The following is a 113412-nucleotide window of genomic DNA, read 5'->3' as shown; positions in this document are numbered from 1 at the left end:
GCCGGCGCCGATGACCGTGTTGATCGATCGGTTGAGGGTGCCGCCGCGCGCCTTGTCCTTGTCGCCCGCGTCACGGGTTCCGTCCTGGTCCTGGCCGGCGCCCGATGCGGACACCGACACCGTCGACGACAGGTTCAACGCACCGGGCTGCGTGCTCGCCTGCGGCGGCAGGACGGTGGACTGCACCTGGGTCACGACGTCGCGGACGGTGGGAGGCAGCCCGGCCGGCGTGATGCTGGCCAGCGCGGTGGCCTGGTCGACGATCGCGTAGTTGCCGGCGTCGGCACCGCCGAAGGTATTGTGCAGGTTGACGGTCTTGCCGGTACCGACGGCCGCGTCGCCGAACGCGCCCGTGGACGACAGCGTGACGTCGTCCGTTCCCACTTTGCCGCCCAACAGCGCGCCGGCCGTGCTGACGGTGGCCGCGGTGCTGCCGTCGAATACCTTGTCGCCGGCGACGATCCCGCTGACGGACAGCCGCGCCGGCGTGATGTCGGCCGAGAGGCCCGTCGGCTGGACGAGGTTGTAGTTGCCGGCATCGGCCCCGGCCAGCCTGTAGCCGGAGACGTCGACGGCCTTGCCCGTGCCGGCGTTCTTGTCGGCGAAGGCCGCCGTGCCGCCCCCCAGGGACACGGCGTCGCCGGCGATGGCGGACACGGTCGCGGTGCCGTTCAACGTGGCAGCCTTCGTGCCGTCGTAGACCTTGTTCGCGGCCGTCACACCCGTGACGGTCGCGTTGGCTTTGCTGATCTCGGCCGTCAGCCCGCTCGGCTGGATGACGTTGTAGTTGGCGGCGTCCGCCCCACCAAGCGTGTAGCCGCTGACCGTCACCGCTTTGTTCGCAGCGGCGTTCTTGTCGGCGAAGGCAGCCGTGCCGCCGCTCGCCGATACGGCATCGCTGCCGATGGCGGACACGATCGCCGTGCCGTTCAACGTGGCGGCAGTGGTGCCGTCGTAGACTTTGTTCGCGGCCGTCACGCCCGAGACGGTCACGTTGGCTTTCGCGATGTCGGCCGTCAGGCCGGTCGGCTGGACGACGTTGTAGTTGCCGGCATCCGCCCCGCCGAGCGTGTAGCCGCTGACGGTGACGGCTTTGTTCGTCCCGGCGTTCTTGTCGAGGAACGCGGCGGTGCCGTTGCCGTTCACCGCGACGACGTCGCTGCCGATGGCGGACACGGTCGCCGCGCCGTTCAGCGTGGCGGCCGTGCTGCTGTCATACGTCTTGTTCGCGGCGGTGACGCCCGAGACGGCCAGGTTCGCCTTGGCGATACTGGCCGTCAGGCCGCTCGGCTGCACGACATTGTAGTTGCCCGCGTCCGCCCCGCCCAGCGCGTAGCCGCTGACGGTGACCGCCTTGTTGGCGCCGGCGTTCTTGTCGGCGAACGTGGCCGTGCCGGTGCCGCTCACCGACACGACGTCGCCGCCGAGCGCGGACACGGCCGCCGTGCCGTTCAGCGTGGCGGCCGCGGTGCCGTCATAGGTCTTGCTGGCGGCCGTCACGCCCGAGACGGTCACGTTGGCCTTGCCGATCGAGGCCGTCAGGCCGGCCGGCGCGACGAGGCGGTAGTTGCCGGCATCGAGACCGCTCAAGGTATAGCCCGAGACGGTGACGGCCTTGTTGGCGCCTGCGTTCTTGTCGACGAACGCGGCACTGCCGGTGCCGGACAGCGACACGGCGTCGCCGCCGATGGCCGACACGGTCGCGGTGCCCGACAGCGCGGCGGCCGTGGCGCCGTCATACGTCTTGCCGGCAACGGACAGGCCGGACAGCGCCAGGTCCGCCTTCGCGATCTCGGCGGTGAGGCCGGTCGGCTGCACGATGCTGTAGTTGCCTGCGTCCGCCCCGCCCAGCGTGTAGCCCGAGACCGCGACGGCCTTGTTCGTACCGGCATTCTTGTCCGCGAACGTGGCGGTGCCGGTGCCGTTCACGGACACCACGTCGGCGCCGAGCGCGGCCACGGTCGCCGTGCCGTTCAACGTGGCGGCCGTGGTGCCGTCGTAGGTTTTGTTTGCGGCCGTCACGCCCGTGACGGCCAGGTTGGCCTTGGCGATGCTGGCCGTCAGGCCGGTCGGCTGGATGACGTTGTAATTGCCCGCATCCGACCCACCCAGCGTATAGCCGCTGACCGTGACGGCCTTGCCAGTGCCGGCGTTCTTGTCGGCGAACGTCGCGGAGCCGGTGCCGTTCACCGACACGACGTCGCCGCCGAGCGCGGACACGGCCGCGGTGCCGTTCAAGGTGGCGGCCGTCGTGCCGTCGTAGGTTTTGTTCGCGGCCGTCACGCCCGAGATGGCGAGGTCCGCCTTCGCGATATCGGCCGTCAGGCTGGCCGGCGCGACGAGGCGGTAGTTGCCGGCATCGAGACCGCTCAAGGTGTAGCCGCTGACGGTGACGGCCTTGTTGGTGCCGGCGTTCTTGTCGACGAACGCGGCACTGCCGGTGCCGGACAGCGACACGGCGTCGCCACCGATGGCCGACACGGTCGCGGTGCCCGACAGCGTGGCGGCCGTGGTGCCGTCATACGTCTTGCCGGCGACGGACAGGCCGGACAGCGCGAGGTTCGCCTTGGCGATCTCGGCCGTCAAGCCGCTCGGCTGGATGACGTTGTAGTTGCCCGCGTCGGTTCCTGCCAAGCTGTAGCCGCTGACGGCGACGGCTTTGTTCGTACCGGCATTCTTGTCCGCGAACGTGGCGGTGCCGGTGCCGTTCACGGACACCACGTCGGCGCCGAGCGCGGCCACGGTCGCCGTGCCGTTCAACGTGGCGGCCGTGGTGCCGTCATAAGTCTTGTTCGCGGCCGTCACGCCCGTGATCGCCAGGTCCGCCTTGGTGATGCTGGCCGTCAGGCCGCCTGGCTGCACGACGTTGTAGTTGCCTGCATCCGACCCGCCCAGCGTATAGCCGCTGACCGTGACGGCCTTGCCAGTGCCAGCGTTCTTGTCCGCAAACGTCGCGGAGCCGGTGCCGCCCACCGACACGACGTCGCTGCCGATCGCGGACACGGTCGCGGTACCGTTCAAGGTGGCGGCCGTGGTGCCGTCGTAGGTCTTGTTCGCGGCCGTCACGCCCGTGATCGCCAGGTTCGCCTTGGCGATATTGGCCGTCAGGCCGGTCGGCTGGATGAGGTTGTAGTTGCCGGCATCGAACCCGAACACCGAGTAGCCGAAGACGGTAACGGCCTTGCCGGTGCCCGCGTTCTTGTCGACGAAGGTGCCGGTGCCGGGGGTCATCAACATCACGAAGTCGCCGCCGAAGGGCGATATCGTCGCCGTGCCGGACAACGTGGCCGCCGCGGTGCCGTCGTAGGTCTTGTTCGCGGCCGTCACGCCCGTGATCGCCAAATTGGCCTTGGTGACGTCGGCCGTCAGGCCACCCGGCTGGACGACGTTGTAGTTGCCCGCATCCGCCCCGCTCAGGCTGTAGCCGCTCACGGTGACGGCCTTGCCGGTACCGACGTTCTTGATGGCGAACGTGCCCGTGCCGGTGCCGCTCACGGACACCACGTCGCCGCCGATGGCGGCCACGGTCGCGGTGCCGGTCAAGGTGGCGGCCGTCGTGCCGTCGTAGGTCTTGTTCGCGGCCGAGATGCCCGACACGGCCAGGTTCGCCTTGTTGATGGCGGCCGTCAGGCCCGCCGGCTGGACGAGGTTGTAGTTGCCCGCATCAAGGCCGCCCAGGCTGTACCCGGCGACGGTGACGGCCTTGCCGGCGCCGGCGTTCTTGTCGGCGAACGTGGCGGTGGCGGTGCCGCCCAGCGACACCACGTCGCTGCCGAGGGCGGTCACGGCCGCCGTGCCGTTCAAGGTGGCGGCCGTGGTGCCGTCGTAGGTCTTGTTGGCGGCCGTGACGCCGGTGACGGTGAGGTTCGCCTTGCCGACGTTGGCCGTCAGGCCGGTCGGCTGGACGATCGTGTAGTTGCCGGCGTCAGCACCGGCGAGCGTGTAGCCGGAAACGGTGACGGCCTTGCCGGTGCCGACGTTCTTGTCGGCGAACGTGCCGGTGCCGGTGCCGCCCAGCGCCACCACGTCGCCGGAGATGGCGGACACGGCGGCCGTGCCGGTCAAGGTGGCGGCCGTGGTGCCGTCGTAGGTCTTGTTCGCGGCCGAGACGCCCGACACGGCCAGGTTCGCCTTGCTGATCGTCGCCGTCTTGGTGTCCAGGGCGTTGAGGTAATAACTGCCGGCGTTGGTGCCGCTCAAGGTGACGCCGCTGATGGTGACGGCCTTGTTCGTGCCGGCATTCTTGTCCGCGAACGTCGCGGTGGCGCCCGACACGTCGAAGGTGATGCCGGCCGGCAGGGAGTTCAGCGTCGACAGACCGCTGATGGTCGCCGTGGTGGTGCGGTCATAGGTCTTGCTCGCCACGTTCCCCAATACGTTGACGAGCATGTACGTGCTCAGGTTGGCGCCAATGATGATGGGGTCGCCGAAGCCGTCGTTCAGGGCCGCGTAATTCGTCGGCGAGGCATAGCTGGCCGGGTTGTAGTAGATCTTGAGCGTCCCGTACGGATTGCCGTAGACGTTGCTGTAACTGTCGAAGAGTACGGTGCCGACACCGGTGCCGGCATTATCTGCGCGCAACACGATGCTGCCGGTGCCGGAGCTCGCATCGATGCCTGCGCCGGCGTGCAGGTAGATGGTGCGATAGGCGCTGAGCGTCAGGGTCGTCCCGCTGGTCCAGCCCGGGCCGCCGATGAGGGCGCCGTCCGCCAGGATGATGTCGCCGTTGCCGGCGTGGCCCGAACTGCAGCTGAACGCACCCACGCACGACACGCCGGCCGCGCTGGTCTTGATCGTGACGTTGGAGGTTTGCAGCGCCGCCGTGACGTTGCCGCCGTCGATGTCGCCGTCGCCCGGGTTGAAACCGCCAATGGTCAGGTCCTGCGGATCGAGCAGCCAGTCGCCCGCGGCGCCGTGCGGGGCCAGCGTGTTGACCGACGCATCGCTGCCGACCTTCAAGGTTCCGCCCGACGTCTCGACATGGCCGCCGTCTCCGCCGGCCTGGCCGCCGCGCGCGCTGATGGCGCCGTGGAACTGCGTCGTCCCGTCCGACCACACCGCGACCTGGCCGCCCGTGCCGGACCGGATGGCGTCCGCGTCCACATGGGTGCCGGCGGCCACGGTCGTGTTCTGCGCGTTGCGCTCCGGTCCGCTCCCGAGGAAATTGCCGCCGACAAGCGCCAGGCCGCCGCCCGCGTCGCCCGACACGTCGATCCGGCTGCCGGCCGCGAGGCCGACGGTGTCGCCCAATACCTTGACGGTGCCGCCGTGCGCGCCGGCGTCCGTGCCGGATGCGTCAAGGGTGCCGCTGTTGGTCGTCGTGGTTTGCGCGCCGCCGCCCAGCACGATGGTGCCGCCGACGTCCCGGACGCTGTGCGCCTCGACGACACCCGTATTGTTGACGACACTGGCCAGCACGGCATCCCTGGCGCCCGCCGTCATGATCACGGTCCCGGCGTTCGCGCGAATCAGGCCGCCGTTTTCCGCCAGGTTGTCGAGCGTGCTGCGGTCGACCTGCATATTGACGAGGCTGTTGCCCGCGAAGGAGAGCGTGACGTCGCTGCCCGCGCCCAGCGCCACGGTCCCGGCCGGCGCCGTGATCGTGCCGCGGTTGCTGACCGTATTGCCGACGAACGCCACATAGCCGCCCGGCGCCGCCGTGATGCTGCCGCGGTTGACGATGGCGCCGGTGCCCGCGCCGCTGAACTGCCGCGCCGCGCCGTTCAGCGCGCCGTCGGCAACGTCCAATGTCGACGCGACCAGCCCGCCGACATTGACCTGCGCCCCTTCGCCGAACAGCACGCCGTTCGGATTGATCAGGTACACCTGGCCGTTGGCGTTCAGCTTGCCCAGGAACTGCGTGGGATTGGTGTCGAGGACGCGGTTCACCGCGATCGAGCCCGTCGAGGGCTGCACGAAATTGACGGATTCCGATGCATTCGTGTCGAAGCTCTGCCACGTCAGCGCCAGGTGCTGCGTGGACTGCGTCACCGTCGTGACATTGCCCGATTGCTGGACGCTGCCCGTGCCCGCCATGACCTGCCCGCCGACAGGCCCCGCCTGCGCGAGGTTGGCCACCGCGAGCGTCGCCGTGGCCAGCAACAGCTTGCGGCTGCTGCGCTTGCCGCGGCCGCGCGCGGTTTCCGAGACGACGACCCATGTTCGGTGAACATGGCTCCAGACGAGACGATAAATTCTGTTCAGCGAAGCGTGGCGGTGCATGGGATGTCCTTGGGCGAACGAGCGCGAGGTCGGATTAACGGGGTTGTGTCGGAGGGAATTTGGCCAGGTGGTCCGCCACCTTGCGGTCCAGATCGGGCTGCCATTGCGCGGGCATGACGGCCAATACCATGCCGTCGATGCGGGCGATGTCGGCCAGTTGCAGCGGGTTCGTCGTGACGGCCTTGGCGGCGCGGTTCCACATATAGACCTTGGCCAGGTCGTTCGGCGTCAGCGCGCCGGTGCGCGGATCGACGGGGGCATTGGCATACAGGACCGCGGTCGGCAAATAGGCCGGCGCATAGCCTTCGGCGGCCGCGTGCTCCAGCCAGAAGCGCGCCTGCACCACGTCGGCCGGCCCGCCGTCGCCTTCGCTGAGCATGACGCCCAGCCGGAACTGGGCCTCGTGGTCGTGGCGCTGGGCAGCCTGTTCGTACCAGTAGCGCGCCAGCTTCAGGTCTTGCGACACCTGCGTGCCCGCGCGGTAAAGATCGGCGAGGCGCAGCATGGCCGGCGGCGATTCGGCCTGCGCCGCCGCCGTGCACAGCGCCAGGCCTTCCTGCACGTTCTTGTCGACGATGCGTCCGGAAAGATAAAGGTCGCCGGCAGCGCACAGCGCGGCGTAGATGCCCGAAGCGCCCGCCTTCCGATACCACTGCACGGCGGCCTGGCCATCGACGGCGCGCCCGATGCCCTGGGCAAAGCAACCGCCGACAAATTGCTGGGCGGCGGGAACGTTCGCGGCGGCCGCCTTGTCGAACCAGGCGCAGGCGGCGACCGGGTTCGCCGGGCGCCCCCAGCCTTCACGCTCGAACAGGCCGAGCGTGAATTGCGCCAGCGGAGAATCGGCCGCATGGCGTTCGTATTCCCGGTACGCCTTGCCGTAGTCGCCGGCCGCGAGGGCTTGTTGGGCCAGCTTCAAAGGCTGGTCCGGCGCCTGTCGCGGCACCTGTGCGTCGGCCTGCCCCGCCAACAGCAAGGCAAGCGCCAATCCGGCTGCGCGCAAGATCATGTCCCGGAACGTGGCAGAGTCGCTGTCCGGTTCACTCGCTCGCCGGATACATGCCCTGGACGGCGATGTAGTACGGCATGACGAGATAGGGCTGCATGATCGGCACGTCGCCGCCGCTGCCCAGGGGGCCGGTCGTTCCGCTGATCGTCGCTTGCCCGCTCAGGGTGGTCGTGGGCGAACCGGCCAGGGTCACGGGTGCGGTGGTGTTCTGGTTGACCGTGAACGACAGCGTGCCGCCGATCGTGCCCGTATTCAGCGTCGCGTCCGGCGCACTGGACGTGTAGATATTGGCCGCGCCGCCGTTCGATTTGCCCAGGTAATTGCCGGAAGGCGTCGCGAGGCCGTTCGCGCTCTGGGCGACCTTGACGGTGAGGCCGCTGGCCGGTCCGTTGAGGACGAGTCCGCCGAGGTTCGCCGTCGCCGTCAGACCCGTCAGGGACGTCGTCGCGGTCACGCCGCCCAGCGTGACGGGCACGTTGGTCATCTGGACGCCGCTGGCCGGCAATTGCGCGACCGTGAGTTTGATCGTGGTGTTGCCGCCTGCGGTGGCGTTCGCCATGGCCGGGACGTTCGGCAGATTCACCGGGTTGTAGCCGACGATCACGCGGCCCCGCAGGTCGGGCAGGTTGAACGTGGATTGCCCGTTGCCGCCATACGTGGTGCCCAGCAGCGAATACAGGGCGGCGTTCTGGTTCACCTGCATGGTCTGCCCCATCGCCAGCACATACGTATTGCTGAACGACGGGAAGCGCGTGGGCGAGATCGCCATCACGCAGACGCTGGCGAGGTAGGGGTCGCTCGAGCATGCCTGGCTCACCGGGCTCCACGCGGACAGGCCCAGGCCTGCAAGCACCATGCACAACGACAGCTTCGTTTGGGGGCGACGTTTCATCAGTGAATTCCGGTAAGTGGTTACAAAAAAGGCGATCCGCACATCCGCACGAGGCGGCAAATCGACGGTCGCTTAATCGGCAAAAACAGAACCTTATTCATGATAAGGAGGAAGACACAATTGGTCGACGGAAACTAATACTTGTTCGGTAAAGTGTTGCTTTACGATTGAAGGGGGGTCTGAAAATCTTCAGTTTCCCACGTTTCGGGACATGACTGCGCGGATAAAACAAAGGCCCCGGGCTCCTGCAGGAGACCGGGGCCTTAATCGACGGCATCCACAGGATGCCGGCTGGATGGTCAAACGTTAAACAGGAAGTTCAGAACATCCCCATCCTTGACGATGTATTCCTTGCCTTCCGCGCGCATCTTGCCCGCTTCCTTGGCGCCCGCCTCGCCCTTGTACGCGATGAAGTCGTCGAAGGAAATGGTCTGCGCGCGGATGAAGCCGCGTTCGAAGTCCGTGTGGATGACGCCGGCCGCCTGCGGGGCGGTGGCGCCGATCGGGACGGTCCAGGCGCGCACTTCCTTCACGCCGGCCGTGAAATAGGTCTGCAGGCCCAGCAGCTTGAACGCGGCGCGGATCAGGCGGTCGAGGCCCGGCTCTTCCATGCCCAGGTCGGCCAGGAATTCCTTCTTGTCGGCGTCGTCCAGGTTGGCGATTTCCGATTCGATGGCGGCGGAGATCGCGACGATCGGCGCGTTCTGCTTGTTGGCGAATTCCGTCAGCTGGTCGAGCAGCGGGTTGTCCTTGAAGCCGCTTTCCGACACGTTGGCCACGAACATGGCCGGCTTCGACGTGATCAGGCACAGCGGCTTGATCAGTTCCATCTGGTCGGCGTCAAGGCCCAGCGTGCGCACGGGCTGGCCTTCGTTCAGGTGCGGCAGCAGCTTTTCGATGATCGCGACCAGCTTGATCGCATCCTTGTCGCCGGCGCGCGCCTTCTTCTGCTCGCGGTGCAGCACTTTCTCGGCGGTGCCCATGTCGGCCAGCGCCAGCTCGGTCTGGATGACTTCGATGTCGTCGATCGGGCTGACCTTGCCGGCCACGTGGACGACGTTGTCGTCTTCGAAACAGCGCACGACGTTGACGATGGCGTCCGTCTCGCGGATGTGCGACAGGAACTGGTTGCCCAGGCCCTCGCCTTTCGACGCGCCGGCCACGAGACCCGCGATGTCGACGAACTCGACGATGGCCTTGACGACGCGCTCCGGCTTGACGATGGCGGCCAGCTGGTCGATGCGCGGATCCGGCACCTCGACGACGCCGACGTTCGGCTCGATGGTGCAGAACGGGTAGTTTTCAGCCGGGATGCCGGCCTTGGTCAGGGCGTTGAACAGGGTGGACTTGCCGACGTTGGGCAGGCCGACGATGCCGCATTTGAGACTCATGGGAAGCTTTCAGGGTCGAATTACGAAACCTCGTATTGTACCTCCGCTTGCCTGCAAAGACCGCAAACTGGCCGGTATTCCGGGCTTTTCGTGCCGATCCGCCCCGTTCGCGTCGTTTAAAGCGGACGAATCGCCGCGCTGTCCGGCTTCGCGACGAACGCGGCGAACGCGTCGCGCAGGCGCTCGCCCTCGTCCATCGCCTGGCGCCAGGCGCGGATGCGGGCGTCATGGTCGAGGCCGTAGAACTTGAAGTCGCTGCGGTCGATCAGTTTCCCGCGTGGCATTTTCGCAAGGAATTCCCGGCTCGGCGCGACGATCAGCACGTTGTCGAGCCAGCCACGATTCGGTCCGCGCGCCGCGCGGCGCCAGGGCAGCGCCTTGTCCAGCCAGCCCGGCACGATGTGCTCGGAGAAATGGGGATACAGCACGATCTCGCCTGGCGCCTGCTCGGCCACGCGCGCATACGGCAGAGCAAGGTTGTAGTCGATGATGCCGCCGTCCCAGTAATGGCCGGACGGCGCGCCGGCGATGTCGCGCACGGGCTTCATCAGCATGGGCAATGTGCCGGACGCGAGCAGGCCCGCCGTGAGGTTGTCCGGCGTGAGCGCGGAGAAATGCGTGGCGAAGCCGTCGAAGCGATCGCGCAGCCAGGGCGCGTGCGCGCGGCGGTCGCCAAGCACGACGCGGTCCATCAGGTGCGCGAGCTTGTCGCGCGAAAACAGGTTGTGCAGCGCGGCCGCCGCGAAGCCGCGCATCTCCGCGTGACGGTGGCCCGGCGCCGCAAGGGCACGCTTGCCGCGCACGGTCAGCACGTGCAGGCGGTAGTGCGGGTGGTTGACGATGTCGTCCTCATGGCCGCGCACGAGCTCGTCCAGCAGGCCCTGCACGACGGCGTCGATCTGGTCCTGGCTCGGCGTCGTGCTCGTGTAGCGCTGGCCGCTGTACAGCTCGCCCAACCGGGCGAACGCTCGCACGGGATCGCGCTGGCACGCGGCCGCCATGCGCCACGCGCCGATCGACGCGCCGATCAGGATGCGCTCGCGCGGCGCGCGCGGGAACCAGTCGCCGAACAGCCACTGGTCGAGGGCACGGAACACGAGGCCCTTCGGCCCGCCCGCGGCGGCGGGCACGACGGCGACGTCGGCCGCCTGCACACCGTGCGTGCGGATGCGGGCCAGCGCCAGCGGCCCCGCGTGGAAAGTCAGTGCGCTCATCCCGGGATTATCGCAGGAAGAGCACGATTGCGTAGGCTCAAGGGACGGCGGGTGGCCCTCCGTAACATGGTCCGGTCGTCCTTCCGGTCCCACTCCCTGGAGCCCGCATGATCAGTAGATATTGCGCCCTGCTATTTTGGATGATGGTCGCGCTGTCGATGGCCGGCGCGCCCGCGTGCGCCGGCAACGGCACCGATCCGGCCGTCATCGTCGAACGCCATGTCCACCATTACCTCGTCGAGCCCGACGGCGCCTACCTGCTCACGGTCGACGACGACCGCACGCTCACCGGGCCGCGTGCCGCGCAGGATCACGGCCGGTTCCTGATCCGCTCCGGCACGACGCTGGACGAGGTCGTCTCGGTGGAAGCCCATGTCCAGAAGCCCGACGGGCGGCGGGTGCCCGTGCCGCCGGGTGGCATCCGCGATCGGGAGGTCGTGTTTCCCGCCGCGGCGGCGGGCGACCGGCTGGTCGTGCACTACGTCGTGCGCCGCCGCACGCCGCCATTGCCCGGCCAGTTCGACGCCGTCGTGGCCCTGCCGCCCTACGCGCACCGCAACACCACGGTGATCGTCGACATGCCGCCCACGATGCCCCTGCATGCGGACGCCGTCGGCTTCGTGCCCGTTCCGGGCGACAGTCCGCCGGGACGGCGGCGCTACCAGTGGCACTACGTGAACGGACCGGACGAGCTCCCGGAAGCCGACGCGGTCAGTGTCCTCGACTACGGCCGGCGCCTCGTCGTCTCGACGTTGCCCGACTATCCCGCTTGCGCGGCCGCCATGCACGCTGCGATCGCGGGCCGCGCGCACGCCGCCCCGGCCGACGCGGCCCTGGCGCAGGGGGTGACCACCGGCCTGCCGGACGCGCGCGCCCGCGTGCTGGCGCTGGCCGATTGGGTCCGGCACCACGTCCGCGACGGCGACGACAGCGACCGCGCGGCGCGGCTGCACTCGCTGCTGGCCGCAGCCGGCATCGCCAGCACGCCGGCCCTCGTCAACGGCGCCAACGCCTATCGGCTGCCGGGCGTACCGGCGCTGAGCGTGCTCGACCGCACGATCGTGTACGTGCCGGAGCTCGACCTGTTCCTCGACCCGGCAGCGGCCTCCGTCAGGACCGGCTATCTGCCGCCCGCGCTGCTGGGCAAGCCCGTGCTGTTGCTGAAGAGTGCCGCGTTCGCGATGACGCCCGTGCTGCAGCCGCAGCAGATCCGCACGGTGGCGGCGGTCGACGTCGGCCAGGGCACGTTCAGCGTGGCGCGGACCATCACGGGCGCACCGGCCGATGGCGACGACCACGCCCGCACGATGCTGACCGGTGCCGCCGACGACATCGGCGGCCTGCGGACGCGCGGAGCGCTGGCGACGACCTGGCACGCGTGGAGCGCCGTGGATGCCGCCGTCGCCCGCCTGCTGCGGGAACGCGAACGCCGCGTGGACTTCGTGTGCGCAGCCGTCGACGTGGAGGACGAGACCCGCGTGCGCCTGCCGCGAGGCGCGCACGTCGGGGCGCTGCCCGGGCCAGCCAGCGTGATCTCCGGCGGCATCTTTTATCGTGCGACCTATACGCGCGAGAACGATGCCCTGCTGGTCAGGCGCCGCCTGACGTTCCGCCACGGCCGTGCAACGTGCACGCCTCAGGACGCGCGCGCCATGCGGCCCGCGCTGGACCGCATCCGGCGCGACCTGGACCGCCGGGTGACCGTCGCGGGAAGCGCATCAGGAGGCCGCATCGCGGCCAAAGGCGTCTCGCCACCCGCCCGCTTGCAACCTGGCCACGGCCTCGTCCGTGAGCTCGAAACGCAGGTCGACGCGATCGCGGCCCGAGCGGTAGCCGCCGGGCCAGCGGGCGATCTCGACGAAGCCGCAGCGCCGGAAGAAGCCGGCCGTGTGCGGATGCGTATCGACCGTCACGTAGCGGGGCCGCAGCTTGCGGCTAGCCATGTGCAGCAGGCGGTAGGCCAGCAGCGCGCGGCCGATGCCGGTGCCGTGGCGGTCGGCCCGCACGAGGCCGAACACGAGGGTGCCGAGGTCGTAGAACGCGGACAATTCATAGCCGCCGAACGCGACGATCTCGCCGGCGTCGACGGCGACGAACAAGGGCCCGTCCGGGTCGTCCAGCGCGGAACGCAGCCATGATTCTTCCGACGCGGGGAAATGCGCCGGCACGTTCGAGCGGAAGGCCGCCAGCACGGCCTTGCGGTCGGCAGGGCGATAACGTCGGATCTGCAATGTCATGTCGGATGGGGTTGATGGGGTCGCACCGCTATCTTCGCTCAACGCGGCAACCGCTGCCGCGCACGGGTTGCGCCTTTCGCATCGACTGCACACGCGCTAAAATAAATCCGAAATACTTAGGTGATTCCGCACAACGCCTGTATATTTCATCGGGCACTACATCAAGTCGTCGTTATTGTTGGTTTCTTTCCCGTCTCGCCCGTCCGGGCATTCCTGTCTGATACCCCTCGGTTACATCTCTTGGTCGCATGTGCGCATCGAGCGCTTGCTCTCAACATCTACTGGAGGTATCTACATGGCTACTCAAACCGGCACCGTGAAATGGTTCAACGATTCCAAGGGCTTCGGCTTCATCGCGCCTGACGCAGGCGGCGACGATCTGTTCGCGCACTTCAAGGACATTCAATCGGAAGGCTTCAAGAGCCTGGCCGAGAATCAGCGCGTCTCGTTCGAACGCGCCGCCAGCCCGAAGGGCGAGAAGGCGAGCAACATCCGCGCGATCTGAGTATCGCGCGCAGGGCCGCACCACGCAGATAGCATGGGCGTCCCGCACTAGAAAGCCCGCTTCGGCGGGCTTTTTTGCGTCCGCTCGGCGCACGCGACAGTTCGCGCCTTGTCCACCACGGCAATGGCCGTTACATTAGGGCCATGCAACCCGATGAAACGATAACCGTCGAGGACGCCGTTCAGGTGCTGGCCATGGTCGGCGACCTGTCCATGGGCTTGCCGCCCGATCACTCGGTGCGCACGGCCCGCCTCGCCGCGCGCCTGGCCGAGGAAAACGGCGACGGTGCCGACGCATGCACGAGCACGCGGCTCGTCGCCCTGCTCCGCTGGTCGGGGAGCACGGCGACGGCGGCCGGGTTCGCGCACCTGCTGGGCGACGACGTGCTCGGCCGGCATGCGATGGTCACGCGTACGTTGTCCGGCCACAGCGGCCTCACGTTCGCCAACGTGCTGCCGCTCGCGCGAATGCAGTGCGAAGTGGCGGGCGACATCGCCGTGCTGCTCGGGTTGCCGGGGGACGTCGAGAACAGCCTGCGCCACCTGTTCGGCAACCATCATCGCGGCGACATGCAGGACCTGCTGTTCGCCCCGAACATCCCGCGCGCCGTGTTCCACGTACGCCTCGCCGGCGACCTGGAAGTGCTGGCGCCCGCGCACGGCACGGAGGGCGCGCTGCGCCTCATCGGCGAGCGGGCCGGCGTGAAATATCCGGCCACGCTCGTGCAGCGCTTGTCGCCGCATGCGCAGGATTGGCTGGCCATGCTCGATGAGCCGTCGTGCGCGGCCGACTACCCGGGGCACGACCGGCGCGTGCCGCTGTCGATCGTGGCCGACGTCATCGAGTTGAAGCTGCCTTGGCTCACCGGCTATTCGCGCCGCGTGGCCGCGCTGGCGCGGCGCAGCGCGTCGCTCGCGGGCATGCTGGCGCTGGAAGAAAGCCCGCTCGTGCGGGCCGCGCTGCTGCATGGCATTGGCAAGGTCGCCGTGCCGAACGTCGTGTGGGAGCGCCCGGGCAAGCTCGATGCGACCGATTGGGACCAGGTCCGCAAAGTGCCGTTCTGGACGGCGCGCGCGGGTGCGCAGATCCCCGCCATCCAGAGCGACGCGACGCTCGCGTCGTTCATCTACGAACGCCCCGACGGCAGCGGCTATTTCCGCAAGGCGCGGGGAGAAGCGATGGGCATGCAGGAGCGCCTGCTCGGCGCGGCGGCCGCGTTCGTGTCGCTGTGTTCGCCCCGTCCGTGGCGTCCCGCGCATGGCACGGCAGCCGCGTCCACGCTGATGACGGCGCAAGCGGCGGCCGGCCGCTTCGACCGGCACGCCGTCGAAGCCGTACTCACGGCGGCGCGGTCAATGACGCCATCGTCGCCCGTGCGCGACCGGCTGCTGTCCGACCGCGAACTCGAAGTGCTGCGCCACATCAGCCACGGCGAAACGAGCCGCGAGGCCGCGCGCGCCATGCGTATCAGCCCGGCCAGCGTGCGGATGCACGTCGACAATATCTTTCAAAAACTGGAGTCGGGGTCACGTCCGGCCGCCACCTTGAAGGCGCTGGCGCGCGGGCTCATCTGACACGTCCCGCGGCTCAGGACAACAGCGTGCTCACGGCCGCGCACAGCATCAGGGCCAACCATAGCCCGGCGGACAACAGCGCATCGCGCGGACGGGCAGTCAGCAGCAAATGATGGCTCAGTACGATGGTGCGATCTGCGCCGCAGACGAAGCCTGTAGCGGCCGCCAGTAGGGAGACGGCCAGTCCCCAGTGCGTGAAGTTGGCATAGAGGTCGAGTAGCCCGATGGCGTGGTCTCTCAGAAAAATAACGGCGCCGAGTGGCGCGAGCGCCGCGAGGACAGCCATCGCACAGCCGGCGAACAGCGCTGTGACAGCCCGGTTCGCGAGTGATACCGGTGTGCGAGCGGTGCCATGTGAACTGGTCGCCATGCCACAGCGCATCAGTCCGTGTGCAACTGCATCGTCGCCGCATTCATCTTGCCCTCGCACACCATCGGAATGATGCGCAAGCTCTTGTCGATGGCTTCCTCGATCAGGGTCTGCTCTTCGCGGCGCGGGCGGTGCAGCACGAAATCGGCGACGGCCTGCTGCAGGTTCAACGTGCGCGGGTGGCCGATGCCCAGGCGCAGGCGCCAGTAATCCTGCGTGCCGAGCGCGGCCGTGATGTCCTTCAGGCCGTTGTGGCCGCCCGAGGAGCCGCCGCGCTTGAGCTTGGCGGCGCCGGGCGGCAGGTCGAGTTCATCGTGCACGACGAGGATCTCTTCCGGGCCGATCTTGAAGAAGCGTGCCAGTCCACCCACCGACTGGCCGGAGCGGTTCATGAAGGTCAGCGGTTCGAGCAGCCAGACGTCCTTGCCCGAGATCGATGTCTTGGCGACCATGGCATTGAAGCGCGACTCGCGCTGCAAGTGGCAGCCGGGCAAAGAGTTCGCGAGGTTGTCGACGAGCCAGAAGCCGGCGTTGTGACGGGTTTGTTCGTATTCCGGGCCGGGGTTGCCGAGGCCGACGATCAGGCGGATGTGCATAAGCGGAAAAATCGTGCGTAAAGCTGAATTATCGCGTAAAACGCCGTGTTAATTCTCGCGTAAATCGCGTCCATAACCCGGCCGCGCTGCCGACTCGACGACAGCGCGGCCGTCCACGCCTTACTTGCTGGCTGCCACAGCGTCCAGGATCACCTTCGCGACGTCCTCCGGACGCGACTGCTGCGGCACGTGGCTCGTCGGCAGTTCCGTCGTCTTCGCGCCGGACGCTTTCACGGCGATGGGGCCTTGCGTGGCGGCCATCACGGCGGCGTGCGGCGCGGGCACGTCCTGGGCGAAGTCCTCTTTCAGCACGGCCGGCGACAGGCTGGCGAAGCCGAATTTTTCGACCGTCAGCTTGGTGATGCCGGGTGCGGGCGGCAAGTCCTTGCCGAGGTCGCTGGTGGCCTGGCCGACGTCCGGCGCGAAGGCGGCCACGTAGACGAGGCTGGCCACTTTATCGCCGGCGCCCGCTTCCGTGATCACGGTGCCGCCCCAGGAGTGGCCGACGAGCACGACCTTGCCGGGCTGGTTGTCGATCGCGCGCTTCGCGGCGGCCACGTCGTCCGCCAGCGACGTGAGGCTGTTCTGCACGGCAGTGACCTTGATGCCCTTGGCCTGCAGCAGCGGGATCACCTTGGCCCAGTCGGAGCCGTCCGCGAACGCGCCGTGGACGATGACGACGGACGGCTGCTCGGCAGCGGCGGCGGGCGGCGACCACGTCCCGGCGGCGACGCGCAGGAGCCTGCTGTCCGAGCGCGAAGTCGACGTGCTGCGCCGTATCAGCCTGGGCGAAAGCAACAAGGAGGCGGCGCGGATCCTGCAGATCAGTCCGTCGACGGTGCGCACGCACGTGGAAAGCATCTTCCGCGAGCTGGCATGCTCGACGCGGGCCGCGGCCACGCTGAAGGCGCTGAACCTGGGCCTGATCTAGGCAACAAAAAACCCGCCGGACTCGCGTCGCGACGGGTTTGATGTGTGCGCCGCCGGACGAACCAGCGGTCGGCGCAGCAATTACTCTGCAGCGGCTTCGGCCGTTGCGGCACCACGCGGGATCGACGAGGTGGCGACGGTCTGGTCCTGGCCGTGGGCGACCACGGTCACGCCTTCCGGCAGGGTCAGCTGCGACACGTGGACCGACTGGCCGGCTTCCAGGTTCGACAGGTCGACGGTGATGAATTCCGGCAGTTGGCCCGGCAGGCAGGACACTTCCAGTTCGTTCAGCACGTGCGACACGATGGCGCCGCTCAGCTTGACGGCCGGCGAGACGTCGGCGTTGACGAAGTGCAGGGCGACCTTGGTGTGGATCGCTTGCGTAGCGTCGACGCGCTGGAAGTCAGCGTGCAGGACCAGTTGCTTGTATGCGTGCATCTGGAAGTCACGCAGCAGGACTTTCTGCGTCTTACCGTCCAGTTCCAGATCCAGGATCGAGCCGTGGAAAGCTTCTTTCTTGAGCGCGTGGAACAACGCGTTGCCATCCAGGGCGATCAGTTCCGGGGCAGCGGCGCCACCGTAGATGATGCCCGGGGTCTGGCCGGCGTTGCGCAGGCGGCGGCTCGCTCCGGTCCCCTGCTGAGTACGTGCAAATGCGACTACTTTCATGGTGTTACTCCAAAGTGTGGGTCCGAATGCCGGCATGTGCCGACCCGGTTACCCGGATTGTGATGCCCCCGCGACCAGGGACATCGGTAAAAGAGCGCGCTCGCGCACGCTCAAGAAATTCTGTACAGCTTATGTGCCAACGGCGCGCCGGCATTTTGCCTTGCGCGCCGTGTTCACGGATATTCATGCGTTTTGGTGGGCTCGGGGAGCCCACCCTACATCATTGTTACGGCACCATCATTCGGCGGCCATTTGTTACGGCGCCATCGTTCGGCCGTAGGGTGGGCACCCCGTGCCCACCATGCATTCCGCGAAATTAATCGACGAACAGCGAGATGACCGAATCGCCCTTGACGATACGCTTGAACGTCTCGGCCAGCAGCGGTGCGCAGGTCAGCTGGCGGATCTTGCCGCACGCCTGGGCGGCCGGGCTCAGCGGGATCGTGTCGGTGACGACCAGTTCGTCCAGCGGCGAGTTCGCGATGCGCTCGATCGCCGGGCCGGACAGCACCGGGTGCGTGCAGTACGCGACGACTTTCTTCGCGCCGCGCTCTTTCAGCACTTCGGCGGCCTTCGTCAGCGTGCCTGCCGTATCGACCATGTCATCCATGATCACGCAGTTGCGGCCTTCGACTTCACCGATGATGTTCATGACTTCCGACACGTTCGCCTTCGGACGGCGCTTGTCGATGATCGCCAGGTCGCAGCCGAGGCGCTTGGCCAGCGCGCGGGCGCGCACGACGCCGCCCACGTCCGGCGACACGACGAGCAGGTCGTCGTAGTTGCGCTTCTGCAGGTCACCCAGCAGCAGCGGCGACGCATAGATGTTGTCGACCGGGATATCGAAGAAGCCCTGGATCTGGTCGGCGTGCAAGTCCATGATCAGGACGCGCTCGACGCCCGCTTCCTGCAGCATGTTGGCAACGACCTTGGCCGAGATCGCGACGCGCGCCGAACGCGGACGACGGTCCTGGCGGGCATAGCCGAAGTACGGAATCGCCGCGGTGATGCGGCCAGCCGAGGCGCGCTTGAGAGCGTCGACCATCAGCATGATTTCCATCAGGCTGTCATTGGTGGGAGCGCAGGTCGATTGCAGGACGAAGACGTCCTTGCCACGAACGTTCTCGTTGATTTCGACCATGACTTCGCCGTCGGAGAACTTCGAGACCACGGCTTTGCCGAGAGGAATGCCGAGGTTTTTTGCGACCCCTTCTGCTAGCGCCGGATTGGCATTGCCGGTAAAAACCATCAGGTTTTCGTAAGCCATGGGAGTCCCAGAGATGTAAGCGTTGAAAGAAGAACTTGAAAGCCGCTGATCGTCGAATGATGAGCGCTGAACCACAAAAAAAATGAGCCGCTCATTGGCGGCTCCATTTTTATCTGCCTGCTGGAGCACTCGTCATCGTCAGCTCAGGCAAAGAAACTTTGGCAGGGGAACAAGGATTCGAACCTTGGTATGCCGGAATCAAAATCCGGTGCCTTAACCAGCTTGGCGATTCCCCTACACTGAAACTACAGCTCGTCGCTGCATTCGATAATTATATCGCCGAATGCGTCGACAGGCAAAATTTTATTCTACAACTCATTGATTTGCAAGAGCGATTTCATCGGATGACTCTGCAGTGCATGCGCTTTCCACGCCCTCCACCGCCCCGGTACCTGTGCCAGTACCCGCTCGGCTTCCTGCTCTGTGGAGAACGCGCAAAACACGCACGATCCGGAACCAGTCATCCTGGCCGCTCCGTAACTTCCCAACCATTCGATCGCCTCGGCTACCGGCGGGAACAGGCGGGCTGCCACGTCCTGCAAATCATTTTTCCCGAACCCAATCAAATCATTCGATTCGACATGTCGTCTGGAAAAGTCCGATATTGTGATGGCTTTCGTGTTTCTTGTCAAATCGGGGGCCGTAAAAATTGCAACGGTCGGCACGGCCACGCCCGGTTCGATGACGACATACCAGCAATCCGGCCCCGGTACCGCCTGCAGCGCATCACCCACGCCTTCCGCAAAGGCCGTCTCGCCGAACAGGAAGAACGGGATGTCGGCCCCGAGCGGCAACCCCAGCGCGATCAATTCCGCATCCGTCAGCCCGGCCTGCCACAAGTGGTTGGCCGCCATCAGCGCCGTGGCCGCGTCGGACGAGCCCCCGCCGAGGCCGCCACCCATCGGCAAGCGCTTCTCCACGGCGACAGCTATCCCCGGCGGCAGTTGGCCGTGCCGGCGTGCGTACTCCGCCTGCAGCGCGCGTAGCGCACGTACGATCAGGTCCTGCTCTTCGGGCACACCGGGCACATCCGTCGTGCGCACGATGCGCTCGTCGTCGCGCAAGTCGAAGTGCAAGGTGTCGCTGCGGTCGATGAGTTGAAACACGGATTGCAGCAGGTGGTAGCCGTCCGGCCGCCGGCCGACGACGTGCAGGAACAGGTTCAGCTTGGCCGGCGCCGGACAGTCGTGCAGCGATGTCGCCGTCATGTCAGGCCACCGGATCGATGACGATGCGGATCGTCAGCGCATCGCCGACGGCCGTCGTGCTGCGCTCGGCATCGATGCGGCGCGGCATCGGGGCACCGCCCGGGCCGTTCTGCCACTCCACGAAGCGCAAGCGCCAGCCGTCGTTCGTGACGACGCTGTCGCGCGCGGGCGACGCCACGAAGCGCTTGCCGGCCGTATCGACGGCATAGCCTTGCAGCCAGTCGCGCAGGCCGCTCACGGGCAGGGTCCAGCCGAGGGATGCCGCCGTCAGCGCGTCGATGTCCTTTTCCACGCGAGGCTCACGGCCGGACTGTTTCAACGTGGCCGTGCCGGGCGTCACGGTGATCTCGGCGACGGTCTGGCCCAGCGGCGAGAACAGCGCGACGTCGATGCGGCCAGGACGCTGCGTCCACGTGAAATTGCCGCTGATCGGTTGTGGCTGGCCATCCTTCAGGTAATTCACGGCCAGGCGGCCGCTCAAGTCGATGGTGTCGCGGTAAGCGCTTACCTGGGCAGTCGGGTTGGCGAGCGGGACGTTGGCGGTCGTGGCGCAGCCGGCCAGGGCAGCGGCACATGCGGCTGCGAAAACGAAACGGGACAATGGGTGCATCGGCATCAATCAGCGAGTCAGTAAGCGAGCAAATAAGCGGGCAAATAAGCGGGCAAATAAGCGACGGACGCCGCAGCGTCCGTCGATTGCCATTATTTCACAGAGTCTCGTGAAGGCGCGCCAGTGTGCTCTTCAGCGCATCGTTCTTCGGATCCTTGACCTGGGCTTCGCGCCACAGCTTGCGGGCATCGTCCTTCTGGCCCTTTTTCCACAGCACCTCACCCAGGTGCACGGCGATCTCCGGATCGCTGCGCAAGGTGTAGGCCTTGCGCAGATGGGTTTCCGCATCGTCCAGCTTACCCATGCGATATTGCACCCAGCCCATGCTGTCGAGGATGAACGGGTCGCCCGGCGCCATCTTGAGGGCCTTGTCGATGAGTTGATACGCTTCCTTCAGGCGCACGTTGCGGTCCGCCAGCGAGTAGCCGAGCGCATTGTAGGCCTGCATATTCTCCGGCGACTTGGCGATGACCTTGCGCAGCGATTTTTCCATGACGGCCGTCTTGCCCAGCTTTTCGGCCATCAGCGCGTAGTCGTACAGGAAATCCATATTGTCCGGGAAGCGCTTGACGCCCTGCTCCATCAGCTTGAACGCTTCCTTGGGCTGGCCCGCGTCGCGCAGGATCTGGGCGTCGACGAGCACGGTCTGCGCCTGCTCCGTCTTGTCGCTCGTCTTCAGCGTGCCCAGCAGCTTGCGCGCGCCGGTTACGTCGCCCTGCTTCGCGGTCAACTGCGCGCGCCGCAATTGGGCGCCAAACTGGATCTTCGGGTCTTCGCTGTCGAGCCGGTCGAGCCAGTCGGCCGCGGCCTTGTAGTCGCCCCGCTCCTCCGCGAGCTGGGACAGGATCATGACGGCCTTCGACGGGTCGCGCTCGTCTTCCGGCGCCTTGTCCATCACGTCGACGAAGCGGGTGAAATATTTTTCCGCGGCCGGGCGGTCGTTCATCTGCATCGACAGGATGCCCAGCGCGTACAGGGTGCCCGGATTGTCGGGCAGGGCCTTGTCGAGCGTGAGGAATTCCTGGCGCGCGGCCTCGTACTGCTTTTCGTTGACGAGCAGGCGGGCATAGGCGGCGCGCACCTCGCGCGCGTCCGGGTGGGTGGCGAGGAAGTCCTTCAGGACGTTGATGGCCCCGCCTTCGCTTTCGCTGACCTGGGCCAGCGTGAGGGCGGCGATCTCGGAATCGGGCTTGATCTTCAGGGCGGCCTGGGCCTCGCGCTGCGCGGCGGCCTTGTCGTTGCGCGTCAGCGCGGCCTGCGCCAGCACGACGTGCGTTTCCATCAGGTCGCCGTAGGGCGCCACGAGGCGCTCGAGCATCGCGGTGGCCGCGTCCTTGTCCTTCGCGCGCAGCAGCAGCTGCTGCATCTGGAACATCATGAGGCCGCGCGCACCGGGGGTCGCTTCCGCCAAACGCTGTTTCAAGATGGTTTCGGCCTCGCCGAGGTTGTCGGACAGGATGATCAACCCCAGATAGTACTGGCTCGCCTCTTCGGAGTCCGGCGCGTACTGGCGCCACAGCTTGACCGCGGCGAGGGCATCGTCGGCCTGCTTGGCCGACAGCGCCATCTCGGCGGCGCGCTTGGCCAGGCGCGGGTCCTTCGTCTGCTGGGCCAGGCTCATCATCGTCAAGTACGGGCCTTGCCAGTCGCCGTTCTTGTACGCCATCTCGGCCTGCATCAGCTGCGTCATCATGGCCGGGCTCATGTTGACGTTCGGGAGCTTCTCGTCGGTGTCGTCACCTTTCTTCGTGGCGCTGTCGGGATGGTCGCGGGCTTCGGCGGCGGCGAGCGGCTGGTCGGACAGGTTCTGGGCCGGTTGCTGCTGCTTGGGCGCCACAGCGCAGGCCGACAGCAGTGCGGAGAGGGTTACAATGGCGAAAGCGTTTTTCAAGGCAAGTCCCACGTCGTCGAGATTGTCCGATTCTACGCCATGCACCCGCTGCGCGTGCGCCACCGCAACACGAATTTACATTCCTCTCACGTTGTTAATCCTACATGCCTGAATTACCAGAAGTCGAAGTCACCCGGCGGGGTGTCGCGCCGCACTTGGAAGACCGTGTCGTCGAAGACGTCGTGCTGCGTCGCGAGGGCCTGCGCTGGCCGTTTCCGCCGAATCTGCGCGAGCTGCTCGTCGGCCGCCGCATCCTCGGCACGGGCCGGCGCGGCAAATACCTGCTGCTGAACTTCGAGCACGGCACGCTGATCGTCCACCTGGGCATGTCGGGCCATTTGCGCGTGCTGCCGGAGGGCGTCGAGCTCAAGAAGCACGACCACTTCGACCTCGTCGTGCGCGGGCCGGAAGGCCGGCGCGTCCTGCGGCTGCACGATCCGCGCCGGTTCGGCGCCGTGCTCTGGCATCACCACGACGACGGCGAGCTGGAACAGCACGTGCTGCTGCGCGATCTCGGTGTCGAACCGCTCGAAGACAAATTTTCCGGCGCCCTGCTGCACAAGGCCACGCGTAACCGCAGCGCACCCATCAAACAGGTGCTGCTGGCGGGCGACATCGTCGTCGGCGTCGGCAATATCTACGCCTGCGAGAGCCTGTTCCGCGCCGGCATCAACCCGAAGACGGCGGCCGGCAAGATCAGCCGGGCCCGCTACGACAAGCTGGCCGACGCGATCCGCGACATCCTGGCCGCCGCCATCGTGCAGGGCGGCAGCACATTGCGTGACTTTATTGCCGTAAATGGTCAATCCGGCTATTTCCAGCAGACATATTTCGTCTATGATCGTGCGGGAGTGCCTTGCCGCAACTGTGGCACCCCGGTCCGCCAGATCAAGCAGGGCCAGCGGTCCACGTTCTATTGCGCGGTCTGCCAGCGGTAAGGCCAACGACGAGGCGCGAAACATGCAGGATCTACAACATTACGCGGATTGGCGCGCACAGGTCGCCCGGGCGCTGGAACAATATCGCGGCTGGGCGCAGAAGGCCGAGCTGCTGGACGGGGCCGCGGACCAGCGCGTCGCTCGCGCGCTCGCGCGGCTGCGCGACGACCGGCTCTCGGTGGCGTTCGTGGCGGAATTCTCGCGCGGGAAATCGGAGCTGATCAACGCGATCTTCTTCGCCGACTACGGCCAGCGCATCGTGCCGTCGAGCCCCGGCCGCACGACGATGTGCCCGACCGAGTTCGCGTGGGACGCAAGCCTCGCGCCCTGCATCCGCCTGCTGCCGATCGAGACGCGCGCCGAGCGCCTGGCCACGAGCGATTATCGCGACGCGCAGGACGCCTGGACCGTGCTGCCGCTGGACCTGTCGGCACCGGAGCGCATGCACGAGAGCTTCCTGCAGGTGAGCCTCACGCGCCGCGTCGCGCCCGAAGAAGCCCGGCGCTACGGCCTGTACGACCCGGACGACCCCGACCTCGCCGCCACGCTCGGTGCGGACGGCCTCGTCGAGATCCCACGCTGGCGCCACGCGTTGATCAACGTGCCGCATCCGCTGCTCAAGCAAGGCCTCGTGATCCTCGACACGCCGGGCCTGAACGCGATCGGCACGGAACCCGAACTGACGTTGAACCTGATCCCGAACGCGCACGCCGTGCTGTTCATCCTGGCCGCCGAGACGGGCGTCACGAAGAGCGACATCGACGTCTGGCGCACGCATATCAACGCCGGCCCGGGACGCATCGTGGTGCTGAACAAGATCGACGCCTTGTGGGACGAGCTGCGCAGGCCGCAGGACAACGACGCCGCCATCGCGCGCCAGCAGCACGACGCGGCCCGGCTGCTCGGCGTCGCCGATGCGCAGGTGTTCCCCGTCTCCGCGCAGAAGGCGCTCGTCGGCAAGATCACGGGCGACCTCGGGCTGTTCGAAAAGAGCCGCATGGGCGCGCTGGAATCGGCGCTGTTCCACCAGCTGATCCCGGCCCGCCAGGACATCCTGCGCCGCCAGCTGCAGGACGATCTTGCAACCTTGACGAACGAGCACGCCGCCCTGCTGGGCGCGCGCGGGCGCGACCTCGTCGAACAGCTGCAGGAACTGCAAAGCCTGCGCGGCAAGAACCAGGGCGTCATCGCGCACATGATGCGGCGCGTGGAGATCGAAAAGAAGGAATTCGACGCGAGCCTGTTCAAGCTGCAGGGCACGCGCGCCGTGTTCACCACGTTGTCGACGGAGCTGTACTCCGCCATCGGCATGGACGTCGTACAGGGCCACGTCGACACCGTGCGCACGGCGATGGAAGCCGCGCGCTTCTCGACCGGCATGCGCGCGCCCGTGCGGACCTTCTTCGAGCAGGCGCGCGCCACTCTCGATGCGGCGAGCGGCAAGATCGCCGAGATCGCGGCGATGATGGAGACGATGGTACGCCGCTTCTCCACCGAACATGGCCTCGCGCTCGCGCAGCCCGCGACGTTGTCGCTGGACCGCTACCGGCACGAGATCGATGCCATCGAAGCCATCTACCTGAAGCAGTTCGGCACGGCCACGTTGCTCATCACGAGCCGCAACGCGCTGCTGGAACGCTTCTTCGACTCGATCGCGTCGCGCGTGAAATTCGCGTTCCGCGAGGCGAACGGCGACGCCGAGGCCTGGCTGAAGGTGGTCATGGCGCCGCTGGAAGCGCAGATCCGCCAGCACCGCGACCAGCTGCGCCACCGGCAGGCGTCGATCCAGCGCATCCTCGACGCCACCGACACGCTGGAACAGAAAATCGCCGCCTTCGAAGCGGCCCAACACGACCTGGAGCAGGTCAAGGCGCGCCTCGCGGGGCTGTCCGGCGCGGTGGCCGCCGCGCTGCGCGCCGACCTGCCCGAACTGCAGGCCGCCTGACGGCCCGACCCTCTTCATGAAACGCAGCACCGACACCGAAGTCCTGTCCGACCCGAGTTTTGCGGGCGCCGTCATCGACTGGCAGCGCGCGCACGGCCGCCACGCCCTGCCCTGGCAGAACACGCGCGAGGCCTACCGCATCTGGCTCTCCGAGATCATGCTGCAGCAGACGCAGGTGACGGCGGTGCTGGGCTATTACGCGCGCTTCCTCACGCGCTTCCCCACCGTGCACGACCTCGCGGCCGCGCCGGCGGAAGATGTGATGGCGCACTGGAGCGGCCTCGGTTACTACACGCGGGCGCGCAACCTGCACGCGTGCGCCAAGCGCGTCGTCGCCGACTACGACGGCGTCTTCCCCAGCGACCCCGCGCTGCTGGCCGACCTGCCCGGCATCGGCCGCTCGACGGCTGCCGCCATCGCCGCGTTCTCGAGCGGCGCGCGCGCCGCGATCCTGGACGGGAACGTCAAGCGTGTGTTCGCCCGCGTGTTCGGCATCGACGAATACCCTGGCATCAAGCCAGTGGAAGACGCGCTGTGGCGCCGCGCCGATGCGCTGCTGCCGGAAGGCGACGGCATCGAAGCCTATACGCAGGGCCTGATGGACCTGGGCGCCACGCTGTGCACGCGCGGCAAGCCGGACTGCGGCCGCTGCCCGCTGCAGGACCGCTGCGTGGCGTTCGCCACCGACCGCACGTCCGTGCTGCCCGTGCCGAAGCCGAAGAAGGCCACGCCGGAGCGGCGCGCGCTGATGCTGGCCGTCGTCGACGCGGGCCAGGTGCTGCTGCAGCAACGGCCGGATTCCGGCATCTGGGGCGGCCTGCTGTCGCTGCCGGAATACGACGGGCACGTGGCGCTGGCTGACGCTGACGACGTGTCCGCGGCGACGCTGGCGGCGGCAGCCGGCGAGTTCGGCGACGTGGCCGAAGCGGAGCCGCTGCTGCCGCTCGTGCACGGGTTCACGCACTACCGCCTGCACATCCAGCCGTACCGCATCGGCCTGCGCACGCGCGGGACCACGCCGCCGGGCCACGTGTGGTGGGACTTGTCGGCCATCGCCGACGCGCCGCTGCCGGCGCCGATCAAGAAGCTGCTGGGGCAGCTCGCAGCGCCGTCCTTGTTTGCGTAGGGTGGGCTCCCCGAGCCCACGCGAACGTTTGGTGACGCAGACATCCGCGTGGGCACGGGGTGCCCACCCTACTGACAAGAATTGACACGGTGGTCTCCTACACTGGTTGCACTGTCAACCAACGAAAGAGATCACCATGCTGACCCCGACCTACACCATCCTCTACGTCGCCGACCCGCACGCGAGCGCGCGCCTGTACGGCAAGCTGCTGGACGCGCAGCACGTCGAGAGCTCGCCCACGTTCGTCCTGTTCCCGCTCGAAAACGGCCGCATGCTGGGCCTGTGGGCGAAATCGGATGCGGTGCCGGCCGCCGACTTCCACGGCAGCGGCAGCGAGCTCGCGTTCCGCGTCGCCGACGATGCGCAGGTCGATGCGCTGCACGGCCAATGGCGCGACGCCGGCCTGCGCATCGTGCAGGTGCCGACCAAGGTGGATTTCGGTTACACGTTCACGGCCGCCGATCCGGATGGGCACCGCCTGCGCGTGTTCGCTCGCGGCGAATGACGTGCAACCGTTTGGTGGGCACGGGGTGCCCACCCTACGTGTGGGGGCCGTAGGGTGGGCTCCCCGAGCCCACCATGTACACCCGTCATTATCGAGGATCGTAGCTAACGGTCAGAACGTATCAAGCGAATAGATGCGCCGGTGCTCCTTGATGGCATACCGGTCCGTCATCCCCGCGATGTAGTCGGCTATCTTGCGCGCCTGCTTCATCGTGTCACCCGACGCCGCCTGGTAGTCGGGCGGCAGCAGCACGGGATCGGTCATGAACGCATCGAACAGCTCGTGCACGATGCGGCTCGCTTTGACACGCATGCGGTTCACCTGATAGTGCCGGTACAGGTTCGCGTGCAGGAAGCGCTTCAGCGCCGTCGTCTCGGCCCGCATCGTGCCGGAAAAGCGGATCAGCGGCGGCGCCGCGCGCACGTCGTCGATGCCGCCCGGCGCAGCGTCGGCCAGCAGCTGGGCCGACGTCGCGGCCAGGTCGGCCGTCATCGCCGTGATCATCAGGCGGATCGTCTCGTACAGCTCGCGCCGGCCCGTCAAGCCCGGGTACCGCTGCACCACCTCGCGGTGCAGGCGCGCGAACAGGTCGACCTGTTCCATCTGCTTCATCGTGAGCAAGCCCGAACGCAGGCCGTCGTCGATGTCGTGGTTGTTGTACGCGATTTCGTCGGCGAGGTTCGTCAGCTGCGCTTCCAGGCTCGGTTGCTTCTTGTCGATGAAGCGCTGGCCGAGCTCTCCCAGCTGGCGCGCGTTCGTCGGCGAGCAGTGCTTCAGGATGCCTTCGCGCGTTTCGAACGTGAGGTTCAGGCCATCGAAGGCACCGTAGTGTTCTTCCAGATGGTCGACGACGCGCAGGCTTTGCAGGTTGTGCTCGAAGCCGCCGTAGTCCTTCATGCAGTCGTTCAGCACGTCCTGGCCGACGTGGCCGAACGGCGTGTGCCCGAGGTCGTGCGCGAGCGCCGTCGCTTCGACGAGGTCTTCGTTCAGGCGCAGGCTGCGCGCCAGCGTGCGCGCGATCTGGGCGACCTCGATCGAGTGCGTGAGGCGGGTGCGGAACAGGTCTCCTTCGTGGTTCAGGAAGACCTGGGTCTTGTATTCGAGCCGGCGGAACGCAGTCGAGTGGATGATGCGGTCGCGGTCGCGCTGGAACTCGCTGCGCGAGCCCGGCGCGTCTTCCGGATGGCGACGCCCACGGCTCTTCGACGAATGCGCCGCGTAAGGAGCCAGGTGGGCGTCGAAGTCGATCATGACGAAGGTGTTCCCACTGAGGCTTTCAAAGTCGCTTCCAGCTGCTCACGCGGCGCATTCGTGATGCTCGGGCTGCCCAGCGGTTTCAGGAGGATGAACTTGATTGCGCCGCCCTCGTTCTTCTTGTCGACTTCCATCAGCTCGATCCAGCGGGGGGTGCCGAGGTCCGGCGCGACGACGGGCAGCCCGGCGGCCTGCACGAGCGCGCACACGCGCGCGACGGCGGCAGCGTCGATGAGGCCGAGGCGGTGCGACAGGTCGGCCGCCATCACCATGCCGCAGCCGACCGCCTCGCCGTGCAGCCACGCGCCGTAGCCCATGCCCGCCTCGATGGCGTGGCCGAACGTGTGGCCGAAGTTCAGCACGGCGCGCAGGCCGCCTTCGCGCTCGTCGCGCGCGACAACGTCGGCCTTGATCTCGCACGAGCGCGCGATCGCGTGCGCGAGGGCGGCGTGGTCGCGAGCCACCAGTTTTACGATGTTCGCCTCGATCCAGTCGAAGAAGCCGGCGTCGAGGATCGCACCGTGCTTGATGACTTCCGCCAGGCCGGCCGCCAGTTCGCGCTGCGGCAAGGTGTCGAGCGTCGCGGTGTCGGCAATGACGGCGCGCGGCTGATAGAACGCACCGATCATGTTCTTGCCCAGCGGGTGGTTGATGCCCGTCTTGCCGCCCACCGAAGAATCCACTTGCGCGAGCAGGGTGGTCGGGATCTGCACGAACGGCACGCCGCGCATGTACGTGGCGGCCGCGAAGCCAGTCATGTCGCCGACGACGCCGCCGCCCAGCGCGACCAACGTGGTCTTGCGGTCGCACTTGTTCGCCAGCAGCGCGTCGAACACGAGGTTCAGGCTTTCCCAGTTCTTGTATTCCTCGCCGTCCGGCAGGACGATGGGCACGACCTCGCGCCCGGCCGCGCGCAGCGGCGCCGCGACTTTTTCCAGGTACAGCGGGGCGACGGTCGTGTTGGTGACGATGGCCACCTTGCCGCTGCCGCCGATGTGACGATTGAGTAAAGAAGCGTCGTCCAGCAGGCCGCGTCCGATCGCGATCGGATAGCTGCGGTCGCCCAGCTCGACGTTAAGGGAAATGCATGCCTGTTCGTTCATTGTCGCCTTTGCGTTGGACCGTCCGTGCGCGGACGCCTGCTCCGCCAACTGGTCCAGTATTGTCTGAACCATCGATTGTACGTTAGGTCGGCCCGTGTCGATGACGATGTCCGCGATCTCGCGGTACAGCGGTTCCCGTTGCGCCGTCAGGTCTTCCAGCTTCCTGCGCGGATCGGCCGTCTGCAGCAGCGGGCGGTTCTTGTCGTGCGCGGTGCGCTGCAGGATGCTCGAGACGCTCGCACGCAGGTAGATCACCGTGCCCCGCTCCGCCAGCAGCGCGCGGCTGGCCGGGTCGAGCACGGCGCCACCGCCCGTCGCCAGCACGATGCCACGGCTGGCCGTGAGTTCGCGGATCACGTCGGCCTCGCGGCGGCGGAAGCTGGCCTCGCCTTCGATCTCGAAGATCCACGGAATCGTGGCACCCGTGCGCGCCTCGATCTCGTGGTCGGAATCGATGAAGGTCATGTCCAGGCGCCGCGCCAGCAGGCGGCCGATGGTGGTCTTGCCGGCGCCCATCAGGCCGACGAGGAAGATGTTGTTGTTCTTACAGTCAGACACGTTACGCGTTCAAATAAAAACGGCCAGGGTACCCTGGCCGTTTTGTTGCAATCGGACATCCCTTAAGAAAACTTATGGGCAGGTGAACGACAGTTTAAACGGAATATTGGTCACCAAGCCAGCCGGCGTCGTGACGGTCACGTTGAACGAGGACTGGGCCGGCGTGCAGCTGGTCGGATTCGTGCTCGAAATGCTGAACGTGTGCGTGGAGCCTTGCGGGCCGCTGGCGCCGATACCGTTCGGGTAATCCACGCTGCCGCCGCCCGTGCCGGGGCCGTGCGGCGCGACGTTCGGCACCGTGGCCGGCACGACGGCCGCCGCGTTACCGTTGAGCATGCTGGTGATCTCGACGTGCGACGTGGCCGGCATCGGGTTCTTGTTCACGTCGTTCAACTGCAAGGTGAAGACCTTCGTCGCGCTGCCGCTGATCGAACCGAGGTCCGTCACCTGCGTGATGTCCAGCGGCGTCGTGCTGCCGTTCATGTACGCATAGACGACGCTGCTGCCGCTGAAGAAGATCGCGGTGCTCTGCGACAGCGTGTTCGAGCCGTCCGTCGTGCTGGCGCACACGGTGGCGAGGCCCGGGCGCGTGGCGTCCGGCGTCAGGGCATTGCACGGCGTGGCCGGCTGGCCCGGCGTGGCGACGCGCGGGTTCTGCGTGCGGAACGCCACCGAGCAGCCGCCGTTGACGGTGTTGCAGCCGCCTTTGTCGGACGAGCCGACGGCGCCCATATTGGTCTGGAAGACGACAGGCGTACCGTCCGCGACCGGGTTGCCGGACGCGTCGGCCAGCAGCACCTGCAACGTCGTGGCGGGCACGGTCGTCGAGCTGTCGAGGGTCCAGCCTTCGACGTTGTACAGCGCGGAGCTCAGCGAGATCGCCTTCGGCAGGCCCGTCGTCACGACGACGGAGTCGGACAACGTGGAGATGTCCGGACCGCCGTTGGTGCCGGTGCCCGGCAGCGTGGCCTGGACGCGGAACGACGTCGGCACGGTGCCCGAGTTGACGGTGGTGACCACGAGGCCGTTGGCGTCCGTCGTGTCGCTCGTCTTGTTGATGGTGACGGCCGTCGACGACGTCGTGAAGTTCACCGTCTTTCCGGCGAGCGCATTGCCGAAGATGTCGACGACCTTGAAGGTCAGGGTCGCAGTCTCGGTGCGGCCGTTGCCGCCCTGGCCCTGGATCACGATCGACTGGTTCGTGGGCGATGCGCCGACGAACTGCACGGACGCGGCGGCCGGCGGCGCGATCGTCAGCGTCGTCGACGCGGACGTGTTGACGCCCACGGCCGACACGGTGATCGTGTCGTTGCCTGCGCAGCCCTTGTCGCGGTAGACCGTCTGCGCGGTGCCGTTATTGGTCGACACGGTCGTCGCCAGCGTGGCCTTGCCGGCCGTGGCGCAGGCCGAGCTGAAGGTCAGGCTGACCGGCTGCAGCGTGTACTTGCTCGAACCGTTCATCACGTCGACGGACAGCACGGACGACCCGTAGGCCTGGATGCTGGTGGGCGCCGCGCTCAAGGTGCTGAACGACAGCGTCGTCGCACCGACCGAATAATTGCCCTTGCCGGCGACCGTGGTGCCGTCCGCGAGGCTCGTCGTGGCCGTGACGGTGCCGGCACCGGCGGCCGCCAGGCTGGCCGCGCGCATGGTGACGGTGGCGACGCCGTTGGCGTCCGTCAGCGCCGTGGCGGACGTCGGCGAGAACACGGCCAGCGTATTGTCCGTGGCGAAGGTCACGATGGCGTTCGGGACCGGCTTGCTGTTCTTGTCCAGCACGGTCGCGGTGACGGTCTCCGGTGCGGCGGCCGTGAGCGCGCCCGCGGCGCCGGACGTGAAGCGCACGCCGACGGTCGGCGTCGCCGTCGCGGTGGTGCCCGTTCCCGTGCCTGTGCCCGTACCCGTTCCCGTACCGGTGCTGCCGCCAACGGCGCCCGGATTGCCGCCGCCGCCGCCGCAGGCGGTCAGCACCAGCGCCATCAACAGGGCCGCCGCGCGCACGCCGTGGCCTCTTGCTGCTTGCTTCGTGAAGTTGTTCATGTGTTTGCGTTCGTTGATTGTGATGTCAGTGGCCGTTCTGCAGGCGCTCGGCCACGATCTTCGGCGTGATGAAGACGAGCAGCTCGGTCTTGCTGTTTTGGCGCGACTTCGTCTTGAACAAGTTGCCCACGACGGGGATATCGCCGATCACAGGCACCTTGTCCTCGTTGTTGCTTTCGCTCATCTGGTAGATGCCGCCCAGGACCACGGTGCCGCCGTTCTCGACCATCACCTTCGTCTTCACGTGCTGCGTGTTGATGGCGAAGCCCGACGCGGTCGACTCGCCCTTCGAATCCTTGGCCACGTCCACGTCCAGCACGACGTTGCCGTCCGGCGTGATCTGCGGCGTGACTTCCAGCTTCAGGTTCGCCTTCTTGAACGTGACGGACGTCGCGCCGCTGCTCGTGGCCTGCTGGTACGGCAGCTCGACGCCCTGCTCGATGACGGCCGGGACGTTGTCCTCGGTGACGACGCGCGGGCTGGAGATGATCTTGCCCTTGCCGTCCGCTTCCAGCGCCGAGAGTTCCAGGTTGAGGAAGCGGTTCGCGGCCGACGAGAACAGCGAGAACGCGATCGACGGCGCGTTCGTGCCGTTGATGCCGGATGCCGGCAGGTTCACGAGCGTGGTGTTGGTGTAGCCGTCGCCCTTGTCCGGGGTCTGGCCCGTGACCTGGCCCACGCCCGTCAGGTTGCCGCCGATGGCCACGCGCTGGTTGCCGCTGACCTGGTAGCCGGCGTCGCCGCCGCGGAAGCCGCGCAGGTCGGCGAAACCGAGCTTGGCGCCCAGGTTGCGCGAGAACCCGTCATTCGCTTCCACGAGGCGCGCCTCGACGAGCACCTGCTTGGTCGCGACGTCGGTCTTCTGGATCAGCTTGCGGATGTCTTCGATCTTCGATGCGATGTCGGTGACGAACAGCTGGTTCGTGCGCGGGTCGATGATGGCGCTGCCGCGCTTGGACAGCACGCGGTTCTTGCCGCCGCCGTCGCTGCTGGCGCCGCCGCCCGCATCGAGGCCGAACACGGTGCGGAAGGCTTCGGCCTTCTGGTAGTTCAGCTGGAAGATCTCGGAACGCAGCGGTTCCAGTTCGGAGATCTGGGCGCGTTGCTCGAGCTCGAGCTTTTCCTTGGTCAGCAGTTCTTCCTTCGGCGCGATCCACAGCACGTTGCCGTTCTTGCGCATGTCGAGGCCCTTGGCCTGCAGGATGACGTCGAGCGCCTGGTCCCACGGCACGTCCTTCAGGTGCAGCGTGAGGTTGCCCGTGACCGCGTCGCTCGTGATGATGTTCAGGCCGGACAGGTCGGCAATCGCCTGCAGCGCCTGGCGCACTTCGATGTTCTGGAAGTTGAACGAGACCTTTTCGCCGCGGTACGCGGTGCCCGCGCCGCCGCCGGCCGGACGGTTCGGATCTTCCTTGACGGGTTTCACGTCGATGACGAGCTGGGTGTCGCTCTGGTAGACGCTCTGCTCCCAGTTACCCTGGGTGTCGACGACCATGTGCGTGTTCGCGCCCTGCGGCGTCGTCGTGATGCGCGACACGGGCGTGCCGAAGTCGGTCACGTCCAGGCGGCGGCGCAAGGTCGGCGGCACGCCCGTCTTCAGGAAGTCGACCTCGATCTGGCGGCCGACCTGGCGCACGTCGACGGCAACCTGGCCGTTCGGCAGGTCGACGACGATGCGGCCTTCGCCGTTGCTGCCGCGGCGGAAGTCGAGGTCGCGCAGCGTCTGCGACGCGACAGGTGCGGCGGCCGCGGTGCGTGCCGGCTGGCCGGCAGAGTCGACGGCGCGGGCCGGTGCGCCCGAGCCTTCGACCGTGACGATGACGTCCTTGCCGTCGATCGCGGCGGCGTAGTTCAGCACGCGCTTCAGGTTCAGCACGAGGCGCGTGCGCTCGCCGGCCTGCACGACGTTCACGCCGCGCACGTCGCCCAGGTTGATGTCCTGGGTGTTCTTGCCGGTGGCGTTGGCGGTGGCGCCGAAGTCGAGGGCGATGCGGGCCGGGTTCGTGATCGAGAAGCCGATCGGCAGCTGCTTCGGCGCGTCCTTCATGGCCACCTTGATCACGACGTTGCCGCCCTGCTGGTTGGCGCTGATCGACTCGATCGCGTTGTCCTGGGCCCAGGCGCCGGCCGTGGCAAGCGCCAGCAGCACGCCGCATGCGGCGGAAAGGAATCGGGTCATTTGTGGTTCTCCTTGGTTTGCAGCTCCAGCTTGGACATGCGGCCGGTCCATTCACCGGCAGCGTCCTGCACCACTTCGCGCACGTCGACGACGTCGTCGCCCACGTGCGTGACGACGCCGAAGTTCTGGCCGATGCGCTGGCCAGCCTTGACCTGGTACAGCGAGCGGTCCACCTGCAGCAGGGCGTAGCGGGTGCCGCCCTTCTCCATCGTGCCGACCATCTGCATGGTGTCGAGCGGGAAGGTCTCCAGCAGCTCGCGCGGGCGCGCGAGGTCGGGCTGGTTCGGGTTGTTCGAGGTCGCCGCCGCACGGGCCAGTTCGCCCAGCAGCTTGGTCGGATTGAACGGGTCGACCGCTTCCCGCGCGCCATAGGCGTAGGGGAGAAAATCTTTCGGTTCGGGCAGCGGCTTCACGGACGGATGGGTGTCGCGCTTGACCTGTTCCATCCAGTCGCGCACCTCGCGCACGTCGCTGTCGCCGCAACCGGCCAGCAGGGTCGCGGCCAGCAGGCCGCCCATCACGATGCGGGCGCTCATGCCTTGGCCTCCTTGCCGTCCGGGGTCTTCTTCTTGGCCTTGCGCGCCTTGGACTGGGCATCCAGCTCGTCCTGGTCGAGGTAGCGGAAGGTCTTGGCGATGGCTTCCAGCGACAGCGCGCCGTCCTTGCCCGCGGTGAGCGCCAGGTTGTTCAAGGTGACGATGCGGGGCATCTTCGCCATGTCGGCCGCGAATTCGCCGATGTCGTGGTAGGTGCCCACCACCTTGATGTCGATCGGCAGCTCGGCATAGTAATCCTTGACGACGACCTGGCCCGGCTTGAACAGCTCGAACTGCAGGCCGCGGCCGACGCCCGCCTGGTTGATGTCGGACAGCAGCGCGGCCATCTCGGCCTTGCTCGGCAACTGCTTCTCCAGGCGCTCGACGTAGCGGTTCACCTGTTGCTGCTGGGCTTCCAGCGCATCCAGGTTGATGGCCTGCGCCATCTTGAGCTTGTAGTCGTCGCGCAGCTTGAGTTCCTGCGCGGCCAGCGCATCCTGTTCCTCGAACTGGCCGCTCCAGTAAAAGAAGTAGCCGAGGCCCACGACGACGGCCATCACGCCCGCGGCGCACAGCAGGCGCGGGGCCAGCGGCCACAGGCCCGGGTGGCGTCCCTGCAGGCCCTCGAACTGGGCCGCCAGGTCGGCGAAAGTCTGTTTCAGGTCGATGTTCTTCATGGCTTGCTCGCGCCCGCGGTTGCGCCCGCGGTTGCGCCTGTTTTTGCCGCGGTCGGCTTGCCGCCCTTGCTATCGTCGTCGCTCGCGCGGTTGCGCTTGATGGAGACGTTCAGCGTGAATTCGACGACCTTGCGTGGGGTCTTGCCTTGCGTGACCATGGCGGCACGCACCTCGGTCAGGTCCGGACGCTCGAGCCACGGCGAGTTGCCGGACAGGTTACGCAGGAATTCCGCGACGCGTTCCTGCGACTGCGCATAGCCGTTCAGCAGCACGCGCTGGCCGTCCTGCTTGAAGCCTTTCAGGTACACGCCCTCCGGCGTCTGGCGCACCAGTTCGTCGAGCAGGTAGACGGGCTGGTTGCGGTCGCCCTGCAAGTCCTCGACGGCCTGCTGGCGCGCCTTCAGCGCCTCGATCTCCGCCTTCAGGCTGGCGATCTTGCTGATCTTCTTGTCCAGTTCCGCGTTCGCGTTCTTGAGGACGAGGTTGCGTTCGTTGTGGACGGCGATGCGGCTCGCGTTGTAGCCGCCCACGAGCAGCACGAGCGCGGCGCCGGCGATGCCGCCCAGCGCGAGCAGCGCGGCGAACGCGGCCTGCTTCTGCTTGCGTTTCGCTTCCCGGTGCGGGAGCAGGTTAATGCGGATCATCAGCCGAACCTCCGCAGTGCCAGGCCGCAGGCGACGAGATAGCCGGGGGCGTCCTGGCGCAGCTGCTGCTCGCGCACGTTCGGTCCCAGCTGCATGCCCGCGAACGGCTCCACGACGATTGTGGCGATGCGCGTGCGGCCGGCGATGATGTCGGGCAGGCCGGGCAGCTGCGCGCTGCCGCCGGCGATCAGGATCTGGTCGATGCGCGTGTACGGCGTCGACGTGTAGAAGAACTGGATCGCGCGCGTGACTTCCAGCGCGGCGTTCTCCAGCCACGGGCCCAAGAGGTCGGCGCGGAAGTTGTCGGGCAGGTCGCCCGCCTTCTTGCGCGTTTCCGCTTCCTCGAACGAGAGGCCGTAGGCGCGCACGATGTCCTGCGTGAGCTGCACGCCGCCGAACGGCTGCTCGCGCTCGTACACCGTCTCGCCGTTCTGCAGCATCGACACGTGCGTCGCCTGCGCGCCGATCTGGAACAGCGCGACGATGCGGTCCTTCGGCGCGTTGTCCGCGTCGAGCAGGCGTTGCAGCGCGGCGCGGGCGGCGTACGATTCGATGTCCATCACGGTGGCCGTCAGGCCCGCGGCCTCGGCGATCGCGACGCGGTCCTCGACCTTTTCGCGGCGCGCGGCGGCCAGCATCACTTCCATGTCTTCCGGCGCGTTGGCGGCCGGTCCGATCACGTCGAAGTCGAGGCTGACCTCGTCCAGCGCAAACGGGATGTACTGGCTGGCCTCGGACTCGACCTGCACTTCGAGCTGGTCTTCCGGCAGGCCGGCCGGCAAGATGATCTTCTTGGTGATGACGGCGGCCGGCGGCATGCCGAGCGCCACGTGCTTGATGCGCGTGCCACTCTTCTGCACGACGCGGCGCACGGCGTCCGACACGGCCTCGATGTTCTCGATGTTGCCGTCGACGACGGCGCCGCGCGGCAGCGGTTCCACCGCATGGCGCTCCAGCCGCAAGTCACCCTTGCCGCCATCGGACAACTCGACCAGGCGCACGCCGGACGTACTGATGTCGAGTCCGATCAACGGCGGGCTCTTCTGTCCGAACAAGGAACCTAGACTGATCACGAGCGCACTCCCTCTCTGCTACTTCTGCGTTCCGGCGTTTCGGAACGGCTAACGCCCGCGTGGGGAACTATTGATAAATGTAGACATACGGCGTGCATATAACAGGCACCGCCTTGAATCGTAGCAATACTGATCTACGAGGACAAGAAATTTCTGCACGGGAACATATAGTGACGAAGCAGGAAAGCGACACTTCGTTACACCCTGATATCGATCAATATTGCAGGACTCTTCACACCTGTTGTTCGCTTGTCTAGGAGTGCTTCAGATACAAGCGTGACTTATAATGAACTGGATCAATAAAGCGAGCCACATCCGCATGAAAGCATCTCGAAACGGCGGCAACCCCGCGCCGCAGTCTTCTTCGCCCAAGCACACCCCGAAGCGCATCCTGCTGACCCTCTTCGCCACCCTGGGGGGACTGGCCGTGTGCGGGGTGCTGGTGGTCGTGTTCGCGCTGGCGATGGCCTACCCGAACCTGCCCGCGCTCGACACCCTCACCGATTACCGGCCGAAGATGCCGCTGCGGATCTTCACGGCCGACAACGTGCTGATCGGCGAATTCGGCGAGGAGCGCCGTACCCTCGTCCACTTCAAGGACATCCCGGACGTGATGAAGCGGGCCGTGCTCGCGATCGAGGACGACCGCTTCTACGAACATGGCGGCATCGACTACTGGGGCATCCTGCGCGCGGCGCTGCACAACGCGACGGGCGGCGCGCGCCAGGGCGCGTCCACGATCACGCAGCAGGTCGCGCGCAACTTCTTCCTGTCGTCGGAACAGACGCTGAAGCGCAAGGCGTACGAGGCGCTGCTCGCGTACAAGATCGAGAAGAACCTCACGAAGGACCAGATCCTCGAGGTCTACATGAACCAGATCTACCTGGGCCAGCGCGCGTTCGGCTTCTCGTCGGCCGCGCAGATCTATTTCGGCAAGGACTTGAAGGACATCTCGATCGCCGAGGCGGCGATGCTGGCCGGCCTGCCGAAGGCGCCGTCCGCGTACAACCCCGTCGTGAACCCGAAGCGCGCGCGCCAGCGCCAGCAGTACATCCTGCAGCGCATGCACGACCTGCACTACATTAACGACGCCCAGTACGAACAGGCGAAGAACGAGCAGCTCAAGATCAAGACGGACAGCACGGCGTTCGGCGTACACGCGGAATACGTGGCCGAGATGGCGCGCCAGCTCGTCTACGAACAGTTCAAGGAAGACACGTACACGCGCGGCCTGAACGTGTTCACGACGATCACGAAGGCCGACCAGGACGCCGCCTACCTCGCGCTGCGCCGCGGCGTGATGGACTACGAGCGCCGCCACCCGTACCGCGGTCCGGAAAAATACATCGAGATCCCGTCCACGAAGAGCGAGGCCGACGAGGCCATCGAGGCGGAGCTGGCCGAGCATCCCGATTCCGACGACATCGTGGCCGCCATCGTGCTGTCGGCGTCGCCCACGCAGGTGAAGGCCGTGCTGGCGTCCGGCGAGGAAATCACGCTCACGGGGCCGGGCATCGCGTTCGCGCGCGAGTGGCTGTCGCCGAAAGCGGCCGAAACGCGGCGCGTGCGCCGCGGCGCCGTCATCCGCGTCATGCAGGACGGGGGCTCATCGTCGTGGAGCATCACGCAGATGCCGGAAGTGGAATCCGCGTTCATCGCCGTGAGCCCGGACGATGGCGCGATCCGCGCGCTGGTGGGCGGCTTCGACTTCAACCGCAGCAAGTTCAACCACGTGACGCAGGCATGGCGCCAGCCCGGCTCCTCGTTCAAGCCGTTCATCTATTCCGCGTCGCTGGAACGCGGCTTCTCGCCCGCGACCCTCATCAACGACGCGCCGATCTCGTTCGACGCCGGCGCGACGGGCGGCCAGGCGTGGGAGCCGAAGAACTACGACGGTAAGTACGAAGGCCCGATGACGATGCGGCGCGGCCTGACCAAGTCGAAGAACATGATCTCGATCCGCATCCTGAACAAGATCGGCGCCCGCTACGGCCAGGAATACGCGACGCGCTTCGGCTTCGACGCGGACAAGAACCCGCCGTACCTCACGCTGGCCCTGGGCGCGGGCGCGACGACGCCGCTGCAGATGGCGGGCGCCTATTCCGTGTTCGCCAACGGCGGCTACCGGGTCAGCCCCTACCTGATCTCGAAGGTGACGGATGCGGATGGCAAGGTCTTGTCGGAAGCGCGTCCGGACCGCGCCGGCGTCGACTCCAACCGCGTCATCGACGAGCGCAACGCGTGGCTGATGGACAGCATGCTGAAGGACGTGGCCCGCTACGGCACGGCGGCGAAGGCGGGACAGGTGCTGAAGCGCCCGGACATCGCGGGCAAGACGGGGACGACGAACGATTCTATCGACGCCTGGTTCGCCGGCTACCAGCCGCACCTGGTGGGCATCGCGTGGATCGGCTACGACCAGCCGCGCAACCTGGGCAACAAGGAAACGGGCGGCGGCCTGGCGCTGCCGATCTGGATCGGGTTCATGCAGAAGGCGCTGAAGAACGAGCCGGTCGTGGACCGGCCGGCGCCGCCGGGTCTCGTGCAGTACGGCGACGAGTACTATTACGCCGAGAACCCGCCGGGCACCGGTGTGCAGTCGCTCGACGTGGGCGCGGCGCAACCGGCGGCCGAGCAGAAATCACGCGACGCGGTCCGCAACGAGTTGTTTTGATGGTCACGCGGTGATGGTGGGCGGAGGGCCGCCCACCCTACGACGTCATCGGCGCATGTTTGCATCAATCCGTAGGGTGGGCACCCCGTGCCCACCATGCCGTTCAACCGCCGGTCAACGCAACTTGACCGGCGCGCCACCCTGCTGCGTCGCGAAATCGGACAACGCCGTGAAGAACTCCGTGTTGTCGCGCGTATTGCGCCACTCGTCGCCCACGCGCTTGTAGTGGAAGCCGCCGGCGCGCGCCGCGATCCACATTTCCTGCAACGGCGCCTGGCTGTTGATGATGATCTTCGAGCCGTTGTCGACGAACTCGATCTCGAGCACGTTGCCGCTGCGCTTGCACTCGACGTCGACGATGTCCTGCTCGAACAGGCGGTCGAACTTGTGCTCGATGTCGCTCAGCGTGGACTCGGCCAGGGCCAAAAATTCGGATTCGGTCATGCTACACTCCAAGGTCTGCTAATCAAACCGTGATTCTAATCGTGAAGTCCCCATTTGCGCTCCTGACAAGCCTGGCGACCCTGGTGGTGCTGTCGGCCTGCGGCCAGACCGGTCCGCTCTACATGCCCAAGCCACCCGCTCCCCACGCCGTCGCGCACACCCCCGCGACGGCGGCGGCCGGCACGACGAACACGACGGACGCCACCACCCCGGTCACCCAGCTCAAGCCGCCGGCCCCCGCCGCCGGCGTGACGCCACCGATCGGTGGCGCCAACGATACGCCCGCCCCGAACCCGCCCTCGCCGGCCACCCAACAGTAAGCACATCATGTCGCACTTCACCTACCAAGACGGCGTCCTGCACGCCGAACGCGTCCCCCTGTCCAACATCGCCACGGAACACGGCAGCCCGACCTACGTCTATTCGAAAGCCCAGCTGCTGGAAAACTTCGCCGGCTACGCGCGCCCGTGCGCGGGCCGCGACGCGCTCGTCTGCTATGCGATGAAGGCGAACTCCAACCTGGCCATCCTCGACCTGCTCGCGCGCCAAGGCGCAGGCTTCGACATCGTGTCGGGCGGCGAGCTGCTGCGCGTGATCGCGGCCGGCGGCGACCCGGGCAAGGTGATCTTCTCGGGCGTGGGCAAGACCGCGGCCGAGATCGCGCTGGCGCTGGAAAAAGGCATCCTGTGCTTCAACGTCGAGTCGATTCCCGAGCTGCACCGCATCAACGAGGTCGCGGGCCGCATGGGCAAGCGCGCACCCGTCTCGCTGCGCGTGAACCCGAACGTCGATCCGAAGACGCACCCGTACATCGCCACCGGCCTGAAGGCCAGCAAGTTCGGCGTCGCGTTCTCGGACGCGCTGGACACGTACCGCACCGCCGCCAAGCTGCCGCACCTGGACGTCGTCGGCATCGACTGCCACATCGGCTCGCAGCTGCTGGACGACGCGCCGCTGCTGGAAGCGCTGGACAAGCTGATCGAGCTGATCGACACGCTGGACGGCGAGGGCATCCACATCCACCACCTGGACGTGGGCGGCGGCCTCGGCATCGACTACGGCACGGGCGAGGACTCGCCGGTGCCGATCGCCCACTACGTCGAGCGCGTGTTCGCGCGCGTGGACGCCTGGCGCGCCGAGAAGCACGGCGGCCGTCCCATCAAGGTGATCTTCGAACCGGGCCGCTCCATCGTGGGCAACACGGGCGTCCTGCTGATGTCGGTGGAATTCCTGAAGCCGGGCGAGGAAAAGAATTTCTGCGTCGTCGACGCTGCGATGAACGACATGGCGCGCCCCACGCTGTACCAGGCCTGGATGGACGTCAAGCCGGTCGTGCAGCGCGATGCCGCCGCCGTCACGTACGACCTCGTCGGCCCCATCTGCGAATCGGGTGACTGGCTCGCGCGCGACCGCGCGCTGGCCGTCGAGCCGGGCGACGTGCTCGCGATGATGGCGGCCGGTGCCTATGGCTTCACGATGGCCTCGAACTACAACACGCGCGGCCGCGCGGCCGAGGTGCTCATCGATGGCGACCAGGTGCACGTGATCCGCCGCCGCGAGAATCCGGCGGAGCTGTTCGCGCTGGAATCGATGGTGAGATAAGGAGAGTTTTCGGCACGTGCACGGATGCTAAGATCGCCGGTCTACCACCGGAGATCCGCATGCAACCGTCCGATGCCGCCCGTCTTTCCGCCGAACCGCCGCTGCTGACCCTGCCCCGGGTCGGCGGCTGGCGCATCCTGCTGGGCCTGCTGCAAGGCCTGCTGCTGTACCTCCTGTACCACGCCACGACGACCTCCAGCTGGCCGGCCACCCAGCCGCTGGTATTCGGGCCGCTGGTGCTGGTTGCATTCTTCGTGCCGCTGATCCTGATCTCCGGCCTCGGCCACCTGGACCGGCGCCGGCTCGTCCTGTGGGGATGCTGCGCGGCGCTGCTGCTGGCGGCGTTGGCCGGCTACGACGCCTGGCGCGTCGCCGACCTGCCGCTGCAGGCGTCCCAGGCGGCGCACCGATATGGCACGCGCGGCGTCGACCGTTCGCCGTTCCCGTCGTGGCGCCTGGGGTTCTTCGCCGCCGCCGGCTTTTTCATCGCGCACACGCTGGTGCTGGCCGCCGTGCGCGACGGCCGTCGCATCGCCGCCTACCCCACCTATTTCGACACCGCCTGGAAGCTCGGCGTGCAACTGGCCTTCAGCGGCCTGTTCACCGGGATCACCTGGCTGGTGCTGGCGCTCGGCGCCGAGCTGTTCGAGCTGGTCAAGCTGGACTTCCTCACCAGGTTGATGCGCGAATCCTGGTTCGCGATTCCCGTGACGGCCTTCGCCTTCGCCTGCGCGATGCACCTGACCGACGTGCGTCCCGCCATCGTGCGCGGCATCCGCGGCCTGCTGCTGGTGTTGCTGTCCTGGCTGTTGCCGGTCACCGTGCTGCTGATCGGCGGCTTCCTGGCCGCCCTGCCCTTCACGGGCCTGGCGCCGCTGTGGAACACGAAGCACGCGGCATCGGTGCTGCTGTGCGCTGCCGCCGCCTGCGTGGTGCTCGTCAACGCCGCGTGGCAGCAGGGCGAGGACGAGCGCGCCGTCGCGCGCGTCGTGCGCGTGGCCGCGCGCATCGCCGCCCTGCTGCTGGCGCCGCTCGTGCTGATCGCGATGTATGCCCTGTTCCTGCGGGTGCGCGACTACGGCTGGAGCGCCGACCGTATCGACGCCGCTGCCTGCATGCTGGTGGCGGCCTGCTACGCGGCCGGCTACTTCTGCGCCGGCCTGCGCCCCGGCTGGCTGACGTTGCTGGCCCGGGTGAACATCGGCGTCGCCTTCGTCCTGCTGGGGGTGCTGCTGGCGCTGTTCTCGCCGCTGCTCGACCCGGCCCGGATCTCGGTGGACAGCCAGGTCGCGCGGCTGGCGTCCGGCAAGGTCAAGCCCGATGCGTTCGATTTCGCCTTCCTGCGCTTCGACGGCGCACGCTTCGGGCGCGCGGCACTCGACCGGCTCGAGCGCATGCCGGTGCCCGATGCGGACGTCGTGCGGCGCATCGCCGCCGTGCGCCGGATGGAGAGCCGCTGGGACCGCAAGGAAGTCGCGCCGCGGCCGCTCGAACTGGCGGCCAACCTGCACGTGCATCCGGACGGCGCGCGCCTGCCGGACACCTTCCTGCGCACCGACTGGGCAGCCAGGGAACCGGCCTACCAGTATCCGGCTTGCCTGCGTGACGTCGGCCGGGTCTGCGATGTCTTCCTGCTGGACGTGACCGGTGACGGCAAGCCGGAAGTGCTGCTGTTCGAGCGGCCGGCGGCGTCCCAGAGCAGCCTCGTGCTGCAGGAAGACGCGCAAGGCGGCTGGTCGGCGCTGGCCACGGTGTCGCTGCCGGGCGTGGATTGCCCGGCAGCGGACGCGGCGTTGGCCGCCGGCAAGGTCGACGTGACCACGCCGGAGCTTGCGGACGTGCTGGTGGGTGGTGTACGAGGCCGACTGGAAAGGGTGACACCGCCGGTGAAGTGCCCGGCTGCGCCGCGCTAAGAACCAGTAGGGTGGGCACCCCTGTGCCCACGCGGACGTTTGCAGTTCGTTGGCGTCCGCGTGGGCACGGAGTGCCCACCCTACCAGTGAGCCTCTACCGGGACGAGCTCTAAGTAATGGCCGGCGTCACTCGCGCCCGCGCGACCGGTCATCCGGCCACATCTGCGCCGCGCACGCGGCCGCCTGTTCGTTCCACCGGCTGCCCAGGTCGAGACACCGTTCGAGCTGCCCATAGCGCGGCCGCCCCATGCCGAAAACGAGCACGAGGGCCAGTACCACGACGATCACCAGCGCGAGGGGCCATTTCATGTCAGGCAGTATGCATCAGGGTCTCCGGTCATGATCGCACGGAAGCAGCGGTAGTACGTTTATCGACGGCGGGGCGCGGACTGCTCGCGCTCCACCACACGCGCAGCAGCAGGAGCACGGCCACGATGCTACCCCAGACGATGGGCTGCTCGAAGTTGTGCTTGCCGGCCTTCATCCACCAGTAGTGCAGGATCGCCAGCGGCGCGATCAGGTAGATCAGCTTGTGCAACTGGGCCCAGTTGCGGCCCAGGCGCTTGATCATCGCGTTCGTGCTCGTCGCGGCCAGCGGTACGAGCAGCACGAAGCAGGCGAAGCCCACCGTGATGAACGGGCGCTTGAGCACGTCCTTCCACACGGCGGCCACGTCGAAATTATGGTCGAACCACAGGAACGTCAGGAAGTGCATGAACGCATAAAAGAACGTGAACAGGCCGATCATGCGGCGCAGCCGGACGACCCAGTTCCACCCGGTCAGGCGGCGCAGCGGCGTGACGGCCAGCGTCGCGCACAGCAGGTACAAGGCCCAGTCGCCGCTGCCGTGCGTGAGGAATTCGACGGGCTCGACGGGTACGTCGTTCGCCGTCAGCCACGCCATGCGCAGGAACGGCAGCAGCGCCAGCACGAAGATGCCGGCCTTGACGGCCTTGAGCTGCCTGGGAGTCGGATTGAACGCCATGGCCGGCCCGCTCAGAAATTTTTCTTGAGGTCCATGCCCGAGTACAGCGAGGCGACCTCGTTATAGCCGTTGAACATCAGCGTCTTGCGCTTGGGCGTGAACAGCCCGCCTTCGCCGATGCGCCGTTCCGTCGCCTGCGACCAGCGCGGGTGGTCGACGTTCGGGTTCACGTTCGAATAGAACCCGTATTCTTCCGGCGCGATGCCGTTCCACGCGGTGCGCGGCTGCTCGCGCACGAAGCGGATGCGGACGATGGATTTCGCCGACTTGAAGCCGTATTTCCACGGAACGATGATGCGCACGGGCGCGCCGTTCTGGTTCGGCAGCACCTGGCCGTACATGCCGACCGTCAGCAGCGCGAGCGGGTGCATGGCCTCGTCCATGCGCAAGCCTTCCACGTACGGCCATTCGAGCACGCGGCTTCGTACGCCCGGCATCTGGCTGCGATCGGCCAGGCTCGTGAATTCGACGTATTTCGCATTGCTCGTCGGCTCGACCTGCTTGATGAGACTGGACAGCGAATAGCCGACCCACGGAATCACCATCGACCAGCCCTCGACGCAGCGCAGGCGATAAATCCGCTCTTCCAGCGGCGCCAGTTTCACCAGGCGGTCGAGGTCCAGGGTCATCGGCTTCCTGACTTCGCCGTCGACCTGCACGGTCCACGGCCGCGTGCGCAACGTGCGCGCGTTCGCGGCGGGGTCGGACTTGTCCGTGCCGAATTCGTAGAAATTGTTGTAGTGGGTCGCGTCCTCGAACGACGTCTGTTTCTCGTTCGTTGCGAATGCCGGGTTGCGCGTGGCCGGCAGCTTCTGGACAGTACCTTGCGCGAGGGCTTCGCGGGTGGCCATCTCCCACAGCGACGAGCCGGCGACGGTCGATGCCGCCACTTTGGCGAGGAACGCACGCCGGCCTTCGTAGACCTCGCGCGGCGTGATTTCGGACGGGAACGGCAGATCGATGCCGTTCGGATTTTTTCTGATCAACATGGCGGCTCCGGCTGTAAACATTGTTTCTCGCGACATATCAACGTTACACCATCTGCCGCCACGTGGTCGTCCGGGCGGCGATTTGTTACCAATTGCCGCCCTTCGACATAATCGGACATATGTAGGGTGGGCACCCCGCGCCCACGCGCGACGTGTGCGGCTTGTTGGCGTTACGCGTGGGCACAGGGGTGCCCACCCTACGAAGTTGCTAGCCTGCTACAGCTTGCCGTACGAGTGCAGCCCGGACAGGAACATGTTCACGCCGAGGAAGGCGAACGTCGTCACGACGAGGCCGATGAGGGCCCACCAGGCGGCCGCGCGCCCGCGCAGGCCGGACATCAGCCGCATGTGCAGCCACGCCGCGTAGTTCAGCCAGACGATCAGCGCCCACGTTTCCTTCGGGTCCCACGACCAGTAGCCGCCCCAGGCCTCGGCCGCCCACAGCGCACCGAGGATCGTGGCGACGGTGAAGAACGCGAAGCCGACGGAGATCGCCTTGTACATGACGTCGTCCAGCACTTCCAGCGAAGGCAGGCGGTCCGCCAGGATGCCGTTCGACTTCAGCAGATAGGCCGCGCCGACCATCGCCGCCAGCGCGAACGTGCCGTAGCCGATGAAGTTGGCGGGCACGTGGATCTTCATCCACCAGCTCTGCAGCGCGGGCACGAGGGGCTGGATCTCGGCGGCGTCGCGCGCGACCGTGTACCACAGCAGGAAGCCGACGGCGGCCGCGATCACGAGCAGCACGAACGGGCCCAGCTGGCGCGTCTGGTAGCGCTGTTCGTAGTACAGGTAGAACATCGCCGTGATCATCGAGAACAGGATGAACACTTCGTACAGGTTCGACACGGGGATGTGGCCGACGTCCGTGCCGATCAGGTACGACTCGTACCAGCGCACCATCATGCCGGTGAAACCCAGCACGACGGCGGCCCAGCACAGCTTGGAACCGACGCTGCCGCCGAACGGCGAGCGCGTCAGCAGGCCGAGCCAGTAGAACACGGTCGAGAACACGAACATCGCGCTCATCCACAGGATCGCGGACTGGCTCGACAGCATGTATTTCAGGAAGAATTTCTGGTTCGCGGCGTCCAGCGAGCCGCCGTACAGCTGCACGGCCCACAGCGCCAGCAGCGCGACGAGCGGCATCAGCCAGCGCACGGGCTTGAACGTCCAGCCGACGAATGCGAACACGGGCGCGGCCAGCACGAGGATCGCCTGCTCGTAGATGTCCATGTAGGCGCCGAAGCGGTTCAGCGCATACAGCGCAGCCGCCAGCAAGCCCGCGCCGAACAGCCAGTCGACCGCCGTCAGGCGCTTGAAGAAGCCGGGGGGCCGGGTGTACGCCGCGCCCTGTGCTTGCGATGCGGATGAAATGTCCATGGATGTCTCCTTTTCCGACTTTTATAGCTTACGCCGATTGCGGCAATTTGATCTTCAGGTCGTCGAATTCGCGCTGGAAATCGAGCGTCTTGCGCTGGGTGCTCATCGCCATCAGCGCGTGCGTGCCGCCGTCCGGCGTGGGTTTCACCCACACCCAGACGCGGCGCTCGCGGATGTAGAACATCGAAAAAATGCCCAGCACCAGCAGCAGGCAGCCGACGTAAACCACTTTCTTGCCCGGCGAGCGCGTCACCTGCAGCACGGACGCCTTCACTTCCTTGAAGTCGTCCAGCGCGAGGAACACGGGGGCGCCGTAGAAAAAGCTGTCGGACAAGGCGTTCGTCGCCTGCTGCAGGAAGCGGCCGTGGGTCTCGGTGGGCGTCACGGGTGCCTCGCCCGCGCGCGCGCGGGCCGACTGCCACAGCTCCCACATGGCGCCGTTGAGCATCTTCATGAACACACCGGCCGCCTTTTCCTGCTCGGCCGCGGGGATACGCTCGAGGAATTTGGAGACGGCCAGATAGCCACCCTGGCTGCCGTCGCCTGCGAAGATCGCCAGCGTCTTGGCGGCCGAGTCCTGCAGCTGCTTCGCCAATGTGCCGTTCGCGTCGCCCGGCGGCAACGCGCGCGCGGCGTAGCGGCGGGCCGCTTCCTCGCGCAGGCTCGCGTCCGCGAGCGCGGCGCGCAGGCGCATCCATTCGCGCACGCCGTGGTCGTCGTCGGCCGGGATGCGCAGGAAGCTGAATTGATCGGACGGATTGTTGCGCACGCCGGCCAGGTACACCTGGCGGCCTTCCAGCGTGACGGGCTGCATGTAGTTCAGGAATTCACGCGCCTGTCCCGTCTTGTCGCGCAGCTTGTACTGCACGCTGGGTCCCACGTTCTTGAGATCCTTGTTGCCCACGTTCTTGGCGGCCGAACCGGAGTGCTGCGACAGGGTCTGCGCAAACTGTTCCTCGAAACTCTTGCCCTTCGTGACGGCCCGGGCATCGTTGTTCTGGCTCGTGTTCTCGACGTTGAACGGCCGGAAGCCCGACCACTCGACGGAATACGTGTCGGCGCCCTGCTTCAGCGCGGTCGCATTGCCGACCTCGCCCTCGATGGCGAACGGTTTGTCGCTCGTGCCCGCCATGGGCCAGCCCGTCAGCTTGAGCTTGCTGCCGCCATCCTCGAAGCTGGACTGGTAGACGGCCACGCCGCGGTAGATCAGCGGCTGGTTGACTTTCACCGTGGCGGGAAACACCTTGCCCGTCTCGTGGTCGCGGATGACGACGTCGCTGGCGAACAGCTTCGGCATGCCCGTCGAGTAGAAATCGATGGTGAATTTCTTCAGCTCGATGGTGAACGGCAGGTCCTGCACGAGCACGCCGTCGGCCTGCTGCAGCAGCGCCGTGTCGCTGGCCTGGCCTTCCGGAATCATCGTATTGCCGCGGAAGCTCGGGTTGCCGAGCCCAAGGCGGTGCTGCGGCGCGATGGCGGAAATCAGGCCCGTGCCGGCATACGGCGTCTTGCCCATGAACCATTCCTGGAAGCGGATCGGCAGGTTCGAATCGAGCAGGCCGCCCAGCAGGATCACGATGATGGCCGTGTGCGCGAAGATGTAGCCGAACTTGTTGGCGGCACCTTTCTTCGCGGCGACGAGCACGCCGCCCGGCTTGTCGACCATCTTCGTCCGGTAGCCGGCGTCGGCGAGGCGGTTGGCCGTCTGCTGCGCGAGGGGGACCATGTCGAGCGGCGCCGTCCATTCCGCGTGATGGTGGAAATTGCGCAGCGATTCCTCGCGCACGCTGTCGCGCCAGCTGCGCATGTCGCGCAGGAATTTCGGTGCGTTGCGGGCCACGCACAGGCCCGTCGAGACGATCAGCACGGCAAGGATCAACAGGAACCACCAGGCCGAATACACGGTGTACAGGCCGACCTTGCGGAACACCTCGAACCAGAACGGACCGAACTGGTTCACGTAGTCCGGCATCGCACGGTCCTGCTGCATGATGGTGCCGATGATCGCGGCGATGGCGATCATGACCAGCAAGGTGATCGCGAACCGCATCGAGGACAGCAATTCGACCGCTTCCGCCAGGCCGCGCCGGCGCGTCTTCAGTTCAATTCCGGTGGTGCTCATCGACTTTCACTCTAGATACAACGTTTCTCGAGGATACAACAAAAGGGCGCCCCGCTTGCGCGGTCGCCCTTCCCTGTTGTTCCTGCATATTTATTGTAGGCCGATTTTTCGGCTCGATTATGTTGGTCCGGCAATACCGGCCATGTGTTACTTCAGGCCGGCAATATAGTCCGCCACGGCTTTCATTTCTTCATCCGACAAGCGCTTGGCCAACGTCGCCATCTGCGGGCTGTTGGCGCGCGTGCCCGCCTTGAACGCCTGCAGCTGCGTGACCGTGTAATCCTGGTGCTGGCCCCCGATGCGCGGATATTGGGCCGGCATGCCGGCACCCGTGGCGCCGTGGCAGCTGGCGCAGGCGGCCACGCCGCGGTCGGCGATGCCGCCACGATAGATCTTGCGGCCCAGTTCCAGCGTGTCCTTGCTGCGCGCGGCGCCCTGCTTCGGCTGCTGCGTGGCCAGGTAAGCGGCGATGTTCTTCTTCTCGTCGTCGCTCAGCATCTTGGCGTACGTCGTCATCACGGGCTGGTTGCGGCCAGGGGTCGTGAAGTCGACGAGCTGCTTGTGGATGTACGTGTCGATCTGGCCGGCCAGCTTCGGATTGGTGTTGATGGTCGAATTGCCGCCGGCGCCATGGCACGACGCGCAGGCCGGCAGGCCGCGGGCGTTGTCGCCGGTGTCGTAGAGGGAGCCGCCCTTGGCCGGATCGACCTTCGCGGCGGCGGGTGCGTGGGCCGCATCCGCTGCGAGAGCGCTGCCCACGATGAGGAAACTGGCCAGCAAGGACTTCACGATCGCCGCGCACGCGGCCGGTTGAAACACACGATTCATTCAAGCACCCTGAAAAAGTCAAAGATAAACTTGCAGTTGCAGTGCAGCGGTCATGCTCGTGCCCCCCGCGCCGATCCTTCATCCTTCGGGCTCGCCGGCGGCAGGTAACTCCCTATTGTACAATAGCCTTAGTTTCCTGCCCTCACCTCCGTTGTCTTTTTCGCTCCATTTCCCTCATGTCCAAACTCTGGCAAGCCCGTTTCTTCACGACCGTCAACCAGCTGCGGGATCTTCCCAAGACGCAGGTGCCGGAAATCGCCTTCGCCGGCCGGTCCAATGCGGGTAAATCGACGGCGATTAATATCCTGACGAACCAGAAGGGCCTCGCCTTCGCGTCCAAGACGCCGGGCCGCACGCAGCACATCAACTTCTTTTCGATCGGCGGGGCGCACGTCGCCATGCACCGCAAGGACCCGACCAAGGTCGAGGAAATCCAGGCCCTGCTCGTCGACCTGCCGGGCTATGGCTATGCGGAAGTGTCGGGCGACGCCAAGCTGCACTGGCAAAGGCTGCTGGGCGATTACGTGCAGCGCCGCGAACAGCTGGCCGCCCTCGTCCTGATCATGGACTCGCGCCGCCCGTTCACCGACCTCGACGTCCAGATGCTGGAATGGTTCGCCCCGACGGGCAAGCCGATCCACTGCATCCTCACGAAGGCCGACAAGCTCAACCGCAACGAATCCGTCAACGCCCTGCGCCAGGCACAGCAGGTTCTGGACAGCTATGTCGACGAGGAGGGCAATGGCTTCCCGTTCACCGTCCAGCTGTTCTCCGCCCTGAAGCGCATCGGCATCGAGGAAGCCAACGACAAGATCATCGAACTGTTCGGCCTGGAGGACGATCCGGCCGATCCCGAACAATAAAAGTTACGCAAACTCGCCAGGAACCGCCATGCCGATCATCACGCCTTCGCAATACCCTGCCGTGCGCATGCGCCGCATGCGCCGCGACCCGTTCTCGCGCGCGCTGATGCGCGAAAACGTCGTCACGGCATCCGACCTGATCTACCCCGTGTTCATCCTCGACGGCCAGAGCCAGCGCCAGCAGGTGGCGTCGATGCCCGGTGTGGAGCGCCTGTCGGTCGACCTCTTGATGAAGGTGGCCGAGGAAGCCGTGGCGCTGGGCATCCCCGTGCTGGCGCTGTTCCCCGTCGTCGAGTCGTCGCTGAAGACCTATGACGGCATCGAGGCGACGAACCCGGACGGCCTCGTGCCGCGCGCCGTGCGCGAACTGAAGCGCAACTTCCCGCAACTGGGCATCATGACGGACGTCGCGCTGGACCCGTACACGACGCACGGCCAGGACGGCCTGCCGGACGAAAACGGCTACATCGTCAACGAAAAGACGATCGCGATGCTGACGCGCCAGGCGCTGGCGCAGGCCGAGGCCGGCGTCGACGTCGTCGCGCCGTCCGACATGATGGACGGCCGCATCGGCGCGATCCGCATGGCGCTGGAAGAGAAGGAATTCATCCACACCCGGATCATGGCCTATTCCGCCAAGTACGCGTCGGGCTATTACGGCCCGTTCCGCGAAGCCGTCGGCTCGGCCGCGAACCTGGGCAAGGCCGACAAGAACACGTACCAGATGGACCCCGCGAACAGCGACGAAGCGCTGCGCGAAGTGGCGCTGGACATCGCGGAAGGCGCGGACATGGTCATGGTCAAGCCGGGCATGCCGTACCTGGACGTGGTGCGCCGCGTGAAGGACGAGTTCAAGGTGCCCACGTTCGCCTACCAGGTCAGCGGCGAATACGCGATGCTGCAGGCGGCGTTCCAGAACGGCTGGCTCGATCCGGACAAGGTCATCATGGAGACGATGATGTCGTTCAAGCGCGCCGGTGCCGACGGCGTGCTCACCTATTTCGCCATGGACGTGGCACGGCGCCTGAAGGCCGCGGCGTAAAGCGTCCGCTTTTGGGGTGGGCACCCCGTGCCCACGCGGATGCCTGCGTCACGCAAACGTTCGCGTGGGCTCTGGGAGCCCACCCTACAAAAGCTTGAAGATTACGCATCGTTCATGCGTGACAATTCGAGAGCCTTCGGCAGCCCCGGATCGCTAAGATTCCGGGTATGACTACGCTTCCCCACGATTCCCGGACTTCCCCATACCGGTGGCTGATCCTCGCGGTCGCCACCGTCCTCCAGGCCGGCGCGGCGTTCGTCACGCAAGGCATCGCCGCCCTGGCCGGCTACCTGCAAAAGGATCTGCACCTGTCCGCCACGCAGGTCGGCTTCCTCGTCACCGCCTCGACCTTGGCGCCGATCTTCACGCTGCTGTTCGTCGGCGACCTGCTCGACCGGAAGTCGGAGCGCGCGATCATCGGCGCGGGCATGCTGATCATGGCGCTCGGGCTCGTGGGCGCCGGCGTCGCGCCCGGCTTCCTCGCCTTGTGCGCAGCGCTGTTCGTCATCGGCATGGGCTACAGCACCGTGCAACCGGGCGGAAGCCGGTCGGTGTCGCAGTGGTTCAAGGGCCACCAGCTGGGCATCGCGATGGGGGTGCGGCAGGCCGGCCTGCCGCTCGGCGGGGCGGCGGCCGCTGCCGTGTTGCCGTTCGTCGTCGGCCTGCAGGGCTGGCGCGCGGCCTTTCTTTCGAGTGTCGCCGTCGTGCTGGCGGCCGGCGCGCTGTTCTGGGCGATCTACCGCCCGCCCACCCTGCCCGACCGCCCGGCCAAGCGCCCCGTGCTGACCGTGTTCTTCCTCGTCCGCATGGTGCGCCAGCGCTGGATGCAGCGGGTCGTCTGGTCGGGCATGGCGCTCGTCGGCACGCAATACGGCATCGTCGTCTTCCTGATGCTGTTCCTGCGCGACCGCTTCGGCCTGCCCCTGCACGAGGGCAGCTGGTTGCTGCTGCTGATCCAGCTGTGCGGCGGCGTCGGCCGCATCGCGCTGTCGGTGTGGAGCGACCGCTGCGGCCGGACGGGGGACCGCTTCCTGCCTGTCTCCGTGAGCATGCTCGTCACGTGCATCGGCCTGGCCGCGCTGGTCGGACTACCCGTCGACGCGTCACGCGCGTGGCTCGTCGGGCTCGTGGCCGTGCTCGGGTTCTTTGCGATGGGCTGGTACGGGCCGTGGGTCACCTATATCGCGGATTCGGCGCCGGCCGACAGCGTGGGCCTCGCGCTGGGCGCCGCGATGACCGTCAACCAGATCGCCATCGTCCTGACGCCGCCGGCGCTGGGCATGATCCACGATGCGGCGCGCAGTTACGATGCCGTGTGGGGCACGTTGGTCGGGTGGATCGTGGCGACGTTGCTGCTCCTGCGCGTGCTAGGGCGAATGCACCAGACGCAGGCGGCCTCGGTATAAGCAGTGGCCACGTGCGCGTGGGCTCGGGGAGCCCACCCTACAATGCCTGCACGTGCTGGGCGTAGGTCGCGCCGGCTTAACGCGGCGGTTTGTATTCCGGGAACATTTCCTTGTACAGGAAGCTCATCAGTTCCTGCGTATCCTGCGGCCGGGCCGACAAGGTGACGACGCGGTTCAGGCGGTGCGATTCCCACTCGAAGTCGCCCGTCTTTTCCTTGCGGATCAGCTCGATCATCTTCTTGACGATCGCCGTCTCGATGTCCGGCTCGCTGCCGCGCTCCACCGTCACCGCGGTCAGCCAGCGGCGCTTGAAGTTCGGGTTCCAGCCACGGAATTTGAGGTCGGCCCTGCTGAACGTCTTGTTGGTGACGCTGAACACGCCGCCGGTCTCGTTCGGATCCTGCCCGCCGCGGCCGTTGATGGCGGCGATGTTCGCGAGCGCATTGCGCGTGCCGCGCGCGGCCTCGCTTTCCTCGGCCGGCTCCGTCTGCGCCGGTGCGCCGCGCTTCTTGCGCTGGGCCTCGATATAGGCCTGCATGTCGACTTCCTGCGGCGGCGCCTGCGTCTCTTCCTTCGGCTTCGGCTGCGGTTTTTCCTCGACCGGCTTCACGTCCGGCACGGTGATCGTGTTCGGCAGGCGCGGCATCGTGATGCGCGGCGGCGTGAACTTCGGTGCCTCCGCCTTCGCCGTCTTCTTGGGCGCCTGCTCGGCCGGCTTGGCCGCGGGCTTGTTCGGCTTCAGCGGCGGCAGCCAGACGACGGCCGCGCCCGACTTCGGCGGCGCGTGCCGCTCCATCTTCGGCTGGAACAGCCAGACGGCGACGAGCAGCAGGTGCAGCGCGATCGTGACGGCGATACCTGTCCGGTTCGGTCCCTGCTGTCCGTACGTGACCACCTTCCGTCCAGGCATGGGCTGGCCGCAATGTGCACAGACATCGCTGTCTTCCAGCGGGATGTGGGAATGGTCACGCAAGATAATGAACACCCCTGGTCAGGGGGCAGTAAAAAGATATTGACGAGGCGCAGTCTAACCGGTTTGGATTCCCTGCGCACGCGGTGTTAAGCATCTGTAATGAGCTTACAAGCGGGGTAGCTTAATGGTTGTTACAGTGTGTATCAACCTTGCGCCAAGGAATCGGCCGATGTGCAATGGATTCCGCCTCCATTTCACACCGCCGATGCGCCGTCATGCGACTTTCGTCAGCACGACCTTCGGCTCCCGCTCCAGGTCGGCGACCTGCGTGTCCGTCATCGGCCCGCTGCCGCTGTACTTGTCGAGGTACAGGTAGATCACGGGCGTGATGTACAGCGTGATCACTTGCGAAAAGATCAGCCCCCCGCACACGGCCAGGCCCAGCGGCTGGCGCAGCTCGGCGCCCGCGCCCAGGCCGAGGGCGATCGGCAGCGCGCCCATCAGCGCGGCCAGCGTGGTCATCAAGATCGGGCGGAAGCGCAGGATGCACGCCTCGCGGATCGCCCGCTCCGGCGTCATGCCGCCGTTGCGCTGCGCGTCGAGGGCGAAGTCGATCATCATGATCGCGTTCTTTTTCACGATACCGATCAGCATCAGGATACCGATGATGGCGATCATCGTCAGGTCCAGGTTGAACAGCCGCAAGGTGAGCAGCGCGCCGACGGCGGCCGACGGCAGGCCGGCCAGGATCGTGATCGGGTGGATGAAACTCTCGTACAGCACGCCCAGCAGCACGTAGATGACGCCGACCGCGGCGACGATCAGGATCAGCTGGCTCGACTGCGAATCCTGGAACACGGCCGCGTCGCCCCCGTACTTCGTGATGATCGACGCCGGCAGCTTCATGTCGCGGCCCATCTGCTCGATGGCCGCGGTGGCCGCGCCGAGCGGCGCGTCGGGCGCGAGGTTGAACGACAGCGTGATCGCCTGCAGCTGGCCCTGGTGGTTGACGGCGATGGGGCCCACCGTGCGCTTGACGGTGGCCACGCTGGACAGCTGCACGAGCTGGCCCGTCTTGCTGCGCACCGACAGGCGCGACAGCGCGTCCTCGAACTGGCGGTCTTCGTTCGCCGTCTCCAGGATCACGTAGTAGCTGGCCGCGCTCGAATAAATCGTCGACACCTGGCGCTCGCCGAACGCGGCGTACAGCGCCGTGCGGATGTCGCCCAGCTGCACGCCCAGCAGGTTGGCCTTGTCGCGGTCGATGTCGAGCTTGGCCTGCAGGCCCTTGTCCTGCGTATCGCTCGTCACGTCGCGGAACATCGGGTTGTTGCGCATGCGCTCCATGTAGTCGTTGGCCCACTGGCCGATGTCCGCGCCGGACACGCTCTGCAACGTGTACTGGTAGCGGCTCTTGCTCTGGCGGCCACCGAGCTGCAGGTTCTGCACGGGCGCCATGTAGACGTTGACGCCGGCGATCTTGTGCGTGGCCTTGCGCAGGCGGTCGACGACCTGCGGCATCTTGTCGCGTTCGCTGCGCGGCTTGAGCACGATGAACATGCGGCCGTTGTTGCCGCCGCCGGAGAACGACGTGACGTCCTGCACGGCCGGATCGTTCTGGATCACCTGCGCCACCTTCGTCTGCAGCGTGACCATCGCGGACGACGAGATGTCCTCGGCCGCCTCCGTCGTCACGCGCAGCTGGCCGATGTCTTCCTCGGGGAAGAAGCCTTTCGGGATCGTGGTGTACAGCACGACCGTGAGCGCGAACGTGCCGAACGCGATGAGCAGCACGACGAAGCGGTGGCGCAATGCCACGTCCAGCGTGGTTTCGTAGGCGTTGCGCACGGCCGTGAACGCGGCCTCGAAATGGCGGCCGATGAAGCTCTTCTCTTCCGCGTGGCCGTGACTGTGCGCCGGCAGCAGGCGCGACGCCAGCATCGGGACAAGGGTCAGCGACACGGCGGCCGACACGAGGATCGCGAGGCCGACGATGACGGCGAATTCGTGGAACAGCAGGCCGATCACGCCGGGCATGAAGAAGATCGGGATGAACACGGCGACGAGGGACACGGAAATCGAGACGATGGTAAAGCCCATCTCGCGCGCGCCGTCGAGGGCGGCGCGCAGCGGCGTCTTGCCCATCTCGATGTGGCGCACGATGTTTTCCAGCACGACGATGGCATCGTCGACGACGAGGCCGACGGCGAGCGTGATCCCCAGCAGCGACACGTTGTCGAGGCTGTAGCCGAGCCAGTACAGCAGCGCCAGCGCGCCCAGCAGCGAGATCGGCATCGTGACGGCGGGAATGAACGTGGCCGATGCGCGATGCAGGAACAGGAAGATCACGAGCACGACGAGGCCCACCGTCAGCGCCAGCGTGAAGTTGACGTCGTGGATCGCCTCGCGGATGGACTTCGAGCGGTCGTTGACGAGGTTGATCTTGATGGAGCTCGGCAGCTGCGACTGGAAGCGCGGCAGCAGGCGGCGCACGCCGTCCACCACCTCGACCGTGTTCGCGTTCGGCTGGCGCTGCACGAGCAGCACGATGGCGCGCTCGCCGTTGTAGGCACCGAAGGCGCGCGTCGACTGGTAGCTGTCCTCGACGGTGGCCACGTCGCGCAGGCGCACCGGCAAGTTGTCGCGCGTGGCGACGATCAGGTTCTCGAAGTCGGCCGCTTTCATCATCTGCGCGGGGCCCTGGATCGTCAGCGTCTGCTGCGGGCCGTCGAGGATGCCCAGCGCGGAGTTCGAGTTGGCCGAGCGCAGCGCCGTCGCCAGCTCGTCCATCGTGATGTTGCGGGCGTTCATGAGGTCCGTCTTCGCGCGCACGCGCACGGCGAAGCGCTTGCCGCCGTTGACGGACACTTGCGCCACGCCCGGCAACGTGGAAATCGCGGGCGACACGAGGTTTTCCGCGTAGTCGTTCAGTTCCGACAAGTTCATCGACGGCGACGTCATCGTCATGAACAGCACGGGCGCGTCGGCCGGGTTGACCTTGCGGTACGACGGCAAGGTCGTCATTTCCTGCGGCAGCTGGCGTTGCGCCGCGAGCAGCGCGGCCTGCACGTCGACGGCGGCCGCGTTGACGTCGATCGACGGGTCGAATTCCAGGGTGAGCGACGTGCTGCCCTGCGTGCTCGTCGACGTGATCAGGTTGATGCCGGCGATGGTCGAGAACTGCTTCTCCAGCGGCAGCGCGACGGACGACGCCATCGTCTCCGGGCTCGCGCCGTCGAGGTTGGCGTTGACGTTGATGACGGGCGTGTTATAGCTGGGCAGCGCCGCCACGGGGATGTGCGAATACGCGAGGATGCCGACGAGGATCAGGCTGATCGACAGCAGCACGACCATTACGGGCCGGCGGATGCACAGTTCGGACAGGTTCATCGCTCAGCCCTTGTCGGCGACGTGGACGGCCTTGCCGTTGTCACTGCCCTTGTTCAGTTCCGACGCGAGGCGCACCTTGGCGCCGGGACGCACGTTCTGCTTGCCGTCCGTGATCACCTGCTCGGTGCCGGCGAGGCCGCTGACGGCCGCATCCAGCCCGGCGCCGTACACGCGCTGCACGGGCACGAGGCGGGCCGACCGGTCGTTCTCGAGCACGTACACGAACGTGCCCTGCGCATTCGTGATGATGGCGTTCTGCGGGATCACGACGGCATCCTTCAAGGTCTGCACGACGACCTTCGTGTTCACGTACTGGCCGGGCCACAACGTGGTCTCGCGGTTGTCGAACTCGGCCTTCACCTTGATCGTGCCGGCTTGCGGGTCGACCGTGTTATCGACGAAGCTGAGCTGGCCCTTCACCGGCGCCAGGTCGGCACCGGGCAGCGCCTCGACGTCGACCTTGCCCCGCTTCTGCGCCGCGAGCAGCGCCGGCAGGCTAGCTTCCGGCAACGTGAACGCGACGGTGATCGGGTCGAGCTGCGTGATCGTCGTCAGCGACGTCGCCGGCTGCACGAGACTGCCCGGATAGACACCGATGCCGCCCACGCGGCCGGACATTGGCGCGCGGATCGCCGTGTAGCTCGTCGCGACGCTGTTCGCGCGCGCGGCCGCGATGTCGGACTGCAAGGTGGCGCGGGCCTGGTCGACCTGGGCGCGCAACGTGTCGACGGCGCTCTGGGCGATGAAGTGTTGCGCGAACAAATCCTGGCTGCGCTTGAGCTGGCGCTCGAGGTCGGCGAGCGACGCGCGGTCGCGCTCGACCTGGGCCTGGGCCTTGTCGAGGTTGGCGCGGTCCGCGCGGTCGTCCAGCGAGAACATCAGCTCGCCCTGTTTGACGAACTGGCCTTCCTTGATGTGGACTTGCCGGATGGTGGCCGTCGTCTGCGGGTGCAGGTCGACGGTGCGGATCGGCGTCACGGTGCCGTTGGCCTGCTGGACGACGGCCACGTCCTGGCGTTGCGGCGTCACGACGTTGACGACGGCGGGCGGTTGCGCGCCCTTGTCCTTGGCGCCGGCCCCGCCCGCAGGCGACTCGCCCCCATGATTCAGGATCCACGTACCGGCGCCGACGGCCACGACGATGCCGGCGATGATCCCGATCGTTTTGCTTTTCATTCCACTCCCTGTGCCGCCGACAGGCGATCTTTCTTTATCGGTAGGGTGGGCACCCTGTGCCCACGCGAGACGTTTGTGGTGTGTCGACGTTACGCGTGGGCACAGGGGTGCCCACCCTACGTTTTATGAATTTGAGCATGACCCGGCTTATGTAGCACCAGTCTCCGGGGCGATTGTCCCATACGGGTGTAACAGCAATGTTTCTGTCCGCGGGATTTTGGCGGCTTGTGCGTTACTTGCCGGGATAGTATTCCGGCAGCATCAACGTCGCTTCGAGCCCGCCTTCCGGATGATTGACGAGGCCGATGCTGCCGCCGTGCTGCTCGGCGATGTTGCGGGCGATCGTCAGTCCCAGGCCCGTCCCGCCCGATTCACGCGAGCGCGACGTTTCGACGCGGTAGAACGGGTCGAACACGTGCACGAGTTCGGCGCCGGGAATGCCCGGGCCGGCATCGCGGATGCGGATGCGCGCGGCGCCGTTGATGCGGTCGACGCTGACCTTCGCCGCGTGGCCGTACTTGACGGCGTTGTCGATCAGGTTGACGAGGCAGCGGCGCAGATCGCTCGGCCGGCCCAGCAGCGCCATCCCGGCGTGGCCGGACAAGGTCACGCGCTGGCAGCTCTCGGCCGCGTCCGCGACGACGGAATCGAGCAACGAGTCGAGGTCGAGCATCTGCATGGCCTCGTTCGTGTCCATGCTGCGCGCCAGGTCGAGGCCTTCGCGCACCATCGCCTGCATCGCAGACAGGTCACCGATCAGGCGCTCCTTCAATTCCTGCTCGCCGACTTTTTCCAGGCGCAGGCGCATGCGCGTGAGCGGCGTCTGCAAGTCGTGCGTGATGGCGGCCAGCATCTGCGTGCGCTGGAAGATGTACTGGCGGATGCGCGCCTGCATCGCATTGAACGCGGCGCTGGCCTGGCGGATCTCGTCGGCCCCCGTCAGGTCGAGCGCCGGGTGGTTGATGTCGTTGCCGAGGTCCTTCGCGGCCTGCGCCAGCTGCTTCAGCGGCCGGGTCGTCATGCGCGCCACGAGGTAGGCGAGGAAGGCGACGCTGACGAGGAACAGCGAGATCGTCCATGTGTAGTCGGTGCGCTGCGCCGACGTGGCGGAACGCGGCGGCAGCACGGACAGCACGAGCTCGTCGCCGTCGCGCAGGCGCACGCTGATGCTCTCGCACGTGCCGCGCCACTTCATGCGCAGCAGGCCGAACACGACGGGCTGCTCGCGCGCCGTCGCGCACGCGGCCGGGCGCGCGGCCAGCGAGCGCATGACGTAGCCCTTGCCCATGCGCGCGGCCAGCGCCTTGGTGAATTCGGAGTTGGCGGGCGCCATCCCTGCAGGGACGGTATCGACGTCGACGAGCTGCATGCCGGGCCGGTTCGCCACGTCCAGGTAGGCCTTGCGCGCCGATTCCGGCACGATCTCGGTGGCCATGATCAGCTGTTCCGCGCGGTCGAGGTTGTGCAGGTCGCGGAACTCGTCGATGACGTGCGCGCGCTCGGTATCGGCCAGCAGCTGCGTCAGCGCGGCCGTGATCAGGATGCCGAGCAGCAGGGTGGCGAACACGCGGCCCGTCATCGAGCCGAGGAAAGCTCTCACGCGCTCGGCTCCGCCGTGACCTGGCCGGCCAGCACATAGCCGCCGTTACGGACGGTCTTGATGATCTGCGGCATGCGCGCATCCTCGCCGAGCTTCTGGCGCAGGCGGCTGATCTGGATGTCGATCGAGCGGTCGAACGGATCGGCGTCGCGGCCCTGCGTGAGGTTCAGCAGCTGGTCGCGGTTCAGCACGCGGTTCGGGTGTTCCAGGAACACGCGCAGCAGGCGGAACTCGGCGCCCGACAACATGATGATCACGCCCTGCGGATTGACGAGGTGGCGTGCCGTGAGGTCGAGCGTCCAGCCGGAGAAGTTCATCTGCTGCACGTTCTCGGCCTGCGACGTCGGCGGCATCGCATGGCTGCGGCGCAGCACGCTGCGGATCCGCGCCAGCAGTTCGCGCGGTTCGAACGGTTTCGGCAGGTAGTCGTCCGCGCCCATTTCCAGGCCGAGGATGCGGTCCAGCGGCTCGCTGCGGGCCGTCAGCATGATGACTGGCATGGTCGAATGCGCGCGCAGCTTGCGGCACAACGTGAGGCCGTCGTCGCCCGGCAGGTTCAGGTCGAGCACGATCAGGTCCGGACGCGATTCGTCCAGGATTTTCCACATGGCGGTGCCGTCGGCCGCGGCCAGCGCGCGGTAGCCGTTCGCTTCCAGGTAATCGGCCAGCAGCGAGCGGATATCGCGGTCGTCGTCGACGATCAGGATGGTAGATGGATTGTCCATATCGCCATTATCGCGACTTGACGCGGCCCTGAACAGCGACTTTGTATCGGCGTGTATATGGATCTTCCACGGAAACAAATTGATACAAAGAACGAGACAGCGGAAACGCAGCGCTTACAACTCCGGCCCATGATGAACGGCATGCGAAGACGACGCGATCGACGCCGATCGGAGCAAGATGACAACGTGTGGCCGTTCGCCACGTTCAACCCCGACCAGGATACGAGATGAAAACCTACCGCAAACACCTCCTCGCCGCACTGTCCGCACTGGCCCTCGGCGCCACGGCGCCGGGCGCCCATGCCCAGGCGACGGACCAGAACGCACCGCCACCCCGTCACGGCATGCAACACGAGAAGCTGACGCCGGAACAGCGCGCGCAATTCCGCGCACAGCGCATCGCCAAGCTTCATGACGCGCTGAAGATCACGCCGGCCCAGGAAAGCACCTGGACCGCCTTCGTCAACGCGATGCAGCCGCCGGCGCACGCGCAGCACGACCGCGCCGCCTGGGCCCGCCTGACGGCGCCGGAACGCATGGCGAAGATGATCGAGATGCAGAAGCAGCGCACGGCCGCCCTCGAGCAGCGCCAGGGCGCGCTCAACACGTTCTATTCGACCTTGAGCGCGGAGCAGAAGAAGACGTTCGACGAGAAGGCATCGCACTTCGGCCACGGGCGCGGGATGCATCACGGCGGCTGGCGGCACCTCGGCTGAAACGTGGGCCCCCTGTGCCCACGCGGACGCCGGCGTTTTGCAAACGTTCGCGTGGGCTCGGGAAGCCCACCCTACGAGCTACAGACGGACGCCGCGGCGTCCGTTTTTTGTCATTGCAGCCGGCCCAGCGAGCCGAGGAACTTGTTCGCGTCCTGGTAGCCGATCACGCGGCTGTCCGGGATTTCCTTGCCCTGCTTGTCGAACAGGATGATGCCCGGTGGTCCGAACAAGCCGAAGCGCTTGAGCATCGCCCGGTCGTCCGCATCGTTCGCGGTCACGTCGACCTGCAGCAGCACCGTGCTCGCCAGCCGTGCCTTCACGGCCGGATCGACGAACGTCAGCTTTTCCATTTCCTTGCACGACACGCACCAGTCCGCGTAAAAATCGAGCATCGCCGTGCGGCCGCCCGTCGCCGCGAGCGCCGCGTCGAGCTGGGCCACCGTCTTGATGCGCGTGAATGCGAGGGGGTGTGCCGCCGCGCCACCTGTGAAACGGGCCAGCGGCGCGAGCGGATCGCGCGCCCCGCTGGCCGCGCCCACCAGCTGGATGGCGCCCAGCACAAGGGCCGCCGCACCGATGGCGAGGCCGGCGTAGGGTGGGCGCCCCGCGCCCACGCGGCTGCGCGTCGCGAACCCGCGCAGCAAGTAGGCACCATAGCCCGACAGCAGCAGCGCCCACAGCAGCATCTGCACGAGGCCCGGCAGCACGGGCGCGGCCATCCACAGGGCCATCGCGAGCATCAGCACGCCGAAGAAGCGTTTGACGGCCTCCATCCACATGCCGGCGCGCGGCAGCAATGAACCGGCGGACACGCCCACGAGCAGCAGCGGAATGCTCATGCCGATCGCCATCGCGAACAGCGCGGTGCCGCCGATGACGACGTCGCGCGTCTGGCTGATGTACACGAGCGCGCCGGCGAGCGGGGCCGCCACGCACGGGCCCACGATCAGCGCGGAGATCGCGCCCATCACGAATACGCCGGCCAGCTTGCCGGACGCCTGGCGCCCGGATGCGCTGGCAAGGCGCGTCTGCAACGCGGCCGGGACTTGCAGCTGAAACACGCCGAACATCGACAGCGACATCGTCGCGATCAGCAGCGCGAACGCGGACAGCACCCACGGATTCTGCAGCGCGGCCGCGAGCCCTTCGCCGACGAGGCCGGCGGCCACGCCCAGCGCCGTGTAGACGATCGCCATCCCCAACGAATACGCGAGCGACAGCACGAAGCCGCGCGTGCGGTGCACGTGCTTGCCTTCGCCCACGATGATCGACGACAGGATCGGCACCATCGGCAGCACGCACGGCGTGAACGCGAGGCCCAGGCCCAGCAGGATGAACGCGGGGATGATCGCCAGCAGGCGGCCGCCCTGCAGCAGGGCGGCGATGCCGGAGAGCTCGGACCGCTGGGCCGGCGCTGATGCGGCCGGCGCTCCGGCGGCCGGCGCTCCGGCGGACGTGGCGGATGCCGCTGCGGCGGCCGGCACGGGCGCAGGCTGCGCGGCCGGCGTATCGACTTGCGGCGCCGGCTGGGCGGCCTGGTCCGGGAAAGCGAAACCACCGCCCTGCCCCGGCGCGATGCTCATCTGCGGTTCGGTGGCGCCGCCCGCGCCTGCGCCGGCGCCCGGCGCGAGCCGGATCGACGCATCCTGCGGCGGATAGCACAAGCCCTTGTCGGCGCAGCCCTGGCCGGTGGCATTCAGCGTGAACGGACCGCTCGCGTCGACCGGGATGCGGATCTCGACGCCGTTGTGATACGTCTCGACGTTTTTCTGGAACGTGTCGTCGTACTTGACCTTCCCGACCGGCAGGACGGGCTCGCCCAGCTTGGCGCCGTCGGCGCGGAAGTGGAAGCGCTCGCGGTACATGTAGTAGCCGTCGGCGATCGCGTAGTTGACGACGACCGTGTGCGCGTCCGCCATGTGCGCGGAAAACTTGAACGCCTGCTCCGGGGGCAGGAAGTCTTCGTCGGCACGGGCCGCGGGGGCAATGGCGAGGCAGGCGAGCAGCAGCGCGGCCAGCAGGCGCACGACCGCCAGGAGGGAGAATCGGGACATGGATCGAAAGGTTGGTTCAACGCATCACCATGGTACACCGGGTCCGAGCCCACTGCACGGCATGGCCGCGACACCGTTGGGCTGCGCAGACGAAAAAAAACCAGGCGCGTGGCCTGGTTTTCATGAACACAGAGTAGCGATTACTCTGCGGTCGGTGCTTCGTCAGCCGACGAGACTTCCGGACGGTCGACCAGTTCGACGAACGCCATCGGTGCGTTGTCGCCAACGCGGAAGCCCATCTTCAGGATGCGGATGTAGCCGCCCGGACGCGCGTTGTAGCGCGGGCCGATTTCGGCGAACAGCTTCTGCACGATTTCGCGGTCGCGCAGGCGGGCAAATGCCAGGCGCTTGTTGGCCAGCGTGTCGCTCTTGCCCATCGTGATGAGCGGCTCGACGACTTTGCGCAGTTCCTTGGCTTTCGGCAGGGTGGTCTTGATCGCTTCGTGACGCAGCAGGGAAACGGTCATGTTGCGCAGCATGGCGAGACGGTGGGACGAAGTGCGGTTCAGCTTGCGAAGGCCGTGACGGTGACGCATGGTATTTCCTTTCGATGTTTTAAATCCAGTTCTTCGATCGTTCACGCACACGCGTGACCGCGGACCGGTTCAAGGTTGAAAACTGCCCGAGCAACATTGCCCGGGCAGGTGATGCAATTATTACTTCTCGAGGCCAGCCGGCGGCCAGTTCTCGAGTTTCATGCCGAGCGTGAGGCCACGGGAAGCCAGGACTTCCTTGATCTCGTTGAGCGACTTGCGGCCCAGGTTCGGCGTCTTCAGCAGCTCGTTTTCCGAACGCTGGATCAGGTCGCCGATGTAGTAGATGTTCTCGGCCTTCAGGCAGTTTGCCGAACGGACGGTCAGCTCCAGGTCGTCGACCGGACGCAGCAGGATCGGATCGACCAGCGGCGCGCGCGACGGGGCTTCCGCGGCGGCTTCCGTGCCTTCCAGCGCGGCGAACACGTTCAGCTGGTCGACGAGGACGCGGGCCGACTGGCGGATCGCTTCTTCCGGCGTGATGACGCCGTTGGTCTCGATGTTGATGATCAGCTTGTCCAGGTCGGTACGCTGTTCGACACGGGCCGATTCCACGGCGTACGACACGCGGCGGACCGGCGAGAACGATGCGTCCAGGATGATGCGGCCGATGGTCTTGTTCGTGTCTTCCGACAGGCGGCGCACGTTACCCGGCACATAGCCGCGGCCTTTTTCGACCTTGATCTGCATGTCCAGCTTGCCGCCGGCCGTCAGGTGGGCGATCACGTGTTCCGGGTTGATCAGTTCCACGTCATGCGGCAGATCGATGTCGGATGCCAGGACCGGGCCTTCGCCTTCCTTCTTCAGGGTCAGCGTCACGGAGTCGCGGTTGTGCACCTTGAACACGACGCCCTTCAGGTTCAGCAGCAGGTCGACGACGTCTTCCTGCACACCGTCCAGCGACGAGTACTCGTGCACGACACCGGCGATCGTCACTTCGGTCGGCGCGTAGCCGATCATCGACGACAGCAGCACGCGGCGCAGCGCGTTGCCCAGCGTGTGGCCATAACCACGTTCGAACGGCTCCATCACGACTTTCGCGTGGCCGGCGCCGAGGGTTTCGACGTCGATGATACGTGGCTTCAACAAACTATTTTGCATGAAATGTCCTTTTCAATACCCTCGGCTCGTTACACCGATAAGGCTGATGGCATCAGTAGTGGAAACGCCTGCTTCCGGGAGCAGGCGGTAAAGCGAATTCGGTAATGCGGATAAAAGCGCCCGAGGGCGCTTTTATCGTTTTATCGATTAACGCGAGTACAGTTCGACGATCAGTGCTTCGTTGACGTCGGCAGCGATCTCGTTACGCTCCGGGTAAGCGCGGAAGGTTGCTTCCATTTTCTTGGCGTCGACCGACACCCAGCTCGGGAAACCAACCTGCTCGGCCAGCGACAGCGCTTCGACGATACGGGTCTGCTTCTTGGCTTTTTCGCGGACGGCGACGACGTCGCCGGTCTTGACCTGGTACGAAGCGATGTTCACGACGTTGCCGTTCACGGTCAGGGCCTTGTGGCTGACCAGCTGACGCGCTTCGGCGCGGGTCGAGCCGAAGCCCATGCGGTAGACGACGTTGTCCAGGCGCGATTCCAGCAGCTTCAGCAGGGTCTCGCCGGTGTTGCCCTTGCGGCGCGACGCTTCGGCGAAGTAGCGGCGGAACTGACGCTCCAGCACGCCGTAGATACGCTTGACCTTCTGCTTTTCACGCAGCTGGTTGCCGTAGTCCGACGTACGCTGGCCCGACTTGACGCCGTGCTGGCCAGGTTTGACGTCCAGTTTGCACTTGGAGTCGAGCGAACGACGTGCGCTCTTCAGGAACAGGTCGGTGCCTTCACGGCGCGACAGTTTTGCTTTAGGTCCGATATAACGTGCCACGTTAAACTTCCTTTATTTTGATGATCACGCCCCGGATGCGGAGTCGAAAAACGCTCGCAACAGGCGCTAGTCCGGTTCTTCGATGAGACCGGACGTGGCTTACAAAAACCTCATGGCCGGACGGCCCGAGGCGACAATAGCCGGGCAGTATAACCCATTTCGGGGTTAACTGCACCGGCGATTCTTGACACACCACGGCGTGGCGTATCGGCACTGCGACAGGCGGCGAACCGCCCGGTGCAGATTAGATACGACGACGCTTCGGCGGACGGCAGCCGTTGTGCGGCACCGGCGTCACGTCCTGGATCTCGGTGATCTTGATACCCAGGTTGTTCAGCGCGCGCACAGCCGACTCGCGGCCCGGGCCCGGGCCCTTGATGCGCACTTCCAGGTTCTTCACGCCGTATTCCTGAGCAACCTTGCCAGCTGCTTCGGCTGCGACCTGCGCCGCGAACGGGGTCGATTTACGCGAACCCTTGAAGCCTGCGCCGCCGGACGTCGCCCACGACAGGGCATTGCCCTGGCGATCGGTGATCGTGATGATGGTGTTGTTGAACGATGCGTGGACGTGTGCAATGCCTTCCGCGACGTTCTTCTTGACTTTCTTGCGGATGCGGGCTGCAGCCGCCGAGCTTTGTTGCTTAGCCATGGTCAGTTCCTAGATTATTTCTTGAGCGATTGAGCTGCTTTGCGCGGGCCCTTGCGGGTACGTGCATTCGTACGGGTGCGCTGGCCGCGGACCGGCAGGCCCTTGCGGTGACGCATACCGCGGTAGCAACCCAGGTCCATCAGACGCTTGATGCTCATGGACAGCTCACGGCGCAGGTCGCCCTCGACGACGAACTTGCCGACTGCATCACGCAGCTTTTCCAGTTCGTTGTCGTCCAGGTCCTTGACCTTCTTGTTCGTCGCAACGCCGGTCGATTCGCAGATCTGCTTCGAGCGGGTACGGCCGATGCCATAGATTGCCGTCAGGCCGATGACGGTGTGCTGATGATTGGGGACGTTGACCCCTGCAATACGTGCCATTCGTTATTCCTCGAAATTAACCTTGACGCTGCTTGTGACGCGGCTCGACGCAGATCACACGGACCACGCCCTTGCGCTTGATGATCTTGCAGTTGCGGCAGATCCGCTTGACTGAAGCGTTAACTTTCATTTTGCACTCTCTTCCAGATTCGATAACTTGATTAGTTTTTACTTGGTGCGGAACACGATGCGGGCCCGGGACAAGTCGTAAGGGGTCAGTTCCACCGTTACCTTGTCACCCGGAAGAATGCGGATGTAATTCATTCGCATTTTACCCGAGATATGTCCAAGCACCACGTGCCCGTTTTCCAGCTTCACGCGAAAGGTCGCGTTCGGGAGATTCTCCAGAATCTCCCCCTGCATTTGGATGACGTCGTCTTTTGCCATTCGGTCTCTTCACTCCTGGGGACGCCAGCCGCTTAACGCGACGGGATACCGCCCTTGAAATTAGCCTTGCGCAGCAGCGATTCATATTGCTGCGACATGACGTAGTTCTGCACCTGCGCCATGAAATCCATCGTGACGACCACGATGATCAGGAGCGAGGTTCCGCCGAAGTAGAAAGGTACTTTCCACTGGCTCTGGAAGAACTCCGGCACCAGGCAAACCAGCGTGATATAGACCGCACCGGCCAGGGTCAGGCGCATCAGGATCTTGTCGATGTAGCGTGCAGTCTGCTCGCCCGGACGGATGCCCGGAACAAACGCGCCGCTCTTCTTCAAGTTGTCCGCCGTTTCCTTGCTGTTGAATACCAGCGCCGTATAGAAGAAGCAGAAGAACACGATCGCCACCGCATACAGCAACGCATGGATCGGTTCGCCCGGGCTCAGCGAGGCAGCGAAGTCTTTCAGGAACCCGATGAACGGATTCGAGACGTCCTTGCCGCGCGAGTACCAGTCGATGATCGTGGCCGGGAACATGATGATCGAAGAAGCGAAGATCGGCGGGATCACACCAGCCATGTTCAGCTTCAACGGCAGGTGGCTCGTCTGGCCACCATAAATCTTGTTACCGACCTGGCGTTTCGCGTAATTCACCAGGATCTTGCGCTGACCGCGTTCGACGAACACGACAGCGTAAGTCACCAGGGCTACCAGAATCACGATGATGATCGCGGAGAAGCTGCCGATCGAACCGTTCGACACGAGGGTGAACAGACTACCCAGTGCGTTCGGCAGACCCGCTGCGATACCGGCAAAAATGATGATCGAGATACCGTTGCCAAGACCACGCTCGGTGATCTGCTCGCCCAGCCACATGAGGAACATGGTGCCGGTCAGCAGGGTCACGACGGTCACGAGGCGGAAGCCCATGCCCGGGTCGAGCACGAGGCCAGGCTGCGCCTCGAGCGCGACGGCGATGCCGAACGCCTGGAACAGAGCCAGCACGACCGTGAAGTAACGGGTGTACTGGGTGATCTTGCGGCGGCCGGACTCGCCCTCTTTCTTCAGTGCCTCCATCTGCGGCGAGACGATCGACACCAGCTGCATGATGATCGAAGCCGAAATGTAAGGCGTGATGCCAAGAGCGAACACGGCAAAGCGGGACAAGGCGCCGCCCGAGAACATGTTGAACATGCCCAGGATGCCACCCTCGTTCTGCTTGAACAGCTGGGCCATGGCGATCGGGTCAATCCCGGGGACCGGGATGTGAGCACCGATACGGTACACGACCAACGCGCCAAGCAAGAACCACAACCGGCCCCAGGGGAAGCCGGAAGCAGCACTTTTACCAAGTTGTGAATTAGTCGCCAATTTTTGCTCCGATCAGGCAGCGGTCGCGTTTAGGCGACCGAACCGCCAGCTGCTTCGATCGCTGCTTTCGCGCCAGCGGTTGCCTTGATGCCTTTCAGGTTCACCGCTTTGGTGATTTCGCCCGACAGGATCACGCGCACGTCGCGAGCGACGACCGGCAGCACGCCGGCTTGCTTGAGCACCAGGACGTCGACATCGGCGACGGCCAGGTTGTTCAGGTCCGACAGACGCACTTCAGCCTTGAACGTAGCGTTCAGCGACTTGAAGCCACGCTTCGGCAGACGGCGCTGCAGAGGCATCTGACCGCCTTCGAAGCCGACTTTGTGGAAGCCGCCCGAACGCGATTTCTGACCCTTGTGGCCGCGGCCGGCGGTCTTGCCCAGGCCCGAGCCGATACCGCGACCGACGCGGCGCTTGGCGTGTTTCGCGCCTTCAGCGGGTTGGATGGTATTGAGTTGCATTATTTTCTCCGTTGACCAAGCCGGGGCTTAGTCGACAATTTTCACGAGGTAGTTGACCTTGTTGATCATGCCGCGGATCGCCGGGGTGTCCTGCAGCTCGGAAACCGAGTTGACACGACGCAGACCCAGACCGCGCACGGTGGCGCGGTGATCCTGGCGGGTACCGATCAGGCCTTTGACCAGCTTGACTTTGATGGTGTTTGCCATAGTTGTTCCCCTTAACCCAGGATCTCTTCCACCGACTTGCCGCGCTTGGCAGCGATGTCGGCCGGAGTGCTCATTTTTGCCAGACCGTCGAGGGTCGCGCGAACCAGGTTGTACGGGTTCGACGAACCGGTCGACTTGGCGACGACGTCGGTCACGCCCATGACTTCGAAGATTGCGCGCATTGCGCCGCCTGCGATCACGCCGGTACCCGGCTTGGCCGGCGACATCATCACGTACGACGCGCCGTGGCGGCCGGTGACGCTGTGCTGCAGCGTGCCGTTCTTGAGGGGCACCTTGATCAGGTTGCGGCGGGCTTCTTCCATCGCTTTCTGCACGCCGACCGGAACTTCCTTCGACTTGCCTTTGCCCATGCCGATGCGGCCATCGCCGTCACCGACAACGGTCAGCGCTGCAAAACCCATGATACGACCACCCTTCACCACTTTCGTGACGCGGTTGATCGCGATCATTTTCTCGCGCATGCCATCATCCGGCTTGTCGCTTGCCATTTTCGCTTGCATTTTTGCCATGACGATTCTTCCTTAGAACTTCAGACCAGCTTCGCGCGCGGCTTCTGCCAGCGCCTTCACACGGCCGTGGTAACGGAAACCCGAACGGTCGAATGCGACTTCGGTGATCCCTGCTTTCAGTGCTTTTTCTGCGACGCGCTTGCCAACCAGGGCAGCGGCGGCGACGTTGCCGCCCACACCGGTCTTGCCAGCCAGTTCGGCGCGCACTTCTGCTTCCAGCGTCGAAGCCGAAACCAGGACCTTCGCATCCGGGCTGATCAGGTTCGCATAGATGTGCAGGTTGGTGCGATGCACCGACAGGCGGTTCACGCCCAGCTGCGCGATCTTGATGCGGGTTTGGCGTCCGCGACGCAGACGCGATTCTTTCTTGTCCATCGTCAGCTCCGATTATTTCTTCTTGGTTTCTTTAAGCTTCACCACTTCGTCCGCATAACGGACACCCTTGCCTTTGTACGGCTCAGGCGAGCGGTAAGCGCGCACTTCTGCGGCAACCTGGCCGACCTTTTGACGATCGATACCCTTGATCAGGATCTCGGTCGGGGTCGGGGTTGCTGCGGTGACGCCTTCCGGCATCGCGTGCAGCACAGGGTGCGAGAAGCCCAGCGACAGGTTCAGGGCGTTGCCTTGGACGGCAGCCTTGTAACCCACGCCGACCAGGGTCAGGCGCTTTTCGAAACCTTTGGTGACACCGGTCACCATGTTGTTCACCAGAGCACGCAGGGTGCCCGACATGGCGTTCGATTCGCGGGAATCGTCGATCACGTCGAACGACAGCGTGCCGTTGTTGTTTTCCACTTTGACCAGACCGTTCAGCGGCTGGGTCAGGGTGCCCAGCGGGCCCTTGACGGTGATCGACGACGCGTTGATCGCGACATCGGTACCGGCCGGGACGGCGATTGGCATCTTAGCTACTCGAGACATCGTCTACTCCTTAAGCCACGTAGCAAATCACTTCGCCACCGACACCGGTAGCGCGTGCTTTGCGGTCGGTCATCACACCCTTCGGGGTCGAGACGATCGCCACGCCCAGGCCGTTCATGACCTGAGGGATCTCGTCTTTGCCCTTGTAGATGCGCAGGCCAGGACGGGAGACGCGCTCGATGCGCTCGATAACCGGGCGGCCGACGTAGTACTTCAAACCGATTTTCAGTTCAGCCTTGCCACCTTCGGTGGACACGGCGTAATCTTCGATGTAACCCTCGTCCTTCAGGACGTTGGCAATCGCAACTTTCAGCTTCGACGACGGCATTTCGACGGTGGTCTTCTGCACGCCTTGCGCGTTGCGAATACGGGTCAGCATATCGGCGATAGGATCGCTCATACTCATTGCTTATTCTCCTATTACCAGCTAGCTTTGGTCATACCCGGGATTTCGCCTTTCATGGCGAATTCGCGGAGTTTGGTACGGGCCAGACCGAATTTACGGAAAGTGCCACGCGGACGGCCGGTGATGGCGCAGCGGTTACGCTGACGCGACGGGGCCGAGTTACGCGGCAGGGCCTGCAGCTTCAGGCGTGCTTCGTAACGCTCTTCTTCGGTCTTCGACTGGTCGTCGATGATTGCTTTCAGAGCGGCACGCTTTGCGGCGAATTTCTCCACCAGGTCTGCACGCTTCTGTTCGCGGTTAATCAGTGCAAGTTTTGCCATGTTCTTAGTTCCGGAACGGGAATTTGAATGCGGCGAGCAGCGCTTTGGCTTCTTCGTCGGTCTTAGCGGTCGTGGTGATCGAGATGTTCATGCCACGCAGCGCATCGATCTTGTCGTAATCGATTTCCGGGAAGATGATCTGCTCTTTGACGCCGATGTTGTAGTTGCCGCGACCGTCGAACGATTTGCCGCTGACGCCACGGAAGTCACGCACGCGCGGCAGGGCCACGGTGATGAAACGATCCAGGAATTCGTACATGCGGGCGCCACGCAGGGTCACCATCGTGCCGATCGGGTAGCCTTCGCGGATCTTGAAACCTGCGATTGCCTTGCGAGCCTTGGTCACGACCGGCTTCTGGCCAGCGATCTTTGTCAGGTCGCCGGTTGCGTGCTCGATGATCTTCTTGTCCGCGACGGCTTCCGACAGACCCATGTTCAGGGTGATCTTGGTCAGGCGCGGCACTTCCATCACCGACTTGTAACCGAATTTTTCGGTCAGTTCGGCAACGACTTTGTCTTTGTACAGTTGTTGGAGACGGGCCATTTCTAATTACCCTTTCACTACTTCGCCGTTCGACTTGAAGACGCGGACTTTTTTACCATCCACATCTTTGAAGCCAACGCGATCAGCCTTGCCGGTCGCTGCGTTGAACAGCGCGACGTTCGACACGTGAATCGGCATGGTCTTGTCGACGATACCACCAGTTACGCCGGTCATCGGGTTCGGCTTGACGGCCTTCTTGGCCACGTTCACGCCTTCGACGATGACGTGCTCAGCATCTACTCGCTGCTGAACGACACCGCGCTTGCCCTTGTCTTTACCGGCCAGAACGATGACTTCGTCGTTTTTACGAATCTTATCCATTGCGACTCCCTTACAGAACTTCAGGTGCCAGGGACACGATCTTCATGAACTTTTCGGTGCGCAGTTCGCGCGTCACCGGTCCAAAGATGCGGGTACCGATCGGCTCCAGCTTGTTGTTCAGCAGGACGGCGGCGTTGCCGTCGAACTTCACCAGGGAGCCGTCCTGGCGGCGCACACCTTTAGCGGTACGCACGACCACGGCGTTGTAGATTTCACCTTTCTTGACGCGGCCGCGCGGAGCAGCCTGCTTCACGGTGACTTTGATCACGTCGCCAATGCTGGCGTAACGGCGTTTGGAGCCGCCCAATACCTTGATGCACAGAACTTCTTTTGCACCGGTATTGTCGGCCACTTCGAGCCGGCTTTCGGTTTGAATCATGATATTTTCTTTCCCAACTTAAGCCGAAGAAACCCCACGGAAAACCGTAGGCCTGCGGTCAGTCTTGGTCCCGCCGTCCACGCTCATTGCGAGCGCATACGTTTGGGTGATTGGACTTTCCAATGCTTCGTTGCAGGCCGCAGTTACCGAAGGACAAACTGCGGCAACACATGAACGAAGCCCGCTAGTATTCCACATACCAGCGGGCCACGCAAGACTAATTTTTTTGGAGCGTTGTAAAACCTACTACGCGTCGCATTGTCGGCCTGCGATGCTCACCGTACATCCGTACGGCTGCGCTTCTCGACCAACACTGCTTCCGCTCGCTACGGTTTTACAAGGCTCCGTTTTTAGGATCAGAGAACCTGAGCGACCTGCACAACTTTGGTCAGGGTCCAAGCCTTCGTCTTCGAGATCGGGCGACCTTCCATGATCTCGACCGTGTCGCCGGTCTTGGCCTGGTTGGTCTCGTCGTGCGCGTGATACTTGTTCGAGCGCACGATGATCTTGCCGTACAGCGGGTGCTTGACGTGACGCTCAACCAGCACGGTCACCGTCTTGTCCATTTTGTCGGACACGACCTTGCCGACCAGCGTACGCTTCAGCGCCGTTTTAGTGGTGTCGTTCATTTGGCATCCTTCTGGGTCATCACAGTCTTGACACGCGCGATATCGCGGCGCACCTTCTTGAGCTGGGCAGTGTTCGTCAGTTGCTGCGTAGCGATTTGCATGCGCAGGCCGAACTGTGCCTTCAGCAGCTCATTCAGCTCTTGTTGCAGAGCTGCCTGGTCCTTGCCGCGGAGTTCCGTTGCTTTCATTCTTAACTCCTGTTATTGACCGACTTGACGCACGACGAACGTCGTAGCCAGCGGCAGTTTGGCGGCAGCCAGGCGGAAGGCTTCGCGCGCCAGTTCTTCAGCGACGCCGTCCATTTCGTACAGGACCTTGCCCGGCTGGATCTCGGCCACGTAGTACTCCGGATTACCTTTACCGTTACCCATACGGACTTCAGCCGGCTTGTTCGAGATCGGCTTGTCCGGGAAGATACGGATCCAGATACGGCCGCCACGCTTGATGTGACGGGTCATGGCACGACGTGCAGCTTCGATCTGGCGTGCGGTGATACGGCCGCGGGCAACCGCCTTCAGGCCGAACTCACCGAACGAGACCGCGGTGCCGCGGGTGTGCGAAATGCCGGTGTTGCGGCCTTTCTGCTCTTTACGATACTTTCTGCGGGATGGCTGCAGCATGCTTATTCTCCTGCTTTCTCAGCGGCCGGCTTGGCAGCACGGCGGCCTGCGGGTGCGGTACCTGGCTTGGCGCCCGGGCGGCCACGGCCAGCCGGTTTGCCGTCGTCACGACGCGGACCGCGCGGCTTTTTCTCGTCGGCCGGCACGTCGATCACCGGTGCTTCGCCGGTCGGCGAACGGTCGCCTTTGTAAACCCAGACTTTCACGCCGATGATGCCGTACGTGGTCGAGGCTTCGCTGGTGCCGTAGTCGATGTCGGCGCGCAGGGTGTGCAGGGGCACACGGCCTTCGCGGTACCATTCGGTACGTGCGATCTCGATGCCGTTCAGGCGGCCCGACGACATGATCTTGATGCCGACAGCGCCCAGGCGCATCGCGTTCTGCATCGCGCGCTTCATGGCGCGACGGAACATGATACGTTTTTCGAGCTGCTGGGCGATCGAGTCGGCGATCAGCTGCGAGTCGATTTCCGGCTTGCGGATCTCTTCGATATTGACGTGCACGGGCACGCCCATGATCTTCGTCAGCGACGACTTCAGGACTTCGATGTCTTCGCCCTTCTTGCCGATGACGACGCCCGGACGCGACGAGTAGATCGTGAAGCGCGCGTTCTTGGCCGGGCGCTCGATGACGATGCGACCGACGGAGGCGTTCTTCAGTTTCTTCTTCAGGAAAGCGCGAGCTTCCAGGTCTTCCTTCAGCATGTCGGCAAAGTTGCCGTTGCCAGCGTACCAGCGCGATGCCCAGTTACGGGTGACCGCCAGGCGGAAGCCGGTTGGGTGGATTTTCTGACCCATCGTGTGACTCCTTAGTTACCGACAGTCACGAAGATGTGACAGGATTGTTTCGAAATGCGATCACCGCGGCCTTTGGCACGTGCCGTAAAGCGCTTCAGGATCGGGCCCTTTTCGACATAGATCTGAACGACCTTCAGTTCGTCGATGTCGGCACCATCGTTGTGCTCGGCGTTCGCGATTGCGGACTCCAGCACTTTCTTGATGATGGTCGCGCCTTTCTTCGGGCTGAACTGCAGGATGTTCAGCGCGGCGTCGACTTTCTTGCCGCGGATCAGATCGGCGACGAGGCGGCCTTTCTGTTCCGACAGGCGGACGCCCTTGAGGATAGCTTTAGTTTCCATTATTTCTTCGCCTTCTTGTCAGCGGCGTGGCCCTTGAACGTGCGGGTCAGGGCGAATTCGCCCAGCTTGTGACCCACCATGTTCTCGGACACGTACACCGGCACGTGCACTTTACCGTTGTGGACGGCGATCGTCAGACCGATGAAGTCCGGGGTGATCGTCGAGCGGCGCGACCAGGTTTTGACTGGCTTCTTGTCTTTGTTCGCTTGCGCGGCTTCGACTTTTTTCACCAGGTGGGCGTCAATGAACGGCCCTTTTTTCAATGAACGAGTCATGTCTTATCCTTATTTCTTGCCGCGGCGCGAGACGATCATCGACGACGTGCGCTTGTTCGAACGCGTCTTCTTGCCCTTCGTCTGCTGGCCCCATGGCGACACCGGGTGACGACCGGCAGCCGTACGACCTTCACCACCACCGTGCGGGTGGTCGATCGGGTTCATGACGACACCGCGAACGGTCGGACGGACACCGCGCCAGCGCATTGCACCGGCTTTACCGATCTTGCGCAGGTTGTGCTCGCCGTTGCCGACTTCGCCAACCGTTGCGCGGCACTCGATGTGCACGCGGCGCACTTCACCCGAGCGCAGGCGAACCTGAGCGTAGGTGCCTTCGCGAGCCATCAGCACGACGCCGGCGCCTGCGGTACGGGCCATCTGAGCACCCTTACCCGGCAGCATTTCGACGCAGTGCATCGTGGTACCGACCGGGATGTTACGGATCGGCAAGCAGTTACCCGACTTGATCGGCGCTTCCGAGCCGTTCATGACGGTGTCGCCCACGGACATGCCCTTGGTGGCGATGATGTACGCGCGGTGACCGTCGGCGTAGCACACCAGAGCGATGTGCGCCGTGCGGTTCGGGTCGTACTCGATGCGCTCGACCTTGGCCGGAATACCGTCCTTGTTGCGCTTGAAGTCGACCACGCGGTAGTGGTGCTTGTGACCACCGCCGATGTGGCGGGTCGTGATGTGACCGTTGTTGTTACGGCCAGCGGTCTTCGATTTCTTCTCAACCAGGGCTGCGAACGGACGACCCTTGTACAGGTCGGCGTTCACAACCTTCACCATGCCGCGGCGGCCTGGGGAGGTTGGCTTCATCTTAACGAGTGCCATTATTTAGCCTCCTCGACAAAATTGATTTCCTGGCCCGGCTTCAGGGCCACGAAAGCGCGCTTGGTGTGGTTGCGACGACCGGTGAAACGGCCCGAACGCTTCTGCTTGCCTTCGCGGTTCACGGTCTGCACCGATTCCACTTCGACTTTGAACAGCAGCTCGACGGCGGCTTTGATTTCCGGCTTGGTCGCGTCCGGCAGGACCTTGAACACGATCTGTTCGTTCTTTTCCGCGACGAAGGTCGCCTTTTCGGAAATGACCGGAGCCAGCAGCACCTTCATCAGGCGCTCTTCGCTGAATTTGATTGCGGCGCTCATGCGTACATCTCCTCGATCTTGGCCAGAGCAGCTTTGGTGACCAGGACTTTCTTGTAGAACACCAGCGACATCGGGTCGGCATGCTTCGGCTCGACAACCAGCACGTTCGGCAGGTTGCGCGATGCCAGCAGCAGGTTTTCATCGATGGTGTCGGTGATCACCAGGACCGAGTCCAGACCCATGCCCTGCAGCTTTTGCGACAGCAGCTTGGTCTTCGGTGCTTCGACGGTCAGGTTCTCGATGACGTTCAGGCGGTCTTCGCGGGCCAGCTGCGAGAAGATCGAGCAGATACCTGCGCGATGCATCTTCTTGTTGACCTTGTGCGAGAAGTTCTCGTCCGGCGAGTTCGGGAAGATACGACCACCACCGCGCCACAGCGGCGACGACGACATACCGGCACGAGCGCGGCCCGTACCTTTTTGACGCCACGGCTTCTTGGTCGTGTGGGAGACTTCTTCACGATCCTTCTGCTTGCGGTTGCCCGAGCGCGCGTTGGCGGCGTAGGCGACCACGATCTGGTGGATCAGGGCTTCGTTGTAATCACGGCCGAACACGGTGTCGGCGGCGTTGACTGCGGCGCCAGCTTGACCTTGCTCATTCAGGAGCTTGAGTTCCATCGCTTATGCTCCTTTCTTGGCTTTGACCTTGACTGCCGGCTTGACGATCACTTGACCGTTCTTGGCGCCAGGAACGGCACCCTTAACCAGCAGCAGTTGACGCTCGGCGTCGATACGGGCGATTTCCAGGTTCTGGGTGGTGACAGTGACGTCGCCCATGTGACCGGTCATGCGCTTACCAGGGAACACGCGACCCGGATCCTGTGCCATACCGATGGAACCCGGCACGTTGTGCGAACGCGAGTTACCGTGGGTCTGACGGCCCGAAGCGAAGTTGTGGCGCTTGATGGTACCGGCGTAGCCCTTACCGATCGAGGTGCCTTGCACGTCGATTTTCTGGCCCACTTCGAACATCGAGACATTGATTGCGTCGCCAGCTTTGAAACCAGCGGCTTGAGCGGCTTCGACGCGGAATTCCTTCAGCATCGTGCCAGCTTCGACGCCAGCTTTGGCGAAGTGACCGGCAGCGGCCTTGTTCACGCGGGAAGCGCGACGTTGACCGAAGACGACCTGAACCGATGCATAACCATCAGTTTCAGGAGTTTTGATTTGCGCAACACGGTTGTTCGACACGTCCAGCACGGTAACGGGGATCGAATCGCCGTCGTCCGTGAAGATGCGCATCATGCCAACCTTGCGACCGAGAAGGCCCAGGCTCATTTTTTCTCCATTCCCACCTACGATTGGGCGGGGCTAGTTGACTTTCGGAAGTTGTGAAACTTCCTCTTAAACGCGTGGACCGAAAAAAGATAGGCCCACACCGAAGCCGGCTAGTATAGCGCGCGCTACGGATGGACGCAACAAGAGAATGCGAAGGCTGACGCGATCTGTTGCGTTTTACGCTAGAGTCGTGGAGATCAGAGAATCCGTTCGAGCTGAACGGCACAGAAAAGACACCTTGGCATCTTTTCTCTACAGGCTCGGGGCCTGCGATATGGAGGAATTCTGGTGGGCGGTGCAGGATTCGAACCTGCGACCCCTTGGATGTCGACCAAGTATTCTAACCAGCTGAACTAACCGCCCGGGGAGCCGCATTATACGAGCATGTTTTAGCAAAGCGCAATACCCGTCCGAAAAAACTTGTGCGCTGCACCGCGCCCTTACAATGAGGCCCGGCAAGACAACGAAAGGATGATCGGATGAATCTGGTGTTCTTCAACAACACGACCTTGGCCTGGCTGACGGCCCTCGGCATCGCGGCCGGGGTCGCGCTGGCGCTGTACATCGCCAAGCGGGCGGGCGTGCACCACATGCGCAAGCTGGCCGAGCGCACCGCGACCCGCCTCGACGACATCGCCGTCGAAGCCCTCGACGGCACGCGCCTGCTGGCCATCGTCATCATGGGGCTGTTCGTCGGCAGCAAGTTCCTCGCCCTGCCGCCGGAAGTGGACGTGTTCGCCACGCGCGTGGCGATCGTCACGGGCCTGATCCAGGCCGCGCTGTGGGGGCATCGCGCGCTGCGCGCGTGGCTGACGGATTATTACCAGAACCGCGCCGGCGATCCCGCCCGCGCCACGTCGGCGGCCGCGGTCGGCTTCATCGCGCAGACGATCCTGTGGACCGTGCTGCTGCTGATGGTGCTCGACAACCTCGGCGTCAACATCACGACCCTCGTCGCGTCGCTGGGCATCGGCGGTATCGCGGTCGCACTGGCCGTGCAGAACATCCTGGGCGATTTGTTCGCGTCGCTGTCGATCGTGCTCGACAAGCCGTTCGTCATCGGCGACTTCATCATCGTCGACAAATACCTGGGCACCGTGGAATACGTGGGCCTCAAGACGACCCGGCTGCGCAGCCTGGGCGGCGAACAGCTCGTGTTCTCGAACGCCGACCTGCTCAAGAGCCGCCTGCAGAACATGACGCGCATGAACCGACGCCGCGCCGCGTTCACCGTGACCGTCACCTACGACACGCCGACCGCGACGCTGCGGCAGATCCCGGCCATGCTGACGGAGATCGTCAAGGCGCAGGATCCCGTGACGTTCGACCGCGCGCACTTCGCCGGCATGGCCGCGTCGTCGTTGAACTTCGACGTCGTGTACTGGGTGGAGACGGCCGATTTCAACCGCTACATGGACATCCAGCAGGAGATCTATCTGCAGATCATGGACCGGTTCGCAGCCGATGGGATCGAGTTCGCGTTTCCAACGCAGACCCTGCATCTGCACGATGCGCGAGAACTCGCCAGGTAGGGTGGGCACCCCTGTGCCCATGCGTAACGTTCGCATGACGCCGGCGTTCGCGTGGGCACGGGGTGCCCACCCTACGGCTACGACGTGCCGATGCCCGCGTTCACAAATGCGCCGACGGCGGCGCCGTCGACGCCCGCACGACCAGCGTGCTGGCCAGCGCCGTACTGCGCAGCGGCACATGCGCGCCGCGGATGCGGTCGATCAGCAGATCGATGGCGAGCCGGGCCATGTCGCGCTTGGGCGGCGCCACCGTCGTCAGGGGCGGCAGCGCGTACGGGGCGCCCGCGATGTCGTCATAGCCGACAACGGACAACTGCGCGGGCACGCGTACGCCCGCCGCACCGGCCGCGCACAAACCGCCCAGCGCCATCAGGTCGCTCGTGACGAACACGGCAGTCGGCCGCCGCGGCCACGCCAGCAGGCGCGTAAAGGCCGCGTGGCCGCCGGCGCTCGTGAATTCCTCCTGCACGACGTGATCGGGCGGCAGCGCCAGGCCGGCCTCCGCCATCGCACGCAGAAAGCCGCCGACCCGCTCGCGCGTGCGCGGGAGGTCGGCGGGCCCGGACACGCAGGCGATGTCGCGGTGCCCCAGTTCGATCAGGTGACGCGTGGCCTCGTAGCCGCCCTCCTCCTGCCCGGCCAGCACGAGGTCGGCTTCGAGCCCCGGCAAGCCGCGCTCGAGCTGGACGATGGGCACGGCTTCGTGGCGCAGCAGCTGATCCTGCTCGTCGTCGGCACCGCTGGCGACGAGCAGGAGGCCGTCGATGCGCTTTTCCATCAACAGGCGCAAGTAGGCTGCCTGCTTCTGCGCGCCGCCGTGCGCGTTGCACAGGATGATGTTGTAGCCGAGCTCGAACGCCGCATCCTCGATCCAGCTGATCAGTTCGGCAAAATAGGGATTGGAGGAGTTCGGCACCAGGACGCCGATGGTATGGGTCTTGTCGTTCTTGAGGCTGCGGGCGACGGCACTGGGGATGTAGTGCATCTCGTCGATGATGCCCAGCACACGCTGGCGTACGTCGTCGCTGACGACGCGCGTCTTGTTGATCACGTGCGACACCGTGGAGATCGACACCCCGGCGCGTTCCGCTACCTGCTTCATGGTCGCCATCGCGTTTCCTCCTGAGGCGCGATTATCACCGATGTGTTTCAGTGACTACAACAACCCGTTGGCCCCACAGGCAGGGACCTACCCTTGGAAGATCAGGCCGGTATCGTGCTTATCAAGGCTCGCGCGCCTCGGATCTACCTGCACGTACTGCCCATCTGATATTTTCACGCAAAACCGTTGTGAAAAATTGTATACAACGGACGTCAAAATACCGTAGTTCTCCTCTACTAAACTCCCGCGCAACCGGCGCCTGTATGCACGAAAACTGTATACAAATCCGTTGACACCGCTTTCACACGACGGCATCATGAATTCATGAAAAGCCGCCGCAGAGCGGCCCCAAGCTGAGTGGAGACGTCAGCGCGTTCCGGCCGCATCCCGGCCTTGCCGCCCTTCGGTTGCATCCGTACCCCGGATTGCCTGCCGTGGTCGACTGTTCTCCACTGCCCGGTTCACCTCGAAGTACTCAGGATCACATTCGACGGAGACACATATGAACAACCTGCTGTACAAGGTCGACGACAGGCCGCCCCTCATCACCACGACGCTGCTCGCCGCCCAGCACATGCTGGCCGCGCTGGGCGGCATCATCGCGGTGCCGCTCGTCGTGGGCGCCATCCTCAAGCTCCCGGCGGACCAGATCGTCGCGCTCGTCAATGCGGCGCTGCTGGGCTCGGGCATCGTCACGGTCATCCAGTGCAAGGGCGTCGGGCCGATCGGCATCCGCCTGCCCTGCGTGATGGGCACCAGCTTCGCCTTCGTCGGCGCCGCGATCAGCATCGGCTTCGAGCATGGCGTACCCGGTATCCTCGGGTCGTCGCTGGCGGGCTCCGTCGTCATGATCGTCGGCAGCTTCTTCATGCCGCAGATCCGCAAGCTGTTCCCGCACCAGGTGACGGCCGTCGTCGTCACGATGATCGGCCTGTCGCTCGTTCCCGTCGCCGTCGACTGGGCGGCCGGCGGCAAGGGCGCGGCCGACTACGGAGCGCCCACGAACCTCGGTATCGCGCTGTTCGTGCTGGCCATCGTCGTGGCGCTCGTCCAGTTCGGCAAGGGCATCATCTCCGCGTCGGCCATCGTGATCGGCATCGCGATCGGCTACGCCATCTGCCTCGGCCTGGGCCTCGTCGACTTCTCGAGCGTCCACCGGGCCGCCGTGTTCGCGCTGCCGCAGCCGCTGCACTTCGGCATGAGCTTCCCGCCCAGCGGCATCCTCGCGATGGGCCTCGCCTATGTCGTGACGATGGTCGAGACGACGGGCACCTTCATGGCGCTGGGTGCCGCGACGGAAACGAAGATGCGCGGCACCTTGCTCAAGCGCGGCGTACTGTGCGACGGCGTCGGTTCCGCGTTCGCCTCCACGCTCGGCGCGCCGCCGATGTCGACGTTCGCGCAGAACGTCGGTGTCATCTCGCTGACCGGTGTCGCCAGCCGCCACGTCGTCGCGCTGACGGGCTTGATGCTGGTGCTGGCCGGCCTGTTCCCGGTGCTGGGCGCCGTCGTCGTCACGATTCCGCAGCCCGTCCTCGGTGGCGCGGGCCTGATGATGTTCGCGATGATCCTCACGGCCGGTGTGCAGATGCTGGGCAAGGTCGAGCACGACAAGCGCACGGGCCTCATCATCGCCGTGTCGATCGGCTGCGGCCTCGCCGTCAGCGTGCGGCCGGAACTGCTGGCGAAGCTGCCTGCATTCGTCAACGAGATCTTCGGCTCCGGCATCAGCACGGGCGCCATCATGGCCGTGCTGCTGAACCTCGTGCTGCCGAACCGTCCCGTGGAAATCCACGACGACGAGGAAGACGTCCCGCAACCGCTGCTGGTGAAAGACCTGGAGGCGGTGTGACGGGAATTTGAGCTGCCTTCGGGCAGCAACTTCCGACATTGTTTCCGCAGTGCCCGCGCATTGTTTCCGCAGTGTTGAAAACCAAAAAGTGGAAAACCTATGAGCAAAACTCTCCTGATCAAGAACGCGCGCGTCCTCGTGACGATGGACAATGCGCGCCGCGAATTCGCCGGCGGCGCCGTCTTCGTGCGCGACAACGTGATCGAGCAGGTCGGCCCGACGGACGACCTGCCGCAAGCCGCCGACGAGGTGATCGACGCCTCGGGCCACGTCGTCATCCCCGGCCTCGTCAACACGCATCACCACATGTACCAGAGCCTCACGCGCGTCATCCCCGCCGCGCAGGACGGCGAACTATTCAACTGGCTGACGAATTTGTATCCCGTGTGGGCGAACCTGACGGGCGAGATGATCCACGTGTCCACGTTGACTGCGATGGCGGAACTGATCCTGTCCGGCTGCACGACGAGCAGCGACCACCTGTACATCTACCCGAACGATTGCCGCCTGGACGACAGCATCGAGGCCGCGCATACGATCGGCATGCGCTTCCACGCGGCGCGCGGCGCGATGAGCGTGGGCCGCTCGCAGGGCGGCCTGCCGCCGGACAGCGTCGTCGAGGCCGAAGCCGCGATCCTGAAGGATGCGCAGCGCCTCATCGAGACCTATCACGATGCGTCTCGCCACGCGATGCAGAGAATCGTCGTCGCCCCGTGCTCGCCGTTCTCCGTGTCGCGCGACCTGATGAAGGAGGCGGCGCTGCTGGCGCGCAGCCACGGCGTGTCGCTGCACACGCACCTCGCGGAGAACGCCAGCGACATCGCGTACAGCCGCGAGAAGTTCAACATGACGCCGGCCGAATACGCGGAAGACTGCGGGTGGGTCGGCCACGACGTGTGGCACGCGCACTGCGTGCAGCTGGACGACGCTGGCATCCACCTGTTCGCGCGCACGGGCACGGGTGTCGCGCACTGCCCGTGCTCGAACATGCGGCTCGCGTCCGGCATCGCGCCCGTGCGCAAGATGGTCGATGCGGGCGTGCCCGTGGGCCTGGGCGTGGACGGCAGCGCGTCGAACGACGGCGCGCACATGTTGGGCGAGGTGCGCCAGGCGATGCTGCTGCAGCGCGTGGGCTTCGGCCCGGATGCGATGACGGCGCGCCAGGCACTGGAACTGGCCACCCTCGGCGGCGCGAAGGTGTTGAATCGCGACGACATCGGCAGCATCGCGCCGGGCATGTCGGCCGACATTGTGATGTTCAAGCTGGATGGCGTCGGGTTCGCCGGGGCGCTGCACGATCCGGTGGCGGCGCTGGTGTTCTGCACGCCGGCCAACGTGAATCACAGCGTCATCAACGGCAAGGTCGTCGTGAAGGATGGCGTGTTGCGGACGGTCGACCTGCCCGTCGTGCTGGAGCGGCATCACAGGCTGGCGGAGGCACTGGCGCTGAAGGCCGCATAACGAGCCACTGCGAGCCACGCCAAAAGCAAACGGCCCATCTACCGCGAAGTGGATGGGCCGTTTTGCATGCGCCGGCGGCAGGGCCGCCAGGACGCTTGAAACGATTACTGCAGCTTGATTTCGACGTCGACGCCAGCCGGCAGGTCCAGCTTCATCAGCGCGTCGACGGTCTTGTCGGTCGGGTCCACGATGTCCATCAGACGCTGGTGCGTACGGATTTCGAACTGGTCGCGCGAGGTCTTGTTGACGTGCGGGGAACGCAGCACGTCGAAGCGCTGGATGCGGGTCGGCAGCGGAACCGGGCCCTTGACGACTGCGCCGGTGCGCTTGGCGGTGTCGACGATTTCCAGGGCGGACTGGTCGATCAGCTTGTAGTCGAACGCTTTCAGGCGGATACGGATTTTCTGATTCGGAGCGGACATGCTATTTCCTTAAAAAAGAACGAACCGGCACGGGGCCGGCAATCAAAAGTCAGGTACTGCGTGTACAAGGTGAGACTAACTGCGAGGGGACGGCAGTATAACACCCTTTCACCCTCAGCTGCACAGACAGAAGGGACAGAACTTTCGCTCCGTCCCTTCTGTCTGATTGTTGCTACTGGTAGGGTGGGCTCCCCGAGCCCACGCGAACGCTTCCGATATGTTGGCGTTACGCGTGGGCACGGGGTGCCCACCCTACGATATCGCTATTAGGCCAGGATCTTGGCAACCACGCCGGCGCCGACGGTACGGCCGCCTTCGCGGATTGCGAAGCGCAGACCTTCTTCCATCGCGATCGGAGCGATCAGCTTGACGGTGATCGACACGTTGTCGCCCGGCATGACCATCTCTTTATCGGCCGGCAGAACGATCGAACCGGTCACGTCCGTCGTACGGAAGTAGAACTGCGGACGGTAGTTGTTGAAGAACGGGGTGTGACGACCGCCTTCGTCCTTCGACAGGACGTACACTTCGCCCGTGAAGTCGGTGTGCGGCTTGATCGAACCCGGCTTGGCCAGAACCTGACCACGCTGGACGTCTTCACGCTTGGTGCCGCGCAGCAGCAGGCCGACGTTGTCGCCAGCCTGACCTTGATCCAGCAGCTTGCGGAACATTTCCACGCCGGTGCAGGTCGTCTTGACGGTGTCGGTGATGCCGACGATTTCGATCTCTTCGCCGACCTTGATGATGCCGCGCTCGACACGACCGGTCACCACGGTACCGCGGCCCGAGATCGAGAACACGTCTTCCACCGGCATCAGGAAGGCGCCGTCAACGGCACGTTCCGGCGTCGGGATGTAGGTGTCCAGTGCTTCGGCCAGACGGATGATGCAGTCTTCGCCCATTTCGCCGGCTGCACCTTCCAGTGCCATACGAGCCGAACCCTTGATGATCGGCAGGTCGTCGCCCGGGAACTCGTACTTCGACAGGAGCTCGCGCACTTCCATTTCGACCAGTTCCAGCAGTTCTGCGTCGTCGACCAGGTCGCACTTGTTCAGGAACACGATGATGTACGGAACACCCACCTGGCGAGCCAGCAGGATGTGTTCGCGCGTCTGCGGCATCGGGCCGTCAGCGGCCGAGCACACCAGGATCGCGCCGTCCATCTGGGCAGCACCGGTGATCATGTTCTTGATGTAGTCGGCGTGGCCCGGGCAGTCGACGTGTGCGTAGTGGCGGTTGGCCGTCTCGTACTCGACGTGTGCGGTGTTGATCGTGATGCCGCGCGCTTTTTCTTCCGGAGCCGCGTCGATCTGGTCGTAGGCCTTGGCTTCGCCGCCAAACTTCTTCGACAGAACGGTTGCGATTGCAGCCGTCAGGGTGGTTTTGCCGTGGTCAACGTGACCGATGGTGCCGACGTTCACGTGCGGCTTGGTCCGTTCGAATTTACCTTTTGCCATTTTGATCTTCCTTTAAAAGAACAATATCTAGTTTTTGTTCAGGCCGGACGGGATACCACCCGGCCTGTTGTTAATTACTTGGCTTTAGCCGTCACGATGGCGTCCATCACATGCTTCGGTGCTTCAGCATAGTGCTTGAATTCCATCGTGTAGGTCGCACGACCCTGGGTTGCCGAACGCAGCACGGTCGAGTAACCGAACATTTCCGACAGCGGGACTTCGGCCTTGATGATCTTGCCGCCGCCGCCCGGGATCTCGTCCATGCCCTGCACCATACCGCGGCGGGACGACAGGTCGCCCATCACGGTACCGGCGTAGTCTTCCGGCGTTTCCACTTCCACGGCCATCATCGGCTCGAGGATGACCGGATTGGCTTTACGGCAGCCTTCCTTGAATGCCATCGAACCGGCCATGCGGAACGCGTTTTCGTTCGAGTCCACGTCGTGGTACGAACCGAAGGTCAGCGTGACTTTCACGTCGACCACCGGGTAGCCGGCCATCACGCCGCTCGACAGCGTCTCGCGCACACCTTTTTCGACCGCCGGGATGAATTCACGCGGAATCACACCACCCTTGATCGCGTCGATGAACTCGAAGCCTTTGCCCGGTTCCTGCGGTTCGACCGTCAGCACGGCGTGGCCGTACTGGCCGCGGCCGCCCGACTGCTTGACGAACTTGCCTTCGACGTCGCTGACCGACTTGCGGATCGTTTCGCGGTATGCCACCTGCGGCTTGCCGACGGTCGCTTCCACGCCGAATTCACGCTTCATGCGGTCGACGATGATCTCCAGGTGCAGCTCGCCCATACCACCGATGATGGTCTGGCCCGATTCTTCGTCGGTGCGCACGCGGAACGACGGGTCTTCCTGAGCCAGACGGTTCAGTGCCAGGCCCATCTTTTCCTGGTCGGCCTTGGTCTTCGGCTCGACGGCCTGCTGGATCACCGGCTCCGGGAACACCATCTTTTCCAGGATGATCGGGGCAGCCGGGTCGCACAGCGTTTCACCGGTGGTCGCTTCTTTCAGGCCCACGGCAGCGGCGATGTCGCCTGCACGGACTTCCTTGATCTCTTCGCGCTGGTTCGCGTGCATCTGCAGAATACGGCCGACGCGTTCCTTCTTGCTCTTGATCGGGTTGAACACGGTGTCGCCCGACTTGATGACGCCCGAGTACACGCGGAAGAAGATCAGCTGGCCGACGAACGGGTCGGTCATGATCTTGAATGCCAGCGCGGCAAATTTCTCGTCGTCCGATGCGGTACGGGTGACCGGCTGGTCGTCCTCGTCGGTACCGCTGACCGGCGGAATGTCGACCGGCGACGGCAGGTACTCGATGACCGCGTCCAGCATGGCCTGCACGCCCTTGTTCTTGAAGGCGGTGCCGCACATCATCGGAACGATTTCCGAAGCGATGGTGCGCTGGCGCAGTGCCTGCTTGATCTCGGCTTCGGTCAGCTCGCCCTCTTCGAGGTACTTGTTCATCAGGTCTTCCGACGCTTCAGCAGCGGTCTCGACCAGTTTCTCGCGCCATTCGTTGGCTTGATCGACCAGTTCGGCCGGGATCTCGCGGTAGTCGAACTTCATGCCCTGCGACGCGTCGTCCCAGTAGATCGCCTGCATCTTGACCAGGTCGACCACGCCTTTGAAGTTGTCTTCGGCGCCGATCGGGATCTGCAGCGGGATCGGGTTGGCCTTCAGGCGGGCGCGCATCTGCTCGTACACCTTGAAGAAGTTCGCACCGGTACGGTCCATCTTGTTGACGAACGCCAGACGCGGGACTTTGTACTTGTTAGCCTGACGCCACACGGTTTCCGACTGCGGCTGCACGCCACCGACTGCACAGTAGACCATGCAGGCGCCGTCCAGGACGCGCATCGAACGCTCCACCTCGATGGTGAAGTCGACGTGGCCCGGGGTATCGATGATGTTGAAGCGGTGCGGCTCGAAGTTGTTGGCCATACCCTTCCAGAAGCAGGTCGTCGCTGCCGAGGTAATGGTGATGCCGCGCTCTTGCTCCTGCTCCATCCAGTCCATGGTTGCTGCACCGTCGTGCACTTCACCGATCTTGTGGTTCACACCGGTGTAGAACAGGATGCGCTCGGTGGTCGTCGTCTTACCGGCGTCGATGTGAGCGGAGATACCGATGTTACGGTAGCGCTCAATAGGGGTAGTGCGTGCCATAAATTTTCCTAACTTTTGAATGGACAAAACCGAGCAGCATTCTGGTGATCAAAATGAGCTCGGCCTGAACAACGGATACTGCATGGCCGCACCACCCGGGGCGTTCTGCCCCGAAGAGATTGGCCATTTGCTTAGAAGCGGAAGTGCGAGAACGCCTTGTTCGCTTCAGCCATACGGTGCACCTCGTCACGACGCTTCATCGCGCCGCCGCGGCCTTCTGCTGCTTCCATCAGCTCGCCACCCAGGCGCTGCTGCATGGATTTCTCGCTACGCTTGTTTGCGGCTTCGCGCAACCAACGCATAGACAGGGCCATACGGCGGACCGGACGCACTTCAACCGGCACCTGGTAGTTGGCGCCACCGACGCGGCGGGATTTCACCTCGACCATCGGCTTGCAGTTGTTGATCGCGGTTGCGAACACTTCCAGCGGGTCCTTGCCCGATTTCGACTGGATGTAGTCGAAGGCACCGTAGATGATGTTTTCTGCGACCGACTTCTTGCCGGACAACATCAGGACGTTGACGAATTTGGCGAGATCGATGTTGCCGAATTTCGGATCCGGCAGAATTTCGCGCTTAGGTACTTCACGACGACGTGGCATTTCAATTCCTTCCTGTCTTCAGTTGAGTGCTTGCGCACTCGCGAAAGGCCATCAAAGCCCTTCACTTACTCGGCCTTCCGGCCGCCTCAACTAACTCAATATTAATTTACCCAGATTGCAAGAAGATTACTTCTTGGCAGCCTTGGCACGCTTGGCACCGTATTTCGAACGGGCCTGCTTACGGTCTTTCACGCCCTGGGTATCCAGTGCACCGCGGACCATGTGGTAACGCACACCCGGCAAGTCCTTCACACGGCCGCCGCGGATCAGCACGACCGAGTGTTCCTGCAGGTTGTGGCCTTCACCGCCGATGTACGAAATGACTTCGAAACCGTTGGTCAGGCGAACTTTGGCGACTTTACGCAGTGCCGAGTTCGGCTTCTTCGGGGTCGTCGTGTAGACACGGGTGCAAACACCGCGCTTTTGCGGGCAGTTTTCCAGTGCCGGCGACTTGCTCTTCACAACCGCGGCTTCACGCGGCTTGCGAATCAGTTGATTGATGGTTGGCATCGTTCAAAAATCCAACAAAATGACTACTAGTTGATGACCCGGGGCTCTTGCTTCCCGGGGGCTGAAACCTTGTCCCGACAGGGTCCGTACAGGCGACGACAGCCACTCACCAGCGGGAGCGGCTGTTATGCGTAAACCATGTGCAGAATAATTCGAGAACTCGCGAGTATAAACCTGAAGCAGGGCCGGGTCAACAAACTTGCTGACCATGCACCTCGACAGCGGCGGGAGATTGCGTAAACACGCAGTAGATGTCGTGATAACGACACAGCAGTGTACGCCGGATTTCATCCGTTGTGCAGGAGAGAACGGTTAGCGCGGAACTAAGCTAACGCTGCGCGCTCTTAGGGCAATAGGAAAAAGTTCATTCCGCTCAGCACTGTCAAACCTTTGATCTCCCGACCAGTATGACCGCCAGGGATATTCAATGTTCGTAGCACACCGCATCCGGCTGACCCGAATCATGCAGCTGGGGCGGGCCTTCGAGAATTTCTTTGCCGGGCGATCCCGTTATCCAAGGTTTCGCAGGAAAGGACGGGACGACCGCTTTACCCTGACAAATGATCAGTTCCGGGTCGAGGGGCGGCGCATCCGCATTCCGAAGCCGGGATGGGTCCGCATGCGTGAGGTGTTGCGCTTCGCGGGCAAGGTCGTGTCGGCTTCGATCGCATGCATTGCCGACCACTGGTATGCCAGCATCACGGTCGATACCACCGATTCGCCAGTGCCGCCAGCCGATAATCAAGGCGCGGTCGGGGTGGATCTGGGCATTACGGTGCTGGCCACTCTGTCGACCGGCGAAACGATTCAGGGCCCGATGGCATTGCGCACGCTACTGCCCCGGTTGCGGCGACTGTCGCGTGCCTTGTACCGTAAAGTCAAAGGATCGCACAACCGCGCCGAGGCGAAGCTGAAACCGGCGAAGCTGCACGCGCGCATCGCCAACATCCGTCGCGACAGCCTGCACCAGCTCAGCAGCAGTATCACGCGCCGCTTTCACACGATCGGTATTGAGAACCTCAACGGCAAGGGCATGCTGGGTAATCGGCACCTGGCTCGGGCCATCTCCGACATGGGATTTTACGAATTTCGCCGCCAACTCGAGTACAAGTCGACCTGGCGAGGCGGACAAGTCGTACTGGTCGACCGATGGTTCCCGAGTAGCAAGCTGTGCTCAGGCTGCGGACACCGGCTGGAATCGCTCGGCCTCGGCGCGCGGAACTGGACCTGTCCAGGCTGCGGGGCGTTAAACGACCGCGACGTTAACGCAGCGATCAATCTAAGAAACATGGCGGCTAGTTCGACCGCTTCAGCCCGTGGAGGGGAAGGCTCTGGCCCTGCGCGCGCAGGGCGAAACCGGCCCCAGGGAAGCGGGAATCCGACGGCAAAGTTAACTATGGCTAACTTTGCGTAAGTTTGGAAGAACGGTAGCGTTACCAGTGGCAAAAATCGGATAATAGCCGACTTCGCCTACGCACTGCCGCACAACGCTCGTTCCGATGTCATATTTGCTACGCCCGCGCAACCTGTACGTCGCGCTCACTTATCTGCTGTTGTCCTGCGTGCCGTACGTGGCGCCCCTGTTCGGCCTGCCGCTCGCGCGTCCCGCCCAGATCGCCGGCCTGGAGCTGCTCGCCTGGCTGGGCGTGTGGGCCGTGTTCAAGCGCCCTGCCTATTTCCACTGGCTGCTGCTGCCCGCCTTCCTGGCGCTGCCCGTCGAGCTGTACCTGTACGCTTTCTACGGCCAGGGCATCTCGACGCACCACCTCGGCATCATCGCGGAGACGAGCCCGGCCGAAGCGATGGAATTCCTCGGCAACAAGGTCTGGCTGCTGGTTGGCGTGTTCATCGGCATGGTCGTGTGGTTCGTCACGAGCTGGATCGCGGCCTGGCGCACGCGCGACCTCGACTGGGCGGACGTCTCGCGTCCCGTCGTGCTCGTCGTGCTGGCACTCGTGGCCGCCGTGTTCGGCTACGGCCTGAAGTACGGCGTCGCCCCGCCGCCGCTGGCGAGCCATGGCGCGCCGGCATCGGCCGGTGTCCGGCTCGTGAAGGCGTCCGCGTCGGACAGCCTTGATGCCGCCAGCGAAGAGACGGCGCCGCCCCGCCCGTCCAGCGTACCCCGTCCCGCGTCGCTGCCGCCGCTGGCGCACTGGATGAAGCTGCCGTTCGACCTCGACACGTTCGCTCACTCGTGGCCATTCGGCCTGGCCGCGCGCGGCGTCGATTTCTACAAGGAGCGGGTCTACCTGGCCGACCTCAACCGCCACAGCGCCAGCTTCCGCTTCCACGCGCACCTGGCCGAGCCGAACAATGACCCGCAGATCGTCGTGATGGTGATCGGCGAATCGTCGCGCTACGACCGCTGGAGCCTCAACGGCTACGACCGCGACACGAATCCGCTGTTGTCGCAGGAGCCGAACGTCGTCCCGCTGCGCGACGTGATCACGTCCGTGTCGGCCACGCGCCTGTCGGTGCCCGTCATCATCTCGCGCAAGCCGGCCACGCAAAGCCTCAAGGACGGGTTCTCGGAAAAATCGTTCCTGACCGCGTTCAAGGAGGCGGGCTATAAAACGTTCTGGCTGTCGAACCAGATCTCGTTCGGCAAGTTCGACACACCCGTATCCGTGTTCGCGAAGGAAGCGGACGTCGTCGACTTCCTGAACCTGGGCGGCTTCACGGACAATTCGAATTACGACGAAATCCTGTTCGGCCCGCTGAAGCATGCCGTCGCCGACCCGGCGCCGAAGAAGCTGATCGTGCTGCACACGCTGGGCAGCCACTGGAACTACAGCCACCGCTATCCGAAGCAGTTCGACAAATGGCTGCCGTCGCTGTACGGCATCGACAAGCCCGTCTACACGGACATCAAGATCAAGGACAAGCTGAACAACAGCTACGACAGCTCGATCCTGTACACGGACTGGTTCCTCGATCACGTGGTCAAGGCGCTGAAGGAGGCAGATGCGCCGGCCGCGATGCTGTACGTGGCCGACCACGGCCAGACGCTGTACGACAACAGCTGCCGCCTCGCCTTCCACGGCCACAACACGCAATACGAATTCCACGTCCCCGCGTTCGCGTGGTACTCGGACACGTACGCGGCGCGCTTCCCGGACAAGGTCGCGCAACTGCGCCGCCACCGCAAGGCGAAGCTGGCGACGGAAAACATGTTTCACACCATCCTCGACCTGGGCGACGTGCGCTACCCGGACGAGCACCTGGACTGGAGCTTCGTGAACGCCGCGTTCAAGCAGCACAAGCGCTACGTCGACAGCTACGGCTGGACGGACTACGACAACGCCACCATCAAGGGCGATTGCCACGAAGTGATCGCCAAGGGCAAGCCGCTGCCGCGCGATTGATGCGCCATCTCACACGGGTCAGAGCCCGTCCTTCGATCCCGGTCTCGCAATCCGCGGATAGCGGTGCGCCGGCCGCGCCGCCAGCAGATGCAGGAGCACCCGGGCAAGCCAGGCAAGGCGGCGGCGGTTGGTGCTGGCAAAGGTGGGCATCGTTTCTCCGCGGCGTGTTCGTGTCGTGTCCCATGCAAGGTCGGTGCCCGCCCGCCCACCACCTACCCACCCGCGGCCAGCGTGCACCGCCTGCGCGATAAACGCACCAGCTTGGCGCGCGCGCGCACCGCCGGGGCGCCTCGCGAATGTGCGCCCGCTGCCTGCCCATCGAGAAACCCGTACGAAACCGACTGGCATCCTTCTTGCAGATCGAACCTGCAACGAGAGGTGGGCCGGTGTTGGCATCGCGCACATCTCTAAAAGGTGGCTAGGGTTCCGACCGCGTCCTGCGGTGCTGGTCCGAGAGCTGCCGGTTCCCCGCCGCGCCGCGGCAAGGAGCTACACGGAGGGATAAAAGCCCGGGAGGACGATTGCGCCGCAATCGCTTGCCTCTCGTTTTTATCCACTTCGGGAGCTCCATCATGCGTTTCTTCCAGCACCATCGCATTCTTCGCAGTTCCATCGCAACGGCCATCGCCCTGTGCGCGGCGCTGTCGGCCGTGCGGCCCGCGCACGCGGAAGTCAAGGTCGGCCTGTCCGACTGGCCGGGCTGGGTAGCCTGGTACGTCGCGGACCAGAAGGGCTTCTTCAAGCGCCACAACGCCAACGTCAAGCTGGTCTGGTTCGGCAATTACACGGATTCCGTCGCCGCGCTGTCGGCAGGCCAGCTGGATGCCAATGCACAGACCTGGTCGGACACCATGACCCCGCTGGCGAAGAAGGTCGACGTCAAGGCCGTGCTGGTCAACGACAACTCGGCCGGCAACGACGCGTTGATGGTTGGTCCCAAGATCAAGTCGTTCGCCGACCTGAAGGGCCGCACGGTGGCGCTGGAGCAGTTCAGCATCTCGCACTTCGTGCTGGCCACCGCGCTCGCGAAGAACGGCATGAGCGTCAACGACGTCAAGGTCGTCAACCTATCCGCCGGCGACGCCGCCGCCGCGTTCATGGCCGGCCGCGTGGACGCCGCCGTCGTGTGGAACCCGTGGGTCAACAAGATCCAGACGAGCGGCAAGGGCCACGCACTGTTCACATCGCGCGACATGCCGGGCCTCGTGCCCGACCTGCTCGTCGCCCACGGCAAGGCGTTGCGCGACAAGACCAAGCGCCGGGACCTCGTCGGCATGATCCAGGCGTGGTTCGATACCCAGGCCTTCATCCACGACCACCCGGACGAAGCGGTACAGATCATGGCCAAGGTCGTCGGCATCAAGCCGGCCGAGTACAAGGTCTTCCTGCCGGGGACCCGCTTCTTCGACCGCGCCGACAACGAGGCCGCGCTCGATGCCGGCAAGCCGCAATCGCTCGTCGCGGCGGGCCCCGTCATCCACCAGTTCCTGGCCACGAACAAGCTGATCGCCGGTCCCGTCGACTACGCCGCCGGCATCGACGCTTCGCTGCTTTCCGACGCGCTGAAGAGATAAGCCCATGCGCGACGACATGTCTCCTATTGACCGCGCGGCCGGCCCGGCGGTGACGCGCAACCGCCGCTCGCCATGGGACGTGCGCGGCGAACTGCGCCGCCGCAGCGCGCTCGCGCTGGCCGTCGCCGGCTTCGTGCTGCCGCTGGCCGCGTGGATACTCGTCTCGCTCGAGGGCTGGGCCGATCCCGTGTTCCTGCCGCCGCCGTGGCAGGTGCTGGCCCAGCTGGGCGACTGGTACCGTGACGGTGACCTGCTGGGCGACATCGTCGTGAGCATCGGCCGCGTATTGGGCGGCTTCTGCGTGGCGACGCTCGTGGCGGTGCCGCTGGGCGTGCTGGTCGGGACCTATGCACCGGTGCGCGCGTTCCTCGAACCGCTCACCGAATTCACCCGCTACCTGCCCGCCGTCGCGTTCATCCCGCTGATCATGCTGTGGGTCGGTATCGACGAAAGCGCGAAGGTCGCGGTGATCTGGGTCGGCGTGTTCTTCCAGATGCTGTTGCTCGTCGCCGCCGACGTGGCGCGCGTGCCGGACGCCCCGATCGACGCGGCGCGCACGATGGGCGCGACCAACGACGAGATCATCAAGTACGTGCTGATCCCGGCCGCGCGTCCCGCCATCCTGACGACCCTCCGCGGCGCGATGTGCCTGGCCTGGACCTACCTGGTCGTGGCCGAACTGGTGGCCGCGAACTCCGGCCTGGGCTACGCGATCCTCAAGGCGCAGCGCTTCCTGCAGACCGACAAGATCTTCGCCGGCATCCTGCTGATCGGCCTTGTGGGCCTGTTCACGGACCAGGCCTTCCGCTGGCTGCACAAACGCTGCTTCCCCTGGCATCACCTGAGAGGCTGACCATGACACCCAAGATTGCCGTACGCGGCCTGACGAAACACTATGGCAGCGGCGCGCGGCGTACGCTCGCGCTGCAGCACGTCGACCTCGACATCGCCGCCGGCGAATTCGTGACCCTGGTCGGCGCGTCCGGCTGCGGCAAGTCCACCTTGCTGCGCACGATCTGCGGCCTGGAGGAATACGTCGCAGGCCGCATCGTCTGCAACGGCAGCGACGTCGACGGCCCCGGCCCCGACCGCGCGATGGTCTTCCAGAGCTACAGCCTGTACCCGTGGCTGACGGTGACCGGCAACATCCGCTTCTGCCGCCGCCTCGCGCACCACGCTGCCGCCACGTCGAGCGAGGTCGAAATCGCCAGCGGCCGCGCCGACGCCCTCATCGGCCTGATGGGACTCTCGCACGTGGCGCACGCGTATCCGGCCGAGCTGTCGGGCGGCATGCAACAGCGCGTGGCGATCGCGCGGGCGCTGATGGCGCGCCCGGACGTCCTGCTGATGGACGAACCGTTCGGTGCGCTGGACGCGCAGACGCGCGAAGTGATGCACGACCTGATCCGCCACGTGCACCACCTCGAGAGAACCACCATCGTGTTCGTCACGCACGACGTGGAGGAAGCGATCTACCTGGGCGAGCGCGTCGTCGTCATGGCGCCGCGCCCGGGGCGCATCGATTCGATCGTCGACGTGCCGTTCGGCGAAAAGCGCCACCAGGACCTCAAATCGTCGCCCGAATTCTCGCACCTGAAGCGGCAGATCCTGAACCGCATCCGCGAGACCTCCGGCGTGAAGACAGACCTGGAACAGCTCGACAAACTCACCCGCACCGCACAAGACTGACGGAGACCCTATGCAGCTCACCGAACAAACCACGGAACTCGCACCCGACCTGGACCCGGCACGCGTGCTGTGGACCGAACGCTTCCCCGGCGGCGCGCACTGGTCGTACCGCGTACGGCGCGGCACCACGCTGCGCTTCATCGCGGTGGAAGCCGGCGCCAACGCATCCGTGCTGCTGTACCGCGCCGACGAGCGCATGGAGCGCCTCAACCTGCCCGACACGCTGAAGGCCCAGCACACGGCGCACCTGACGGCAGGCCACGTGCTGTACTCGGACATGGGCCGCATCCTGGCATCCATCCCGCGCGACACCGTCGGCTGGCACGACCCGCTGTGCGGCGTGTCGGATGCGGACAGCATCGCGCGCCGCTACGGCGTCAAGCGCTACCAGGAACATCGCAACGCCATGCACCGCAACGGCAAGGATAGCCTGCTCGTCGAGATGGGCAAATGGGGCCTGGGCCTGCGCGACCTCATACCCAACGTGAACCTGTTTTCGAAAGTGGCCGTCGACACGGACGGGCGCTTCCGCTTCGCCGAGAACCATGCGCAACCCGGCGACTTCGTCGAACTGCGCTTCGAGATGGACACGCTGGTGCTCGTGTCGACCGCACCGCACCCGCTCGACCCGCGCCCGGACTACGCGCCCGGCAAGGTCGCCATCGTGGCATGGGATTCCGGCCCGGCCGGCGCGGACGACCCATGCCGCCTGTCGTGCCCCGAGAACGGGCGCGGCTACACCAATACCGAAATGATTTACCGCTGAGGAGACCGTCATGCAAACCCTGCGCGAGAGCACGCTCGATCCCGCCGCCGCCCTGGCGATCCACGACCTGCCGGCCGGCGAACCCTGGCTGCACGAGGTCAAACGCGGCCAGACGCTGCGCATCGTCGACCTGGAAGGCAACCAGGCCGTGGACACCATCTTCTACAACGCGGCCGACACGGCCGAAAGCTACAGCGTCACCGACACCCTGCAGCGCCAGGGCGGCATCTACCTGTCGACCGGCTCGGTGCTGTATTCGAACCGCGGCCGCCCGATGTTGTCCATCGTGGCCGACACCTGCGGCCGCCACGACACGCTGGGCGGCGCCTGCGCGGCCGAGAGCAACACGGTGCGCTATGCGCTGCAGAAGAAATTCATGCACAGCTGCCGCGACAACTACCTGCTCGCGCTGGCCCGTGCGGACAACGGCATGGGCAAGCGCGACCTGGTCCCGAACGTGAACTTCTTCATGAACGTGCCGGTGACGGAAGCAGGCGGCCTGTCGTTCGAGGACGGCCTGTCCGCGCCTGGCAAATACGTCGAGCTGCGCGCCGAGATGGACCTGCTGGTGCTGGTCTCGAACTGCCCGCAGCTGAACAACCCGTGCAATGCCTACAACCCTACCCCGGTCCGCTTCGTGACCTGGGACGCCGCCTGAAGGACCGCCATGTTCGACAAGATCCTGATCGCCAACCGCGGCGAAATCGCCTGCCGCGTGATCCGTACCGCGCGCCGCCTCGGCATCAAGACCGTGGCCGTGTATTCCGAAGCCGACGTCGAGTCGCTGCACGTGCGCCTGGCCGACGAAGCCGTGTGCGTGGGCCCGGCGGCGGCGGCCGAGAGCTATCTGTCGGCCGAGCGCGTGCTGGACGCGGCACGCCGGACCGGCACCCAGGCGATCCACCCGGGCTACGGCTTCATGAGCGAGAACGCCGGCTTCGCCGAAGCGTGCGCCGCGGCCGGCATCGCCTTCATCGGCCCGACGCCGAAACAGATGCGCGACTTCGGCCTGAAACACACGGCGCGTGAACTGGCGCAGCAGGCCGACGTGCCGCTGCTGCCGGGCACCGGCCTGCTGGACGGCGTCGAGGAAGCGCTCACCGAAGCACGCCGCATCGGCTATCCCGTGATGTTGAAAAGTACGGCGGGCGGCGGCGGCATCGGCATGCGCCTGTGCCGCGACGACGACGAGCTGGCCGGCGCTTACGCGTCCGTGCGCCACCTGTCCGAGAACAACTTCAAGAACAGCGGCATCTATCTTGAAAAATTCGTCCAGCGCGCGCGCCACGTCGAAGTGCAGATCTTCGGCGACGGCCGCGGCAACGTCGTGTCACTGGGCGAGCGCGATTGCTCCGTCCAGCGCCGTAACCAGAAGGTGATCGAAGAGACGCCAGCACCGGGCTTGTCGGAAGCGACGCGCCACGCGCTGGCCGCCACCGCAGTGCGCCTGGGTGCGGCCATCGACTACCTGTCGGCCGGCACCGTCGAATACGTGCTGGACGCCGACACGGGCGCGTTCTACTTCCTCGAAGTGAACACGCGGCTGCAGGTCGAGCACGGCGTGACGGAAGAAGTGTTCGGCGTCGACCTCGTCGAATGGATGATCCGCGCCGCCGCCGGCGAACTGACGCTGCCGGCGCAGGCGTCGCTGGTACCGCATGGCCACGCGATGCAGCTGCGCGTGTATGCGGAAGACCCGGCACGCAATTTCCAGCCCTGCTCCGGCGTACTGACGGCCGTGGAATTCGAGCCTGGCCTGCGCGTCGACACGTGGGTCGAGCGCGGCGTCACCGTGAGCCCCTTCTACGACCCGCTGCTGGCCAAACTGATCGTCAAGACGGACAGCCGCGCCGCATCGGTGGAACGGCTGTCGCGCGCGCTGGAGACGTCGCGCATCGACGGCATCGAAACGAATCTCGCCTACCTCGCGCGCATCCTGCGCTACGACGATTTCGTCGCCGGCCGCCAGATCACGCAGATGCTGGCCGCGATGGACTTCACGCCACTGACCGTGGAGGTGCTGGACGGCGGCATCCAGACGACGGTGCAGGACTACCCGGGCCGCCTGGGCCTGTGGGCCGTCGGCATCCCGCCGTCCGGCCCGATGGACGCGTACGCGCACCGTGTGGCGAACCACCTGCTCGGCAACGACGCCGCCGCGCCCACGCTGGAAATGACGCTGCAGGGCGCCACCCTGCGCTTCAACTGCGCGTGCACGATCGCGCTGGCCGGCGCCGACCTCGGGGCCAGCGTGGCCGGCGCGGACGGGAAGCGCGAACTCGCCAACTGGAGCGTGCACGCCATGGCCGCCGGAGAAACGCTGCGCTTCGCCGGCGTGCGCGGCGCCGGCGTGCGCGCGTATCTCGCGTTCGCCGGCGGCGTCGACGTGCCGGCGTATCTCGGCAGCCGCGCGACGTTCACCCTGGGCCAGTTCGGCGGCCACGGCGGCCGCGCCGTGCGCGCCGGCGACATGCTCAAGCTGAAACCGGCGCCGGCGCCGGCGCGGCCGCGCGAACTCGCTACCGCCGCCATTCCCGCGTATGCGCATCACTGGGACATCGCGGTGCACTACGGCCCGCACGGCGCGCCGGACTTCTTCACCGAAGATGACATCGCCGTGTTCTTCGGCACGGACTGGCAGGTGCACTTCAATTCCAGCCGCACCGGCGTGCGCCTCGTCGGACCCAAGCCGCGCTGGGCGCGCACGGACGGCGGCGAAGCGGGCCTGCATCCGTCGAACATCCACGACAACGCGTATGCCATCGGCTCGATCGACTTCACCGGCGACATGCCCGTGATCCTCGGCCCGGACGGCCCGAGCCTCGGCGGCTTCGTGTGCCCCGCCGTGATCGTGTCGAGCGATTTGTGGAAGATGGGTCAGCTGAAGCCGGGCGACACCGTGCGCTTCCACCGCGTGTCCGTCGACCAGGCGGCAAGCTTGCGCGCGGCGCTGGAAGCCGTGTTCGAACGACCGGATGCGGCCCCCGTGTGGTCGCCGCCGGCATCGACGGAGGGCCTGGCACAGCCGGCCATCGCGGGCGAAGCGGCACTGCCGGACGGCACCCGCGTCGTGTTCCGCCGCGCCGGCGACGATTATCTGCTGGTGGAATTCGGCGAGCTGGCCCTGGACATCAACCTGCGCTTCCGCGTACACGCGCTGATGTGCGCGCTGGAGGATGCGAAGCTGGACGGCGTCATCGACCTCACTCCCGGCATCCGCTCGCTGCAAGTGCACTTCGACCACCGCCGGCTCCCGGCCGCCCGGCTGCTGGCTGCGATCGGCGCGCTGCTCGCGGCACAGGGTCCGGTCGAGGACATGGTGGTCCCGTCGCGCATCGTGCACCTGCCGCTCGCGTGGAACGATACGCAGACCCGCCTCGCGATCCAGAAGTACGAGACGACCGTGCGCCCGAACGCGCCCTGGTGCCCCAGCAACATCGAATTCATCCGCCGCATCAACGGCCTGGATTCCATCAACGAGGTGTACGACGTGGTGTTCAAGGCCAGCTACATGGTGCTGGGCCTGGGCGACGTCTACCTGGGCGCGCCCGTCGCGACGCCGGTCGACCCGCGCCACCGCCTCGTCACGACGAAGTACAACCCGGCGCGCACGTGGACGCCGGAAAACGCGGTCGGCATCGGCGGTGCCTACCTGTGCGTGTACGGCATGGAAGGCCCGGGCGGCTACCAGTTCGTCGGCCGCACGGTGCAGATGTGGAACCGCTACCGCCAGACGGCCAGCTTCCGCGACGGCAAACCGTGGCTGCTGCGCTTCTTCGACCAGATCCGCTTTCATGAGGTGACGGAAGAACAGTTGCTCGACCACCGGCGCGACTTCCCGCTCGGCCGCTTCGACGTGCGCATCGAAGAGACGACGTTCTCGCTGGCCGACTACAACGCCTTCCTGGCACGCGAAGCGGACACCATCACCGCGTTCAAGACACGCCAGCAGGCCGCGTTCGAAGCCGAGCGCGAACGCTGGCGCACGAGCGGCCAGGCCGAGTGGGCGAGCGAGGAAGCCAGCCTTGATGCCGGCGAACCGGCCGACCTGCCCGCCGGCAGCCAGTATCTGTCGGCCGTGGTGCCGGGCAGCGTCTGGCAGATCGTCGTGCCGCCCGGCGTCCCCGTGCGCGAAGGCGACACGCTGGCCATCTTCGAATCGATGAAGATGGAAATTCCCGTCGTGGCCAGCGCCGACGGCGTGCTGGACGAATGGCTCGTCTCGGAAGGCAAGCCCGTCGCGGCCGGCCAGCGCATCGCCATCTTCACTGCAGCCCCCTGAACCAGACCATCATCCAAAACAAGGAGCCCCACATGCACGACAAGAAGATCATCCTCGCCATCGCCACGCTGCTGCTGACCGGTGCCGCCCGCGCCGACGACGCACCCGCGCCCGCATTCACGGGCCACATCGACCTGGTCAACAAGTACGTCCTGCGCGGCGTCACCTCGACCTACGGACCGGGCCTGCCGGGCCTGGGCAACGCCGGCGCCGATGCGCCCGAATCGGACAAGCCCGCGCTGCAGTGGGGCGTGGACTGGACCCACCCGTCCGGCGTCTACCTGGGCTACTGGGCCTCGCAGATCAATTACTCGTACAAGCGCCTGGCCGAATCGTATTCGAACCGCGCCGTCGCAAGCTTCCAGGACAATAAGTCGATCGAGAACGACTTCTACGGCGGCTACAACGGCAAGGCGGGAAATCTCGGCTACACCGTTGGCCTGACCGGCTACTACTACGTCAACGGCGGCGACTCCGACGCGTTCGAGACCAAGCTGGGCGCCAGCTACGGCGTATTCAGCGTGACGGCGCAGACGCTGCTCAAGGACGTCGTCTGGGGCAACAAGGGCGACACCTACTGGACCGTCGGCGCGAGCCAGCCGATCGCGTACGACATCACCCTGTCCGCCACGCTCGGCTTCTATACGTACCACAAGGAAGGCCGCTACCTGGGCACGGTCGACACGCTGACGGGCGCCCGCTGCGCCGCCGGCACGAGCTTCATCGTCAACGGCTGCTTCGCGGGCGGCGCGCCGGCATCGGCCGGATGGCGTCATCTAACCGTCGGCTTCACGCAGCCAATCGGCGCCAGCGGCTTCACGTGGGGCCTGCAAGGCCTGATCGGCGGCGACAACCGCTTCGGCGTCAAGCAGGGCAACCGCCTGCTGGCATCGCTCAGCTACGGCTTCTGACCTACTCCATTCGCGAACATCATGACGATCATCGACACCCACGCCGCCTACCTGGACGGCACAGCAACGCCCGGCAGCACCATCGAGCAGGCGCTGGCGCGCATCGCCGGCGCGGACCGCCCCGAGATCTGGATCAGCCGCGTGGACGACGCCGCGCTGCGCGCGCAGGCACGCGCGCTCGACGCCGTGCTGGCGGCCGAAGGCGCCGCCGTGCTGGCGCGCCTGCCCCTGCTGGGCATTCCGTTCGCCGTCAAGGACAACATCGACGTCGCCGGCATGCCCACCACGGCCGCCTGCCCCGCCTTCGCGTACGTGCCGGAACAGTCCGCGCCGGTAGTGGACAGACTCCTCGCGGCCGGCGCGCTGCTGGTCGGGAAGACGAACCTGGACCAGTTCGCGACGGGCCTCGTGGGCACGCGCTCGCCGTACGGCGCAGTGCGCAACGCCGTCGATCCCGCTTACGTATCGGGCGGTTCCAGTTCCGGCTCGGCCGTCGCGGTCGCTCTGGGCATGATCGGCTTCGCGCTCGGCACGGACACGGCCGGCTCCGGCCGCGTGCCGGCGGGCCTGAACGGCATCGTGGGCTTGAAACCGACGCGCGGACTGCTCAGCACGCGCGGCGTGGTGCCGGCATGTCGCACGCTCGATTGCGTGTCCGTGTTCGCGCCAGACGTCGCGGACGCGTGGAAGGTGCTGCAGGTCGCCGCCGGCCATGACGCGCGGGACCCGTATTCGCGCCCGATTTCGATGCAGGGCGTACGCCGGCGCGGCTACCGCATCGCCGTACCCGCGCAGCTGGAATTCTTCGGCGACGCCGCCGCGCAAGCCGCTTTCGAGGCGACGCTGGCCCGCCTGCGGGACCTGCCCGGATGCACGTTCGGCACCGTCGACTACACGCCGTTCCGCGCCGCCGCTGCCCTGCTGTACCAGGGGCCATGGGTCGCCGAGCGTCACGCGGCCGTCGGCGCCTTCATCGATGCCCAGCCCGACGCCGCGCACCCGGTGGTGGCTGGCATCATCGGCCAGGCCAACGGCTACGACGCCACGGACGCGTTCCAGGGCCAATACATGCTGGCGGCGCTGCGCCGCGCGGCCGAGGATGCGCTGGCCGACTACGACTTCCTGCTGGTACCGACGACGCCGACCATGCCGCGCATCTCCGACGTACTGGAACGGCCGGTGGAACTGAATTCGCAGCTGGGCTATTACACGAACTTCGTGAACTTCTTCGACATGGCCGCGCTGGCCGTGCCGGGGCAGAACCGCGCGGACGGCCTGCCGGCCGGCGTCACGCTGATCGGCAACGCCGGCAGCGACCATATGCTGGCGACGGCCGCCGCGGCGCTGCTCGGCGGCGCCGATGCGAACGCGCTGGCCGCGGATCCGCTGCCGTTTCGCGAGCCCACCGTGCAGGTAGCCGTCGTGGGCGCCCACCTGGAAGGCCAGCCGCTGAACTGGCAATTGCTGGAACGGGGCGCGCGCAAGATGGCGGCCACGCATACGTCGCCCAACTACCGCCTGTACGCGCTGCCGGGCACGACACCGCCCAAGCCGGGACTGGCCCGGGTGGACGGCGAGGGCACGGCGATCGCGATCGAGGTGTGGGAGTTGCCGCTGCGCCGATTCGGCGAATTCGTGGCCGAGATCCCGGCGCCGCTAGGCATCGGCTCGCTCGAACTGGCGGATGGCCGCTGGGTCAAGGGGTTCATCTGCGAACCCGCCGCGATCGCGGGCGCGACGGACATCAGCATGTTCGGCGGCTGGCGAGCCTATCTCACCAGCCAGCTCTAAAATTCGGGGTCAGAGCACATTGTTTTTTCCGGATTGTCGTCAACGCGACGCTTTGCACTCGATGCTCGGCCAAGTTACGTCATTTCAGCGCCTGGCTGCCGAACATATTGCTCTGACCCCGAATTTTGCCGCCGCTGCGCGAGCCAGCCCGCCACCTGCTCCGCCTTGCGCTGCACGCCCTCGTCGAATCCGTGCTCGGCCAGCAGCGCCACGCCGTTCGTGCGTCCCAGCACGCCCGGTTCCAGCACCAGGCCGTCGCCGCTGCGCACGATGCGCCATGGCGCCAGCGCGTGCGCCAGCAGGGAACCCAGCACGAGGTTGTGCGACGAGACCACCACGAGCGCGTGCCGCGCGAGCTCGTCGACGACGGCCGTCGCAGCCGACACGGACTCCTCGTGGTTCGTGCCGCGGAAGATCTCGTCGACGAGGCAGACGATGGGCGCATCGCCGCGCGCACGCGCGAGCAGCGACCGGGCACGCGCGAGCTCGGCCACGTACAGGCTCTGGCCGCCGAGCAGCGAATCCTCGTTCTGCATGCTGGCGACGACGGGCAGCGCCGGCAGGCTGGCGCGCCGCGCATAGCAGAAGCCGTAGGCGCGCGCGACGACGAGGTTCAGGCCCAGCATGCGCAGGAACGTGCTCTTGCCGACGCCGTTCTGGCCCGACAGGAATACGCCCTTGCCATCCGCATCCAGCGACAGGCCTCTCGCCTCGCCCAGCAGCGGATGCACGCCGCCGTCCAGCGCCAGCGTGCGCGCGTCCGAACGCTCGGCCCAGCACCAGTCCCGGCGCTCCGCCAAGTGGCACGCCAGCGCGGCGTCGGCTTCGAGTTCCGCGCACGACAGATAGCAGCTGCGCAAGAAGTCGCGCTGGCCGAACACGAGGTCAAGCGTGCGGTAGTAATGGCGCACGTCGGCGGCCGCGAACCAGTTCGCGTACTCGCGCGCAACGGACACGCCGGGTATGGCCAGCACCAGGCGGTCCAGCGCGCGGTTCAGGCGCCCGGCCGGCCCGGCGCGCCCCGTGAAATCGGCGGCCAGCGGGCTGCCGCAGCCGTCCAGCCGGGAACTGGCCCGGAGCAGCATCTGCAGCGCGCGCAAGGTGTGCTTCCAGCGGGAGACGCGGTCCTGGTGCCCCAGGTGCAGCATCGCGAGGTAGTACATGGCGATGGCCGTGCCGACCCAGCCCCATGGCGACACGAGCAGCGCCGCCGCGATCGAGGCCGCCAGCAGCACGGGCAGCCACGGCACCCAGCGCAGCCAGCCCGGCCTGGCGGGCGGCGTGTCCGCGAACAGCAGCGTGGCCACGTCGACGTCTGCATGGCGCAGGCAGGCCAGCTTGCGCGTGAGAGTTTCCCGCTGCGCGGGATCGTCCAGCAGCGCCTGGATGCGCGCGCGCCGTGCCGCCACCGCGGCGTCATCGAGACCGCCGCGCAGGTCGCGGTGCAGCACCTGGCGGCCGAACAGGCTCGTGCCGGCCGCCAGCGATTCCGCGTAGCGCGGCAGCAGCAAATCGCGCCATGTCGCGTCGTCGAGCGCGGCGTCGGGGTCGGGCGGCAAGGCGGCGCTCAAGGCGGCCACCTCGTCCTCGGTGAACGTCTGGTCGTATGGTTCCCCTTCGCCAGGCGTCAACAGACGGGACAAAAATGAAGTCATGCAAGACTTTCCACGGCGGCGCCGCATGATTGGTGGCAACCAATTATGGCCGCTTTCCAGATTATCAAGACCGTCCGCGGTGTCCGGCCAGCCGCCGCGCGGACGGTCGCGGACGCGGCCGCGTCCGCTATCCGCTCCAATAAAATCAATGACTTGGCGTCTGGCACGGATCATGCAAATACGACACCGTCCATCCAACGTGTCCACATCATGATCCGCGATACATCCGAACAAGACGCCGTCATCACCCCGCCGGCGGGCCACAAGCTGAAGCGTCGCGCCCTCTGGATCGGCAGCGCCGTCGTCGTCGCCGCCGTGTGCGCCGGCCTCGTGTCCACGTGGCGCGGCAGCGACGCATCCGTCAGCGCGGCGCGGTTGCGCATCGCCGAGGTCACGCGCGGTACGCTCGTGCGCGACGCGTCCGTCAACGGCCGCGTCGTGGCCGCCGTCAGCCCCACGTTGTACGCCAAGGCGCCGTCCACGGTGAACCTGAAGGTCGCCGCCGGCGACACGGTCAAAAAAGGCCAGGTGCTGGCCGTGCTGGAATCGCCCGACCTGACGGACGTGCTGAAACGCGAGGTCTCCGCCTACGAAGGACTGAAGGCCGAGGTGGCGCGCCAGCAGATCCTGTCGCGCAAGCAGAAGCTGCTGGCGCAGAAGGAGGCCGACACCGCCGAGATCGACCGCCTGTCCGCCCAGCGCACGCTGGAGCGCTACGACAGCGTGGGCCAGGTCGGCATCATCGCCAAGAACGATTACCAGAAGGCGAAGGACGCGGTGCAGTCGGCCCAGATCCGCGCGAAGCACGCGAGCGAAGCCGCCGTGCTGGAAGGCGAGGACGTGGCGCTCGCGCTGAAGACGAAGATGAACGACCTGGAACGGGCGCGCCTGTCGATGGAGGAAGCGCAGCGCCGCGTGGACGAGCTGACCGTGCGCGCGCCCGTCGACGGTTTCATCGGCACCCTGAACGTGCAGGACCGCATGGTCGTCGCCGCGAACGCGCCGCTGATGACGCTCGTCGACCTGTCGAAGCTCGAAGTCGAACTCGAGGTGCCGGAGACCTATGCGGCCGACCTGGGCCTGGGCATGAACGCGGAAGTGGCCCTGCCTTCCGGCACCGCGGCGGGCAAGCTGTCCGCGCTGTCGCCGGAAGTCGTCAAGAGCATGGTGCTGGCGCGCGTGCGCTTCGACGGCGAACAGCCGAAGGGCCTGCGCCAGAGCCAGCGCGTGACGGCGCGCCTGCTCATCGAAGAAAAGCCGAACGTGCTGATGGTGCAGCGCGGCCCGTTCGTCGAAAGCGAGGGCGGACGCTATGCGTACGTCGTGCGCGACGGGATCGCCACGCGCACGCCGATCCGCATGGGCGCGACGAGCCTGTCCGCTGTCGAAATCCTTTCCGGCCTGAAGCAGGGCGACAGAATCGTCGTCGCCGGCACCGATGCCTTCAACAACGCTCAACGTGTCTCGATCAACCAATAACGAACCCAAAGGAACAGCCATGCTGCGCATGACCAATTTGAGCAAGGTGTACCGCACCCACATGATCGAGACGCACGCGCTGCGCGGCTTCGAGATCGAAGTCAAGGAAGGCGAATTCGTCACGGTGACGGGGCCGTCGGGGTCGGGCAAGACGAGCTTCCTGAACATCGCCGGCCTGCTCGAGGAATTCACGGCCGGCGAATACATCCTCGACGGCATCAACGTGAAAGGCCTGGACGACGGAGCGCGCTCGCGCCTGCGCAACGAAAAACTGGGCTTCATCTTCCAGGGCTTCAACCTGATCCCCGACCTGAACCTGTACGACAACGTCGACGTCCCGCTGCGCTACCGCGGCTTCAACGCCAGCGAGCGCAAGAAGCGCATCGAGGACGCGCTGTCGAAGGTCGGCCTGGCGTCGCGCATGAAGCATTATCCGGCCGAGCTGTCCGGCGGCCAGCAGCAGCGCGTCGCCATCGCGCGCGCGCTCGCGGGCTCGCCGAAGCTCCTGCTGGCGGACGAACCGACCGGTAACCTCGACACGCAGATGGCACGCGGCGTGATGGAGCTGCTGGAAGAGATCAACGCGGCCGGCACGACAATCCTGATGGTCACGCACGACCCGGAACTGGCCGTGCGCACGACGCGCAACGTGCACATCATCGACGGCCAGGTGTCGGACCTCGTGCGGCGCGGCCCGACGCTCGTCGACACGAAGTCCACCGCCGCCGCGACTCCCGTTTGAAAGGACGCATCATGTTCGGCTATTACTTCAGGCTCGGCGTGCGCAGCCTGCGCCGCAACCCTGCCCTCACGGCGCTGATGGTCGTCACCCTGGCCGTCGGCGTGGCCGCCAGCGTGTCCACGCTGACGATTCTCCACATGATGTCGAGCGACCCGATCCCGCAAAAGAGCGACCGCCTGTTCGTGCCGCTGATCGACCCGGGCCCCGCGAAAGGCTATACGCCGGGCGAGCGGCCCGACGACATCCAGATCACGTACCAGGACGCGATGAACATGCTCAAGAGCGGCCAGGGCGTGCGCCGCACGGCGATGTACGGCGTCGAGGCGTCGGTCGAGCCGCCGCGACGCGAGATCGCCCCGTTCAACATGGGCGGCCTGGCGCCCACGCGCGACTTCTTCGCGATGTTCGACGTGCCGTTCGACTACGGCCAGCCGTGGACCGAGGCGGACGAGGCGCGCGGTGCCGACGTCGTCGTGCTGAGCCGCGCGATGGCGGACAAGCTGTTCGGCGACGTCAACCCGGTCGGCCAGCGCCTGAACCTGATGGGCTTCCCGTTCACCGTCGTCGGCGTCGCCGCGAAATGGAAGATGCTGCCGCGCGTCTATCAGCTGCAAGGCGGCTCGCCGTACGCCACCGGCGAGGAATTCTTCATTCCGCTGGCGACGGCCATCCGCCACGAAACCCAGCACCGCGGCGGCATGAGCTGCTCCGCGAACACCGGACCGGGCTTCGCCGCGCGGCTCGCGTCGGACTGCACGTGGATCACCGCGTGGTTCGAAACCGCGTCGGCCGGCGACCGCGCCGACCTGCAATCGTGGCTCGACAACTATGCGGCCGAACAGCGCAAGCTGGGCCGCCTGACGCGCAACGCGCCGAACCAGCTGTTCGACGTCCAGGGCTGGATGGAATACACGCACGTCGTCGGCAAGGACAGCCGGCTGCAGACCTGGCTCGCATTCGGTTTCCTCGCGCTGTGCCTCGTGAACACGATCGGCCTGCTGCTGGCCAAGTTTTCCGTGCGCGCCGCCGAGATCGGCGTGCGGCGTGCGCTGGGCGCCTCGCGCGCCGAGATCTTCCGCCAATTCCTGATCGAGACGGCCGTCGTGGGTCTCGTCGGCGGCGTGCTGGGCCTGGTCCTCGCATTCGGCGCGCTCGCGCTGATCCGCTTGTCGAGCGATTCGATGGCAACCGTCGCCCACATGGACTGGGAAATGCTGGGCCTGACCTTCGTGATCTCGGTCGGCGCCGCCATCGTGGCCGGCCTGCTGCCGACCTGGCGCGCGTGCCAGGTCACGCCGGCGATCCAGCTCAAATCGCAATAAGGCCCCTTGGAGAACGTCATGGAATTCCGTCCCATCCTGTCCGCGCTGCTGCGCAACAAGACCGGCCCCCTGCTGGTGGCCTTGCAGGTCGCACTGAGCCTGGCGATCCTCGCCAACGCCGTGCACATCGTGAACGAGCGGCGCGCCGTCATGTCGCGCCCGTCCGGCCTCGCCGACGAGCATGCGGTGTTCCACATCGCCGTGCGCACGCTCAGCAACGCCACGCCGGAGCAGCAGCTGGCCGACATCAAGCGCCAGACCGAGGTCCTGCGCGCCGTCCCCGGCGTGGTCGCCGCGGCCCAGGTCAGCCAGATGCCGCTGTCGCGCAGCGGCAGCAACACGAGCATCGTGCTCGATCCGCGCCAGGAGCGCCCCAACACCGACGTATCGACGTATGTGTCGGGCGATTCGCTCATCAAGGCGTTCGGCCTCACGCTCGTCGAGGGCCGCGACTTCCAGCCGCAGGAACTCATCGACGTGAACGAAGCCACGGAAGACGTATATCCGCCAGGCGTCATCATCACGAAGCCGACGGCCGACAAGCTGTGGCCCGGCGCGAGCGCGATCGGCAAGACGTTCTACTTCGGCATCGGCGCCGACGCCCATCCGGCACGCATCATCGGCGTGGTCGAGAACCTGATCAGCGCACACGGCGAGACCAAGGACAAGGGCATGCACTCCGTACTGATCCCGCAGCGCCAGTACGGCGGCGGCCGCGGCGCGCTGTACGCCGTGCGCACGGAACCGGGCCAGCGCGACCGCGTGATGAAGGAAGCGGAAGCGGCGCTGCGCAAATCGTCGGCCACGCCGATGATCATGGACATCAAGACCACCGACGAAGACCGCAAGAACCGCTACCGCGGCGACGCCGCCCTGCAATGGATGCTGATCACCGTGAGCGCGCTGCTCGTGCTGATCACCTGCTCCGGCATCGTCGGCATGGCCAGCCTGTGGGTCACGCAGCGGCGCAAGCAGATCGGCGTGCGCCGCGCGCTGGGCGCGAAGAAGAGCGACATCCTGCGCTACTTCATCACGGAGAACTTCATGATCACGAGCGCCGGCGTATTCGGCGGCGTGGCGCTGGGGCTCGCACTGAACCAGCTTCTCGTGAGCCAGCTGGAAATGGCGCGCCTGCCGGCCGGCTACCTCGTGTTCGGCGCCCTCGGCTTCTGGCTGCTCGGTGTGCTCGCGGCCTACGGCCCGGCGTGGCGCGCGGCCAGCATCTCGCCGGCGACGGCGACCCGCAGCGTGTGATGCGGGAGTGATATGCTAGCGGGCATGCCTACCGTTTTGATCATCGACGACAACGCCGCCGTCGGCATCGCGCTCGACGTGCTGTTCTCGCTGCACGACATCGCGTCGCTGCGCGCCGCCTCGCCCGAGGAAGGCCTCGCCATCCTCGCGCGCGAGCCCGTCGACCTGGTCATCCAGGACATGAACTTCACGGCCGACACGACGTCCGGCGAGGAAGGCGTGGCACTGTTCCGCGCGATCCGGAAAGAATACCCGGACCTTCCGGTGATCCTGCTGACGGCGTGGACGCACCTGGACGCGGCCGTCGACCTGATCAAGGCCGGTGCCGCCGACTACCTGTCGAAGCCGTGGAACGACGACCGCCTGCTCGCGACCGTGACGAACCTGATCGAGCTGGGACAGGCGAACCGCGCCCTCGGCCAGCGCCTGCAGCGCGAACGCCGTGCGCGGCGCGAGCTGGAACAGAATTTCGACCTGCGCGGCCTCGTGTGGGCCGACCCGGCCACGGAACGCGTGCTGAGCCTCGCCTGCCAGGTGGCGCGCGCCGACGTGCCGATCCTGATCACGGGGCCGAACGGCACGGGCAAGGAGCGCATCGCCGAGATCATCCAGGCCAACTCGATGGTCCGCGACGGACCGTTCGTGGTGCTCAATTGCGGCGCGCTGCCGTCGGAACTGATCGAGGCCGAACTGTTCGGGGCCGACGCGGGCGCATACACGGGCGCCTCCAAAGCGCGCGAAGGAAAATTCGAGGCGGCAGATGGTGGCACGCTATTCCTCGACGAGATCGGCAACCTGCCACTGGCTGGCCAGATGAAACTCCTGCGCGTGCTGGAGACGGGCCGCTTCGAGCGCCTCGGCTCGAACCGCGAGCGCCAGGTGAAGGTGCGCGTGATCAGCGCGACGAACGCGGACCTCGCGGCGATGATCCGCGCCGGCACCTTCCGCGAAGACCTGTTCTATCGCCTGAACGTGATCGAATTGAGGCTGCCCGCGCTGGCCGCGCGCCCCGGCGACATCCTGCCGCTGGCGCACGGCTTTCTCCCGCGCGGCAAGACACTGCACCCGGGCGCGGAAGCCGCCCTGCTCGCCCACACGTGGCCGGGGAATGTGCGTGAGCTGAAGAACGTGATGGCGCGTGCGAACCTGCTGGCCCAGGGCGACGTGATCAAGGCGGCCGACCTCGGCCTGCCCCCGCCGGCCGGCGGCGCGCCCGATGCGGAGCCGGACCGCGACGCCATCATGCAGGCGCTCACGCGCGCGGGCGGCGTGATCGCGCAGGCGGCCGCGGAACTGGGGCTGTCGCGCCAAGCGTTATACCGGCGCATGGAGCGATTGGGCATCGCCCGCGCCGCATGAAATTCCGGCTGTCCCTCGTCACGCGCTGGTCGGCCCTCGTCGGCACGTTGCTGGCGGTCGGGATCCTGATCGCGCTCGCGCTCGACCACCTGCTGCCCGGCCAGCCACTGGCCGTGCTGGGCATCTGCCTGCTGTGCGTGGTGCCCATCTCCATCATCACCCTGCGCTCGCAGGTGCAGCCGATCCTGTCGCTGTTCCGCGCCCTCGAAGGCACGGTCACGAGCTACCGCGACGGCGATTTTTCGTTCAGCCTGCACTGGCCGCAGAACGACGAACTGTCGGACCTCATCGCCGCCCACAACGCGCTGGGCGAAGTGCTGCGCGAGCAGCGCCTGGACCTCGTGCAGCGCGAGCTGCTGCTCGACACGATGGTGCAGAACACGCCCGTCGCGATGCTGCTCGTGACGCAGCCGCCGGGCGCGTCCGACCGCGTGATCGTGTATGCCAACGTGGCCGCGCGCCAGTTGCTGTTCGAAGGCGCGAAATTGGAAGGCCACGCGCTGCACGACGTGCTGGCCAGGACGCCCGCGCTCGTGGAGGCGCTTGCGCGCGGCGGCGACGGCCTGTTCACCGCGGGCGATGGCGAGGAGGAAGAGGTCTACCACCTCGCACGCCGCAATTTCAGCCTGAATGGCCGGCGCCACGAACTGCTGCTGCTGCGCCAGCTGACGGCCGAACTGCGGCGCCAGGAGGTGCAGACGTGGAAAAAAGTCATCCGCGTCATCAGCCACGAGTTGAACAATTCGCTGGCCCCGCTCGCGTCGCTCGCACATTCCGGTACGGAGCTCGTGCGGCGCGGCCAGACGGAGCGCCTGCCGCAGATCCTGCAGACGATCGGCGAGCGCACGCGCCACCTGGAGAGCTTCATCCTCGGCTACGCGCGCTTCGCCAAGCTGCCTGCGCCGCGCGTCGAGACGATCGCCTGGACCGACTTCGTCGCCGGCCTGGCGGACCAGGTCACGTTCCGCCTGGGCGGCGAGCTGCCGGAGACCCCCGCGCACATCGACCGCGCGCAACTGGAGCAGGCTCTCCTCAACCTACTGAAGAACGCCCACGAATCCGGCTCGCGCCCCGAGGACGTCGAACTGCACGTGCGGCGTGTGCAGGACGTGGTCCGCATCGACGTGCTGGACCGCGGCACGGGCATGAACGATGCCGTGCTGACGAACGCCCTCGTCCCGTTCTACTCCACGAAGCGCAGCGGCACGGGCCTCGGGCTGGCGCTGGCGCGCGAAATCGCCGAAGCGCACGGCGGCCGCATCACCCTCGGCAACCGCGAGGGCGGAGGGCTGGCGGTCACGCTGATCCTCCCGGCTTAAATTCGGGGTCAGAGCACTTTTTTTCAGCATCACCCCACCGATTGAGCACCGTTCAACGCACTTACCTACACGATGGGCGGCGTTGGGCGGAACTCGAAATTACAATGTGCTCTGACCCCGAATCTAGCGTGGAAGCGCACGATCGTGCGATACTCGCGGTTTCGTCGATGTTGGAGCATGCGCAGGATGATGCGACTTCCTTTGTTTTGCCTGACCGCGCTGGCGCTCGCTGGCTGCGTCCAGTCCCCCGCCACGCGCACGGCCGCCGCGCCCGCGCAACCGCCGCAACAACAACAGGCGGGCGAAGACTGCGCGCCGCCCGTCTATCCGCCGGAAGCCGTGCAGGCACGCATGACGGGCGTGTCGATGATGGCCTTCCTCGTCGGCAGCGACGGCACCGTGCGCGAGTCGCGCCTGCTCAAGTCGAG

Annotated in this window: 105 protein-coding genes, 2 tRNA genes, 3 pseudogenes and 1 riboswitch (2 of these 111 cut by a window edge); of the genes and pseudogenes, 37 read left to right on the top strand and 73 right to left on the bottom strand. The window is 65.7% G+C overall.

The window, feature by feature from the left end:
- The 5 genes from HAV22_RS07555 to HAV22_RS07535 all read right to left on the bottom strand — a co-directional run.
- Positions 1-6222 carry the 5' portion of a YDG domain-containing protein gene (locus HAV22_RS07555; protein ID WP_166858089.1) on the bottom strand. It extends 75 nt beyond the left edge of the window, so the window shows 6222 of its 6297 coding nt (coding positions 1-6222); the start codon lies at positions 6220-6222; its stop codon lies beyond the left edge, outside the window.
- A 34-nt stretch (positions 6223-6256) separates the two neighbouring features.
- Entirely contained in the window at positions 6257-7231 is a 975-nt protein-coding gene (locus HAV22_RS07550) for a tetratricopeptide repeat protein (protein WP_166858087.1), read from the bottom strand.
- 31 nt (positions 7232-7262) lie between these two features.
- Complete coding sequence (locus HAV22_RS07545) at positions 7263-8123, bottom strand: phage tail protein (RefSeq protein ID WP_166858085.1); 861 nt, start codon at positions 8121-8123, stop codon at positions 7263-7265.
- A 299-nt stretch (positions 8124-8422) separates the two neighbouring features.
- Positions 8423-9514: a redox-regulated ATPase YchF gene (ychF, locus tag HAV22_RS07540; protein ID WP_166858083.1), complete on the bottom strand. Its 1092-nt coding sequence runs from the start codon at positions 9512-9514 to the stop codon at positions 8423-8425.
- 116 nt (positions 9515-9630) lie between these two features.
- On the bottom strand, positions 9631-10728 hold the full coding sequence (locus HAV22_RS07535; protein WP_166858082.1) for a patatin-like phospholipase family protein: 1098 nt from the start codon (positions 10726-10728) through the stop codon (positions 9631-9633).
- Positions 10729-10835: 107 nt separating this feature from the next.
- Here HAV22_RS07535 and HAV22_RS31800 point away from each other — a divergent pair.
- Positions 10836-11396 (top strand): annotated as a pseudogene (locus tag HAV22_RS31800) (DUF3857 domain-containing protein); the annotation flags it as partial.
- Positions 11397-12446: 1050 nt separating this feature from the next.
- Here the strand turns inward: HAV22_RS31800 and HAV22_RS31795 are convergent.
- Complete coding sequence (locus HAV22_RS31795) at positions 12447-12965, bottom strand: GNAT family N-acetyltransferase (RefSeq protein WP_371869570.1); 519 nt, start codon at positions 12963-12965, stop codon at positions 12447-12449.
- A 295-nt stretch (positions 12966-13260) separates the two neighbouring features.
- Here HAV22_RS31795 and HAV22_RS07525 point away from each other — a divergent pair, with 295 nt between their 5' ends.
- Together HAV22_RS07525 and HAV22_RS07520 are read left to right on the top strand one after the other, a co-directional pair.
- The gene (locus tag HAV22_RS07525; RefSeq protein WP_166858078.1) at positions 13261-13470 is read left to right on the top strand and encodes a cold-shock protein; all 210 of its coding nucleotides are present in this window, start codon (positions 13261-13263) and stop codon (positions 13468-13470) included.
- A 143-nt stretch (positions 13471-13613) separates the two neighbouring features.
- Positions 13614-15044, top strand: a complete 1431-nt coding sequence (locus HAV22_RS07520; RefSeq protein WP_166858076.1) for an HD domain-containing phosphohydrolase — start codon at positions 13614-13616, stop codon at positions 15042-15044.
- A gap of 13 nt (positions 15045-15057) precedes the next feature.
- Here the strand turns inward: HAV22_RS07520 and HAV22_RS07515 are convergent, their stop codons facing one another.
- The 3 genes from HAV22_RS07515 to HAV22_RS07505 all read right to left on the bottom strand — a co-directional run bounded on the left by HAV22_RS07515 (position 15058) and on the right by HAV22_RS07505 (position 16793).
- Positions 15058-15414, bottom strand: a complete 357-nt coding sequence (locus HAV22_RS07515) for a hypothetical protein (protein ID WP_166858074.1) — start codon at positions 15412-15414, stop codon at positions 15058-15060.
- 11 nt (positions 15415-15425) lie between these two features.
- Complete coding sequence (gene pth / locus HAV22_RS07510) at positions 15426-16010, bottom strand: aminoacyl-tRNA hydrolase (RefSeq protein WP_166858072.1); 585 nt, start codon at positions 16008-16010, stop codon at positions 15426-15428.
- 120 nt (positions 16011-16130) lie between these two features.
- Positions 16131-16793, bottom strand: coding sequence for an alpha/beta fold hydrolase (locus tag HAV22_RS07505; protein WP_371869572.1), 663 nt, complete (start codon positions 16791-16793; stop codon positions 16131-16133).
- Here HAV22_RS07505 and HAV22_RS31105 point away from each other — a divergent pair.
- A pseudogene (locus HAV22_RS31105) lies at positions 16708-16941 on the top strand (response regulator transcription factor); the annotation flags it as partial. The gene HAV22_RS07505 and the pseudogene HAV22_RS31105 sit on opposite strands and share 86 nt — an antisense overlap.
- An 80-nt stretch (positions 16942-17021) precedes the next feature.
- On the opposite strand, the gene HAV22_RS07500 reads toward HAV22_RS31105, so the two are convergent.
- The 6 genes from HAV22_RS07500 to HAV22_RS07475 form a co-directional block, all read right to left on the bottom strand.
- Positions 17022-17609 (bottom strand): 50S ribosomal protein L25/general stress protein Ctc, encoded by a 588-nt coding sequence (locus HAV22_RS07500; RefSeq protein ID WP_166858068.1) that lies wholly within the window; start codon positions 17607-17609, stop codon positions 17022-17024.
- 316 nt (positions 17610-17925) lie between these two features.
- Positions 17926-18876 (bottom strand): ribose-phosphate pyrophosphokinase, encoded by a 951-nt coding sequence (locus HAV22_RS07495; RefSeq protein WP_056126570.1) that lies wholly within the window; start codon positions 18874-18876, stop codon positions 17926-17928.
- A 159-nt stretch (positions 18877-19035) separates the two neighbouring features.
- Positions 19036-19112, bottom strand: a tRNA-Gln gene (locus HAV22_RS07490).
- Between the two features lie 72 nt (positions 19113-19184).
- On the bottom strand, positions 19185-20084 hold the full coding sequence (gene ispE, locus HAV22_RS07485) for a 4-(cytidine 5'-diphospho)-2-C-methyl-D-erythritol kinase (RefSeq protein ID WP_166858067.1): 900 nt from the start codon (positions 20082-20084) through the stop codon (positions 19185-19187).
- 1 nt (position 20085) lies between these two features.
- The gene (locus tag HAV22_RS07480) at positions 20086-20694 is read right to left on the bottom strand and encodes an outer membrane lipoprotein LolB (protein ID WP_229421122.1); all 609 of its coding nucleotides are present in this window, start codon (positions 20692-20694) and stop codon (positions 20086-20088) included.
- A gap of 97 nt (positions 20695-20791) precedes the next feature.
- Positions 20792-22585 (bottom strand): tetratricopeptide repeat protein, encoded by a 1794-nt coding sequence (locus HAV22_RS07475; protein WP_166858063.1) that lies wholly within the window; start codon positions 22583-22585, stop codon positions 20792-20794.
- Positions 22586-22689: 104 nt separating this feature from the next.
- Here HAV22_RS07475 and mutM point away from each other — a divergent pair, with 104 nt between their 5' ends.
- The 4 genes from mutM (at position 22690) to HAV22_RS07455 (ending at position 27099) form a co-directional block, all read left to right on the top strand.
- Positions 22690-23523: a bifunctional DNA-formamidopyrimidine glycosylase/DNA-(apurinic or apyrimidinic site) lyase gene (gene mutM / locus HAV22_RS07470; protein ID WP_166858061.1), complete on the top strand. Its 834-nt coding sequence runs from the start codon at positions 22690-22692 to the stop codon at positions 23521-23523.
- 22 nt (positions 23524-23545) lie between these two features.
- A complete protein-coding gene (locus HAV22_RS07465; protein ID WP_166858059.1) occupies positions 23546-25468 on the top strand; it encodes a dynamin family protein in 1923 nt (640 codons plus the stop codon).
- A gap of 16 nt (positions 25469-25484) precedes the next feature.
- Positions 25485-26594 carry an A/G-specific adenine glycosylase gene (mutY, locus tag HAV22_RS07460; protein WP_166858057.1) on the top strand — a complete coding sequence of 370 codons (1110 nt, stop codon included), beginning with the start codon at positions 25485-25487 and terminating at the stop codon, positions 26592-26594.
- 136 nt (positions 26595-26730) lie between these two features.
- A complete protein-coding gene (locus HAV22_RS07455) occupies positions 26731-27099 on the top strand; it encodes a VOC family protein (RefSeq protein WP_166858055.1) in 369 nt (122 codons plus the stop codon).
- A 111-nt stretch (positions 27100-27210) separates the two neighbouring features.
- Here the strand turns inward: HAV22_RS07455 and HAV22_RS07450 are convergent, their stop codons facing one another.
- The 8 genes from HAV22_RS07450 to HAV22_RS07415 form a co-directional block, all read right to left on the bottom strand.
- Positions 27211-28350: a deoxyguanosinetriphosphate triphosphohydrolase gene (locus tag HAV22_RS07450; protein ID WP_166858053.1), complete on the bottom strand. Its 1140-nt coding sequence runs from the start codon at positions 28348-28350 to the stop codon at positions 27211-27213.
- Positions 28347-29972: a bifunctional shikimate kinase/3-dehydroquinate synthase AroKB gene (gene aroKB / locus HAV22_RS07445; RefSeq protein WP_208296105.1), complete on the bottom strand. Its 1626-nt coding sequence runs from the start codon at positions 29970-29972 to the stop codon at positions 28347-28349. The genes HAV22_RS07450 and aroKB overlap by 4 nt, the downstream gene beginning before the upstream one ends.
- A gap of 114 nt (positions 29973-30086) precedes the next feature.
- Entirely contained in the window at positions 30087-32054 is a 1968-nt protein-coding gene (locus tag HAV22_RS07440; protein WP_166858049.1) for an Ig-like domain-containing protein, read from the bottom strand.
- A 25-nt stretch (positions 32055-32079) separates the two neighbouring features.
- The gene (locus HAV22_RS07435; protein ID WP_166858047.1) at positions 32080-34233 is read right to left on the bottom strand and encodes a type IV pilus secretin PilQ; all 2154 of its coding nucleotides are present in this window, start codon (positions 34231-34233) and stop codon (positions 32080-32082) included.
- Positions 34230-34769 (bottom strand): pilus assembly protein PilP, encoded by a 540-nt coding sequence (locus HAV22_RS07430; protein WP_166858045.1) that lies wholly within the window; start codon positions 34767-34769, stop codon positions 34230-34232. The genes HAV22_RS07435 and HAV22_RS07430 overlap by 4 nt, the downstream gene beginning before the upstream one ends.
- On the bottom strand, positions 34766-35446 hold the full coding sequence (locus tag HAV22_RS07425) for a type IV pilus inner membrane component PilO (protein ID WP_166858044.1): 681 nt from the start codon (positions 35444-35446) through the stop codon (positions 34766-34768). The genes HAV22_RS07430 and HAV22_RS07425 overlap by 4 nt, the downstream gene beginning before the upstream one ends.
- A complete protein-coding gene (locus tag HAV22_RS07420; RefSeq protein WP_166858042.1) occupies positions 35443-36090 on the bottom strand; it encodes a PilN domain-containing protein in 648 nt (215 codons plus the stop codon). Before HAV22_RS07420 ends, HAV22_RS07425 begins: the two co-directional genes overlap by 4 nt.
- A complete protein-coding gene (locus tag HAV22_RS07415) occupies positions 36090-37163 on the bottom strand; it encodes a pilus assembly protein PilM (protein WP_166858040.1) in 1074 nt (357 codons plus the stop codon). Before HAV22_RS07415 ends, HAV22_RS07420 begins: the two co-directional genes overlap by 1 nt.
- Before the next feature lie 319 nt (positions 37164-37482).
- On the opposite strand from HAV22_RS07415, the gene HAV22_RS07410 reads away from it, so the two are divergent.
- Positions 37483-39837: a penicillin-binding protein 1A gene (locus HAV22_RS07410; protein WP_166858038.1), complete on the top strand. Its 2355-nt coding sequence runs from the start codon at positions 37483-37485 to the stop codon at positions 39835-39837.
- A gap of 114 nt (positions 39838-39951) precedes the next feature.
- Here the strand turns inward: HAV22_RS07410 and cyaY are convergent, their stop codons facing one another.
- On the bottom strand, positions 39952-40281 hold the full coding sequence (gene cyaY / locus HAV22_RS07405) for an iron donor protein CyaY (protein WP_166858036.1): 330 nt from the start codon (positions 40279-40281) through the stop codon (positions 39952-39954).
- Positions 40282-40310: 29 nt separating this feature from the next.
- Here cyaY and lptM point away from each other — a divergent pair.
- The 4 genes and pseudogenes from lptM to HAV22_RS07390 form a co-directional block, all read left to right on the top strand.
- Positions 40311-40403, top strand: a pseudogene (gene lptM, locus HAV22_RS31790) (LPS translocon maturation chaperone LptM); the annotation flags it as partial.
- Entirely contained in the window at positions 40404-40601 is a 198-nt protein-coding gene (locus tag HAV22_RS07400; RefSeq protein ID WP_229421120.1) for a hypothetical protein, read from the top strand.
- 7 nt (positions 40602-40608) lie between these two features.
- Positions 40609-41883, top strand: a complete 1275-nt coding sequence (lysA, locus tag HAV22_RS07395; protein WP_166858033.1) for a diaminopimelate decarboxylase — start codon at positions 40609-40611, stop codon at positions 41881-41883.
- A 59-nt stretch (positions 41884-41942) separates the two neighbouring features.
- Positions 41943-43796, top strand: a complete 1854-nt coding sequence (locus tag HAV22_RS07390; RefSeq protein ID WP_166858031.1) for a DUF4153 domain-containing protein — start codon at positions 41943-41945, stop codon at positions 43794-43796.
- Positions 43797-43922: 126 nt separating this feature from the next.
- Here HAV22_RS07390 and HAV22_RS07385 read toward each other — a convergent pair whose 3' ends face one another.
- From HAV22_RS07385 to HAV22_RS07360, 6 genes are all read right to left on the bottom strand, one after another.
- Complete coding sequence (locus HAV22_RS07385) at positions 43923-44105, bottom strand: hypothetical protein (protein WP_166858029.1); 183 nt, start codon at positions 44103-44105, stop codon at positions 43923-43925.
- A gap of 28 nt (positions 44106-44133) precedes the next feature.
- Complete coding sequence (msrQ, locus tag HAV22_RS07380) at positions 44134-44781, bottom strand: protein-methionine-sulfoxide reductase heme-binding subunit MsrQ (protein ID WP_166858027.1); 648 nt, start codon at positions 44779-44781, stop codon at positions 44134-44136.
- Between the two features lie 11 nt (positions 44782-44792).
- Positions 44793-45770 carry a protein-methionine-sulfoxide reductase catalytic subunit MsrP gene (gene msrP / locus HAV22_RS07375; RefSeq protein WP_166858025.1) on the bottom strand — a complete coding sequence of 326 codons (978 nt, stop codon included), beginning with the start codon at positions 45768-45770 and terminating at the stop codon, positions 44793-44795.
- Positions 45771-45986: 216 nt separating this feature from the next.
- Complete coding sequence (gene ccsB, locus HAV22_RS07370) at positions 45987-47153, bottom strand: c-type cytochrome biogenesis protein CcsB (RefSeq protein WP_166858023.1); 1167 nt, start codon at positions 47151-47153, stop codon at positions 45987-45989.
- 28 nt (positions 47154-47181) lie between these two features.
- Positions 47182-49275 (bottom strand): cytochrome c biogenesis protein ResB, encoded by a 2094-nt coding sequence (locus tag HAV22_RS07365; protein WP_166858021.1) that lies wholly within the window; start codon positions 49273-49275, stop codon positions 47182-47184.
- 147 nt (positions 49276-49422) lie between these two features.
- Entirely contained in the window at positions 49423-50103 is a 681-nt protein-coding gene (locus tag HAV22_RS07360; protein WP_166858018.1) for a c-type cytochrome, read from the bottom strand.
- Positions 50104-50279: 176 nt separating this feature from the next.
- Between HAV22_RS07360 and yihA the strand changes: the two genes are divergently transcribed.
- The 3 genes from yihA to HAV22_RS07345 all read left to right on the top strand — a co-directional run bounded on the left by yihA (position 50280) and on the right by HAV22_RS07345 (position 53414).
- The gene (gene yihA / locus HAV22_RS07355) at positions 50280-50966 is read left to right on the top strand and encodes a ribosome biogenesis GTP-binding protein YihA/YsxC (protein WP_166858016.1); all 687 of its coding nucleotides are present in this window, start codon (positions 50280-50282) and stop codon (positions 50964-50966) included.
- 28 nt (positions 50967-50994) lie between these two features.
- Complete coding sequence (gene hemB, locus HAV22_RS07350; protein ID WP_166858014.1) at positions 50995-52008, top strand: porphobilinogen synthase; 1014 nt, start codon at positions 50995-50997, stop codon at positions 52006-52008.
- 167 nt (positions 52009-52175) lie between these two features.
- Positions 52176-53414, top strand: coding sequence for an MFS transporter (locus tag HAV22_RS07345; protein WP_166858012.1), 1239 nt, complete (start codon positions 52176-52178; stop codon positions 53412-53414).
- Between the two features lie 76 nt (positions 53415-53490).
- Here the strand turns inward: HAV22_RS07345 and HAV22_RS07340 are convergent, their stop codons facing one another.
- The 5 genes from HAV22_RS07340 to HAV22_RS07320 form a co-directional block, all read right to left on the bottom strand.
- Entirely contained in the window at positions 53491-54324 is an 834-nt protein-coding gene (locus tag HAV22_RS07340; RefSeq protein WP_229421119.1) for a hypothetical protein, read from the bottom strand.
- Between the two features lie 276 nt (positions 54325-54600).
- The gene (locus HAV22_RS07335; RefSeq protein WP_166858008.1) at positions 54601-57717 is read right to left on the bottom strand and encodes an efflux RND transporter permease subunit; all 3117 of its coding nucleotides are present in this window, start codon (positions 57715-57717) and stop codon (positions 54601-54603) included.
- A gap of 3 nt (positions 57718-57720) precedes the next feature.
- Entirely contained in the window at positions 57721-58893 is a 1173-nt protein-coding gene (locus tag HAV22_RS07330) for an efflux RND transporter periplasmic adaptor subunit (RefSeq protein ID WP_166858006.1), read from the bottom strand.
- A gap of 232 nt (positions 58894-59125) precedes the next feature.
- Entirely contained in the window at positions 59126-60493 is a 1368-nt protein-coding gene (locus HAV22_RS07325) for an ATP-binding protein (protein ID WP_166858004.1), read from the bottom strand.
- Positions 60490-61218 (bottom strand): response regulator, encoded by a 729-nt coding sequence (locus HAV22_RS07320; RefSeq protein WP_166858002.1) that lies wholly within the window; start codon positions 61216-61218, stop codon positions 60490-60492. The genes HAV22_RS07325 and HAV22_RS07320 overlap by 4 nt, the downstream gene beginning before the upstream one ends.
- A 227-nt stretch (positions 61219-61445) precedes the next feature.
- On the opposite strand from HAV22_RS07320, the gene HAV22_RS07315 reads away from it, so the two are divergent.
- Positions 61446-61934: a Spy/CpxP family protein refolding chaperone gene (locus HAV22_RS07315; RefSeq protein WP_166858000.1), complete on the top strand. Its 489-nt coding sequence runs from the start codon at positions 61446-61448 to the stop codon at positions 61932-61934.
- A 110-nt stretch (positions 61935-62044) separates the two neighbouring features.
- Here the strand turns inward: HAV22_RS07315 and dsbD are convergent, their stop codons facing one another.
- The 30 genes from dsbD to HAV22_RS07165 all read right to left on the bottom strand — a co-directional run bounded on the left by dsbD (position 62045) and on the right by HAV22_RS07165 (position 78721).
- Positions 62045-63988 (bottom strand): protein-disulfide reductase DsbD, encoded by a 1944-nt coding sequence (gene dsbD, locus HAV22_RS07310; protein WP_166857998.1) that lies wholly within the window; start codon positions 63986-63988, stop codon positions 62045-62047.
- A 140-nt stretch (positions 63989-64128) separates the two neighbouring features.
- Positions 64129-64524, bottom strand: a complete 396-nt coding sequence (rplQ, locus tag HAV22_RS07305; protein ID WP_166857996.1) for a 50S ribosomal protein L17 — start codon at positions 64522-64524, stop codon at positions 64129-64131.
- A gap of 120 nt (positions 64525-64644) precedes the next feature.
- Positions 64645-65622 (bottom strand): DNA-directed RNA polymerase subunit alpha, encoded by a 978-nt coding sequence (locus HAV22_RS07300; RefSeq protein WP_036240374.1) that lies wholly within the window; start codon positions 65620-65622, stop codon positions 64645-64647.
- Between the two features lie 147 nt (positions 65623-65769).
- On the bottom strand, positions 65770-66393 hold the full coding sequence (rpsD, locus tag HAV22_RS07295) for a 30S ribosomal protein S4 (protein WP_166857994.1): 624 nt from the start codon (positions 66391-66393) through the stop codon (positions 65770-65772).
- Positions 66394-66637: 244 nt separating this feature from the next.
- Entirely contained in the window at positions 66638-67042 is a 405-nt protein-coding gene (gene rpsK, locus HAV22_RS07290) for a 30S ribosomal protein S11 (RefSeq protein ID WP_036172227.1), read from the bottom strand.
- 14 nt (positions 67043-67056) lie between these two features.
- The gene (gene rpsM / locus HAV22_RS07285) at positions 67057-67422 is read right to left on the bottom strand and encodes a 30S ribosomal protein S13 (RefSeq protein WP_036240369.1); all 366 of its coding nucleotides are present in this window, start codon (positions 67420-67422) and stop codon (positions 67057-67059) included.
- Positions 67423-67438: 16 nt separating this feature from the next.
- Positions 67439-67552: a 50S ribosomal protein L36 gene (gene rpmJ, locus HAV22_RS07280; RefSeq protein ID WP_005663407.1), complete on the bottom strand. Its 114-nt coding sequence runs from the start codon at positions 67550-67552 to the stop codon at positions 67439-67441.
- A 38-nt stretch (positions 67553-67590) separates the two neighbouring features.
- Positions 67591-67809 (bottom strand): translation initiation factor IF-1, encoded by a 219-nt coding sequence (infA, locus tag HAV22_RS07275; RefSeq protein WP_005663428.1) that lies wholly within the window; start codon positions 67807-67809, stop codon positions 67591-67593.
- Positions 67810-67841: 32 nt separating this feature from the next.
- Entirely contained in the window at positions 67842-69176 is a 1335-nt protein-coding gene (gene secY / locus HAV22_RS07270) for a preprotein translocase subunit SecY (protein ID WP_166857992.1), read from the bottom strand.
- A 29-nt stretch (positions 69177-69205) separates the two neighbouring features.
- A complete protein-coding gene (gene rplO, locus HAV22_RS07265) occupies positions 69206-69637 on the bottom strand; it encodes a 50S ribosomal protein L15 (protein ID WP_036240364.1) in 432 nt (143 codons plus the stop codon).
- A 27-nt stretch (positions 69638-69664) separates the two neighbouring features.
- Entirely contained in the window at positions 69665-69844 is a 180-nt protein-coding gene (gene rpmD / locus HAV22_RS07260) for a 50S ribosomal protein L30 (protein ID WP_036240361.1), read from the bottom strand.
- An 11-nt stretch (positions 69845-69855) separates the two neighbouring features.
- On the bottom strand, positions 69856-70374 hold the full coding sequence (gene rpsE, locus HAV22_RS07255; RefSeq protein ID WP_036240359.1) for a 30S ribosomal protein S5: 519 nt from the start codon (positions 70372-70374) through the stop codon (positions 69856-69858).
- Between the two features lie 12 nt (positions 70375-70386).
- Complete coding sequence (gene rplR / locus HAV22_RS07250; RefSeq protein WP_166857990.1) at positions 70387-70749, bottom strand: 50S ribosomal protein L18; 363 nt, start codon at positions 70747-70749, stop codon at positions 70387-70389.
- A gap of 12 nt (positions 70750-70761) precedes the next feature.
- On the bottom strand, positions 70762-71295 hold the full coding sequence (gene rplF / locus HAV22_RS07245; RefSeq protein ID WP_036240354.1) for a 50S ribosomal protein L6: 534 nt from the start codon (positions 71293-71295) through the stop codon (positions 70762-70764).
- Between the two features lie 10 nt (positions 71296-71305).
- The gene (gene rpsH, locus HAV22_RS07240; RefSeq protein WP_036240352.1) at positions 71306-71701 is read right to left on the bottom strand and encodes a 30S ribosomal protein S8; all 396 of its coding nucleotides are present in this window, start codon (positions 71699-71701) and stop codon (positions 71306-71308) included.
- A 14-nt stretch (positions 71702-71715) separates the two neighbouring features.
- A complete protein-coding gene (gene rpsN / locus HAV22_RS07235; RefSeq protein WP_075794239.1) occupies positions 71716-72021 on the bottom strand; it encodes a 30S ribosomal protein S14 in 306 nt (101 codons plus the stop codon).
- 4 nt (positions 72022-72025) lie between these two features.
- Positions 72026-72565, bottom strand: coding sequence for a 50S ribosomal protein L5 (gene rplE / locus HAV22_RS07230; protein ID WP_075794238.1), 540 nt, complete (start codon positions 72563-72565; stop codon positions 72026-72028).
- Positions 72566-72571: 6 nt separating this feature from the next.
- Positions 72572-72886, bottom strand: a complete 315-nt coding sequence (rplX, locus tag HAV22_RS07225; RefSeq protein WP_166857987.1) for a 50S ribosomal protein L24 — start codon at positions 72884-72886, stop codon at positions 72572-72574.
- A gap of 10 nt (positions 72887-72896) precedes the next feature.
- Positions 72897-73265: a 50S ribosomal protein L14 gene (gene rplN, locus HAV22_RS07220; RefSeq protein WP_036240346.1), complete on the bottom strand. Its 369-nt coding sequence runs from the start codon at positions 73263-73265 to the stop codon at positions 72897-72899.
- A 356-nt stretch (positions 73266-73621) separates the two neighbouring features.
- Complete coding sequence (rpsQ, locus tag HAV22_RS07215) at positions 73622-73894, bottom strand: 30S ribosomal protein S17 (RefSeq protein WP_075794237.1); 273 nt, start codon at positions 73892-73894, stop codon at positions 73622-73624.
- Positions 73891-74082, bottom strand: a complete 192-nt coding sequence (rpmC, locus tag HAV22_RS07210; protein WP_166857985.1) for a 50S ribosomal protein L29 — start codon at positions 74080-74082, stop codon at positions 73891-73893. Before rpmC ends, rpsQ begins: the two co-directional genes overlap by 4 nt.
- Before the next feature lie 12 nt (positions 74083-74094).
- The gene (gene rplP, locus HAV22_RS07205; RefSeq protein ID WP_005663456.1) at positions 74095-74514 is read right to left on the bottom strand and encodes a 50S ribosomal protein L16; all 420 of its coding nucleotides are present in this window, start codon (positions 74512-74514) and stop codon (positions 74095-74097) included.
- A 2-nt stretch (positions 74515-74516) separates the two neighbouring features.
- A complete protein-coding gene (rpsC, locus tag HAV22_RS07200) occupies positions 74517-75311 on the bottom strand; it encodes a 30S ribosomal protein S3 (protein ID WP_036240339.1) in 795 nt (264 codons plus the stop codon).
- Between the two features lie 11 nt (positions 75312-75322).
- Entirely contained in the window at positions 75323-75655 is a 333-nt protein-coding gene (gene rplV, locus HAV22_RS07195; RefSeq protein ID WP_179966292.1) for a 50S ribosomal protein L22, read from the bottom strand.
- Entirely contained in the window at positions 75652-75927 is a 276-nt protein-coding gene (gene rpsS, locus HAV22_RS07190; protein ID WP_036240336.1) for a 30S ribosomal protein S19, read from the bottom strand. Before rpsS ends, rplV begins: the two co-directional genes overlap by 4 nt.
- 9 nt (positions 75928-75936) lie before the next feature.
- Positions 75937-76764, bottom strand: a complete 828-nt coding sequence (gene rplB / locus HAV22_RS07185; protein ID WP_166857984.1) for a 50S ribosomal protein L2 — start codon at positions 76762-76764, stop codon at positions 75937-75939.
- On the bottom strand, positions 76764-77081 hold the full coding sequence (rplW, locus tag HAV22_RS07180; RefSeq protein WP_036240333.1) for a 50S ribosomal protein L23: 318 nt from the start codon (positions 77079-77081) through the stop codon (positions 76764-76766). Before rplW ends, rplB begins: the two co-directional genes overlap by 1 nt.
- Entirely contained in the window at positions 77078-77698 is a 621-nt protein-coding gene (rplD, locus tag HAV22_RS07175; RefSeq protein WP_166857981.1) for a 50S ribosomal protein L4, read from the bottom strand. Before rplD ends, rplW begins: the two co-directional genes overlap by 4 nt.
- A gap of 3 nt (positions 77699-77701) precedes the next feature.
- On the bottom strand, positions 77702-78358 hold the full coding sequence (gene rplC / locus HAV22_RS07170; RefSeq protein ID WP_166857979.1) for a 50S ribosomal protein L3: 657 nt from the start codon (positions 78356-78358) through the stop codon (positions 77702-77704).
- A gap of 286 nt (positions 78359-78644) precedes the next feature.
- Positions 78645-78721 (bottom strand) — tRNA-Val (locus HAV22_RS07165).
- 116 nt (positions 78722-78837) lie between these two features.
- Between HAV22_RS07165 and HAV22_RS07160 the strand changes: the two genes are divergently transcribed.
- The gene (locus tag HAV22_RS07160) at positions 78838-79890 is read left to right on the top strand and encodes a mechanosensitive ion channel family protein (RefSeq protein ID WP_166857977.1); all 1053 of its coding nucleotides are present in this window, start codon (positions 78838-78840) and stop codon (positions 79888-79890) included.
- A gap of 100 nt (positions 79891-79990) precedes the next feature.
- Here the strand turns inward: HAV22_RS07160 and HAV22_RS07155 are convergent, their stop codons facing one another.
- Positions 79991-81001: a LacI family DNA-binding transcriptional regulator gene (locus tag HAV22_RS07155; RefSeq protein WP_229421118.1), complete on the bottom strand. Its 1011-nt coding sequence runs from the start codon at positions 80999-81001 to the stop codon at positions 79991-79993.
- A gap of 493 nt (positions 81002-81494) precedes the next feature.
- Here HAV22_RS07155 and HAV22_RS07150 point away from each other — a divergent pair, with 493 nt between their 5' ends.
- A complete protein-coding gene (locus tag HAV22_RS07150; protein ID WP_166857975.1) occupies positions 81495-82844 on the top strand; it encodes a nucleobase:cation symporter-2 family protein in 1350 nt (449 codons plus the stop codon).
- 99 nt (positions 82845-82943) lie between these two features.
- On the top strand, positions 82944-84305 hold the full coding sequence (locus HAV22_RS07145; protein WP_166857973.1) for an 8-oxoguanine deaminase: 1362 nt from the start codon (positions 82944-82946) through the stop codon (positions 84303-84305).
- Positions 84306-84409: 104 nt separating this feature from the next.
- On the opposite strand, the gene rpsJ is transcribed toward HAV22_RS07145, so the two are convergent.
- The 5 genes from rpsJ to rpsL form a co-directional block, all read right to left on the bottom strand.
- Positions 84410-84727: a 30S ribosomal protein S10 gene (gene rpsJ / locus HAV22_RS07140; RefSeq protein ID WP_005663509.1), complete on the bottom strand. Its 318-nt coding sequence runs from the start codon at positions 84725-84727 to the stop codon at positions 84410-84412.
- 266 nt (positions 84728-84993) lie between these two features.
- Positions 84994-86184 (bottom strand): elongation factor Tu, encoded by a 1191-nt coding sequence (gene tuf / locus HAV22_RS07135; protein ID WP_166857832.1) that lies wholly within the window; start codon positions 86182-86184, stop codon positions 84994-84996.
- Positions 86185-86258: 74 nt separating this feature from the next.
- Positions 86259-88364, bottom strand: coding sequence for an elongation factor G (gene fusA / locus HAV22_RS07130; RefSeq protein WP_166857971.1), 2106 nt, complete (start codon positions 88362-88364; stop codon positions 86259-86261).
- 131 nt (positions 88365-88495) lie between these two features.
- The gene (gene rpsG, locus HAV22_RS07125) at positions 88496-88966 is read right to left on the bottom strand and encodes a 30S ribosomal protein S7 (protein WP_166857969.1); all 471 of its coding nucleotides are present in this window, start codon (positions 88964-88966) and stop codon (positions 88496-88498) included.
- A gap of 126 nt (positions 88967-89092) precedes the next feature.
- Positions 89093-89476 (bottom strand): 30S ribosomal protein S12, encoded by a 384-nt coding sequence (gene rpsL, locus HAV22_RS07120; RefSeq protein WP_036240557.1) that lies wholly within the window; start codon positions 89474-89476, stop codon positions 89093-89095.
- 427 nt (positions 89477-89903) lie between these two features.
- Here rpsL and HAV22_RS07115 point away from each other — a divergent pair, with 427 nt between their 5' ends.
- Both HAV22_RS07115 and HAV22_RS07110 read left to right on the top strand, forming a co-directional pair.
- Entirely contained in the window at positions 89904-90890 is a 987-nt protein-coding gene (locus HAV22_RS07115; protein WP_229421117.1) for an RNA-guided endonuclease InsQ/TnpB family protein, read from the top strand.
- Between the two features lie 85 nt (positions 90891-90975).
- Positions 90976-92841 (top strand): phosphoethanolamine transferase, encoded by a 1866-nt coding sequence (locus tag HAV22_RS07110; RefSeq protein ID WP_166857967.1) that lies wholly within the window; start codon positions 90976-90978, stop codon positions 92839-92841.
- Positions 92842-92859: 18 nt separating this feature from the next.
- On the opposite strand, the gene HAV22_RS31490 is transcribed toward HAV22_RS07110, so the two are convergent.
- Complete coding sequence (locus HAV22_RS31490) at positions 92860-92991, bottom strand: hypothetical protein (protein ID WP_267874756.1); 132 nt, start codon at positions 92989-92991, stop codon at positions 92860-92862.
- A 257-nt stretch (positions 92992-93248) separates the two neighbouring features.
- A riboswitch (guanidine-I (ykkC/yxkD leader) is annotated at positions 93249-93359 on the top strand.
- A gap of 54 nt (positions 93360-93413) precedes the next feature.
- Between HAV22_RS31490 and HAV22_RS07105 the strand changes: the two genes are divergently transcribed.
- The 8 genes from HAV22_RS07105 to atzF are packed head-to-tail and all read left to right on the top strand — an operon-like array spanning position 93414 to position 103854.
- A complete protein-coding gene (locus HAV22_RS07105) occupies positions 93414-94415 on the top strand; it encodes an ABC transporter substrate-binding protein (protein WP_166857965.1) in 1002 nt (333 codons plus the stop codon).
- Between the two features lie 4 nt (positions 94416-94419).
- A complete protein-coding gene (locus tag HAV22_RS07100) occupies positions 94420-95268 on the top strand; it encodes an ABC transporter permease (protein ID WP_166857963.1) in 849 nt (282 codons plus the stop codon).
- Between the two features lie 2 nt (positions 95269-95270).
- Complete coding sequence (locus HAV22_RS07095; RefSeq protein WP_166857961.1) at positions 95271-96104, top strand: ABC transporter ATP-binding protein; 834 nt, start codon at positions 95271-95273, stop codon at positions 96102-96104.
- Between the two features lie 10 nt (positions 96105-96114).
- Positions 96115-96870, top strand: coding sequence for an urea amidolyase associated protein UAAP1 (locus HAV22_RS07090; RefSeq protein WP_166857959.1), 756 nt, complete (start codon positions 96115-96117; stop codon positions 96868-96870).
- 10 nt (positions 96871-96880) lie between these two features.
- On the top strand, positions 96881-97528 hold the full coding sequence (locus tag HAV22_RS07085) for an urea amidolyase associated protein UAAP2 (protein WP_166857957.1): 648 nt from the start codon (positions 96881-96883) through the stop codon (positions 97526-97528).
- 9 nt (positions 97529-97537) lie between these two features.
- Complete coding sequence (gene uca / locus HAV22_RS07080; protein ID WP_166857955.1) at positions 97538-101152, top strand: urea carboxylase; 3615 nt, start codon at positions 97538-97540, stop codon at positions 101150-101152.
- Positions 101153-101184: 32 nt separating this feature from the next.
- On the top strand, positions 101185-102063 hold the full coding sequence (locus HAV22_RS07075; RefSeq protein WP_166857953.1) for a TorF family putative porin: 879 nt from the start codon (positions 101185-101187) through the stop codon (positions 102061-102063).
- 21 nt (positions 102064-102084) lie between these two features.
- Positions 102085-103854 (top strand): allophanate hydrolase, encoded by a 1770-nt coding sequence (atzF, locus tag HAV22_RS07070; RefSeq protein ID WP_166857951.1) that lies wholly within the window; start codon positions 102085-102087, stop codon positions 103852-103854.
- Positions 103855-103928: 74 nt separating this feature from the next.
- On the opposite strand, the gene HAV22_RS07065 is transcribed toward atzF, so the two are convergent.
- The gene (locus HAV22_RS07065; protein WP_166857949.1) at positions 103929-105509 is read right to left on the bottom strand and encodes a MutS-related protein; all 1581 of its coding nucleotides are present in this window, start codon (positions 105507-105509) and stop codon (positions 103929-103931) included.
- A gap of 210 nt (positions 105510-105719) precedes the next feature.
- Between HAV22_RS07065 and HAV22_RS07060 the strand changes: the two genes are divergently transcribed.
- The 7 genes from HAV22_RS07060 to HAV22_RS07030 all read left to right on the top strand — a co-directional run.
- Positions 105720-106988 (top strand): efflux RND transporter periplasmic adaptor subunit, encoded by a 1269-nt coding sequence (locus HAV22_RS07060; RefSeq protein ID WP_166857947.1) that lies wholly within the window; start codon positions 105720-105722, stop codon positions 106986-106988.
- 19 nt (positions 106989-107007) lie between these two features.
- Positions 107008-107730, top strand: a complete 723-nt coding sequence (locus HAV22_RS07055) for an ABC transporter ATP-binding protein (RefSeq protein WP_166857945.1) — start codon at positions 107008-107010, stop codon at positions 107728-107730.
- Positions 107731-107741: 11 nt separating this feature from the next.
- Entirely contained in the window at positions 107742-109052 is a 1311-nt protein-coding gene (locus HAV22_RS07050) for an ABC transporter permease (protein ID WP_166857943.1), read from the top strand.
- An 18-nt stretch (positions 109053-109070) separates the two neighbouring features.
- The gene (locus HAV22_RS07045) at positions 109071-110306 is read left to right on the top strand and encodes an ABC transporter permease (RefSeq protein ID WP_166857941.1); all 1236 of its coding nucleotides are present in this window, start codon (positions 109071-109073) and stop codon (positions 110304-110306) included.
- Positions 110307-110330: 24 nt separating this feature from the next.
- Positions 110331-111665 (top strand): sigma-54-dependent transcriptional regulator, encoded by a 1335-nt coding sequence (locus HAV22_RS07040; RefSeq protein WP_166857939.1) that lies wholly within the window; start codon positions 110331-110333, stop codon positions 111663-111665.
- Positions 111662-112984: a sensor histidine kinase gene (locus tag HAV22_RS07035; protein ID WP_166857937.1), complete on the top strand. Its 1323-nt coding sequence runs from the start codon at positions 111662-111664 to the stop codon at positions 112982-112984. Before HAV22_RS07040 ends, HAV22_RS07035 begins: the two co-directional genes overlap by 4 nt.
- 186 nt (positions 112985-113170) lie before the next feature.
- Positions 113171-113412, top strand: partial view of an energy transducer TonB gene (locus tag HAV22_RS07030; RefSeq protein ID WP_166857935.1) — the 5' portion only. It continues 127 nt past the right edge of the window; 242 of the gene's 369 nt are visible here — the first part of the coding sequence; the start codon lies at positions 113171-113173; its stop codon lies beyond the right edge, outside the window.

Source organism: Telluria antibiotica (assembly GCF_011682055.1).
Lineage (GTDB): Bacteria > Pseudomonadota > Gammaproteobacteria > Burkholderiales > Burkholderiaceae_D > Telluria > Telluria antibiotica.
Note: the sequence above shows the minus strand (reverse complement) of the source record. Positions and strands in the feature narration are given on the sequence as shown.

Bases quoted from the DNA above. Each gene is read 5' to 3' on its own strand.
- fusA (WP_166857971.1), bottom strand. From the start codon at position 88,364: ATGGCACGCACTACCCCTATTGAGCGCTACCGTAACATCGGTATCTCC.
- hemB (WP_166858014.1), top strand. From the start codon at position 50,995: ATGCCGATCATCACGCCTTCGCAATACCCTGCCGTGCGCATGCGCCGC.
- HAV22_RS07525 (WP_166858078.1), top strand. From the start codon at position 13,261: ATGGCTACTCAAACCGGCACCGTGAAATGGTTCAACGATTCCAAGGGC.
- HAV22_RS07110 (WP_166857967.1), top strand. From the start codon at position 90,976: ATGTCATATTTGCTACGCCCGCGCAACCTGTACGTCGCGCTCACTTAT.
- rpsC (WP_036240339.1), bottom strand. From the start codon at position 75,311: ATGGGTCAGAAAATCCACCCAACCGGCTTCCGCCTGGCGGTCACCCGT.
- lysA (WP_166858033.1), top strand. From the start codon at position 40,609: ATGTCGCACTTCACCTACCAAGACGGCGTCCTGCACGCCGAACGCGTC.
- HAV22_RS07145 (WP_166857973.1), top strand. From the start codon at position 82,944: ATGAGCAAAACTCTCCTGATCAAGAACGCGCGCGTCCTCGTGACGATG.
- rplX (WP_166857987.1), bottom strand. From the start codon at position 72,886: ATGGATAAGATTCGTAAAAACGACGAAGTCATCGTTCTGGCCGGTAAA.
- yihA (WP_166858016.1), top strand. From the start codon at position 50,280: ATGTCCAAACTCTGGCAAGCCCGTTTCTTCACGACCGTCAACCAGCTG.
- HAV22_RS07115 (WP_229421117.1), top strand. From the start codon at position 89,904: ATGTTCGTAGCACACCGCATCCGGCTGACCCGAATCATGCAGCTGGGG.
- HAV22_RS07300 (WP_036240374.1), bottom strand. From the start codon at position 65,622: ATGCAAAATAGTTTGTTGAAGCCACGTATCATCGACGTCGAAACCCTC.
- HAV22_RS07105 (WP_166857965.1), top strand. From the start codon at position 93,414: ATGCGTTTCTTCCAGCACCATCGCATTCTTCGCAGTTCCATCGCAACG.
- HAV22_RS07480 (WP_229421122.1), bottom strand. From the start codon at position 20,694: ATGCACCCATTGTCCCGTTTCGTTTTCGCAGCCGCATGTGCCGCTGCC.
- dsbD (WP_166857998.1), bottom strand. From the start codon at position 63,988: ATGTCCCGATTCTCCCTCCTGGCGGTCGTGCGCCTGCTGGCCGCGCTG.
- rplN (WP_036240346.1), bottom strand. From the start codon at position 73,265: ATGATTCAAACCGAAAGCCGGCTCGAAGTGGCCGACAATACCGGTGCA.
- HAV22_RS07335 (WP_166858008.1), bottom strand. From the start codon at position 57,717: ATGAACCTGTCCGAACTGTGCATCCGCCGGCCCGTAATGGTCGTGCTG.
- rpsG (WP_166857969.1), bottom strand. From the start codon at position 88,966: ATGCCACGTCGTCGTGAAGTACCTAAGCGCGAAATTCTGCCGGATCCG.
- mutM (WP_166858061.1), top strand. From the start codon at position 22,690: ATGCCTGAATTACCAGAAGTCGAAGTCACCCGGCGGGGTGTCGCGCCG.
- HAV22_RS07425 (WP_166858044.1), bottom strand. From the start codon at position 35,446: ATGAAGAACATCGACCTGAAACAGACTTTCGCCGACCTGGCGGCCCAG.
- rpmD (WP_036240361.1), bottom strand. From the start codon at position 69,844: ATGGCAAACACCATCAAAGTCAAGCTGGTCAAAGGCCTGATCGGTACC.
- HAV22_RS07055 (WP_166857945.1), top strand. From the start codon at position 107,008: ATGCTGCGCATGACCAATTTGAGCAAGGTGTACCGCACCCACATGATC.
- mutY (WP_166858057.1), top strand. From the start codon at position 25,485: ATGAAACGCAGCACCGACACCGAAGTCCTGTCCGACCCGAGTTTTGCG.
- HAV22_RS07430 (WP_166858045.1), bottom strand. From the start codon at position 34,769: ATGAGCGCCCGCATCGTGATGGGCGGCCTGCTGGCCGCGACCCTGCTG.
- msrQ (WP_166858027.1), bottom strand. From the start codon at position 44,781: ATGGCGTTCAATCCGACTCCCAGGCAGCTCAAGGCCGTCAAGGCCGGC.
- HAV22_RS07160 (WP_166857977.1), top strand. From the start codon at position 78,838: ATGAATCTGGTGTTCTTCAACAACACGACCTTGGCCTGGCTGACGGCC.
- msrP (WP_166858025.1), bottom strand. From the start codon at position 45,770: ATGTTGATCAGAAAAAATCCGAACGGCATCGATCTGCCGTTCCCGTCC.
- HAV22_RS07400 (WP_229421120.1), top strand. From the start codon at position 40,404: ATGCCCAAGCCACCCGCTCCCCACGCCGTCGCGCACACCCCCGCGACG.
- HAV22_RS07390 (WP_166858031.1), top strand. From the start codon at position 41,943: ATGCAACCGTCCGATGCCGCCCGTCTTTCCGCCGAACCGCCGCTGCTG.
- HAV22_RS07340 (WP_229421119.1), bottom strand. From the start codon at position 54,324: ATGCCTGGACGGAAGGTGGTCACGTACGGACAGCAGGGACCGAACCGG.
- HAV22_RS07450 (WP_166858053.1), bottom strand. From the start codon at position 28,350: ATGATCGACTTCGACGCCCACCTGGCTCCTTACGCGGCGCATTCGTCG.
- HAV22_RS07365 (WP_166858021.1), bottom strand. From the start codon at position 49,275: ATGAGCACCACCGGAATTGAACTGAAGACGCGCCGGCGCGGCCTGGCG.
- rplE (WP_075794238.1), bottom strand. From the start codon at position 72,565: ATGGCCCGTCTCCAACAACTGTACAAAGACAAAGTCGTTGCCGAACTG.
- HAV22_RS07455 (WP_166858055.1), top strand. From the start codon at position 26,731: ATGCTGACCCCGACCTACACCATCCTCTACGTCGCCGACCCGCACGCG.
- rplR (WP_166857990.1), bottom strand. From the start codon at position 70,749: ATGGACAAGAAAGAATCGCGTCTGCGTCGCGGACGCCAAACCCGCATC.
- cyaY (WP_166858036.1), bottom strand. From the start codon at position 40,281: ATGACCGAATCCGAATTTTTGGCCCTGGCCGAGTCCACGCTGAGCGAC.
- pth (WP_166858072.1), bottom strand. From the start codon at position 16,010: ATGCACATCCGCCTGATCGTCGGCCTCGGCAACCCCGGCCCGGAATAC.
- uca (WP_166857955.1), top strand. From the start codon at position 97,538: ATGTTCGACAAGATCCTGATCGCCAACCGCGGCGAAATCGCCTGCCGC.
- HAV22_RS07500 (WP_166858068.1), bottom strand. From the start codon at position 17,609: ATGAAAGTAGTCGCATTTGCACGTACTCAGCAGGGGACCGGAGCGAGC.
- rpsQ (WP_075794237.1), bottom strand. From the start codon at position 73,894: ATGAACGACACCACTAAAACGGCGCTGAAGCGTACGCTGGTCGGCAAG.
- rplC (WP_166857979.1), bottom strand. From the start codon at position 78,358: ATGAGCCTGGGCCTTCTCGGTCGCAAGGTTGGCATGATGCGCATCTTC.
- rplF (WP_036240354.1), bottom strand. From the start codon at position 71,295: ATGTCTCGAGTAGCTAAGATGCCAATCGCCGTCCCGGCCGGTACCGAT.
- HAV22_RS07440 (WP_166858049.1), bottom strand. From the start codon at position 32,054: ATGAACAACTTCACGAAGCAAGCAGCAAGAGGCCACGGCGTGCGCGCG.
- HAV22_RS07520 (WP_166858076.1), top strand. From the start codon at position 13,614: ATGCAACCCGATGAAACGATAACCGTCGAGGACGCCGTTCAGGTGCTG.
- HAV22_RS31795 (WP_371869570.1), bottom strand. From the start codon at position 12,965: ATGACATTGCAGATCCGACGTTATCGCCCTGCCGACCGCAAGGCCGTG.
- HAV22_RS07065 (WP_166857949.1), bottom strand. From the start codon at position 105,509: ATGACTTCATTTTTGTCCCGTCTGTTGACGCCTGGCGAAGGGGAACCA.
- rpmJ (WP_005663407.1), bottom strand. From the start codon at position 67,552: ATGAAAGTTAACGCTTCAGTCAAGCGGATCTGCCGCAACTGCAAGATC.
- rpsL (WP_036240557.1), bottom strand. From the start codon at position 89,476: ATGCCAACCATCAATCAACTGATTCGCAAGCCGCGTGAAGCCGCGGTT.
- HAV22_RS07035 (WP_166857937.1), top strand. From the start codon at position 111,662: ATGAAATTCCGGCTGTCCCTCGTCACGCGCTGGTCGGCCCTCGTCGGC.
- HAV22_RS07075 (WP_166857953.1), top strand. From the start codon at position 101,185: ATGCACGACAAGAAGATCATCCTCGCCATCGCCACGCTGCTGCTGACC.
- ychF (WP_166858083.1), bottom strand. From the start codon at position 9,514: ATGAGTCTCAAATGCGGCATCGTCGGCCTGCCCAACGTCGGCAAGTCC.
- rpsN (WP_075794239.1), bottom strand. From the start codon at position 72,021: ATGGCAAAACTTGCACTGATTAACCGCGAACAGAAGCGTGCAGACCTG.
- rpsH (WP_036240352.1), bottom strand. From the start codon at position 71,701: ATGAGTATGAGCGATCCTATCGCCGATATGCTGACCCGTATTCGCAAC.
- rpsK (WP_036172227.1), bottom strand. From the start codon at position 67,042: ATGGCTAAGCAACAAAGCTCGGCGGCTGCAGCCCGCATCCGCAAGAAA.
- rpsS (WP_036240336.1), bottom strand. From the start codon at position 75,927: ATGACTCGTTCATTGAAAAAAGGGCCGTTCATTGACGCCCACCTGGTG.
- rplW (WP_036240333.1), bottom strand. From the start codon at position 77,081: ATGAGCGCCGCAATCAAATTCAGCGAAGAGCGCCTGATGAAGGTGCTG.
- HAV22_RS07465 (WP_166858059.1), top strand. From the start codon at position 23,546: ATGCAGGATCTACAACATTACGCGGATTGGCGCGCACAGGTCGCCCGG.
- HAV22_RS07410 (WP_166858038.1), top strand. From the start codon at position 37,483: ATGAAAGCATCTCGAAACGGCGGCAACCCCGCGCCGCAGTCTTCTTCG.
- ccsB (WP_166858023.1), bottom strand. From the start codon at position 47,153: ATGGACATTTCATCCGCATCGCAAGCACAGGGCGCGGCGTACACCCGG.
- rplP (WP_005663456.1), bottom strand. From the start codon at position 74,514: ATGCTGCAGCCATCCCGCAGAAAGTATCGTAAAGAGCAGAAAGGCCGC.
- HAV22_RS07315 (WP_166858000.1), top strand. From the start codon at position 61,446: ATGAAAACCTACCGCAAACACCTCCTCGCCGCACTGTCCGCACTGGCC.
- HAV22_RS07435 (WP_166858047.1), bottom strand. From the start codon at position 34,233: ATGACCCGATTCCTTTCCGCCGCATGCGGCGTGCTGCTGGCGCTTGCC.
- atzF (WP_166857951.1), top strand. From the start codon at position 102,085: ATGACGATCATCGACACCCACGCCGCCTACCTGGACGGCACAGCAACG.
- HAV22_RS07155 (WP_229421118.1), bottom strand. From the start codon at position 81,001: ATGGCGACCATGAAGCAGGTAGCGGAACGCGCCGGGGTGTCGATCTCC.
- HAV22_RS07495 (WP_056126570.1), bottom strand. From the start codon at position 18,876: ATGGCTTACGAAAACCTGATGGTTTTTACCGGCAATGCCAATCCGGCG.
- HAV22_RS07545 (WP_166858085.1), bottom strand. From the start codon at position 8,123: ATGAAACGTCGCCCCCAAACGAAGCTGTCGTTGTGCATGGTGCTTGCA.
- rplQ (WP_166857996.1), bottom strand. From the start codon at position 64,524: ATGCGTCACCGTCACGGCCTTCGCAAGCTGAACCGCACTTCGTCCCAC.
- rplD (WP_166857981.1), bottom strand. From the start codon at position 77,698: ATGGAACTCAAGCTCCTGAATGAGCAAGGTCAAGCTGGCGCCGCAGTC.
- HAV22_RS07345 (WP_166858012.1), top strand. From the start codon at position 52,176: ATGACTACGCTTCCCCACGATTCCCGGACTTCCCCATACCGGTGGCTG.
- rpmC (WP_166857985.1), bottom strand. From the start codon at position 74,082: ATGAAAGCAACGGAACTCCGCGGCAAGGACCAGGCAGCTCTGCAACAA.
- HAV22_RS07040 (WP_166857939.1), top strand. From the start codon at position 110,331: ATGCCTACCGTTTTGATCATCGACGACAACGCCGCCGTCGGCATCGCG.
- HAV22_RS07060 (WP_166857947.1), top strand. From the start codon at position 105,720: ATGATCCGCGATACATCCGAACAAGACGCCGTCATCACCCCGCCGGCG.
- HAV22_RS07330 (WP_166858006.1), bottom strand. From the start codon at position 58,893: ATGAAAAGCAAAACGATCGGGATCATCGCCGGCATCGTCGTGGCCGTC.
- rpsE (WP_036240359.1), bottom strand. From the start codon at position 70,374: ATGGCAAAAATGCAAGCGAAAATGGCAAGCGACAAGCCGGATGATGGC.
- HAV22_RS07090 (WP_166857959.1), top strand. From the start codon at position 96,115: ATGCAGCTCACCGAACAAACCACGGAACTCGCACCCGACCTGGACCCG.
- HAV22_RS07550 (WP_166858087.1), bottom strand. From the start codon at position 7,231: ATGATCTTGCGCGCAGCCGGATTGGCGCTTGCCTTGCTGTTGGCGGGG.
- HAV22_RS07095 (WP_166857961.1), top strand. From the start codon at position 95,271: ATGACACCCAAGATTGCCGTACGCGGCCTGACGAAACACTATGGCAGC.
- HAV22_RS07360 (WP_166858018.1), bottom strand. From the start codon at position 50,103: ATGAATCGTGTGTTTCAACCGGCCGCGTGCGCGGCGATCGTGAAGTCC.
- rplB (WP_166857984.1), bottom strand. From the start codon at position 76,764: ATGGCACTCGTTAAGATGAAGCCAACCTCCCCAGGCCGCCGCGGCATG.
- HAV22_RS07100 (WP_166857963.1), top strand. From the start codon at position 94,420: ATGCGCGACGACATGTCTCCTATTGACCGCGCGGCCGGCCCGGCGGTG.
- ispE (WP_166858067.1), bottom strand. From the start codon at position 20,084: ATGACGGCGACATCGCTGCACGACTGTCCGGCGCCGGCCAAGCTGAAC.
- HAV22_RS07085 (WP_166857957.1), top strand. From the start codon at position 96,881: ATGCAAACCCTGCGCGAGAGCACGCTCGATCCCGCCGCCGCCCTGGCG.
- rplO (WP_036240364.1), bottom strand. From the start codon at position 69,637: ATGCAACTCAATACCATCCAACCCGCTGAAGGCGCGAAACACGCCAAG.
- HAV22_RS07150 (WP_166857975.1), top strand. From the start codon at position 81,495: ATGAACAACCTGCTGTACAAGGTCGACGACAGGCCGCCCCTCATCACC.
- aroKB (WP_208296105.1), bottom strand. From the start codon at position 29,972: ATGGGCGCCGGCAAGACCACCATCGGCCGCCTGCTGGCGCGGCGCCTG.
- HAV22_RS07515 (WP_166858074.1), bottom strand. From the start codon at position 15,414: ATGGCGACCAGTTCACATGGCACCGCTCGCACACCGGTATCACTCGCG.
- tuf (WP_166857832.1), bottom strand. From the start codon at position 86,184: ATGGCAAAAGGTAAATTCGAACGGACCAAGCCGCACGTGAACGTCGGC.
- HAV22_RS07045 (WP_166857941.1), top strand. From the start codon at position 109,071: ATGGAATTCCGTCCCATCCTGTCCGCGCTGCTGCGCAACAAGACCGGC.
- HAV22_RS07050 (WP_166857943.1), top strand. From the start codon at position 107,742: ATGTTCGGCTATTACTTCAGGCTCGGCGTGCGCAGCCTGCGCCGCAAC.
- HAV22_RS07385 (WP_166858029.1), bottom strand. From the start codon at position 44,105: ATGAAATGGCCCCTCGCGCTGGTGATCGTCGTGGTACTGGCCCTCGTG.
- HAV22_RS07320 (WP_166858002.1), bottom strand. From the start codon at position 61,218: ATGGACAATCCATCTACCATCCTGATCGTCGACGACGACCGCGATATC.
- HAV22_RS31490 (WP_267874756.1), bottom strand. From the start codon at position 92,991: ATGCCCACCTTTGCCAGCACCAACCGCCGCCGCCTTGCCTGGCTTGCC.
- rpsM (WP_036240369.1), bottom strand. From the start codon at position 67,422: ATGGCACGTATTGCAGGGGTCAACGTCCCCAATCATCAGCACACCGTC.
- infA (WP_005663428.1), bottom strand. From the start codon at position 67,809: ATGGCAAAAGACGACGTCATCCAAATGCAGGGGGAGATTCTGGAGAAT.
- HAV22_RS07420 (WP_166858042.1), bottom strand. From the start codon at position 36,090: ATGATCCGCATTAACCTGCTCCCGCACCGGGAAGCGAAACGCAAGCAG.
- rpsJ (WP_005663509.1), bottom strand. From the start codon at position 84,727: ATGTCCGCTCCGAATCAGAAAATCCGTATCCGCCTGAAAGCGTTCGAC.
- HAV22_RS07535 (WP_166858082.1), bottom strand. From the start codon at position 10,728: ATGAGCGCACTGACTTTCCACGCGGGGCCGCTGGCGCTGGCCCGCATC.